Source organism: Azospirillum sp. VT-I1 (assembly GCF_055698305.1).
This window is the reverse complement of the sequence record NZ_CP168806.1, coordinates 332,611-432,500: the sequence shown is the minus strand read 5'-3', so window position 1 is coordinate 432,500 and position 99,890 is coordinate 332,611. Positions and strand designations below refer to the sequence as shown.

Genomic DNA, 99,890 nt, shown 5'->3' with positions numbered 1-99,890 from the left:
CCTGCATCATCAAGCTGGAGCAGGCTGGCGAACTGGCGAGCGTGAAGAGCCGCGGCTGAGGCTCAAAGGCTGGCGTTCAGGCCCGAGGCCGAGAGTTCCACCGGCCGCCGCGCCTGTCCGTCGCGGGCGTAGGTGCCGTCGCTGGCCGCCTTTTCCAGCGCGGTCAGCAGGTTGCGGTTGATGGTCAGAACCGCTTTGCGCAGCGCGACGAGGCCGGAGGCGTTGGCGGTGACCGCCCGCTCCAGCCGGTCGATGCGCTCCAGCGTCATTGCGCGCAGATCGTCAGGCAGGCGGATGCCCTCGTCGCGTGCCCGCAGCACGGCGCCTTCCAGCTGTTCGGCCATCGCCGCCTTGCGGTGGGCGAAGGCCTCCAGCCGGTCGAGCATGCCGGCGGCGATGCAGGCCGATTCCTCTTCCAGGACGGCCGACAGGGCCTCCACCGCGTCGAGGAAGTCGCGCACCAGCAGGGCGGTGGCGCCGTCATAGCCGGGATCGGGGGCGGCCATGTCCTCGGCCGGCGCCTGTTCGGCGCTGCGGTCGGGGGCGAATTCGTGGATCAGGTCCTTGAGGGTGACGCTCATGACGGCTGCTCCGCTTGCGATGCGTAGAGGCGGGCGATCTCGTCATGCGTCATCCTGCCGATGCCGAGCGTGCCGGATTCGGCGATGGCCTTGCCGTATTCCTGCAGCATCATGCTGCGCCACGGCTTTTCCGCCGGTCCGCCGCCGCCGAACAGCGGGCTTTCGCGCATGCCCGCGAACATGCTTTCCATCAGCTGGCTGACCAGCATCGCCTCGAACTCCTTGGCGACCTTTTCGGCGGCGGCCGCGTTGGGGATGGTCGGCGCCGATGTCGAGGGTGGAGCCGCGGGCGGGGTGCGGAGGGTGGTTGCGGCGATGTCCATCGTCGTCTCTCGCGGTCAGATGATTTCCAGATCGGCGTGCAGGGCGCCGGCGGCCTTGATGGCCTGGAGGATGGCCACCATGTCGCGCGGCCCCACGCCCAGAGCGTTCAGCCCATTGACCAGCTGCTGCAGGCTGACATTGCCGCCGACGGTCACGAACTGGCGGCCATTGCCTTCCTGAACCTGCACGTCGGTGCGCGGCACGACGACGGTGGAGCCGTTGCTGAAGGGCTGCGGCTGCGACACCTGCGGCGTCTCCACCACGCGGACGGTCAGGTTGCCCTGGGTGATGGCGACGCGGCTGACCCGCACGTCATCGCCGATGACGATGGTGCCGCTGCGCTCGTCCACTACCACGCGGGCGATGGCGTCGGGGCGGACCGGCAGCTGTTCGATCTCGCCGATCAGGCGGGGGACGTTGCCGACATACGCACCGGTGATCCGCACATCGACGGTGGTCAAATCGACCACGCGGGCGTTGCCGGCGCCGAGCCGGCCGTTCACCGCGTCGGCGATGCGGATCGCCGTGGTGAAATCGGGGTTGCGCAGGGCCATCCGCACCGCGCCGACATCGTTCAGGGCGAATTTCAGCTCGCGCTCCACCGTGGCGCCGTTGGCGATGCGGGCGGTGGTCGGCACGCCCTTGGTCACCGTCGCCGCCGAGCCGCCGGCGGTGAAGCCGCTGACCGACAGCGGCCCCTGGGCCACGGCATAGGCCTCGCCATCCGCACCCAGCAGCGGCGTCACCACCAGCGTGCCGCCCAGCAGGCTGGTGGCGTCGCCCAGCGCCGAAACCGTCACATCCACCGTGGTGCCCTGGCGCGGGAAGGGCGGCAGGCTGGCCGTCACCATCACCGCCGCGGCGTTGCGGGTGCGCAGGGTCTCGCCGCGGGTGTTGATGCCCAGCCGCTCCATCATCCCCTTCAGGCTCTGTTCGGTGAAGGGGGTGTTGATGAGGCGGTCGCCGGTGCCGTTCAGCCCGACCACCAGGCCGTAGCCGACCAGCTGGTTGCGGCGGACCCCGTCGAAGGTGACCAGATCCTTCACCCGGGTCTGGGCAGCCGCCGGAGCGGGCAGGATCGCCATGGCGGCGAGCGCCAGCAGCAGCCCGGCGGCCAGCGCCGCGGCTCGGCGGAAGGCGGCACGGCCGATGGCGGGCCGGCGCGGAACGGGGGCCTGGATGCCGGGGCTCATGGCGATGGGACCTAGAGGTAGTTGGTCAGGCGGAGCTTGGCGATGCGCGCGGTGGCGTTGGAGGTGGCGTCGATCTGCGCCTCCAGCTGGCTGATCCGCGTGCTCGCCTCATAGGGATCGACGCCTTCCAGATTGTTGATCTGCAGGCTGAGGATCGACTTCTGCGTCTTGTGCTGTTCGGCCAGCGTGGCGATCTGGGCGCGCTGGACGCCGAGCTGCGCCGTCGCCTCCCGCAGGTTGCCGAGGCCGCTGGACAGCTTGTCGACCGCCGTCTTGATGTAGTCGGGATAGGCGTCGACATCCATCTTGGAGGTGTCGACCGCCGCCAGCATGTAGATGCCTTCCAGCAGTTCCCGCATCATCGGGTCATTGGCCTGCACGCCATAGGCGATAGTGCTGGAGTCTGCCGGCCGGCCGGCGACCCGGGGTGAGGCGCCGCCGCCGGGCTGGAGCGAGGTGGTGCCGGTGTAGAGCCCGCCTTCGAAGGTGTCGGTCAGCGGCGCCGGGGCCGGGGTGGCCGGGTCGCGCACGGCGAACAGATCGTCCAGCCGTGCAATGACCGCCGCGGTCTCCGCCGCCGTCTTCGGCATTTCCGCACCGCCGGTGGCGGACTGGATGGCGTCGCGGACGATCTGCATGGGCGAGCGCAGGCCCGACTTGTCGCCGTCGACATTGCGCATCGGCGGCTGGTCGAGCGCCGTTCCGGCGAACAGATAGGCGTTGCCGGACGACGCGTTCAGCAGCCCCACCACTTGATCCAGCACGCCGCGCGCCCGCACCTGCAGCGAGGTGCCGGTCGGCGACTGCTGCCCCAGGCCGGTGGAGGCGGCGGCCAGCAGGTCGGTGCCCGACGCGATGATGCTGGTCATCGCGCTGTCCATCATCTTCATCCGGCCGTCGAGCAGGTCGGTGGTCTTCACATACTCGTCGGTGCGGTCGAACAGGTTGCGCAGCGCGATGTCGCGGCCGGTGCTGGCGCCGATGGTGGCGGCGACGTCGGCATGGACGCCGGTCGCCACCTCCTCGTTGGCGCGGACCAGCTCCATCTGCTGCCGGGTCATGGTGCTCTGCAGCTTCCGGCTCATCCCCAGCGTGGACAGGGCATTGTAAAGCATCGGGTTTACCCCTTGATCTGCAGCAGGATGTCGATCATGCGGCCGGCGACCTGCACCACCTGGGCGCTGGCGCCATAGCTCTGCTCGATCAGCAGGAGCTTCTGCATCTCGTCGTCGATGTTGACGCCGTCGCGGTTGATGCGGGCGGATTCCAGCGTGTCGGCGCTGATCTTGCGCGCGTTCATCTCCGATTCGGCACCGGTGCGGTAGCCCTGCTGGGCCGACACCATGGCGGTGGCGTAGCCGCCGAGCGTCGCCGAGGCCGGCATGTCGGTGGCGGCGAAGCTGTGGGCGTCGGTGAAGACGGTCAGGAATTTGTCGATCTGCGTCTGGTCGCCCGGCTGGAGTGGGGCCGCGGCCTGGACGCCGCTGCGCACCCGCCAGCTTTCGGACCGCACCGCGTCGTTGACGGCGATGCGCGAGGCCAGCCCGGCGGTGGTGCCATAGGCGGCACCGGCGTCGGTGAACAGGCCCGGCTGGGTCGGATCGGCCTCGGCCCCCTGGAAGGCCTGGACAAGGCCGGCGGCCAGCTCGTCCAGCTGGGCCAGCGCGCGGGGCATGTCCTGCTTGATGGTCTGGACATAGCCCATGATGCGGCCGCTCTGGATCTCGCTGTCCGGCTTGGCGGACAGGGCGACGCCGTTGGCCATGACATCGTCACCCAGCAGGGTCAGCGGCTGTTCGCCCGGCGCCAGCGGGTGGTCGAGCAGCGTCTGGCCGTTGCGGGTCATCACCACCACCTGGCCGTCCTCGCGGCTGTAGGTGCGGATGCCGATCTCCTGCGAGACCTGGTCGAGCAGGCGGTCGCGGTCGTCGCGCAGGTCGCCGGCGTCGCCGCCGCGCGCTTCCAGCCCGGCGATCCTGCCGTTCAGGTCGCTGATCCGCTGCAGCGCGGTGTTCACCGAATCGACGGAGGTCTGCAGCCGGTCGCGGGCGTCGGACTGTACCGTCTGTGCAGCTTCCGCGGCGCGCCTGAGCGAGTCGGCGAGCGTCGTCGCCTGCGACACCACCGCGTTCTGGGCGGCATCGTCCTGCGGCATGCCGTGCAGGCGGGAGAAGGCCTGCTGCAGCTTCGACAGCTGGGTGGAGACCGATTTCTCGTCCTGCGGCTGGCCCAGCACCAGGGCGTAGTCGGCGAGCGCCGAAGCGCGCGCCTCCTGCCCGGTGTAGCGGCTCGTCTCGTACCGGGCGTCGCGGATCAGCAGCTCGTCCACCTTGCGGGCGATGGCGTCGACCTGCACCCCGGCACCGCGGCCGGCGGTGTTGATCGACGACAGGCTGAGGTCGCGGCGCACATAGCCGGCGGTGGTGGCATTGGCGAGGTTGTGGGAGGTCATCGCCGCCTGCTGCTGCGTCGTGCGCAGGCCGGACAGGGCGGCGGTGAGGGCGAGTTGGACGCTCATGGCCGGGGCTCCGTCGCGACTGGGCTCAACGCTTCAGGCGGGTGGTTTCTTCGACCATCTCGTCGGCCGTGCGCACCAGGGTGGCATTCGACGAGTAGGCCCGCTGGGTTTCGATCAGCGACACCAGCTCGGTGGCGATGTCGACGTTGGACTGCTCCAGTGCCGCGCCGATGACGGTGCCGGCGGCTCCCTGCTTGCCGGCGCCCAGCGTCAGCGTGCCGGTCTCGGCGCCCAGCGTGTAGGTGTTGCCGTCCTGGGCGACCAGACCGTCCGGGTTGGTGACGGTGGCGATGGGGATCTGGTACAGCGCCTGCCGGGCGCCGTTGTCGTACATCACCCACAGCTTGCCACTGTCGTCGATGTTGACCGAGGTGACCTGACCGACCTTGGCGCCGTCGCCGGTGACGGTCGGGACATAGTCGCCGTTCAGCTGCGTGACGTTGCCGAGCGACATGGTGAAGCTGTCGGCGGTCGGCGTGGCCGGGGAGGAGACGGTGATGCCGGGCATCGGGTTCAGCGGCAGGCCGGCGCCGTCCACCGGCTTGCCGGCATAGGGGCCGGTGGCGGCGAAGTTCAGCGTCAGCGGCGCGCCGGCGACCGTGTAGCCGGCCGGGCCGGTGGCGGTCAGCGTCCACTGATTGGGAGTGGCGCCCTTGGTCCAGGTCAGCGACAGGTCCAGCGGGTTGCCGAGCCCGTCATAGAAGGTCGGGCTGGTCGTAAAGCTGTCGCCGGCCGCCGCCTGCGCCGGCAGGTTGCCGGAGAAGTCCATCAGCGTCGTCTTGCTGCCGCCATAGACGAGGTTGCCGATGTTGACCGACTGCAGGTCGTCGAAGCGGGCGGTGCTGACGTTGGGCAGCGTGCCGTCGGGGTTCAGCTTCCACGCTTCCAAATACTGGCCGGCATTGTTGCGCAGGAAGCCGCTTTCGTCGGGCCGGAAGCTGCCGGCGCGGGTCAGCGAATATTGCGGCGTGCCGGAGGCCGTGCTGCCGACGACGAAGAAGCCGTTGCCGCTGATCGCCATGTCGGTCGTCGAGGTGGAACCGAGGATGGTGCCGTCCTGCTGCACCTGATAGTGCGTGGCGGATTGCACGCCGCTGGCCGTGTAGGTGCTGCGGGCGCCGGGGGAGGTGACCAGGGTGGAGAAATCCACGGTGGCGCGCTTGTAGCCGACCGTCTGGGAATTGCTGATGTTGTCCGAAATGGCGGCGAGGCGCGAGCTTTGCGCGGCCATGCCGCTGACACCGGAACGCATTGCGCTGTACAGGCTCATCCTTGGGATCCTCTGGTCAACCGTCGAACGGGCCGTCGCAGTGACGACAAACGGAAGGGGAATGGCGCGTCCCGGGATTCTCCGCGAAGGACTGACGGGTTAACGGTAGCGAAGGGGTTTTAAAGGCGCTTTAAAGGAAAAGGCGGGCGGTTTTGTTAAAATGTTTGGGGGTTTTTATTTGGAAAGTGTCGGCTTCGATTGCCCGCACCTAACCTCCCCCGCTCTCAGCGGACCTACGGTCCGCCTGTCGCGTCAGCACAAAGCGAAGCTTTGTGCGAGAGCTGGGCGGGGGAGGGATTGCCACCACTCTCCCACCTAAGCACTTACCCCCTCCCCCGCCCAGCGGGGGAGGGTTGGGGTGGGGGCACCGAAGCGGTAACCTCACCTCACCCCGGCCGCCGCAGCAACGTGATGCTGATCCGCCGGTTGCTGGGGTCGAGCGGGTCGCTGCTGCCGAAATGGTCGAGGTCTGCGCGGCCTTCGACGCGGACGATGCGGCTGCCGGGAATGCCGCTGGACAGCAGTTCGCGGCGGGCGGCGTTGGCGCGGTCGCTGGACAGTTCCCAATTGCCGTATTTGGCGTCGGGAGCGTAGCCGAGCGCGTCGGTGTGGCCGGTGATGCCGATGGGATTGGGGACGGAGGCCAGGGCCGAGGCCACCATCCGCATCAGCCGGCGGCCCTGCTCGTTCATTTGGGCCGAGCCGACCTTGAACATCGAGAAGCGGGCCTGATCGGTCAGCTGGACACGCAGTCCCTCCGGCACCTGCTGGATCACCAGACTGCCCTGCAGGGCGTTGAGGTCCGGCGAGGCGGCGATGCGCTGGCGCAGGTCGCGCTCCAGCGTTTCCAGCGCCACCCGTTCGGTCAGCTCGGCGGATTGGCGGTCGAGCAGGGCCTCAAGCTCCGCCCGGGTCGCGGCGACTCCGGTGGCCGGCGGTTCGGCAGCCGTTGCTTGGGCAGCCGTTGCTTGGGCGGCCGCGGCTTGCGCCGGTTCGGCGGCGGGGCGCAGCAGGTCCACCGGCGGCACCGGGCTGCCGGCCGGATGCGGCATCGGGTCCTTGCGGCCAGCCGGCTGGCGGTCGCTGTCGCCAACCGACGCCACGACCGGCGGCGAGGCCACCGGGCTCGCCTGATCGCCCGTGGCGTTGGGGGTGGTCAGCGATCCGGTCTTGTCGACCGAGCGGCCGGCGAGCATGCCGTCGGCGCCGGAATTGCTCTGCGACACGGCGACCGGGTTGAAATAGTCGGCGATGCCCTTGCGCTGTTCGGTGGTGGTGATGTTCATCAGCCACATCACCAGGAAGAAGGTCATCATCGCCGTCACGAAGTCGGCATAGGCCAGCTTCCAGGTGCCGTTGTGCTCCTCTTCCTCATGGCCGCCGAGATGGCGCTTGACGATGATCGGGGGGAGGGCGGTCTTGCGCGGCATGGCCGGTCACGCCGGCTGACGGGCGTCGCGGCTCTTGGCCTGCGACGACAGGGTGGTGGCGACCTCGACCTCGGCCAGGCTGGGCTGGATGTCGGTGTAGAGCACCTTGCGGGCGTATTCGGCGCAGACCTGGGGCGGGCTGCCGCGCAGATAGGCGCAGAGCGCCGCCTTGATGCAGAAATACATGTTCAGTTCCGATTCGCGGCGCTGGCGGGCGGCGCTGGCGATCGGGCCGACCATGCCGTAGGACAGCAGCACGCCCAGGAAGGTGCCGGTCAGCGCGCCGCCGATCATGCGGCCCAGCACCTCCGGCGCCTCGCTGATGGCGCCCATGGCGTTGATGACGCCCAGCACAGCGGCGACGATGCCCAGCGCCGGCAGGGCGTCGGCAAGGTTCTGCAGCGCCTTCGGCACCTGGTTCAGCTCGCGGCCCAGCGTGTCCAGCTCCTCCGTCATCAGCGATTCCAGGTCGTGCGGGTTGTCCTGGCCCAGCGCGATCAGGCGCAGATAGTCGCAGAGGAAGGTCATGCAGCGCTCATAGCGCAGCACGTTGGGATACTGGGTGAACAGCGGGCTTTCGGTCGGCTTGTCGATGTCGGCCTCGATCTGCGACATGCCCTTGGACTTGGCGACGCGCAGCAGGCCGTAGACCAGGGCGATCATGTCCAGATAGTCGTTCTTGGGCGTGCTCCGCCCGCGGGCGATGGCGCCGACGGCGCGCAGCGTGTCGCGCAGGACCGACGGGCTGTTGGCGATGGCGAAGCCGCCGATGCCGGCACCGATGATGATGACGATCTCGACCGGCTGCCACAGCACGGCCATCCGCCCGCCCATCGCATAGAATCCGCCCAGCACGCTGGCGAACACCGCGATCAACCCGAACATCAAGCGCATGTTTCTCTTCTCCGGATGTGCACAGGCCGTCGCGACCGGGGCAACGCGCCGACGACGCTACAGGCCGCCGTTTAAAGCGGCTTTACGGATCGCGGCCTGGAAGTCAGGGCTTGCCGCGCCAGTCGCGCGCCAGCCGGTCGAGTGCCGCGGCGGCGGCGAGGTCGCGTTCCACCGATTCCGCACGCAGCGGGCCTTCGGCGGACGGCGGGGACAGCGCGTCGAGCAATCCGGCCCAGCGGGTGCCGGCCAGCCGGCCGCGCTGCCGGTCGTCGATGCCGCGCAGCGCCTCGCCGTCGCCGGCCAGATAGGCCGACAGGCCCTGCAGCGCCACGTCCTCCGCCGTCGGTTCGCTGCCGGTCGCGGCCAGCTCGGCGAAGGCCCTGCGGGCTGCGGCCCATTCGCCGGCGGCGAACAGCCCCTGGGCGCGCAGCCGCGCCGCCTCCGGCCCGGTCAGCCCGCGCAGCGCGTCGAGCGCCCGCACGGTGTCGCCGTCGCCGAGCAGCGCGTCGGCGCGCAGCAGGGCGCGGCGTTCGGCCAGGGCCGGTTCCAGCGCCGGGTTGCCGGTGCTGGCGAGCACGTCCAGCGCCTCTGCCTCGCGCCCGCTGTCGATCAGGGCGCGGGCGAGGGTGGCGCCCAGCTCCGCCCGCTGCGGTCCGCCGGCGGTCTCGGTCAGGGCATGCAGGATGCGGGTGGCCTCAAGGGCGTAGCCGTCGCGCAGCAGCAGGGTGGCGAGGCGCAGGCGCAGATTGCCGTCCGCCCGGTCGGCCTGAGCCACCAGCCGGCCGTGCCGGGCCTGCAGCGCCAGCGCGTAGAGCCCGCCCGGCGGCGAGCGGTCGAGCCGGTCGAGCACGGCGGCCAGCAGGTCGCGTCCGGCCGCCAGGGCGTCGCGTCCGCGCGCCGTGGCGCCGAATCGGCGGCCGAGCAGGCCGAAGATGTCGAGCGCCGCGTCGGTCCTGCCGCTGCGGGCATAAGCGCTGCCGAGCGCGGCCAGCGCGTCGGTCTCGATCTCGTCGCCGCGCCAGGCGAAGCGCAGGGTCTCCAGCGCGGCGATGGCGCCGTCCTCGTCAAGCCGGCCCAGGCCGCGGCGCAGCTCGATGGCGCGCACCTCGGCCCGGCGGGCGAAGGGGCCGCGGCGCAAGGATGCGGCGGCGTCGTACCGCTCCAGCGCCGCGTCGGGCGTCGCCTTCAACTCCGCCAGCCGGCCGCGGAAATAGTCGAGCCGGCCGTCCGCCATGCCCCTGGAGTCGACGGTGATCATCTCAAGCACGATCAGGTTCAGGGCGGTGACGTCCCCGGCCTCGTCCGATGCGGCGGCGAGCGTCGTCAGCAGCCGGCTGCGCAGGTCGGCCGGATAGTCGAGCAGACGGCGCAGGGCGATCGGCAGCCCCTCCTTCGCCGCGGCCCAGCGGGTGGGGGCGAGGGCGACGCTGCGCCAGACATTGTGGTCGGCCATGACGCCGGCCGGCAGCTGGACGAACAGATTGTCGTCCGGCGCGTCTTCGCGGTCGAGCGCACGGAAGGCATCGCCGAGGATACGCAGGCTGTAGCGCTGGTCGGGCGCCGGCGACAGGCTGGCGGCCGTCTCCAGCGCCGCGCGCCCCTCCTCGTCCATGGCGCGGGCGAGCAGGAAGCGGATCAGCGCGATCTGGGCATCGACCCGCGCCCGGCCCTGCGCCGCACCGACCGCCCGCTGCAGCGCCTCGCGCGTGCGGTTGAAGTCGTCCCCGGCCCAGCCGGCGAGGTCCATCGCCCCGATCGGCGGCGGGGCGGGGGGCTTGGGCGGTTCGGCCGCTTGCGGGGCGGGTTTCGAGCTGCGGTCCGGCATGCGCTCCAGCTGGCGCAGCGTGTCTTCGATGCTGGAGCGGACTTCGCCCTCCAGGCTGGCGGTTTGACGGATCTCTGAACTTGGCGCAATCCCCCTCTCCCCCCGGGGAGAGGGTCGGGGTGAGGGGGACGCACTGCGTGGCTATCCCGGGAATCCTCGCCGCGCTCCCCCTCACCCTAACCCTCTCCCCGGGGGGAGAGGGGACTCTTCCGGGAGAGGGAGATTGGCGGGCGCCGCATGAGCGGTGCCGATGGGATTCAAAGCCTCGGCAATCGTTGCCACGCTGGACGTCGCGACCTGTGGCGCCTCCGGCACCGGCCCCGCAGCTACGACCGCCGCCTCCGGCTGTACCTCAAGCGGCGCCCCCGGCTTGACGCCCGGCACCGGCGGCCCGCCGACATCGACGATCAGCATCCGGCGCTCGATGAAGCTCGTGACCCGTGCGCCGCAGGGGATCGCCGCGGTCAGGCTGCGTCCGCCGTCCGCCGTCACGAAGTCCGACAGGCGGCGGGAGAAGCTGTCGCGCAGGCTCGCCAGCGGCCAGCGCACCGGGTCGGGCGTGCTGATACGCAGGACGCAGCCGTCGACGACCGCCACCGGCTCCGCCCCCTTCGGCACCGACAGCACCAGCCGCGAATAGTCGCCGTGGTCGCCCAGCTGCCCGCGGACGGAGGCGGCCTGTGCCGGACCGGACGCCGCCAGCAGGGCGAGGATCAGCGTCGAACCCAAAACTGGCGTCGAACCAAGGACCGATGCGTTATCCGGGCGCCGTTTCATCACAGTCGTCTCGCATTTTATCGAAATGATCGCCAAACCTTTCCCAAGAGCGGCAAGGAGCCGGCCGGGGCGGTCCAGGTTGAAACCCGGCTTTAAACTGCATCGTCCAGATTAAGGCGGAGTTCAAAACCGGAGTGTTCGGCGATGGAGAACCAGCTTTACATCGGACTGTCGCGCCAGATGGCGCTGCGGCGGCAGCTGGACGTCGTGGCGAACAACGTCGCCAACATGAATACCGTCGGCTTCCGCGGCGAGCGCACCCTGTTCGAGGCGGCGATGGAGGCCGGCGGGCGCAAGCCGACCGACCGCATCGCCTTCACCATCGACCGCTCCACCTACACCGACCTGCGCGCCGGAGCCTTCACCGAGACCGGCAACCCCTATGACGTGGCGCTGGACGGCGATGGGTTCCTCGCCGTGCAGTCGCCCGACGGCGTGCGCTACACCCGCGACGGCCGGCTGCGCCGCGACGCCGACGGCACGCTGGTCGGCACCAACGGCTATCCGGTGCTGGACGATGGGCGCCGCCCCATCGTCATCCCGTCGGACAGCAGCACGATCAGCATCGGTTCCGACGGGCTGTTGTCGGCCGACGGCAACGTGATCGCCCGCATCGCCGTGTCGCGCTTCGACAACCCGCAGCAGCTGAAGCAGACCGGCGACCTGCTGTTCGAGCCGGGCGAGGGCATGGAGGCGCGCCCCGCCCCCGACACCCGGCTGGTGGAAGGCAAGGTCGAGCGGTCCAACGTGCAGGGCATCGTCGAGATCGGCCGGATGATGGACCTGACCCGCGATTATCAGACGGTGACCAAGATGGTGGACGACGGGCAGGACCTGCTGCGCTCCGCCATCAACCGCCTCGGCAAATCCTCTTAAAGCTCCAAAGGGAGAGTCCGTCCATGCGCGTGCTCAGCATCGCGTCCACCGGCATGATGGCCCAGCAGATGAACGTCGAGGTCATCTCCAACAACATCGCCAACATCAACACCACGGCCTTCAAGCGCTCGCGCGCCGAATTCCAGGACCTGATGTATCAGGCGGAGCGGCGGCAGGGCAGCCAGTCGACCGATTCGGGCACCATCGTGCCGACCGGCGTCGAGGTGGGGCTGGGCGTGCGGCCGACCTCGGTCAACCGCATCAACACCACCGGCAACCTGACCTCCACCGGCAACGAGCTGGATCTGGCGATCGAGGGGCGCGGCTATTTCAACGTGACCCAGCCCGGCGGCGAGACCGTCTACACCCGCGCCGGCAGCTTCAAGCTGTCGCCGGAGGGCACCATCGTCACCGCCGACGGCTATACCGTCGCCCCCGGCATCACCGTGCCGCAGGGCACGCGCGAGGTGGTCATCAACCGCTCCGGCGAAGTGCTGGCCTATGTCGACGGCCGCAACCAGCCGGTCAACCAGGGCCAGCTGGCGATGACCGTGTTCGTCAACGACAGCGGGCTGGAGGCGTTGGGCGACAACCTGTTCCGCGCGACCCCGGCGTCGGGCGAGCCGCAGGACGGGCTGGCGGGCCAAGCCGGTTTCGGCACCATCCGCCAGAAGTATCTGGAATCCTCCAACGTCAACGTTGTGCAGGAGATCACCGAGCTGATCTCCGCCCAGCGCGCCTACGAGATGAACGCCAAGGTGATCGAGGCCGGCGACCAGATGGCCTCCACCATGACCAACATGCGGTGAGCATCGTGCAGCACACCCTCCGCCGGACCCTTGCCGCTCTGCTCCTTGGAGCCGCCCTGGCGCTGCCGCTGCAGGCCGCCGCGGGTCCGGTCGAGTCCCGGCTGGCGGAGGAGCTTCTGGCCTCCCTCGGACCGGCGGCGCCGGCCGACGCCCAGGTGGCGGTCACGCTCGGCCGGCCGTTCGACGGCCCGCTGGACGCCGTGCGCGACGTCAGCCTCGATCCCCGCACCGGGACCTTCCAGGCCCGCATCGTCAGCGACGGCCGGATCATCGAGCTGAGCGGCCGGGCCGATGTCGAGGTGACGATGCCGGTGCCGGTCCGCCGCATCCGGCCGGGCGAGATCATCGAGGCGGCCGACCTGACCACCGTCCGCCTGTCGCTGGAGCGTGCCGGGACCGGCTTCATCGCTTCTGCCGACGCGCTGATCGGCCTGTCGCCGCGCCGCCAGATCCCGGCCGGGCGGCTGATCCAGGTCGGATCGGTGGGCGCGCCGATCGTCGTCCAGCGCAACCGGCCGGTCACGCTGGTCTATGAGGACGGCGCGCTGATCCTGGCGGCGCGCGGCCGCGCCCTGCAGGAGGGCGGCGTCGGCGACGTCGTCCGCGTCATGAACATCGCCAGCAGCACCGTCGTCACCGGGACCGTCACCGGCGCCGAAACCGTTTCGGTGAACGGCCCGCGCATCCCTCAACGACCTTGAAACATTGGCCGCGCGCCCCTGATCGCCTTACGAAGAGGAAGCTTCCGTCATGCGCACCGCGCTCGTCCCCATCCTGCTGCTCTCGCTGGCGACCGGCGGCTGCGCGCGGCTGTCCGAGATCGGCAGCGCTCCCACCCTGTCGGAGATCTCCAACCCGGCGATGCAGCCGGAAGCGCGCGTGATCTCGCTGCCGATGCCGCAGCCGACCATGGCGGAGCAGATCCCGAGTTCGCTGTGGCGCACCGGATCGCGCGACTTCTTCCGCGACCCGCGCGCCAAGGCGGTGGGCGACCTGCTGACGGTGGTCATCGACATCTCCGATCAGGCGCAGCTGCGCAACAGCACCCAGCGCGGGCGCACCAACAACGAGAAGGCCGGGCTGCCCAACTTCTTCGGGCTGGAAAGCCGCCTGCCCGCCGTGCTGCCCGACGCGGTCGATCCGTCGAGCCTGGTGGATCTGGACAGCTCCAGCACGTCGAGCGGCAACGGCACCATCCAGCGCAACGAGCGCATCGCCATGCGCGTCGCCGCCGTGGTCACCCAGGTCCTGCCCAACGGCAACTTCGTGATAGCCGGCCGGCAGGAGGTGCGGGTGAACTACGAGTTGCGCGAGATGCGCATCGCCGGTGTCATCCGTCCCGAGGACATCAGCAACGCCAACACCATCGAGTACGACAAGATCGCTGAGGCCCGCATCACCTACGGCGGCCGCGGCCAGATCACCGACGTGCAGCAGCCGCGCTACGGCCAGCAGGTGCTGGACGTGATCCTGCCCTTCTGACATCCGGCTTCACTGGGGAATCCGCAGCATGAAAGCCGTTTTGCTGTTCGCCGTGGCCGCCGCGCTCGCCTTTGCCGGCGGCTACGGCTTCGGCCGTATCGAGGCCCCGCAGGACGCCGCGGCCGACGGCCGGCCCGATGCCGGGTCGTCGGTTTCCGGCGGTCCCTACTATGTGGAGGCGGGGCAGCTGGTCGTGCCGATGCTGGAGCGGGGCCGCACCATCGCCTTCATCCTGACGCAGGTGACTTTGGAGGCGTCCAGCGCCGACGACGCGCTGCTGGTGCGCCGCCACCTGCCCCATGCGCGCAGCGCCATGCTGGAAGCCCTGTTCGACCTTGCCGGCCATGGCCGCTTCAACGGCCCGTCGGTCGATCCGCAGGGGGTGGCGACGGCGCTGCTGGCCGGCGCCAATGGCACCCTCACCAGCCGGGAGAGCACCCAGCCGGTGCGCGCGGTGCTGATCGACAGGTTGCTGCGCCAGGACAATACGCGGTTGTGAGGACCGGGAGAGACTCCCTCTCCCGCCCGGAAGGATCTCCTCCCCCCGGGGAGAGGGGGATCCCCGGGGGGAGAGGGCGTTTTCATCTCACGAAGCCGACAGCACGGCGTTGGAATCCACCGTGGCGCCGTTCTTCAGCACGAACTTCGTGGCGCCATCGACGCTGCGCACCTCGGCCACCGTGTCGGTGACGACGGTGGCGGTGTTCAGCGCCTTGCCGTCCTTGTCCTTCGCCGTCACCCTCAGCGTATAGAGCCCGTCCGGGGCGGTGGCGCCGCCGGCGGTCTTGCCGGTCCAGCTGAAGACCTGACGGCCGGTCTGCAGGGCGCCGGGCGCGCTGTGCACGACGTTGCCGGCGGCGTTCAGCACCTCCAGCTTCACGCTGGCCGGCTGGCCGTCCACCGTGTAGGCGGCCTCGGCCTTGCCGCCGGCCAGCGACAGTTGGTTCGACTCCACCTCCACCTTGCGGCCGAGCAGGGCCATGTCCATGCGCATGCCGCTGCTCTTCAGCGTGTCGAGCACCTTGCCCAGCGTGTCGTTGGAGCGCATCGACTGCTCCACCGTGGACAGCTGCGCCAGCTGGGTCATGAACTGCGAGGCGTCCATCGGCGCCAGCGGATCCTGGTTGCGCAGCTGGGCGGTCAGCAGCTTCAGGAAGGATTCGTAATCGACCGTGGACTTCTTGGACTCGTCGGCTGACGGGGCGGTCTTCGTGGCCGCGCTTTGCGTCATGGCGGTGCCGGGGGTGGTGGTCATGGCGGGATGGTCTTTCCTGTTCAGACGGTGACGTCGACCAGCCCGTCGATCGGGCGCATCGGTCGATCCGCGACGGGTTCGGGACTGACTTCGGACCGGTCTTCCGCGCGCCAGCCGGCGGCGGCACGGCCCTGATCGGGAGCGGCGAAGCCGCGGGACTGCCCATCGTCCTGCAGCGAGAACTGCAGGCTGGCGTTGTCGAGCGACAGGCCGGCATCGCCGAGCGCCCGTTCCAGCTGTTGCAGGTCGCGCCGCAGCAGGGCCAGCGTGTCGGCCTGATCCGCCTGGATGGCCAGGGAGACCTTGCCGTCGCTGACGTCGGCGACCACGCGGATGCGGCCCAACTCCGCCGGGGCGAGGTCGATGTGGAACTCGCCGCCGCCGGATTCGAGAACGCGGACCAGCGGGGCGGCGAGCTGCGCCATCGCCGGGCTGTGCGCCGTGGCGGCCCGGCCGGATGCCGCGGCGGCGGCATATTGCGTGGCGGCCTGGGCGGGCAGGGTGGGCAAGGCTTCGAAGCCGGTCGCGGCGGTGCCGCCGCCGGTGCCGGGCGGTGCGGCGAAAAGGGGTGCCGGCTCCGGAGCGGCGGGTGCGGCGGCGACCACATCGGCGATGGGCTGGTTCGTCGGGGCGGCCGTTGGAGGGGCGGCGGACGGCTCAGCCTTGCCGCCGCCGGCCGGGCGGGCGGTGCCGCGGGTGGTGCGGACCGCGGTGCGCGGATCGGTGCTTTCGTCGCGGCGGCTGGCGCGCGCGTCCTGGGTCGTGTCGGCCGCGACCGGGACGGCCATGGCAGTGCCCGGTGCGGTCGCCTCCGTGGGGAGCGGTTCGGGCTGCGGGAAGGCGGGGTCGGTTGCGGTCCGGCCGGCGCTGTCCTGAGGGGCCTCCGGGACGGCGCCCTGAAGGGCGGGGCTCCCGGCCTGTGCCTTGTCCGCAGGCGTGGAGACGCCAGCTTCCGGCTGCGGCGGAACCACGGCGGAAGCGAGCCCTGCGGTCTCGTCGCCGTTCCCTGCGGGGGAGGGAGCCTGCTGCCCGGTCGGCGGAGCGGCCTCGCCCTGTTGGGGAGCCGGCGCTGCAGCCGGGGCGGCGACCATCCAGGGCATCAGCGGGGCGTCGGTGCTGCCGCCGGGCTGGACCGCCGGCTGGACGACCGCCTGGGTGATCGCGGACTGTGCGGCGGCGGGGCTGTCGGGCGTCGCCTGCTTTTGCCTGCGCAGGCGGTCGGGGCGGGTCGCGGCCTCGTCGGACTCGTCCTCCGCGGCCTCGTCCACCAGGCGGGAGAAGCCGCCGTCGCTCGCATCGTCGCCGGCGGAGCCGCCGCGCTGCGACTGGGCAGGGGACTGGGGTGGACGGGACGGTGCCGTGACGGCATCGGGCATGCTGGTCATGGCGCTCAATTGGTCAGGGTGGGGCGCGGAACGGCCGTCACGGGCACCGAAGCTCCGACGACGGTGGGGGCGGCCTTGCGGTCGCCGGGCAGGGCGCGGCGCTGCAGGATCAGCCGCGTCACCTCGCGCGCCTTGGCGTCGGCCATCTCGGCCAGGATCGGGGCGGCGCGCCGTTCGGAGATGCGGTCCAGCACGTCGACCACCATGTCGGTTTCCATGTCCGTCAGGATGCGGGCGGCATCGCGCGGCTTCATCGCCTCGTAGATCGCCACCATGCGCTTCAGGTCTTCCTGCTGCAGGGTGGAGCGCTGGGTCATCAGCGCCTCGACCTCGCGCTTCACGCCGTTCAGCCGCTGGATCTGGGTGCCGACGCGCGCCTCCGTGGCGGCGAGCACCGCTTCGGCTTCGCGCAGCCGGTTCTGGCGTCCGGAGGTATCGGCCTTCTGCTCGTCGATGGCGGCGCGCAGAAGCGGGTCGGTGCAGCTGGGCGGAGCCAGCGCCACCGGCGGCGGAGCCTCCGCGACCGGCGTGGAGACCGGCAGGGGAGCGGGGACCGGTGCCGGAGCCGCAGCCGTTTCGGCGGCCTTGGGATCGGTTGCCTTCAGGTCGGTCGCCCAGGGGCGTTCATGGGCGCCGAACTCGCGGTCGAACTGCTGGGCGATGACCGGGAAGCCGTCGACCAGGGCGCCGAGCTTCAGCGGCAGCACCATCAGGACGGCGACCAGCGTGATGGGGAGGATGCGCGGAATCATGCCGACGCCTCCGATCCCACGGTGCGCAGCCGCGCGTAGAAGGCGCTGGCCGCGGCCTTGGCCGGTGCGCTGGACGCAGGGGCGGGGGGTTCATCGGTCTGGCCGGCGACGGCGCGCAGGGCCGATTCGAGCGCCCGGAACTCGCCCTTGTCCGCTTCCGCCGCCTTCAGGGCCGACAGCAGCGGGGAAGGCGGCGCGGCCTCGGCATCGGCCGGCTTCGCCACGATCCCGGCCGCGTCACTCTCCTCGGGCCGCGCCCGGTTGCGCCCGACGCGCATCGCACCTTCGTCAAGGCGGCGCAGCAGGGCGCGGGCGTGCTGGACCGATTCCTCCATGCGGGCGGTGGTGCGCTCGCAGGAGCCCAGGATCAGCGCCATGTCCTCCTTCATGCCCTTGGCACGGTCGAGGTCGTCGGACAGGCGGGCGGCGATCTCCGTCGCCGACGCCACCATGCGCTTCATCGAGGCGTCGGTGTCGTCGATCGACTTGGAGAAGGTCGACACCAGGGCGTTGATCTCGGACTGGCCGGTGCGCAGCAGCTTCAGCCGCTTGTTGACGATGACCAGATAGGCGGTCGCCGTGACCAGCATCACCGCCAGGGCCGCGTCAATGAGAAAGGAGACCATCGATCAGCTCCTGCTTGGTGTCGAGATCGGTGTCGATCTTCACCGCGATGTTGTCGTTGCGCTGTCCCATGTGGCCCGCGAACAGCGGGATGGTCTTGCTGAAGACCAGGACGGTGGAATCGGGGTTGATGCGCAGCTTCAGCGACTGGCCCTTCTGCCAGGCCAGCACCTCGCCCAGCGGCACCTTGGTCTCCGCCAGCACGGCGACCAGCTCCAGCTTGGAGCGCATCAGCTCGTTCTTCAGGTGGCTTTCCCACACCGTGTCATGGCCGAACTTCTCGCCCATGAACATCTGCACCAGCTTGCCGCGGATCGGCTCCAGCGTGGCATAGGGGATGACGATGTCGATGTGGCCGGTGCGGCGCTCCACCTCCACGGCGATGCGCACGCGGATGATGGCGTTGGTGGCGCGCGTGATGGTGGCGAACTGCGGGTTCACCTCCAGCCGGTCGAAGACGAAATCGACCTGGGCCAGCGGATCGAAGGACTGCCCCAGATCCTGCAGCACCACCTTCATCATCCGCTCTGTCATCTTGCGCTCGATGGAGGTGTAGGCCCGCCCGTCGATCCGCCCCGGCCGCGACCGCCGCCCGCCCAGCAGCACGTCCATCATGCAATAGATCAGCGCGCTGTCGATCGACACCAGCATCTGGTTGTCCCACGGCTCGGCGCGGGCGACGCCGATCAGGGCCGGCAGTTCTATGGTGTCCTGGAAATCGGTGTAGCGCAGCCATTCGATCTTCGACAGCGACGCCTCCACGTTGGTGGACGCGAACTGGCGCAGCGAGGTGTTCAGCATCCGCACCATGCGGTCGAACACCACGTCCAGCATCGGCAGCCGGTCCTTGTTGACCGTGGTCGAGCTGACCAGCCGCTGGATGGCGCTCATCTCCGGCCCGCCGCCTTCCGGCGCGCCGAAATTCAGCAGCCGGTCGATCTCCTCCTGGCTCAGCGTCTTGGTCTCGCCGGGCATGCCGGCCATCGCCTCGCCCATCCCCTCGCCCATGGCCCCGGCCGCCGGAGCGGTCAGCGGAGCGGCGGGCGGCGCGGGCGGATCGGTCTGCTGTGCGGCGGCCAGTTCCCACGCGGCGTCGGACCAGTCCGCGGCCTCGTCGGGGATCGGCTGGGGAGCGGCCATGGATGGGGCGGTCGGGGCGGGAGTGTCGGTCATCCGGTGCCTCTGGAGGTCGCTATTGCGTGAGCAGGCTGCGCAGCAGGACGTCGGTGACGACCTCCTGCCGGCCGGCGGGATCGGACAGGATCAGGTTGAAGCGGCGCTTGATCTCGCTGCGCAGCCGGTGCAGCCCGGCCGACCCCTCCAGGTCGTCCTGGTCCAGGTTGCGCAGGAATTCCTGCAGGCTGTCGGTCAGCTGCGGCATCGCGCGTTCCAGCTTTTCACGGTCGCGGTGGGCCGCGGTCAGGGACAGGCCGATCTTCAGGAAGCGGGACGGCGTGTCGCGCCGCAGGTTGACGACCAGTTCCGGCATGTCGACCACGGCGTCGGCGGGCAGCGCTTCCATTGCCGCCGGCCACAGCCGGTCCAGCGCCTGCGGCCCCGCGGCCATCCAATAGCCGGCGATTCCGGCGGCCAGCACGCCCCCCACCGCCATCAGTCCCGCGGCAAGGCGGGCGAGCGGCAGGGCGATCACCAGGATGCGTCCCGATCCGCGCAGACGGTTCAGGACTTCGTCCCGGACCGCTGCCGTCCCCGCCATGCCAAATCGTGTAATCATCGATCCATCCCGCCGGCGATTGCCGAAAATTTTAGTAAAGCTGGAATTCGGTAAGATTTGAGACGCTTTGTCTTGGGAGGACGCGCCGTTTTTTACTCCGCTTAAAAGTCGCCCCGTTAGCGTGAGGGGGTGCGCAGGGCGAAGACTAGGCCCGCCGATTTTCAGAAACTTTAAAGGTGCGGGGAACCGTGGACAGTCTGATCGACACGTTGCGGTCGTTGGGGCGCGGTCGGCTGCTCGTGCTGGCTGGGACCGGGCTCGGCATCGTCCTGGCCGTCGCCGGCATGGCGCTTCTGCTGTCGCAGCCGCACATGACGCCGCTCTACAGCGGCCTGGAACCGGTGGAGGCCGGCCGCATCGCCAAGGCGGTGCAGGAGATGGGCGTGCCGGTGAATGCCGGCTTCGACGGCACGACGATCAGCGTGCCGCAGTCCGAGGTCTCCCGCGTCCGCATGGCGCTGGCGGAAAAGGGCCTGCCTGCCCAGGGCGGCGTCGGCTACGAGCTGTTCGACACCGACAAGCCGTTGGGCATCACCAGCTTCATGCAGCGCATCAACCGCCTGCGCGCGATGGAAGGCGAGCTTGGCCGCACCATCGAGACGCTGGCCGGCGTCGAGGCAGCGCGCGTCCATATCGTCCTGCCCGAGCGCGAGGAATTCTCGCGCAGCGCGCCCAAGCCGACCGCGTCGGTGGTGGTGCGCATGCGCGGCCGGGCATCGATGGACCGCAAGCAGGCGCTGTCGATCCGCCATCTCGTCTCCGCCGCCGTGCCGAACCTGAAGCCCAGCGCGGTGACGGTGATGGATTCCTCCGGCGAGCTTCTGCTGACCGAGGATGACGGGCCGGGGCTGGCGTCGGCCCGCACCGACGGGATGCGCGTGGCCGCCGAAACCCGCGTCGCCCGCGCGGTGGAGCAGATGCTGACCGCCCGGCTCGGCGCCGGCAACGTCCGCGTCCAGGTCGCCGCCGAGGTGGAGACCAAGCGCGAGGTGGTGCGCAGCCAGACCTTCGACCCCAACAGCCAGGTCGTCCGCTCCACCCAGACCGTGCAGGAGCAGGAACGCGCCCAGGACAGCAACGGCGAGCCGCCGGTCACCGCCGAACAGAACCTGCCCCAGCGCGACGTGCGCGCCCAGCCGCAGGGACCGCAATCCTCCAACGACAGCAAGCGGCAGGAGGAGACCGTCAACTACGAGATCTCCAACGTCAGCCGCGAAACGGTGATCGAGCCGGGCGACGTCCGCCGCCTCAGCGTCGCGGTGCTGGTCAACGGCACCTGGAAGACCGCTGCCGACGGCACCCGGCAGTATGAGCCGCGCAGCGCGGAGGAGCTTCAGCGCCTGACCGAGCTGGTCCGCTCCGCCATGGGCTTCAGCGAGGCGCGCGGCGACCGGGTGACGGTGGACAATCTGGAATTCGTCGATCTGGCGCCCGACCTGACGCCGCGCCCGCTGGGCGACGAAATCGCCGAGACGCTGAGCCGCAACGTCATGACGCTGATCCAGTGGGTGATCCTGCTGGTGCTCTCCGCCCTGGTCATCCTGGTCGGCCTGCGTCCGCTGATCCGCCGCGTCTTCCCGGCGCCGGAACCGGTGGTGGCGGAGGCCCCCGCCCCGGCGCTGGCCGCGCCCGCAGCCGGGGCCATGCCGCAGCTGACCGGCCCCGCCACGGCTTCTGCCGCCGCGGCCGGTGGTGGCGCGGCGCTGGCCGACGGCGGGGAGGGCGATGCCGCCGCGCTCGCCGCCGCGTCGATGGCGCCGCAGCTGGGCATCGAGGAGACCATGGACCAGCTGATCGAACTGCGCACGGTGGAGGGCCGGGTCCGCGCCTCCTCCATCCGGCGGCTGGGCGAACTGGTCGACCAGTATCCCGACGAAGCCATCGATATCCTGCGCTCCTGGCTCTATGAGGAGGTGGCGTGATGGCGGCCTACCCGCGCTACCGCTTCGACCACGGCTTCGGCGCGCCCGCCCCGGCGGCGGAACCGGAGCTGGTAGAGGCGGCTGATCCGCTCGACCTTCCCCGTTTGTCGGAGCGCGAACATCTGGCCGCCCTGGCGGAGGCCCGCGAGAGCGCGCTGGCCGAGGGGCTCGCGAAGGGCCGGGCCGAGGGCGAGCTTGCCGCCGCCCGGCGGATCGAGGCAGAGCTTGCCGCCACCCTCGACCAGCTGGCGCAGCGGATGGCGGCGCTCGACGCCGACCATGCCGCCCTGATGGAACGGCTGGAGGCCCAGGGAGCGTTTGTGCTGGTGGCGCTGCTCCGCCGGATGGTGCCGCAACTGCTGGCCCAGGTGGCGCGGGAGGAGGTGGAGCGGCTTGCCGCCGACGCCCTGCGCGCCGCCGGCCAGTCCCCGCTCCTCACCCTGCGCCTGCACCCGTCGCTCTGCCGCCCGCTGGAAGAGCGGCTGGCCGGGCAAAGCACCTTCCGCGGCCGCATCGACATCCAGGGCGACCCGTCGCTCGCCGTCGGCGCCCTGGAGGCGAGCTGGGGCGCCGGTTCCGTCCGCCGCGATCCCGCCGCCTTCGAGGCCGCCGTCGCCGCCCTTGCCGACCGTGCCGTCGCCGCCCTGATGCCGGCGCTGTCCCCCGATATGACCTGAACGATCCGAAGCGAGAACCCTCATGCCCCCTTTGAACCTCGACATGCTCGACGACGATCCCAAGCAGGCTGAGAAGTCTGTTGAAAAGACCTTCGATGGCCCGATGAACGCCATCTACAACGTGCCGGTCGACGTGCAGGTCGTGCTCGGCCGCACCAGCATGCTGGTGGCGCAACTGCTGAAGCTCGGCCGCGGCGCGGTGCTGGAGCTTGAACGCAAGGTGGACGAGCCGGTGGAAGTGCTGGTGAACCACCGGCTGGTCGCGCGCGGCGAGGTGGTGATCGTCGAGGACCAGCGGCTGGGCGTCACGCTGACGGAGATCGTGCGGACGGAGCTGGAGATCGACTGAGGGGGAATCCCCTCTCCCCCGGGGAGAGGGTTAGGGTGAGGGTCGCGCTGCGTGCCCTAGTTGGCTGAGCAGCACCTCGCACCCTTGCCGATCCACATAATGCATCCCCCTCACCCCGACCCTCTCCCCGGGGGAGAGGGAGACCCCCGAAAGCCCCCGCATGCGCACCCTCATCCTCCTCGCCCTGACCCTCGCCGCCGGCCCCGCGGCCGCGGCGCCGCTCGACCTCGATCTCGGCGCGCTGGGATCGCTGGCCGACGGGGCGAGCCTGTCGGGGCGGATCGTCCAGGGCATCGTGCTGCTGACGGTGCTCAGCGTGGCGCCGGGGCTGCTGATCATGGTGACCTGCTTCACCCGCATCATCGTCGTGCTGTCGCTGTTGCGCTCCGCATTGGGGTTGCAGCAGTCGCCGCCGAACATGGTGCTGGTCAGCCTCGCCATGTTCCTGACCTTCCACATCATGGGGCCGACGATCGACAGCGCCTGGCAGGAGGGGCTGCGCCCGCTGCTGAACGAGCAGGTCACGCAGGAGCAGGGGCTGGAACGGATGATCGAGCCGTTCCGCGGCTTCATGGCCTCCCATGTCCGCGAACGCGATCTGGCCGCCTTCGCCGCCTTCACCGCCAAGCCGAAGCCGGCGGGCGAGGAATCGGCAAAGGACGAGCGTCCGGTGACGGCGGAGAATGTCGATCTGCGGCTGCTGATGCCGGCCTTCCTGCTGTCGGAACTGCGCCGCGCCTTCGAAATCGGCTTCCTGCTGTTCCTGCCCTTCCTGGTGATCGACATGGTGGTGGCGGCGATCCTGATGGCGATGGGCATGATGATGCTGCCGCCGGTGATGATCGCGCTGCCCTTCAAGATCATCTTCTTCGTGCTGACCGACGGCTGGTTTCTGATCGCCGGCAGCCTGATCCGCTCCTACGGCGGGTGAGGCGATGGACGATGCACCCGCCGAACCGCAGGCCAGCCTCGCCGACAGCCTGCTGGCGCTGGCCCGCCGCCGCGGCGCCGCCGTGCCGGAGGATGGCTCCATCGCCGGACTGCTCGCCGCCATCGAGCCCAACCCGCTGATCCCGCATCCGCTGCTGCTGGTGGCGGGTGCGGTGATGGCGGTCGCCTTCCGCCACGACCGCGCGCTGGCCCTGCCGCCCGCCGACGGACCCGACGCGCCGCCGTCGTCCGCAGCCTCCGCCGACCTTTCCTTCTGAGGTGCCGCCATGGGAACGCCGATCAAGATCCGTGAGAATTACAAGAGCCTGAGCGGCGTCGAGAAAAGCGCCGTCATCTTCCTGGCGTTGGGCGAGGAGCGCGGCTCGCGGCTGATGGAACGGCTGGACGAGGACGAGATCCGCCTTGTCAGCCGGGCGATGGCGACGCTGGGCAACGTCACCTCCAATCTGGTGGAGACGCTGATGCGCATCTTCACCGAACGCTTCGCCAACGCCGGCTCGGTCGTCGGTTCCTACGACAGCACGGAGCGGATGCTGAACCGCTTCCTGCCGGCCGACCGCGTGACGGAGATCATGGGCGAGATCCGCGGCCCGGCCGGCCGCACCATGTGGGAGAAGATGTCCAACGTGAACGAGGGGGTGCTCGCCAGCTACCTTGCCGGCGAATATCCCCAGACGGCGGCGGTCATCCTGTCCAAGATGCGGCCCGACCATGCCGCCAAGGTGCTGGTCCTGCTGCCGCCGGCCATCCGCACCGAGGTGATCGAGCGCATGATCCAGATCGAATCGGTCCAGCGCGAGGTGCTGCTGGACATCGAATCGATCCTTCACAACGAGTTCATGGCGAACTACGCCCGCACCCACGGCAACGATTCGCTGGAGCGGATGGCCGACATCTTCAACCGCATCGACCGCGAGACGCTCACCGAGATCTTCGACGACCTGGAAACGGTGATGCCGGAGCCGACCCAGCGCATCAAGCAGCTGATGTTCACCTTCGAGGATCTGATGCGGCTGGACCGCGTCTCGCTGCAGGCGGTGATCCGCCGCTGCGACACCGGCCAGCTCGCCATCGCGCTGAAGGGCGCGCCGGTGGCGCAGCGCGACCATTTCCTGTCGGTGCTGTCGGAACGCGCCCGCCTGATTCTGCTGGACGAGATCGAGAACATGGGCCCCTTGCGCATGCGCGACGTCAACGACGCCCAGGCCGAGATCGTCCGCACCGCCAAGGCGATGGCCGACGACGGCACCATCATCATCCCGCAGTCCGACGACGTCGACACGGTCGTCTATTGAGCGGGGCAGGCGGGATGGGGGATCGCGGGATGGAAAGCCGCTGAATGGCCGGGCGCGACCTCGTTCCCCGGCAGGTGCCGCCGCCCGATCTGCTGGCGGCACGCTTCGCCGCGATGCCGGCACCGATCCCGGCGCCGTCCGGAGGAGCCGGCGACGGATCCGAGGCCGGGCCGCTGGTGCGGCGCCTGCTCGACCTGCTCGACACGCTGGCGCCGGCCGAAGCGGCACTGGCGCGGGGATGCCTGCCGCGCTGTGATTCGACCTTCGGCGCCGGACTCGCCCTGTTCCTGGCGGCGACGGCTGGTGGCTGCCACGACTGGATCGGCGTCGACGCCGTGGCGGAACTGTCCGGCCTCGACGGCGGCCTGCTGATCGACGAGTGCGAGCGGGCGCTGGCCGCACGCTTCCAGCCCGTCGAGGGGCGGGTCTGGCGGCTGTCGCGCGTGCCGCTGCTGGACGGCGACGATGGGCTGCTCTGCGCGGTGGGGATCGAGGACGGGCCGTCCGACCGCGTCACCCTGGTGCTTCAGGCCCGACCGCCGCGGCTGGGGCCGGTGCAGTTGATGGCGACGCTGGGCGGGCGCCGGCTGGACGTGACCCTGCGGCTGGCGGCGGGCCTGCCGTCCTCGGCGCTGGCCGACCTGCACGAGACCTTCCGCGCCGCTCTGGCCGATTGCCGGATCGACGGCGCGCTGACCGTCGGCCCGCTGGCCGACGCCTGGCTGGGGCTGGACCGGCCGATGTCGTCCGATCTGGCGGTTTGACTGAATCCCCTCTCCCCGGGTGGGAGAGGGAGATTACGCCAGCCCGTGAATCCCAAAATCCCGCAACGCCTTCGCCTTCAAATCTCCGCCGGCGGCCTGACCAGAGTCGGTCCGGCCGGGACCGGCACCGGAGTCGTCCCAGGCGCAGGCAGCGGCGGCGGCAGGGCTTGCAGCGAGGCGCGTGCGGACTCGCGCAGCGGGGCGAAGCCGTCTTCCGGGAACCGGCGAATCAGCGTCTGGTAGGACGCGCGCGCCACGTCCGGACAGCCCAGGATTCGGAACTGGTCGCCCTGGCGCAGCAGCGCCACGGCCTCGTCGGTCTTCGGATGGCCGGCGATGGAGGACGCCACCGCATACCACCGGTCGTAGGCGGACCACAGGTCACGCACGGACTCGCCGTCGCACCTGCCGGCGGTGATCGCTTTTTCAAGGGCTTGCCGGTAATCGCTGTCGGGCGCCTGCGACAATTGCGCGCAGCCTCCCAGGACGAACAGGCAAGCAGCGGCCGCGGCCGCCGGAATGACGGACGCCTTCGTTCCGGACATGGAACCTCCTCAAACGCGGATGCCCGGCGACCGTAGGGCAACAGGGTTAAACCAGCGTTCATGTTTGTAAGCGCCGGATTTCATTCTCTTCACTGTCGTTAACCATAGATGTCGAACGAATTAATGGTTGCTTGTGGTGATCACTGCAGAATCAACTCGGATTTCAAAGTAAAACGGCAGATGAATAAAAATTTATCCGGTATTTAGTCGTATGAAACCCTTAAAACGGCGTAAAACGTGCCCCTCGGCTATGTCTATGTGGGTAGCTCATTCTGTTGACACATCGCCTTTCGATAGGTTCTTTTGGGGCTGTGATAAGCATGTGACATGAACGCAATTGCGTAAAAATCAATGCTTTATCTGCGCTTGCTCGACCATGGAGAATCCAATGCAGGCTTTGCTGATTGAGCCAGCCGATCTGATTGCCGACGCCATCGGCAAGCAACTTGCCCTGTGCAAGGTTAACCATGACCGCGTGGACCTGAATGGCCTGCGCGAACTGGTGGGCGGGCATGGCTCCATCGAGATCGGACATGACGCCATCATCATCGGCGATGTCGGCGATACCGAAGCCTGCGTGGCGATGCTCCGCGCCCGCAACGTCACCGCTGCGATCATCTGCCTGATCGAACGGCGCTGCGCCAACACCACCGCCGGCATTCTGCGGGCCGGGGCCGACGACGTGCTGGTGAAGCCGGTCGTCAGCACCGAAATCCGTGCCCGGCTGGAGGCGATCCGCCGCCGGTCCTACGGGCTGACCAGCAACGCGGTGTCGGTCGGCCGGCTGACCGTCTTCCTGGACGGGCGCGACCCGGAGGTGGACGGCGAGCGCCTGCGCCTCAGCCAGCGCGAACATGCGATCCTGTCCGTGCTCGCCCTCAACCACCGCCGCGTGGTGTCGAAGGAGCATATCTACGAGGAGGTCTACGGCCTGTCCGGCTCCGACCCGCTCGACAAGGTGATCGACGTGTATATCTGCAAGCTGCGCAAGAAGATCGACATGGCGACCGGCGGCGGCCGCTACATCGAGACGGTCTACGGCCGCGGCTACAAGTTCGAGGCGCCGCCCGACCATGTCGCTCCCGACCGGGCCAAGCTGATGCTGGACCGCTGGTCGAGTGCCGGCGGACTTGCCGGCCCCCGCGTGCCCTTCATCCCGCCGGTGGCGCCGCGCGCCGCGGCCCGCGCAGTGGGACGGTGATCGGGAGGCTGATCCCGTTTCTTTCGTTCCGGCTTTCCGTCCGTTCCAAAGCGTCCGATTTTTTACCCCGGCTTAAACCGGCTCCGTCATCCTGATTTTGCCGCTCGCGCCCCCGCACAACAGATCGGGAAGGCCGGCGCGAATGGCCCCGGCGTCAGAAAGGCGCCATGCATCTCGCGAATGGAGATACCCATGGCCTCGATTATGACGAACACCTCCGCCATGACCGCGCTGCAGACCCTGCGTCGCGTGACCGGGGATCTGGAGACCACGCAGGACCGCATCTCGACCGGCCTGAAGGTCAACAACGCCAAGGACAACGCCGCCTACTGGTCGATCGCCACGACCATGAAGGCCGACGTCGCCGGCTTCAAGGCGGTCAAGGAGTCGCTGGAACTGGGCTCCGGCACCACCAACACCGCGTCGGTGGCCTCCAAGAACATCGTCGAGAACCTGCAGACGCTGAAGGCCCGCGTCATCGCCGGCCAGACCAACGGCGTCGACAAGACCCTGATCCAGAACGACGTCGACCAGCTGGTCAAGCTGATCAAGGGTGCCGCCGCCGACGCCTCCTTCAACGGCGACAACCTGCTGCGCGTCACCTATTCCAACGACGGCACGGCCAAGGACAAGAACGTCTCGATCCTGGCCTCGCTGAGCCGCAGCGACAGCACGGTCGACCCGAGCTACATCGAATTCCAGCGCCAGGACATGCGCGTGGAGTCGATCGTCGGCAAGGCCACCATCGAGCAGCAGGTCGATTCGACCAACGCCACCAAGGCCAAGGTCGACATCAAGTTCGGCGCGCCCGGCGCCACCTTCATCGACGGCCAGAACCTGGGCCTCGGCAACCTGACGCTGACGGTCACCAAGGAAGACGGGACCAAGGCCGACGTTTCGGTCGATCTGTCGGCCCAGACCTACGACACCGACCTCGCCACCACCCAGGGCAACATCGCCACCGCGGTGAACACTGCGCTGACGGCCGCCGGTGCCGATTTCCAGGTCGCCTTCACCGGCGACACGCTGACCTTCACCGACCAGGACGTGAACACCGACGGCAACTTCACCGCCCAGATCTCCGGTCTGTGGGTCGGCTCGAAGGAAAGCGACGCCTTCGGCGGCCTCGCCGATCTGACCCAGATCGACGTGGTCAACAACTCCAAGAAGTCGCTGGAAGTCATCAACTCGCTGCTCGACAGCGCCATCGGCAAGGCGTCGGTGATCGGCTCGATCGAGAACCGCGTGTCGGTGCAGAACGACTTCGTGTCGAAGCTGACCGACTCGATGAACAAGGGCATCGGCGCGCTGGTCGACGCCGACATGAACGAGGAATCGAGCCGCCTGCAGGCCCTCCAGGTCCAGCAGCAGCTCGCCATCCAGGCTCTGTCGATCGCCAACCAGGGCCCGCAGAACATCCTGTCGCTGTTCCGCTAAGTCCCTTCGTGGGTGGTGCCGTCGTCCGAACCCCTGGACGATGGCGCCGCCCCGTCGGCCATGCCCGTTCGCGCCCCCGCCGCAGCGGCGGAGCGGGCATCGCCGACGGCTTCCTGCCCGTCAACCAAGACCCACCGCAACCGGTCCGGCTTCCCGCCGTCAAGGACCCCACCGCAGGGGTGCGCCCATGAGCATCGCCGCCTACCACCAGACCATCGCCGAGTGCGACGATCCGCGAAAGATCGAGTACCGGGTGTTCCTGCGGATCACCCTGGCGCTGGAGAACAACCGCCAGGCCGACTGGCGCTGCGCCGAGCTGAAGGACGCGCTGTGGCGGAACCTGGAGCTGTGGAACGCGCTGCGCGCCGACCTGCTGGAGGACGGCAACGCCCTGCCCGAGGCGTTGCGCGCCGGGCTGGTCTCGCTGTCCTTCGCGGTGAACCGCAACACCCAGCGCGTGCTGCGCGGCGAAGGCGGCATCGACCTGCTGATCCACATCAACCGGTCGGTGATGCAGGGGCTGCAGGGCGCCGCCCAGCAGCCGGCGCGGGAACTGGCGACGGAGGAACTGTCCTATGGCACTTAAGCTCCGCCTCAAGCCGTGCGAGCGGGTGGTCATCAACGGCTGCGTCGTGCAGAACGAGAACCGCCGCTACACCCTGACCATCTCCAACTTCGCCCAGATCATCCGCGGCAGCGACATCCTGCAGGAAGAGGATGCGGTGACCCCGGTGCGCCGCGCCTATTTCCTGATCCAGAGCATGCTGTTGGACCCGGCGACGGCCGCCGCCGGCAGCGGTGCGGTGGCGGAGATGATGGCGCAGCTCTACACCACCTTCACCCGGCCCGACATCCAGGACCGCATCGCCGGCGCCATGGGCCATGTGGGTGAGCGCGACTATTACAAGGCGCTCTCCGCCCTGCGTCCGGTGATGGAGTATGAGGGGACGCTGCTGTCGGCCGCCGGTGCGGCACCGGCTGGTCCGGCCGCGTCCCTCCATGCGGCCCAGGCGGCGCGGATCGACCGCCACGCGGGAGGATGACGCCATGACCACCCCCGTCACCGGCGTGACCGGCCCCGGCGCAGAACGGTCCACCGCGAGCGCCGACATCATCGCCGAGGCGCGTCAGCGGCAGGCCGACCGTCTCCGCGCCGCCCAGGCCGAGACGACGAAGCCGGCGGAGGTGGTTGAACGCACGGCGAAGACCGATGCCGCGGAGGCCGAGCCCAAGCACGCGACCCGGCCGTATCGCGTCAACCTCGATCCCGACACCCGGCGGCTCTACACCGAGGTGCTCGACACCGCGACGGGGGAGGTCATCATGCGCATTCCCGCCAAATACGGTGCGGAGACCGATGCAGCCGACGAGCAGCCGGCCATTCCGAGCGACGGAACCGGCACCGGAAGCGGGGAGGTGAAGGCATGACCACCCTCGTCGACCTCCGCGTCGTCAGCCGCAACCACGACCGCTACGAACAGGCGGTGCGCAGCCGCCCGGCGGTGCAGCGGGCCATCTCCTATTTCCAGGAGAATATCGGCAAGGTCACCAGCACCGAAGACTTCATGAAGGACGACAAGCTCTACCGCTTCGTCCTGGAGGCCTTCGACCTCGGCAGCCAGGCCAAGTCGCGCGGTCTGATCCGCAAGGTGCTGGAGGAGGGGGTCAGCGACCAGTACTCCACCGCCAACCGGATGAGCGACACCAAGTTCCGTGAGATGGCGACCATCCTGGGCTTTGCCGAGAATGACGGCGCCAACCTGAAGCAGCCGGCGGTCGTCCAGGCGATCATCGACCGCTACGTCAATGTGACGCTGGAGGTCGAGTCCGAGACCACCAACCCGGCTGTCCGCCTGGGCCTCTATTTCCAGCGGCGGTCCGGCAACATCAACAACTGGTATCAGGTGATGGCCGACAACGCCCTGCGCAAGGTGGTCTACACCGCGCTCGGCCTGCCGGAGCAGACGGCGCTGCTGGACGTCGACAAGCAGAAGGCGCTGCTGGAAAAGCGGATGGACATCGCGGACCTGAAAAGTCCGGAGAAGGTCGCCAAGTTCCTCGACCGCTTCGCGGCGATGTACGACATGCAGAATGGCGGCGCCACCGCGACCGCGGCCATGCCGTCGATCGGGCCGATCTCCCGCAGCGGGCGCGCGTCCGTCATCTCCATCGATCCGTCCATCACCATGACGCTGATGAGATTCCCGCGCTTCTGACAAGCCCGCGGGGCTCGGCAGACGGGAGACCCCAGCCTTGCCTCCAGCCGGCATCCCACAGGACAGACCGGGGCCGGACCGAATCCGGCCGCCGGCCACCACCGGAGCGGCGGCGGTGCGGCTGAAGCCGCCGGCGGCATCGGAGGAGGACGAGGCGCGCGACGCGCTGCACATCCTGCCCCTGTCGATCCTGCCGCTGGAAACGCCGGGCCTGCGCCGGGCGCGCCTCATCAAGAACGTCCGGCTGGAAACGGTGGCGGAGCTGTTCAACGATGCCCAGACCGGCAGCGGCCAGATCGGCATCAACCAGCTGCCCAAATGCTTCGGCGTCGACGATCCGGAGTTCCGCCGCGACATGCGCAAGATCGCGCAGATCGCGGAAGCCGCCAGCTTCGACGTCTACAGCCTGCGGCTGGAGCTGCGCCGGCTGAACATCGACGTGGAGGATTCCGACGCCCTGCGGCTGTCGCAGGCCAAGCGGGCGGAACTGACCAGCTACATGCGCGTCTTCACCCGACCGCTGATCGAGCATGTCTACGGCATCCAGTGCTCCGAGATCGCCAGCATGGACGAGCTGATCCGCCTGTTCGCCCAGCCCGACGTGGAGGAGGCCCGGCGCCGGCTGCAGTTGACCGCCGACCGGCTCGACATTCCGTTGCGGGAGATTCCCGCCTTCCTGGAGGAATATGCCGACATCTTCCTGTCGCTGGCCTATTTCAAGCGCTGCCTGGACGACATCGTGCCGGACGTGCAGGGCTTCCTCGGCTGGATGGCGGAGCTTTATCAGGTCAGCGAGGTGCGGCGCGACACCCGCCAGGGCCGGATGCTGGACGAGATCGGCCGCGACCTGACCGACATCGCCACCTCCATCACCGGCCGGTTCGAGAGCTTCGACAACCGCTCCCGCGATTTCTGGCGCGACATCAACCCGCAGAGCTTCCGCAGCATCCGCGACCTGATCGTCACCCACCATCTGACCATCGGCGGGGTGCTGTGCGGTCTGGCGGTGAAGATGAACCTGTGGAAGCACCGCTTTGCCCGCGGCGGCGGCCCGGTCCGGCGGCTGGAGTTCATCCGCTCCGAAATCCTGCCCGGCCTGGCCCACATCAAGACCATCGAGCAGGCGTCGCGCAACAATCTCGGCAGGTGAGGGCTCAGCTCCGGTCGTCGTCTGCGGCGGGGACCGGCCGCGAGACCACATAGGTGCCGGCCGCCACCATGACCAGCCCGACGCCGCCGAGCACCAGATAGCCCGGCGATGACAGGGCGAGGACGGTGAAGCCGGACGACATGCCGGCGACGGCGAAGACCTTGGCCTTGACCGGGATGGCGCCGCGGTCCTGCCAGTTCCGCACGGCATGGCCGAAACGCGGATCGTTGCGCAGGCGCTCGCGCAGGGCGGGATTGCTGCGGGCGTAGGCCCAGCCGGCCACCAGCAGGAACGGGACGGTGGGCAGCACCGGCAGCACGGCGCCGGCCGTGGCGAGACCGACCGCCGAATGGCCGATCAGCAGCCAGAGCCACCGCCGGCCGGGCTGCGTGCCGGTATTGTCTCCCTCTCCCGCCCCGGGAGAGGGAAGGGGCCCATGCGGAGCATGGGAAGGGTGAGGGGTGGCGCAAGGATTCATGCGGTTCGGGATGCTTGGATCACCCCTCACCCTCCCCACTTCGTGGGTCCCCTCCCTCTCCCGGGGCGGGAGAGGGCGTTCATCGCCGGCTGCGACGCCCTTGCCCTCACCACGATCCTCACCGTCGTCCGCCACCTGACCACCCATGATTGGAAGCCGGCGGGAATCGTAGCATGGCCGTGCATCGGCGCTCCAGGGCATCGAGATAGGGGCTTACCCAGCCTTGCGGAGCGCCCCCGGCGCGCCGGCGTTGGCGGTCGCCTCCAGGCTGTAGAGCTTCGCCAGCAGCTGCGGCGCCGGGCGGTCGGCGGCCGGGACGGCAAGCGCCGACGCCGCGGTCTCGGTGGCGGGCGACCTGCGCCGCAGGGCCTCCGCCAGCGCCTGGGGGGAGGGCAGGGCGGGGTCGGCACCGTCGCCGGACCCGGCGTTCATCCAGGGCAGCGCCCCCGCCGCCTTGCCGTCCGCCAGGGCGGTGGCGGGGACGGCGTCATCCTCCAGCAGGCTGCCGATATGGCCCAGCACGGTATCGCCGGTGACCTCCTCGAACGCCACCATGGCGGCGCTGCCGATCAGGCCGGGCAGGCCGCCGAACAGGAAGCCGCCGGCCAGCCGGGCGGGGATCGAGATGCTCTCCCCCGTCGCCTCGCGGTAGACCGACGACACCACCGGCAACTGCTGCAGCGGGTTGACCACGTCGATCAGGTCGTCGAAACCCACGTCCATCTTGTCGGCCAGCGTTTGCTGCGGCTCGGCGGCAGGCTTGCGCTGTGCCGTGGGCGGGGTGACGGCCTGGGCGGCCAGCCTCCTGTCGGCGGGCGGGGTGTTGACGCTCATGCTTGGTCTCCGATGGCGGTGAGCAGCGCGTGCAGGCGCGCGAAACTGTCGGCGGATGGCGAGGGGTCGTCCTTGCCCTGGCGCAGGAATTCCTCCAGCCGCGGGTGCAGGTCGATGGCGGCGTCGGTCTCCGGATCGGTGCCGCGCTTGTAGGCGCCGAGCCGGATCATCTCCTTCATGCCGTCATAGGTGGCGGCCAGCGCGCGGACGCGGCCGACGATGCGGTTCTCCCGCGCGTCATGGCAGCCGGGCAGGGTGCGCGACACGCTGCGCAGCAGGTTGACGGCGGGATAGCGCCCCTGCTCGGCGATCCTGCGGTCGAGCACCAGATGCCCGTCCAGGATGCCGCGCACCGCGTCGGCGATGGGCTCGTCATGGTCGTCGCCGTCGACCAGGACGGTGAAGATCGCGGTGATGTCGCCCTCTCCGCTGCCCTCCGGGCCGGGGCCGGCGCGCTCCAGCAGGCGGGGCAGCTCGGCGAAGACGCTGGGCGGATAGCTCTTGGCGGTGGGCGGCTCGCCCGCGGCCAGCCCGATCTCCCGCTGGGCCATGGCGAAGCGGGTGACGCTGTCCATCAGGCAGAGGACGTGCTTGCCCTGATCCCGCATCTCCTCCGCCACCGTCATGCAGAGCAGGGCGGCCTGCCGGCGCATCAGCGGCGGCTCGTCCGAGGTGGCGACGATGACGACGGAGCGCGCCAGCCCCTCCGGTCCCAGATCGTCCTGGATGAACTCGCGCACCTCGCGCCCGCGCTCGCCGATCAGGCCGATGACGATGGCGTCGGCCTCCGCATGGCGGGCGACCATCGCCAGCAGGGTCGATTTGCCGACGCCGGACCCGGCGAAGACGCCCAGCCGCTGGCCGCGGCAAAGCGGCACGAAGCTGTCGATCACCCGGATGCCGCTGTCCAGCCGCCGCCCCACCCGGCGCCGGGCGCAGGCGGCCGGCGGCGGCTGGCGCAGGGACCGCGGGTGCTCGCCATTCACCAGCGGCCCCTTGCCGTCGATGGGCTCGCCCAGCGCATTCACCACCCGGCCGAGCCAGCCGGGGCCGGGGCGCAGCGTGAAGGCGGTGTCGTCGGTGACGGCGGCGCAGCCTTCCGCCACGCCGTCGAGATTGTCGAAGGCCATCAGCAGCGAGCGGCCGTTGCGGAAGCCGACGGTCTCGCACAGCACGCGGCCGCCGCGCAGGGTTTCCGCATGGCATTTGTCGCCGACCGACAGCACGCGCTGCAGCCCGTCAACCTCCAGCGTCATGCCGGCGGCGGAGCGGATTTCCCCGCGCCAGTGGCGCGTCGGCAGCCGTTCGAGTTCCGCCGCCAGTGTGGCGAGTGCCGGCATCGGCGCAGTCTCCATCATGTCCGTCGATGGAGGCAGCCTAGAGGAGGGAATTTAAATCCGGTTTTAAACGGGCGGGTTCATCGTCCGGCCATGTGTTCCGGAGAGATGTGATGGAACGAGGTCGCAATGGATTTAGGTAAAATCGGTTTCTTTCAGCTTGCCGGCACGCGCATGGACTATCTGGCGCAGCGGCAGAAGCTGGTCGCCGAGAATGTCGTGAACGCCAACACGCCCGACTACCAGGCGCGCGACCTGAAATCCTTCGACAGCGTGATGGAGGGGATCCGGCCGGTGGAGACCGCCCGCACCTCCGGCCTGCATCTGGCGAGCGCCCGCTCGACCGCCGGCTTCCGCGAGGCGGGCAAGGCGGCCCTGTGGGAAACGACGCCCAGCGGCAACGCGGTGTCGCTGGAGCAGGAAATGATCAAGGGCAGCGAGACCCGCGACGCCTTCGCGCTGACCACCAGCCTGTTCCAGCGCAATGTGCAGATGCTGCGCATGGCCTGGAGAAATGGCTAGGGGAGAAATGGCTGACGGTATTCAAGACGGAGACGAGTGATGATGAACGATGTCCTCGGCACCACGCTGAAGATCGCCGGCGCCGGCCTGCAGGCGCAATCGACCCGGCTGCGGGTGGTGGCCGAAAACCTCGCCAACGCCGATTCCACCGCCACCGCCAAGGGCGGCGATCCCTATCGCCGCAAGACGGTGTCCTTCGACAGCGTGATGGACCGCGGGGTGGGGGCGGAGCTGGTCAAGGTCAAGCAGATCGGCCGCGACCGTAGCGACTTCCAGCTCGCCTACGATCCCTCGCATCCGGCGGCGGACGACAAGGGCTATGTCAAGAAGCCCAACGTCCAGCCCCTGATCGAGATGATGGACATGCGCGAGGCCGGCCGCGCCTTCGAGGCCAGCATGAACGTCATCGAACAGTCGCGCGCGATGATGACCCGCGTCGTCGACCTGCTGCGTAGCTGAGGAACCGTTCCATGATCGAGATGTCCGTCGGCCGCGTCGCCGCCGCCTACGCCGCCAACCGCAGCCCCTTCGTCGCCGGCCTCGCCGAGACCCAGGCGGCGACTTCGCCATTGTCCTCCACCGGTCAGGCCGACGCGGTGGCCGCCAGTGCGGAAAGCGATTTCGGCGGCTTCCTCGACAAGTCGATCTCGCAGGCGGTCGAAACGCTGAAGGAGAGCGAGCGCGTCTCGTTGGCCGCCGTGTCGGGCAAGGCCAGCGCGCAGGACGTCGTTCGCTCGGTCCTCGCCGCGGAGATGACGGTGCAGAGCGTCGTCGCCATCCGCGACAAGATGGTGCAGGCGTATCAGGAGATCATGCGGATCGCGGTTTGAGCGGGGCGCTCGGGTTCGGATACGGAATGCCCCCTCCCTAACCCTGCCCCGCTCACGCGGGAGAGGGAACTCCGCCGCTCTTGCACTTGGTCCCCTCTCCCGCGATCGGACCGGCCTTTGGCCGGCCGAGGGCGGGGAGGGTTAGGGAGGGGGCATCGAAGCCGACACCTCTCCCCACGAACGAAGGATCTCCCCATGAACCAGGCCGACGTGCTGGAGGTGTTGCGCAGCGGCATCTGGACGACCTTGCTGATCGCCGCGCCGCCGCTGATCGTGGCGGTGGTGGTGGGTGTTGCGATCTCGCTGGTGCAGGCGCTGACCCAGGTGCAGGAGATGACGCTGACCTTCGTGCCGAAGATCGTCGCGATCCTGGTGGTGACGGTGCTGGCGCTGCCCTTCATGTATGGCGCGCTCGCCACCTACGCCGACCGGCTGAGCGACCTGATCGTCGCCATCGACTGATGCCGTGGCGATGCGGCGCCCCCTGTTGCGAGCGGTCATCCCCTTCTCGGGCTGCTCGTAAGTCCGGCCGGCGGTGCGGCGGCGCCGCCGGCCAACAACTCGCAGATCGGCGTGTGGAGCACGGCGCTCTATGCCGCGCCCAAACCCCTTCCCCAACCATCCCCCCGACCTCGCGCAAGGCCCTGCCGCCGGAGGCGCAGTGCATCGCCGCCATCCTGGACGCGGAGAAGGCGGCCGGCATCGACGACCATCTGCTGCTGGCGATGGGCTTCACCGAATCCGGGCGGCGGACGGAGGATCGGCTGTTCACCGCCTGGCCCTGGACGGTCAACACCGAAGGGCGATCCCACTATTTCCCGACGCGCGACGATGCCATCGCCTTCGTGCGGGCGACGCAGGCGCGCGGCGTGCAGTCCATCGACGTCGGCTGCCTGCAGGTCAACCTGCGCTGGCACCCCGACGCCTTCCCCGATCTGGTCACCGCCTTCGATCCGGTCGCCAACGCCCGCTATGCCGCCTCCTTCCTGTCGGCGCTGCGGCGCGACCACGGCTCGCTGGAGACCGCCATCGCCCGCTACCACTCGTCCCAGTCCGAACGCGGGGAAGCCTATCGCCAGCGGGTGACCGGCAACCTGCGCTGGGTCGCCGGGGCTCTCGGCTATCTGGAGACGCTGGCGGCGGGGCCGGGCGGGGGTGCCGCCACCTTCACCCCGGCGGAGCGCGGCCGGCTGAGCTTCCTGTCCGGCTTGTTCGCCGACGGCCCGGCCCGGCCGCTGCTGCCGACGCAGTGACCGTCGCTCCGCCCGCGGCCGTTTAAATCCCGGTTTTACCGCGCCGCCCTATCGTTGGCGGAACGCCCCTCCTCCACAAACCTGTCGGGACCTCCATGACCCTCACGGATCACGTCCGCAGCCGGTTCGGCCTGATCGGCGACATCGGCCTGGCGAACCGCGACGTGTTGTTCGCGGTCGGCATCCTGCTGGTGCTGGCGGTGCTGTTCCTGCCGGTGCCGTCCTGGTTCCTCGACCTCGGGCTGGCGCTGTCCTTCTCGGTCGCGGTGCTGGTGCTGATGGTGTCCCTGTGGATCCCGCGGCCGCTGGACTTCTCCTCCTTTCCCACCGTTCTGCTGGTGGTGACAATGCTGCGGCTGGCGCTGAACATCGCGTCCACCCGCCTGATCCTCAGCGAAGGGCACAACGGCCACGCCGCCGCCGGCCACGTCATCCAGGGCTTCAGCCAGTTCGTGATGGGCGGCAACTTCGTCATCGGCGTGGTGATCTTCTGCATCCTGGTGGTGATCAACTTCGTGGTCATCACCAAGGGCGCCACCCGCATCGCCGAGGTCGGGGCGCGCTTCACGCTGGACGCCATTCCCGGCAAGCAGATGGCGATCGACGCCGACCTGTCCGCCGGCATGATCGACGAGGCGGAGGCGCGCCGCCGCCGCAAGGAGCTGGAGGACGAGAGCACTTTCTACGGCGCCATGGACGGCGCCTCGAAGTTCGTGCGCGGCGACGCGGTGGCCGGTCTGGTCATCACCGTCATCAACGTTCTCGGCGGCATGGCCATCGGCATCGCCCAGAAGGGGATGAGCTTCGAGCACGCCGCCGCCATCTACACCACGCTGACGGTGGGCGACGGTCTGGCGACCCAGATTCCGGCGCTGGTGGTGTCGCTGGCCGCCGGACTCTTGGTGACCAAGGGCGGCAACATCGGTTCCGCCGAAAAGGCGGTGATCGACCAGTTGGGCGCCTATCCCAAGGCGCTGATGGTGGCGTCCGGCCTGCTGGCGGCGCTGGCGGTGATGCCGGGCCTGCCGATGGCGCCCTTCCTCGTCATGGGGGTGGCCTTCGCGGCGCTCGGCTGGTACGCGCCGCGCCGCAAGGCCCGCGCGGCGGCGCTCGCCAAGCTGGAGGAAAGCCGCAAGGCGCCGCCCGCCGCGCCGGAAGAGGCGGTGGAGGACATGCTGAAGGTCGATGAGGTGAAGGTGGAGGTCGGCAACCACCTCGTCCCGCTGATCCTCAACAAGAACGGTCCGCTGACCACCAAGGTGAAGACGCTGCGCAAGCGCTTCGCCACCGAGTTCGGCTTCGTCCTGCCGTCGGTGCGCATCAAGGATTCCAGCTTCCTCCCGCCCAAGAGCTACGTCATCAGCATCATGGGGGTGGAGGCCGCGAAGGGGGAGGTGCGGCCCAAGCACCTGCTGGCCATCGACCCCACCGGCGGCGCCGTGCCCGACATCGCCGGCGATCCGACGCGCGAGCCGACCTTCGGCCTGCAGGCCAAGTGGATCGACCCCTCCCGCCATGAGGAGGCGGTGGCGAAGGGCTACACAGTCGTCGATCCGGAAAGCGTCATCACCACCCATCTGACCGAGGTCATCAAGGACAACCTGTCCACCCTGCTGACCTTCGCCGCCCTGCAGAAGCTGATCGACGGTCTGGGGCGCGAATACCAGAAACTGATCAACGACATGGTGCCCAGCCAGATCTCGCTGGTCGTGCTCCAACGCGTGCTGCAGCAGCTGCTGTCGGAGCGGGTGTCGATCCGCAACCTGCCGGCCATCGTCGAGGCGGTGGCGGAGGCCGTCGGCTGGACCCGCCATATCACCCTCATCACCGAACATGTGCGGATGCGGCTGGGCCAGCAGATCCACCAGGGTTTGGCCGGGCCGGACGGCTTCGTGTCGGTGATCGCGCTCAGCCCGCGCTGGGAACAGGCGCTGCTCGACAACATCGTGGTGGAGGGCGACGACCGCCGCTTCGTCATGCCGCCCAGCCAGGTGCAGGAGTTCCTGACCGCGGTGCGGCTGAAGATCCAGAAGCACGCGACCTCGCAGGTCTGGCCCGCCCTGCTGGTGGGGGCGGAGGTGCGGCCCTTCGTGCGGTCGCTGCTGGAGCGCGTCAGCCCGATGACTCCGGTGCTGAGCCATGCCGAGCTGCACCGCAAGGCGTCGCTCAAGACCATCGATCAGGTGTAGGCGCGGATGGACGCCCTGAGCCAGTTCCTCACCCTGGAGATCTACCGCGGCCTGATCGTGCTGGCGCGGGTGGCGGCAGCCATCGGGCTGCTGCCGGGCTTCGGCGAGGCGGCGGTGCCGATGCGGATCCGGGCGGCGCTGGCGATCATCGTCACGCTGGTGCTGCTGCCGGGGGTGGACGGGCTGCCCGACCGCATGCCGGACCAGCCGGTGGAGATGCTGCGCGCCCTGGCGGGGGAATCGCTGGTCGGTGCCTATCTGGGGCTCGGCGCCCGGCTGTTCATGGCGGCGCTGCAGACCACCGGCGCCCTGGTGGCACAGGTGGTGGGGCTGAGCAACCCCTTCTCCATGGAGGCGGCGGGGTTCGAGGGCGGGTCGGTGCTGTCCGGCGTGCTGCTGATCGGCGGGCTGGCGCTGCTGTTCGCATCGGACGTGCATTACCTGATGATCGGCGCGCTGGCGCGGTCCTACGGCTCCTGGCCGGCGGGGGTGTTCCCGGACCTCGGCATGGTCGCCCAGCGCTTCGCCGAGCTGTTGGCGGCCACCTTCCGGCTGGGAGTGGGGCTGGCCGCGCCCTTCATCCTCTACGGGCTGGTGATGAATGTGGCGCTGGGGCTGGTCAACCGGGTGATGCCGGCGATGCCCGTCTATTTCGTCGCGACGCCGGGCGTGCTGATGGTGGGCATGGGCCTGTTCATGGCGACCGCCGGCGCGATGCTGACCGCCTTCGTCGCCGCGCTCGGCGGCTGGCTGTCGGGGTCCTAGGCGATGGCGGAGCAGGACGACGAGCAGAAGACAGAGGAACCGACAGAGAAGCGCCTGCGCGAGGCGGCGGAGAAGGGCGACGTCCCCCGCGCCCGCGACGTCGGCCTGCTGTCGGCCATGGTCGCCGCCTGGATGATCGTGCTGATGGCCGCACCCGGCGTCTCGTCGCAGCTGTCGGCCCTGCTTCTGCCGCTGATCGAGAATCCCGACGACATCCGCATCGACGGCAGCGCCATCGACGTCATCCACAGCCTGCATTGGCTGATCGTCGGCGCCGCGGTGGCCCTGCTGCCGGTGCTGGGCATCCTGCTGGGCGGGGTGGTGTTGTCGGCGCTGGGGCAGGGGCCCTTCCTGGTGGCGTCGGACCGCATCCGGCCGAAATGGTCGCACCTGTCGCCGGCGTCGGGCTGGAAGCGGATGGCCGGCCGGCCGGCGCTGGTCGAATTCGTCAAGAGCCTGGTCAAGCTCGCCATCATCAGTTTCGCGGCCTGGCACGCGCTGGCGCCCTACATCGCATGGACGGAGGATACTGTGGGCATGGACGTCGCCGGATTGCCCACCCTGCTGCGGGACGTGACCTTGCGGCTGCTGCTGGCGGTCCTGCTGGCGACCGTCCTGATGGCGGCGGTGGACGTGCTGTGGAACCGCCTGGAATGGCGCCGCCGCCTGCGCATGAGCCACCAGGAGATCAAGGACGAATTCAAGCAGATCGAGGGCGATCCCCACGCCAAGGCCCGCCTGCGCGACATCCGCCGCTCGCGCTCCAAGAAGCGGATGATGGCGAACGTCCCGCGCGCGACGGTGGTCATCACCAACCCCACCCATTTCGCCGTGGCCCTGGAATATGAGCGCGGCCGCACCGCCGCCCCGATCTGCCTCGCCAAGGGTGCCGACCTGATCGCGCTGCGCATCCGCGCGCTGGCGCAGGAACACGGCATCCCCATCGTCGAGAACCCGCCGCTGGCCCGTGCCCTCCACGCCTCGGCAGAGGTGGATGCGACCATCCCGCTCCAGCACTATCAGGCGGTGGCGGAGGTCATCACCTATGTGCTGAAGCTGAAGGGCGGTCTGGCGCGGCGGGGGTGAGGGAAGCTGTAAGGCCACCCCCTTGCCATCCCGCCGGTCCCGTGCCAGGAACGGAGGTGCCAGTCCGTGACGTGAAGGGGACCCCCGATGCCGCCGCTTTCCGCCAAGCCCGCCGCCAAAGCCGCAGCGCCCAAGTCCGCCGCCGGATCGCTGGCCGGCTTCTGCCCTTGGGCGGGAGAGGAAGGGGTGCGGGTCTATCTGCGGCCGGTCGGGCTGATGCCCATCGCCGCCTGGGCCAAGGGGGCCGCGGTGCCGCTGGCCGGCGGGCGCTTCGCCTTTTCCACCGCCGAACTGATCGTGCGTGACCAAGGCTCGCGCATCGACCGCGCCTTCGCGCTGCTGTCCGAGATCATGGCCTGGGGTTGGGAGCGGTCGCGGGCGGTGGCGGAGGCGCTGGACCGCCAGCTCGGCGCGCTGACCCGGGCGCGGGCGCCCTTCGCCGGGCTGGCGCTCGACCGGCCGCTCATCATGGGCATCGTCAACGTCACGCCGGACAGCTTCTCCGACGGCGGCGACTTCCTCGACCCTGCCGCAGCCATCGCCCATGGCGAGGCGATGCTGGCCGCCGGCGCCGACATCCTGGACATCGGCGGCGAATCCACCCGCCCCGGCGCCGCCCCGGTCCCACCGGAGGAGGAGGAGCGGCGCGTCCTGCCGGTGATCCGCCATTTCGCCGGCAAGGGGGCGGCCGTGTCGGTCGACACCCGCCATGCCCTGGTGATGGAGTCCGCCGCCGCGGCCGGCGCCCGCATCGTCAACGACATCGCCGGCCTGTCCGATCCGGACGCGCTACCGGTGGTGGCGCGCACCGCGACGCCGGTGGTGGTGATGCACATGCAGGGCGAGCCCGGCACCATGCAGGCCAACCCGACATACCGCGACGCCGCGCTGGACGTGTTCGACTGGCTGGAGGAGCGGATCGCCCGCTGCGCCGCGGCCGGCGTGCCTCCGGAGCGGATCGCCGTCGATCCCGGCATCGGCTTCGGCAAGAGGACGGAGCACAATCTGGAGATCCTGCGCCACACCACGCTGTACCATGCGCTGGGCTGTGCGGTGCTGATCGGGCTGTCGCGCAAGGGCTTCATCGGCCGCCTGTCGCGCGAGGAGCCGCCGAAGGAGCGGCTGCCCGGCTCGCTCGCCGCCGGGCTGGAGACGCTGAACCAGGGCGCGCAGATCCTGCGCGTCCACGACGTGGCGGAAACGGCGCAGGCCCGCGCCCTTTGGGAGGCGCTGCACCCCGGACAATCCCGGCTGTAACCCTTTCGCGCAGCCGCCGAAGGGACCTTGACCCGGCCGGGCTGCCGCGCGAAGAAACATCCTTCGCTTGTCATTCCCGGCGCCCGACCCGACATGCGGGGCGTGGAGACGGTTCCTGCACGAGGTTTTCATGACGCGACACCTGTTCGGCACCGACGGCATCCGTGGCACCGCCAATATCGACCCGATGACCGCCGAAACGGCCCTGCGCGTGGCGATGGCGACCGCGCTGCAGTTCCGCCGCGGCGACCACCGGCACCGGGTGGTGATCGGCAAGGACACCCGCCTGTCCGGCTATCTGCTGGAACCGGCGCTGACCGCCGGCTTCATCTCCATGGGGATGGACGTGGTGCTGGTCGGGCCGCTGCCGACCCCGGCGGTCGCCATGCTGACCCGCTCGCTCCGTGCCGACATGGGCGTCGTGATCTCCGCCTCGCACAACCCCTATCAGGACAACGGCATCAAGCTGTTCGGCCCCGACGGCTACAAGCTGTCGGACGAGGTCGAGGCCGCCATCGAGCGGCGCATGGCGCTGCCCTTCGCCCCCGACCTCGCCGGGCCGGCCGATCTCGGCCGCGCCAGCCGGATGGAGGACGCCACCGGCCGCTACATCGAATATGTGAAGAACACCTTCCCGCGCGGCCTGCGGCTGGACGGGCTGAAGATCGTCGTCGATTGCGCCAACGGCGCCGCCTACAAGGTCGCGCCCAAGGTGCTGTACGAGCTGGGGGCCGACGTGATCCCGGTCGGCGTCAGCCCCGACGGCACCAACATCAACAAGGGCTGCGGCGCCACCGCCACCCAGACCCTGCAGGAGCAGGTGGTCGCCCACGGCGCCCATCTGGGCATCGCGCTGGACGGCGACGCCGACCGCCTGATCATGGTGGACGAGGCCGGGCGTCCCATCGACGGCGACCAGCTGATGAGCCTGATCGCCACCTCCTGGGCGCGGTCGCAGACCCTGCGCGGCGGCGGCGTGGTCGCCACCGTCATGTCCAACCTGGGGATGGAGCGCCATCTCGGCGGGCTCGGCCTGCATCTGGCGCGCACGCCGGTCGGCGACCGCTATGTCGTCGAGATGATGCGCGAGCGCGGCTACAATGTCGGCGGCGAGCAGTCGGGGCATGTCGTGCTGTCCGACTATTCCACCACCGGCGACGGGCTGATCGCGGCGCTGCAGGTGCTGGCGGTGCTGATCCAGGCCGAAGGCCGGTCGGCCAGCGAGGTCTGCCGCGTCTTCGATCCGGTGCCGCAGAAACTGACCAACGTCCGTTTCGCCGCCGGGACCAAGCCGCTGGAGGATGCCGTCGTCCAGCAGGCGATCAAGGACGGCGAGGCGCGGCTGGCATCCAGCGGCCGCATCCTGATCCGCAAGTCCGGCACCGAGCCGGTCATCCGCGTGATGGCGGAGGGCGACGACGAGACGCTGGTCCATGGCGTCGTCGGTGACATCGCCGACGCCATCCGCGCCAGCGCCGCCCGCAGCCTGGAGGCAGCGCAATGACCGGCAGCCCGGAAAAGACCGGCACGGTGAAAGGCCGGGTCCTGATCGTCGCCGGGTCGGATTCCGGCGGCGGCGCCGGTATCCAGGCCGACATCAAGGCGGTCAGCGCGCTCGGCGCCTATGGGATGACCGCCATCGCCGCGCTGACGGCGCAGAACACCACCGGCGTCTACGGCGTGGTGCCGGTCGATCCGGCCTTCGTCGCCCTGCAGATGAAGGTGGTGCTGGAGGACATCGGTGCCGACGCGGTGAAGATCGGCATGCTCGCCAACGCCCCCGTCATCGAGGCGGTGGCGGCGGAGTATGAGGCCCGCGCGGTCAATGTGCCGCTGGTGCTCGATCCTGTGATGATTGCCAAGAGCGGCCACCATCTGCTCGATCCCGACGCGGTGGTGACGCTGCGCAAGCGCCTGCTGCCGCTGGCCGAGGTGGTGACGCCCAACCTGCCGGAAGCCGAGGCGCTGACCGACTTGCCGATCCGCGACCTGGACGACATGCGCCGCGCGGCGGAACTGATGCTGAGCTTCGGCCCGAAATCGGTGCTGCTGAAGGGCGGGCACCTGGAGGACGACAGCCTCTACGACCTGCTGCTGACGGAGGAGGGCGAGACGGTGTTCGAGGGCCGGCGCGTCCACACGCCCCACACCCACGGCACCGGCTGCACCCTGTCGTCGGCGATTGCCGCGGGGCTGGCGCAGGGGCTCGGCACGCGCGACGCGGTGGCGCGGGCGCGGCGGTATGTGGAGACGGCGATTTTGAGTGCGCCGGGGCTGGGCCACGGGCATGGGCCGCTGAACCACCTGCACACGGTGCGGGAGTTTCAGTGAGGGTGGCGGGAGGACTCGGCGGAGAGCAAGCTCAACGGAATCAGCGGACTGTTTTCCCGTGAGCCTGCATCCTGCTCTCGGGCTTGTTGTAGCCGATCCACCCCCGCGCCCCGCCTTATGACGCGTGGCGATCTCCGAATCGCTGTTCGAATTCATCCGAGTTCAGGTCATCAACTGCTTTCCATGCCCCACCGACAGCGGAATCCCGTGCCGCTTCGGCGACGTTTGCCATTTGATGGATCTGTTTCAACGCGCGCAATCGACCGACTGCCGCGCGTGTATCCTCATAGCCGCGGCTTATCAGAAAGCCGGATTTCTCACTATTGAAGCTCAGGAGATCCGACACCGGGTCATCCCGGTTTATTGGCATCTGAAGTGCGATCTCGATGATTTCGGTGTTTGGAAATTTCCGGCGGTCCCATAGAGTGGCTTCGCTCAGGTGGGAGACGATAAGGTGTGTACACCCGGCATCAACAAGCGGGGTTGCCGGCGTATTGCCCTGGCAACTCGCCCCCCACCGATCCCGCCATCCACATACATCCGGTCGCCCACCCGTTGGGGGCCAAACAGTAGCGGTATCGCGGCAGATGCCAGAATGGCTTGAATGCGCCTGTCAGGGGCCAGACTCTGGATATCCAGAAACTCCGACTCCGCGGTGGACAGATCAAGCACTTTGGCGATCCCTGCGAGGGCATCGGCAAGGATCCCGTTGGAGCGGAAGACAGAAACATAGAACGGACGTCCTTTGGACACCGCGTCCTGATCAAGAACCTCGTGCAGGATTTTCCTGATCGGACTGTCGCTCAACAGGGAAATCTCGCTTTGGATCGCGACAAAGGCGAGTCCAAGCAAGCGAGGATTTAAAGGCAGGGAGTCCTTCAACGCCCTGAGAACCGGCAGTTGGATGCCGGTCGCCAGCAGAAGCTGAAAGAGGCCGGGCACATTGGGATGCAGCGGCGACTGGCTGCCCAGGGTTTCCCACAGTTCCGTCAGCGTATCTGCCGCCCGCCGCAACGAAGGGGCGGATGCCACGACGGACCCGTTCAGCGCGCCGATGCTGGCACCCGCCACCATGTCGATGCCGATTTGCAAGTCGTCGAGGGCCCTGACCACGCCGGCATGATAGGCGCCCAACGCCCCACCGCCCGACAGCACCAAGCCGATGCGCGGTCTGGAAGCACGTTCATTTCCAGCTGCAGCCGTCATCATGATTGCGTCTCCTGCGCATCCTGGTTGGAACCGGACGCACTTGACCGCCATTGGGGCCGCGTCAACGCTTCCTCGTTCATCCGCATGGCGACCTGTTCGCTGGTCAGAAGGCGCGGCAAGTGTATCGGGAATTCGGTTCCCGACGAGAAGCGGGCCGCCGTCCAAACCAATGGCTCCTCCTCCACTCGCGCCCAATCTCCAACACAGGCGATTGCTTGCAGCAGATCGGGGGCGGCGGCGTGATCCTGGACAGACAGCCAAGCATGAACTGAGATTACCCGGTCACGGTCACGGCCTCCCATACCCAAGGCAGCGCGGGAGATGCGGCGGGCTTCCTCGATGGCGATGCGGCGCAGGCCGTCCGCCCGTTCGGGATGCGCACGGCAATAGTGACCGAAATCCCCCCAGTACAGCTGGTCGAAGACGATGAAGATCTGCGTCAGCAAAGGAACGTGATTGAAACGCCCGGCTTCCCACGCCGCCATCACCAATGTCCGCTGATCGTCGGCGCGGTCCTTGAAATCCAGACGGCGCACCTCCTGCGTCAGATCGGCCATCCTGGCGGCGATGTCCTGGCGGGCGCGATCCAAGGCCACCAATGCGGTGCGGGTCTGCCCCAGCTTTTCCGTCAGACGCTCGACGGTTTCGCCGAGGGCGGACACCGCGAGATCGCTGCGCGATTGCCGAAGGGTAAGGTCGGTCAGCCATCCCACCGCAGCTTCCAGCCCGTCGACCAAGTGGCCGTTGATCTGCTGCTGTCGGGTCGCTCCCGTACCGGTGATTGCGGCCCAGCAGCGCGACAGTAGATCAGAATGCTCGGCCTGATAGGTGGTTTTCTGGCGAGCGACCAGCAACCCGTTCGCACAATCTGTCAGCATCTTGTCGGTCAGATGCGGACAATAGGCGGAAACCTCGGGCGCTATCGCCGACGAGCCGAGGTCGTTAAGGTCAGGTGCGCTCATTGGATTTCCTGTTCGAGGGCAGTCAGGAAGTTGGCTAGGGCGATCGTTTCAAACTTCAGAATTTTTTGTGTTGACAGGAGTTCCAGGATTTCTTGCTGGACCCCCCGTTGCTTGCGCTTGTCGGCCTTGGATGCCAGAAGATCGCCTCGAATTTTTTCGATTTTGGAACGCATGTCGTCGAAGAACTTTTTCTGCTTTTCCTCGATTTCGTCAGAAATATATTTGTTCATCGTGGAATTGACGGATTCTATATATTCCTCAAGATAAGATCTTGATTTTTCGACAAGAACATTGAGATTAACTGGATAGTACGATTTCTTAACGTTATCGTACCCCCAGTCATCTTGGAAAAGAATGGTTCCAAAGAACCTTTTCACAGAACCGAATCCGCTTTGGGCGACTTTCAGGGTTTCTTTTTTCTCAACTATTGCGACATCAATTTTTTTCACGGACTTTGTGCTGACATCAATTTTTCTGATATCGATCAGGGACAGTCGAATCTCTTCATAACCCGCATGATGCAGGCGGCTGCGGATCTCGTCGAACAGCGGCGTTGCACGATTCCGAATCAGGTCGCCGATCTCGGCAATGTACCGCTCCTTGGCCTGATCGACTTGATCGACAAACTCTGCACGCGCAGCAATTATCGTCTTTTCCACCTCTTCGCGAACATCCCGTATCAAGGCCAAGGCATCGTCGCGGTTGGAGAAATTGATTATACCTTGCCCGGCAAAGGTACCGCGCGACATGCGGTCGTTGATTTTGGTGCGGCTGGATCGATAGGCGCGGTCGGAGCCGACGAAAGTTGACATAAAATCAAAAAGAATAGTTATGGGACTGGAGCGTATATTCTCCTCGGCATCGCGCTGACGCTCGGCCTCTGCCCGCTCTTCCGCGGAAAATATCTCCTTGATCTGGTTGCTCAGACCAAGGCAGCTTTCACTGAAAAGTTGTGCGCAGGATTTCTTCAGCTTGAGCATTCCGGCTGCTAGCGCCTCGTTGCTCTCCTGCTCCAGAACCATGATGGTTTGGATATCGCCTTCCAGCCCATCGATATCGGCTTGCAGTTCGGTCGCATCCTTTTTCAATCCGGTGCTGCGGGCATCGATGAAACCAGCGACCTCCTCGCCATTATGCTCCAGCTTCCTCGCGGCCGAGCGCAGGCTGTTGAACGCAGCAAACTGATGGCCATGGCGGATCACTTTGTCCAGCGGCGCCTGGAAGCCGGATTTCCGGAAAAGACTGGCTGCCTGGTTCCGCACCTCATCGTGATCGGCCAGATCGGCCTCTTCCCAGCTCGCACCAAACGCCATTGTGGCGAAATCCTCGATCCAGGGCTGTTCATCCAGATTGAATTCCTGGAAATCCATGCTCCTGATCACGCGGTTGGCCAGAAACGCGCGCTGGGATGACACAAGAAAGATCTGATCGGGCGACAGTGTGACCCGGCGCTCGCCCGCATCGCTGCTCAGACGTTGGGCCAATTGCGCCCTCAACTCCTCGACGGTCACTGTATCGTTACGGGTCTTCTGATCGTATTTGTTGACGATGACATAGACCCTGCTCGGATCCTGCGATCCGCCCAACACCTGCGCCAATTCTTGACGAATATTCGCGTCGGCCTCGGAATTGAGCTGCGTGAAATCCATCACCACCAAGATGGCGGAGCTTTGCTTGAGCTGTCTTCGCAGATTCTCGGTCAACGCTTCCGAATGACCAGCCTCGTTGGGGCCGGGGGTGTCGAGAAGGGTGAATTGCCCCTTTCCCCCTTCCGCTGGCAGATGGCAGAACTCGACTTCAATGACAGGAAATTCATGCACCTCGTCATATTCATCATATGGGAAAGGCAGATCGGCGATCCGTGCCAGCCTTACCAGATCGTTGACATGGCGCAACAATGATGCAATTGCCTCGCTTCCTTCCGCCATCCGGTCCATGGCGGCAAAGGTTCCGTTGCGGATTTCCTCCACCAATCGCCGCCCGTCGGGAGCGGCGACAAAATCGGCGTAATCACGGGAGGACGGCGGGGTGGTCAAACGGACCGATAGCTCTCCGATGAGTAAATTCAAAGGCTCCGGGTTCTGGAAGATCAGGCGCGGCACCTTCCTGCCCGGAGTGTGACGGATCATGGTGGGCAGTGCCGTCATCGGATGGCTGCGGGCGGGCACGATATCGGCACCGACGATGGCGTTGATGGTGGTCGACTTTCCGGCCTTCATCGTGCCGATGACCGCCACGACCATCTCAAGGTTTCGAACCTTGGTCGATTCGCCCTTCAGTTCCTCGAGGCGCCTGAGGGCGCTGGTGGTCGTGAAAGTCTGGCGAGGGTCGTTGTTCAGAAGATCGCCTTGCACAATTTCTTTGATGATTTTTTGGTGAACATCGAGGAGACGGATGGCCTCGTCATGCAGAAACTCAATATTCATCCCGTGCATTTTATCCCCCAGCGAAAATCTCAAACCGGTATCCACCCCCCGATCCGCAGCGAGGCGCAACCAGAGAGGCATCATATCTCAGAAATCTCAATTGGCACGCCATACTTAATGCCGTCGACGTCGTAAGTCGACACATGATCGAGTTTGTCGCACATCGACGATATCATGATTTCGAACTACTCTGCGGCTTGAACCCCGTCACTTCGAGTATGGGAAGACGTCACCGTCAGGGTTGCGCAGATGAATCCGGGCGTCAGACAATCGCAGGCTGGCAGTTGCCGAAGGCGGTTCGGCCTCATGCACGGGCTTTGGGAGAGCCAAACGACAGTCGCACTCTCAGCCATGGAGATGAAAAGCGGGAGGGGGCATCCACGACGCTCCCCTCCCCCACATCTCACTTGCTGTAGTCGTAGAACCCGCGGCCGGTCTTGCGGCCGAGGTAGCCGGCGTCGACCATTTCCTTCAGCAGCGGGGCCGGGCGGTACTTCGGGTCGTTGAAGCCTTCATAGAAGACCTCCATCACCGACAGCATGGTATCCAGACCGATCAGGTCGGCCAGCGCCAACGGGCCGATCGGGTGGTTGCAGCCGGCCTTCATGCCGGCGTCGATGTCCTCGGCGGTGGCGATGCCTTCCTGCAGTGCGAAGATCGCCTCGTTGATCATCGGGCAGAGGATGCGGTTGACGGCGAAGCCGGGGCTGTTCTTGGCGGTGATCGGCGACTTGCCGACGCGCTTGGCGAACGCCATCGCCTTGGCATGCGTGTCGTCGCTGGTCTGGATGCCGCGGATGATCTCCAGCAGCGCCATCAGCGGCACCGGGTTGAAGAAATGCAGGCCGATGAAGCGGTCCGGACGGTCGGTGGCCGTCGCCAGCTTGGTGATGGAGATCGAGGAGGTGTTGGTGGCGACCAGCGCTTCCGGCTTCAGGGTCGCGCAAAGCTCCTTCAGGATCTTGACCTTCAGATCCTCGTTCTCGGTCGCGGCCTCGATCACCAGATCGCAGGACGCCAGCTTCGACTTGTCGGTGGTGGCGGTGATGCGCGCCAGGGCCGCCTCGCGGTCGGCGGCGGTCATCTTCTCCTTCTTGACCAGACGGTCCAGGCTGCCGCCGACGGTCGACAGGCCGCGCTGCACCGCTTCCTCGGAAATGTCGGTCATCACCACCGTCAGGCCGGCGACGGCGCAGACCTGGGCGATGCCGTTGCCCATCTGTCCGGCGCCGATGACGCCGATGGTCTCGATTCCCATGCTCTCGGCCATTGTTCCTTGTCCCTATTGGTTGGCATTGCGTTGGTTCGCAGATGCAGCATGTTCTACACGCTTTTTCGTTGCGCTGCGATGACTTGTCGTATGCGGCATGGGGGCCTTTCGGCCGGCGCGTCGTCCTGCCGCAGCCCTCTCCCGACCAATGATCGGCGGAAATCCGCCGATGCGGTCGGGCGCGCAGGCGGAAATCCGCCGATCAGGGGTTCGGTCCGAACGGCCGGGTCCAGGCATTTCAACTGTTTGCGCGGCGAACTGACTATGGCATGCCCCTTGCTCTTCTCCGAGGCAACCGCGGCGACGGGCCGCGGACCAAGCCACAGGGGAGAGACTCGATGCTCCGGAAGAGCCTGCTTGCCGCCGCCGCCTTCGCCGCCGCCGCACTTGCCACCCAGGCCGCCTCGGCCGCCGATCTGGTCCGACTCGGCAACCTGAAATTCGCCCATTACGGTGCGGTTTCCTACATGAAGGAGATCGCCGGCAAGTACGACCTGAAGATCGAAGAGCGGGTCTTCCCCAAGGGCATCGACATCCTGCCGGCCATCGTCGCCGGCGAGATCGACGTCGCCGCCAGCGCAGTGGATGCCGCCATCGCCGGCCGCGCGTCGGGCGTGCCGATCTATGCGGTGGCCGGCTTTGCCAAGGGCGGGGCGCGCATCGTCGCCAAGCCGGACGCCGGCATCAAGTCCATCGCCGACCTGAAGGGCAAGAAGGTCGCCACCCCGCGCGGCGGCGCGCAGGAGCTGATCCTGCTGGCAGAACTGGCGAAGCACGGCCTGAGCTGGTCCGACCGTCCGGGCAAGGACGTGCAGATCGTCTACATGGCCTACGCCGACATGAACCAGGCCCTGCTGGCCGGCAGCATCGACGCCATGTCGCAGTCCGAGCCGCAGTCGAGCCAGGCCATCAACAAGGGCTTCGGCGTCGAAGTCATCAAGCCCTACGACACCGAACTGGGTGAGCCGGTCCGCTCGCTGGTCATCACCGAGGACTTCTACAAGAAGAAGCCCGACGTCGCCCAGCGTCTTGTCAACTGCTTCGTCGAGGCGACGGCGACCTTCATCGCCAACCCCGATCTGGCCGAGAAATATGTCCGCGAGCAGATGTTCAAGGGCCAGATCAGCAGCCAGGACTTCCGCGACGCGATCGGCAACTCCCCCTACAGCTACGACCTGTCGGTCCATCATGTGCAGGTCACGACCGACATGATGCAGAAGTTCGGCGTCGGCCGCATGGACAACCCGCCGAAGGCCGCCGACTGGGTGAAGCTGGACCTGCTGGAAAAGGCGAAGGCTTCCGTCAAGACCGGTGAAGTCAAGACCAACTGAGCCGACACCCAGCGGAAGGAGGACGCCCCATGTCCCAAGCCAAGACCCGTTTCTCGCCTGCCGCCCTGCTGCGCGGCTCCCTGGTTCCCGTCCTGGTCATCGTGCTGTGGCAGGTCCTGTCCACGTCCGGGCTGATCAACCCGGTGGTCCTGCCCTCTCCCGTCGCGGTGGTGGAGCGCTGGTGGGCCTATCTGCTGCCGACAGAGGCCTATGATCCGGCACAGTCCAGCTGGATCCTGTGGGCGCTGTCGGGCGAGATGCTGTTCGATGCCTGGTCCAGCCTGTACCGGGTGGTGCTGGGCTTCGCCGTCGGCGCCGGGCTGGCGCTTCCGCTGGGCCTCGCCATGGGCGGCAACCCGCGCGTCTATGCGCTGTTCGACCCGCTGATGCAGGTGCTGCGGCCGATCCCGCCCATCGCCTACATCCCGCTGGCCATCCTGTGGTTCGGGCTGGGCAATGCGCCGGCGGTGTTCCTGATCGCCATCGGCGCCTTCTTCCCGGTGCTGATGAACACCATCGCCGGCGTGCGCCATGTCGACGGCATCTATCTGCGCGCCGCCCGCAACCTGGGTGCGGGCAAGCTGACCATGTTCCTGCGGGTCATCCTGCCGGCCGCCACCCCCTACATCCTGGCCGGCGCGCGGATCGGCATCGGCACCGCCTTCATCGTCGTGATCGTGTCGGAGATGATCGCCGTCAACTCCGGCCTCGGCTTCCGCATCCTGGAGGCGCGCGAGTTCATGTGGTCCGACAAGATCATCGCCGGGATGTTCACCATCGGCCTGCTGGGCCTCGCCATCGACATCGGCATGAACCGCCTGAACAACCACCTGCTGCGCTGGCACCGCGGGCTAGAGAATTGATGGGGAGGGGATGGAGATGACGCCCATGCTGAAGACCGTTGCCGACACCGCGCCCGCCGCCGAAACCGCACCCGTGCAGATCCGGGTGCGCGGGGTGGAGAAGACCTTCTCCGTCGGCCCGCAGAAGATCATCGCTCTGCAGAACATCGAGCTCGACATCTGCAAGGGCGAGTTCGTCTGCCTGCTGGGCCCGTCGGGCTGCGGCAAGTCCACGCTGCTGAACGCGGTGGCCGGCTTCCAGCCGCCGACCAAGGGGACCGTCACCGTCGATGGCCGGACCATCACCGAGCCCGGTCCCGACCGCGGCATGGTGTTCCAGGAATATGCCCTGTTCCCCTGGATGACGGTGGCGCAGAACGTCGCCTTCGGCCTGGAGATCAAGGGCATGTCGAAGGCCGAGATCTCCGAGAAGGTGGAGTGGCTGCTGCAGAAGCTGCACCTTCAGGACTTCCGCAACCGCTTCCCCAAGGACCTGTCGGGCGGCATGCGCCAGCGCGTCGCCATCGCCCGCGTGCTGGCGCTCGACAGCCCGATCCTGCTGATGGACGAGCCGTTCGGCGCGCTCGACGCCCTGACCCGCCGCACCCTTCAGGACGAGCTGCTGCGCATCTGGGAGGAGGTCGGCAAGACCATCCTGTTCGTCACCCACTCCATCGAGGAGAGCATCTATCTGGCCGACCGCATCATCGTGATGACCTACCGGCCGGGCACCATCAAGCGCGACGTCGTGGTCGACATGCCCCGCCCCCGCGACGGCTCCGCCCCGGAGTTCAACCGCCTGAAGCGCGAGCTGTCGCAGATGGTGATGGAGGAGCAGCAACGCTTCAGCCAGGACGAGATCCGCTCCGTCACCGCCGACTGAGCGGAGGATCCGAGCGAAAAGGAAGGGGCGCCCCGTAACGGGCGCCCCTATGCAAATGTGTTGCAACGAGGCCTTTTAAGATGTGCAAAGTCTTGCAGGGCCTCGTTTTTCTAAGATGGCCGTTGCCGAGGAAATCTTCGGTGGTTAACCGTTCAGCGACAATTTGGCGTTCATGTAGCGGTTTAGACTCACCTTCGCTTCGGCCGCCTCGATTGCCAAACGGCGATGCATGTCGGGCGTAGTGCGGAACAGAATCTTCCCCGAAAACTCTCGGTCGGCCAGCGGCTCGGGGACGGTCTCGCCATTCGCGCGCATGTCCTCCACCGTCTCTGCCACAAGCGAACGGATGCCGCGCAGCGCCTTGATCTCGTCCTCATCAAGCCAGGAAAGGCTGGGGAACTCTGCGCAGGTGGCGACGTGCTCCTGGTCTTCCGGCGACCACGTGACACGGTATGTGTAATGGCTATTCGGCATCCTCGTTCTCCTGTCGTCCTTGCGCCAGCAGCCGGTCAATGGCCTGCACGACCTGCCTTACCTGATATCCCTTGGCTTTGCCGTTCTTGCCCTCCTGGATATTCACACGGGGATCTCCAGCCCAAGGGGTGCGATACACGGCGTGGCTTGTTCCGCGTTGACGCGGTGTGCCGAAGCAGTGTTCGCAGACCTTAGCAACGTCTGCGAAGGGTACATCGTGCGGCACGGTCCGCATCCGCCGCAGAATGTCCTCGATCTTCGCCATCTGCGTCGCCATAGTATCAATAACGCTATCACAATTTATCGTCGGTGCGGTCAGATAGCAATGTTTGATCTGCGCGGTCGCCCTTTTCCTTTCCGCGTCAGAGCTTCGCCGCCTCCTCGCCGATGCGCTGGCGCAGCCAGCTGTGGGAGGGGGAGCCGGTGTTGCGGCGGTGCCAGATCATCGACATTTCGAAATCACCGGCATCGAAGGGCAGGGGGCTGATGGCGAGCCCCAGCGCGTCGGCGCACAGGCTGGCCAGCCGGGCCGGCAGCGAAGTCAGCATCGGCGCCCGCGTCAGGATCATCGGAATCGCCAGGAACTGGGTGGTGGAGGCCGCGACCCGCCGCCGGGTGCCGAGCGCCGCCAGCTCGTCGTCGATGAAGCTGGTCAGGCCGCCGCGCAGTGACGGCATCAGGTGCGGATAGCGGGTGTAGTCCTCCAGCCCGATCGGCGGGGTGACCGGCACGAGATCCGGATTGTACAGGCAGACATGTGTTTCCCGGTACAGCACCTGACGGTCGTGCCAGCGCCGCAGTTCCGGCAGATAGCCGATGGCCAGATCGAGCGTACCGTCGTCGAGCGCATCCAGCATGGCGTCGGGATCGAGGTTGCGCAGGGCCACCGACACGCGCAGGTCTCCCTCTGCCGCATCGCGTAGGATGCCGGTCAGCAGGACCGCCTGCATGGAATCGGAGGTGGAAATGGTGAAGCTCCGCTCCTCGCGTTGAGGATCGAAATCCTCCTCAGCCGACAGGGCGCGGGCCGCACCCACCAGCAGGTCGCGCAGCGGCTCCGCCAGCCGTTGGGCGCGCGGCGTCGGCTCCATCCGGTTGCCGGTGCGCACGAACAGCGGATCGCCGACCAGCGTGCGCAGCCGGCCCAGCGCGTGGCTGACCGCCGACTGGCTGACGCCCAGCGCCTCGGCCGCGCGGGAGACGTTGCGGGTTTCCAGCAGCGCGTCGAACACCTTGATCAGGTTCAGGTCGAGCGCAGGGTTATGAATTGCCTTCATGACGATATGAACCAAAGCCGCCTACTTCATTGTGCACTAGACGGTGTATTCTGTCGAGGCAGAGCTGACCCAGCAGCCAACAATCAAAAAATCATCAATCCGTAGCCAAGGCCCGCAACCGGGCAGCGGACTCGTCGTCATCCCGTTTCGGCGGTTCCGTTCAGGGAGAAAGAGGCAAGAGCCATGATTAGCATCAACGTCAACGGCGAGAACCGTCAGGTCGACGTGCCCGAGGACATGCCGCTCCTGTGGGTTCTGCGGGACGAGTTGAACATGACCGGCACCAAGTTCGGCTGCGGCGTGGCCCAGTGCGGCGCCTGCACCGTCCATGTCGACGGAACGCCGACCCGCGCCTGCCAGACCCCCGTCGGCATGCTGGGGCCGGACAGCAAGGTCACCACCATCGAGGGCGTGAAGGGCAAGGCGGCGCAGGCCGTCCAGGCGGCATGGCAGAAGCTGGACGTCGTCCAGTGCGGCTATTGCCAGTCGGGCCAGATCATGAGCGCGGTCGCGCTGCTGACCGACAACCAGAACCCGACCGACCAGGACATCGACGCGGCGATGGACGGCAATGTCTGCCGCTGCGCCACCTATGTCCGCATCCGCGCGGCGATCAAGGATGCCGCCCAGACGATGAGGGCCTGATCCATGCTGCATCATCTGATCCGTCAGGCCGCGGAACGTGGTTTCGGCGACGGGCTGTCGCTCGCACCGCTGCCGGCCCCCTCGCGCCGCGGTTTCCTGAAGGCCATCGGCGCCGGGGCCGGCGCGCTGGTCGTCGGCGCCCATCTGCCGCTGCCGGCGCTGGCCGCCGAGGCCGCGAAGACCGTCGGTCCGGCCGACCCGCGTCCGCATGCCTTCGTCATCGTGGCGCCGGACAACACCGTCACCGTGCTGGCCAAGCACCTCGACAAGGGCCAGGGCATCGTCACCGGCCTCGCCACCATCGTGGCTGAGGAACTGGACGCCGACTGGTCCCAGGTCCGCGGCGCCTTCGCCCCGGCCGACCAGAAGCTGTATGCCAACCACTTCTTCGGCGTGCAGGGCACCGGCGGCTCCACCGCCGTCGCCAACAGCTGGGACGAGCTGCGCATGGCCGGTGCCGCCGCCCGCGCCATGCTGGTCGCCGCGGCTGCCGCCCGCTGGAACGTGCCGGCCGGTGAGGTGACGGTGTCGAAGGGCGTGGTGCGCCATGCCGCCGGCAACCGCAGCCTGACCTTCGGCGAGCTGGCGGAGGAGGCGGCGAAGCTGCCGGTGCCGCAGCAGGTCAAGCTGAAGGACCCGAAGGACTATGTGCTGATCGGCAAGCCGGACCTGCACCGGCTCGACCACATCAGCAAGACCAACGGCACCGCCATCTTCTCGATGGACATTCGCCGTCCGGGTCAGGTGACGGCCGTGCTGGCCCGCAGCCCGCGCTTCGGCGGCACGGTGAAGAGCGTCGACGACGCGGCCGCCCGCAAGGTGCCGGGCGTGATCGAGGTGGTGAGCCTGCCGGTCGGCGTCGCGGTGATCGCCAAGAACACCTGGGCCGCCATGAAGGGCCGCGAGGCGCTGACGGTCACCTGGGACGATGCCAAGGCCGAAACCCGCGGCACCGACGCCATGCTGGCCGACTACCGCAAGGCGGCGGAGAAGCCGGGTGCGGTCGCCGCCAACAAGGGCGATGCGGAGAAGGCGATTGCCGACGCCAAGGCCAAGGGCGGCCATGTGGTGGAGGGCGAGTTCGTCTTCCCCTATCTCGCCCATGCGCCGATGGAGCCGCTGAATGCCGTCGTGGCGCTGAATCCGGAGGGTGGCTGCACCATCTGGGCCGGATCGCAGTTCCAGACGGTCGAGCAGATGGTCGCCGCCCACATCCTGGGCTGCAAGCCGGAGCAGGTGAAGATCGAGACCCAGTGGGCCGGCGGCAGCTTCGGCCGGCGCGCCACCACCAACGCCGACTACATCGCCGAGGCGGTGATGATCGCCAAGGCCTACCCCAAGGCCCCGGTGCATCTGGTCTGGACGCGCGAGGACGACATCAAGGGCGGCCGCTACCGTCCGCTGGTCCTGCACAGGATCACCGCGGCGGTCGATGCCAAGGGTGCCCTGGTCGGCTGGAAGCAGCGCATCGTCGGCCAGAGCTTCATGGCCGGCACGCCGTTCGAATCGGTGATGGTCAAGAACGGCGTCGATGCGACGATGGTCGAGGGCGCGTCGGACATGGCCTATCCGGTGGCGAACCTTGCGGTCGATGCCCACACCGTCGCCTCGCCGGTCACCACCCTGTGGTGGCGCTCGGTCGGGCACACCCACACCGCCTATGCCAAGGAGGTGATGATCGACCGCCTCGCCAAGGCAGCCGGCAAGGACCCGGTGGCCTTCCGCATGGAGATGCTGAAGGACCATCCGCGTCTGGCCGGCGTGCTGAAGCTGGCGGCGGAGAAGGCCGGCTGGGGCCAGCCCCTGCCGCAGGGAAAGGGCCGCGGCGTCGCCGTGCATGAAAGCTTCAACACCTATGTCGCCCATGTCGCCGACGTGACGGTCGATTCCAAGGGCCAGATCAAGGTCGACCGGGTGGTGGTCGCCGTCGATTGCGGCGAGGTCGTCAACCCGGACATCGTCAAGTCGCAGATGGAGGGCGGCGCCGGCTGGGGCATCGGCCATGCGCTGCGCGGCGAGATCACCATGACCGACGGCGTGGTGGATCAGGCCAACTTCGACAGCTATCTGCCGCTGCGGATGTCCGACATGCCGGCGGTGGAGGTGCATATCGTGCCGTCCCGCGAACGGCCGACCGGTGCCGGCGAGCCGGGCGTCCCGACCGTGGCGCCGGCGGTGGCCAATGCCGTCTTCTCGGTGACGGGACAGCCGCTGCAGACGCTGCCCTTCAGCCGGGGCGGCATCGTCAGCTAAGGCGGCGTCTCTAGGGGGAGGCCGATTGCGGCGGAACGGCGATTCCGGCAGTCCTTGCGAGGGCCGGGATCGCCGCCGGCCGCAAGGCGGTCCAGCCCTGGTCCACCAGCAGCTTTACCGCGGGATCGACCCGCATCGGACCGGCGAGGACGGAGGTCTCCGCCGGTTCTTTTTTGCGTGGCGGCTCGATGCGCAGAAGTCGGGCAAGCCGCTGGGACTGGACGGCCTGAAGGTATGGCCGGGGCAGTTGCGGTCCCCAAGGGTCCGCTGCCGCGGTGGCCGTGTCTGTCGCCGTCACGGAGTGCGTCAGCGCCGTAAGATAGCAGGCGGTCCCCATCACCATGGCCAGCAGCAGGACGGCCGACGCCAGCGCCGTCCAATGGCGGCGGCGCAGCCGCCGGGCGACGATGTCGCTTTCCGGCGCGGGCAACAGGTCGTCAGGGATGCTGTAGCGGTCGTGTACAGTCATGCGGCGCACAGCATGGCTCAAGATGCCGGTCCGCATCCTCGCCTTTCCCGGAGATTCGCCGGGGCAGGGGGATTGCTCCCCGCGGCCCTCCGCTTCCGGCCGGAACTCCCCGTCCGGACAGTTATCTCTACCGACTAGCCAGGATTTGCGGACGCGGCGGGCCGCCGCCGCTCGATCTCCGCCCGAACCTCGCGGAACCAGCGCAGCTTTTCCGCGAAGGGCAGGCGGGCGAGGCCGCTCGGCGACGGCACCACCACGTCGGCAACACCGTCGAACAGGGTGCGCTCCTGCACGCCCCACGGCGCGTCGGGCAGGCCGGTGGCCGCCAGATAGACCCCCTTGCCGGTGTAGGCGAGCACCCGCGGCCGGACGAAGCCGACGATTCGCGCCAGCCGCGGCACCCCGCCGCGCAGCTCCGCCCGCGACAGTTCGGCGGCGCTGGCGGTGGCGCGGGCGACGAGGTTGGTGGAACCCAGCCCGATGTCCGGCAGGGTGACGTCCTCCTCCGGCCGGTAGAGGCGCGGGGTCAGCCCGGCCTCATGAAGCAGGCGCCAGAACTGGTTGCCGCGCCCGGCATAATGGTGGCCGAGGGCGCCCGACCGCAGGCCGGGGTTGAAGCCCACGAACAGGCAGTCGAGCCCCGGCGCCACGATGTCGGGCAACGGTCCGGCGGCAGGCGGCATCCCATCCGGGGAAGGGGCCGGAACATCGTCGAACAGGTCCATCGGTCGGTTCCTCTCCGCAGGGAGAGGAGATATAGGACTCCGCCGCCCCGCTCAAAGCGAGGCGGCGACCGCGGGGGCAGGCGGACTGCTCCGTTCGTCCTGCAGCATGGCGAGGATGCGGTCGGTCATTCTCAGGGCCAGCGCCACGATGGTCATGGTCGGGTGGTCGGCGCCCATGGTGGGGAAGACGGAACTGCCGGCGATGTAGAGGTTGCCGACCCCATGCACGCGGCCTTCCGGATCGACCACGCCGTGACGCGGCGATTCATGCATGCGCGTCGTGCCCATATGGTGCCAGCACCAGCCGACATCCGCCATCATCGCCTCGGCGGATTCGCCCGGCCGTTCGTCGGTCGTGATCAGGCCGCGGCGCAGCAGATCCTCGCGCAGGAGGCGCTGGGTCTCGGCGGCACCCCGGCGGTCCTGCTCGGTCAGCCGCCAGTCCACCCGCGGCAGGTTGCAGCCGAACGGGTCGGTCGCATGGTCCAGCGTCACCCGGCTGTCGGGGTTGGGGACCGGCTCCAGCACCGTTTCCAGGGTGAAGCGCCGGGGCAGCCAGCCCGGATCGACCATGCTGTCGAACAGGGCGTGGGCGAGCTGCGGCATGCTGCGCAGGATGCGCGGTCCGGCGTTGCGCAGCAGGCTGACCGACTCGTCCTCCGACACGCCGAAGCGCCGGCAGCTGTGGCGCGAGGGCAGCAGCCGCAGGTCGCGCATCGCCTTGAAAGCCTCCAGCGCCCCGGAATGATAGGAGGCGACCAGATATGTCCGGGAATTGGGCAGCGCGTGGCGTTCCTGCAGCGCGGCGGTCGGCGACAGCGCCAGCGCCACCGACGGGTGCGGTCGGCGCAGCCGCCGCCGCGCCAGGCACAGGCTGACGTCGTAGAGCGTGCGGTGCCGTCCCTGCCGGGTCAGCCGGATCGGCGGGGTCTTGAAGCGCGGATGGTCGGCGAAATAGCGGCCGACCAGATCGTTGCCGTTGCCCAGCCCCGCCGCCTGCACCTTGTTGGACAGCAGCAGGATGCGCGCATTCTCGATGCCGCCGCAGCACAGCACGAACAGCCGGGCGCCGACGGTGAAGCTCGGCCCGTCCAGCGTGCGCACCTGCACCCGTTCCACCGCGGTGGCGGTGGAGTTGGTGTCCAGCCCGGTGACGTTGGCGTTGAGGAAGGCGGTGATGTTGGCGGCGCGGCCGATCTCCGCCCGGTAGGCCTCGCCCATGCGGATTGGCGGGCTGAGCTGGGCGACGCGGTTCTCGAAGCCGTCGCCGTCCTCGTCCACCGGGATCAGCTCCGCCTTCGGCCCGCCGACCCGCTCCATCCAGAAATCATTGTCGTAGTCGAACGGCCCCAGTCCCAGCACGCTCTGCGAACGTTCGTAATAAGGCATCATCGTGTCGCGCGGAATCGGCCAGCCGCTGCCGGGAATCCAGGACCGCTCGGCGAAATCGGCCTGCTCCAGCGGGCGGGAGAAGCCGCCCCAGCAGTTGGTGCTGCCGCCCAGATAGCGGCTGCGCGCGGTGGTCAGCCGTTCATAGGGCAGGCCGACGTTGCGGCCGGCGTAGAGCGCCTGGGAGATGCCGTCGACCTCCAATCCGCCGCCTTCGAGCAGGACGACGCTGCAGGAACTGCCGGCCAGCTCGCGCGCAATGGTCAGGCCGGCGGCACCGCCACCGATCACGCACAGGTCGCAATCGATATGGGTGCCGTTCAGGACATGGCGGGCGTCACGAAGCAAACTGGCCTCCGTACCAGGGACATAAGCCGTCCTTTCTTGCCCCGGACACGTGGCCTAGGCCGAGCGCGCATTCGGCTATACCCCCGGCGCGTCGCAATACTCCGGTACTCCGCGCAAGCGCGGCACCCCGGACGATCCGGATAGCCGCTCCGTACGGTGACCTTGACCGGATCGGGACGGGAACGACGGCCGCAGTCGGCGGTTGAAAAGGATAAGAACGGTGCCGCAGCCCGGCCGGAAGGCAAGGGGGGCGACCGCGCACCGGCAACCATGCAATCGCAGGAACCGCCGCCATGAAACGCCATCATCTTCTCGCGACCGCCGCCCTGATCCTGTTCTCCGCCCCGGCGATGTCGCTGGCGCAGACGCCGACGCCGCAGAAGACCGTGACGGAGAAGGGTCAGCTGTCGCAGCAGGACATGACCTTCGCCGAAAAGGCGGCGATCAGCGACATGTTCGAGATCCAGGCCGGCACGCTGGCGCAGGATCATGGGAAGGACAATGGCGTCAAGCAGTTCGGCAAACACATGGTGACCGACCACACCAAGACGTCGGAAGCCATGAAGGCGATGGCCGCGCAGAAGTCGATGACGCTGCCGACCAAGCTCGATTCCGAACACCAGCAGAAGCTGGACCAGCTGCGCGGCCTGCAGGGCGACCAGTTCGATTCCGCCTATCTGCAGGGCCAGATCGACGCCCACCAGACCGCCGTGACCCTGTTCCGCACCCAGGCCGAAAAAGGCCAGGACGCCGACCTGAAGCGCTTCGCCGAACAGAGCCTGCCGACGCTGGAACAGCATCTGCGCCAGGTCCGCGATCTGCGCCCGAACGTCGCCTCCACCAGCGGGGCGGCCCAGCAGAGCACCAGCTTCGAGCAGATGATGGGCAAGGCCGTCTATGGCGAGGACGGCGGCAAGCTGGGCGACGTCGCCGACATCATCCTCGACGCCCAGTCGGGCAAGGCCACCCAGGTGATCCTCGACCGCGGCGGCCTGCTGGGCATCGGCGCCAAGCAGGTGGCCCTGGACTACACCCTGCTGAACGCCGACGGCGACCGCATCGTCGCCCGGCAGGTGACCGAGGATCAGGTCAAGCAGATGGCGGAGTTCAAGTACGACGACAACACCGTCTCGCTCGGCCAGCGCACCGGCGGCGGCAACACGGGCCATGGCGCGGCGCATGAGAGGGGCGACATGAAGAACGACGCCGCCCATGGCACCGCCAACAGCCTGGACAGCACCCAGCCGCGCAACCCGCAGTAAGGCCCGCAGTAAGGGCGGCAGCAGGACGCCTGCGGAGAGCCCCCTGACACCCAGCCCACCGGCGCCGGGACTCCCCTTTCCCGGCGGCCCCGGCGGGCCAACCGACGGAGAAGACAAGGATGGCGAACGCCAGCAAGAAGCACATGAGCCCCAGCGGACAGGGCAAGGGCACCGGCACCGGTGCCACCACCGACCTGCCGGCCGGCTCCATCGGCGACAACGCGGTACTGTCGAACCGCGACAAGTCCCGCCATTCCGATGCCCGCGGGCTGGACAGCAAGGCCGTGCAGACCGAACAGATGCAGGATCATGCGGCCAACCGCGAGCCGGAGAAGTAACCGCCGGTCGGGAGGGCCGGCTCCGTCCGGTCCTCCCGCGTCCTCAGCCACGCCAGAACTGGGGCATGAACAGCACCAGCACCGTGAACAGCTCCAGCCGGCCCAGCAGCATCGCCAGCGACAGCAGCCATTTTGCCGAATCCGGCAGGGCGGAGAAGGTGCCGGCCGGACCGATGATGTCGCCCAGTCCCGGTCCTACATTGGCCAGCGCGGTCACCGCGGCGCTGGCGCTGGTAATGAAATCGAGCCCCAGGGCCATCAGCGCGATGGTGATGACGCTGTAGGCGGTGAAGAACAGCGCGAAGAAGACGATCACCGATCCCAGCACCTCGTCGTCCAGCTGCCGGTTGCCGTACTGGCGCGGAAAGACGCCGCGGGGATAGATCAGGTGAAGGAAATGGGTGCGCAGCACCGTCACCATCACCTCGAACCGGAAGATCTTGATGCCTCCGGCGGTTGAGCCGGTGCAGCCGCCGATGAAAGTCAGCCCGAAGAACACGCCGACCGCCAAATTCCCCCACTGGCTGTAATCGGTGTAGGCATAGCCGGTGGTGGTGACGACCGACACAACATTGAAGGCAACCAGCCGCAGGGCGTCATGGAAGTCGTGCCCGTGCTTCCAGGCCAGCCAGACACTGAGCGGCAGGATCACCGCGGCCAGGAAGGCCAGATATGTGCGCACCTGGCTGTCCTTCCACAGCGCGTCGCGCTGGCCGGTCAGGGTGCGGACATACAGGACGAAGGGCAGGCTGCCCAGCAGCATGAACAGCGTCACCAGCCAATGCAGGACCGGGCTTTCGAAGTTCCCGATGGATTTGTCGGAGGTGGAGAAACCGCCGGTCGACAGGCTGGTCAGCGCATGTACCACCGCTTCGAACGGCGTCATCCCGGCCAGCCAGTAGCAGGCGGCACAAATCGCCGTTAGCCCGGCATAGACCGCGACGATCGCCTTGGCAATCTGCTGGGCGCGCGGCAGCACCTTCTGCGACCGGTCGGAGGATTCGGTGCGGAACAGCTGCATGCCGCCCACCCGCAGCGCCGGCAGCACCGCGATGGCGACGCCGATGATGCCGATGCCGCCCAGCCATTGCAGCAGCGCCCGCCACAGCAGGATGCCCTCCGTCGTGCGGTCCAGCCCGATCAGCACCGTCGATCCGGTGGTGGTCAGCCCCGACATCGTTTCGAAGAAGGCATTGGCGTAGTTCAGCGACAGGTCGGGGAAATGGCCGAACTGGAAGGGCAGGGCGGCGAAGGCCGCGGTGCTGGTCCAGGTCAGCGGCGTCAGCAGGAAGGCCTGCCTCAGCGACAATCCGCCATGCAGGTGGCACCGGGTGCCGAGCGCCACCGCCCCGCCGCAGGCGCCGGTGAAGGCGGCGGAATAGAGGAAGACCCCGGCGTCCGGGTTGCCATAGGCGAAATCGACCGCGGCCGGGATCAGCATCGTCGCGGCAAGCGCCAGCAGCACGATGGAGACGATGAACAGGATCGGCCTGAAATTCGGCATGATGTCTCTGGTCGGGGAAATGGGCGGCAGCGGGGTGGGGGTGAGGTGTCGGGCCGATCAGAAGAACTCCAGCCCGACCGCGAACAGCTTTTCCACCTTGCGGACCAGATCGGCGGTGGCCATCACGATGACGCGGTCATGCGGTTCGATCGCCGTCTGACTGGTGGGGATGATGACCTCGCCGCCGCGGACCAGCGCGCCGATCATGATGCCAGGCGGCAGCCCGATGGACCCGATGGGGCCGCTGACGGCCCGCGAGGTCTCCAGCGCCTCGGCCTCCACCACCTCGCCGAAATTGTCGCCGATGGTCTGCACCGCCGCGACGCGCCCGCGCCGGACATGGCGCAGGATCGAGGACACGGTGACCGTCGCCGGGTTGACCACCACGTCCATCCCCAAGCCGGCGACGATGGGCACGTAGGACGTCTTGTTCAGCAGCGTGATCGCCCGACCGCAGCCGGCGCGCTTGGCCAGCAGCGAGGTGAAGACGTTGGTTTCGTCGTCGTTGGTGACGGCGACGATGGTCTCGGCCCGGCCGACCTGCGCCTCTTCCAGGATTTCATGGTCCAGCGCATCGCCGTTCAGCACCACCGTGCTGGAGCGCAGCGAGCGCGAGATCAGCTCGGCGCGCGCAGCGTTGCCCTCGATCATCTTGATGGAGATGCCGCGCATGTGCCGTTCGACGATCTGCGCCAGGTTGAAGCCGACATTGCCGCCGCCGGCGATGACCAGACGGCGGGCCGGCGCCTCGGTATGGCCGAACAGGGCGACGACGCGGACGATGTCGGCGGTGCGGCAGACCAGATGCACGTCGTCGCCCAGCCGCAGCATGTCGTTCCCCTTCGGCACGAACCCGGCGCCGTCGCGGAACACCGCCAGCACCGCGGCGCGCACGTCCGGGAACATCTCGGTCAGGCGGCGCAGCGGCGTGTTGAGCAGGGGCGAACTGTTGGTGCAATGGACGCCGATCAGGTGCACCTTGCCGTCGGCCAGCGGCACCATCTCGAACGCGCCGGGGGAGCGCAGGCGCCGTGCGATGCTGTGGGCGATCTCCACCTCCGGCGAGATGACGACGCTGATGGCCAGATGCTGGGCGGAGAACATGGCCGACCATTCCGGCCGCAGATAGGCCTGCTTGCGGATGCGGGCGATGCGCAGCGGGATGTTGAACACCGAATGGGCGACCTCGCAGGCCACCATGTTGACCTCGTCGGAATGCGTGACGGCGATCAGCATGTCCGCGTCCTGCGCCCCCGCCTGGGCCAGCACATCGGGGTGGGAGGCGAAGCCGACCATCCCGCGCACGTCGTGGCTTTCGTCCATCCGCTGCGCCAGCTCGGTCGAGGTGTCGATCACGGTGATGTCGTTGTCTTCCATCGCGAGATGCCGCGCGATGCTGGCTCCGACCTGCCCGGCCCCACAGATGATCACCTTCATGCGTCCGTTCCCGCTGCACCCCGGCCCAACCGGCCAATGTCAGCAAATGACGGCAAAGGCGAAGCGTTGCAAGCCAAAGCGGTTCGGACAGGACCAGAGTGGATTGGGAAGACGTGCAAAATCCATCGCGCAGGCCTGTTCATGGTGTGCTCCTCCGCCCGACGGTTCGGTGGCAGGATGGAGAGCGGAACCTCCGTGAACCCGCAATAAAGAAGGAACGTCCATGTTGAAGCTGCGCTGGAGCCCCACCTCGCCCTATGTGCGCAAGGTGATGATGGTCGTCATCGAACGCGGGTTGGAGGATCGGGTGGAGCGGGTGGCGACCGATCCATGGTCGGCCGATACCGATCTGCCGGCGGAAAACCCGCTGGGCAAGGTCCCCGCCCTGACGCTGGAGGACGGCACCACCCTGTTCGACAGCCCGGTCGTCGTCGAATATCTCGATCGCTCGGCGACCGGGCGCCGCTGTTCCCGCCGGCCGGTCCGGCCCGCTGGACAGCCCTGCGGTTCCAGGCGGTCGCCGACGGCATCTGCGACGCCGCCATCCTCCGCCGGCTTGAGTCCATGCGGCCCGACGGCGAGAAGTCGGCGGCCTGGATGGAGCGCCAGCGCAAGGCCGTCGCCCGCGCGCTCGACCTGCTGGAGGCGGATGCGGCGGCGCTGGACGGCGAGGCCACCATCGGCACGCTCGCCGTGCTGGCGGCGCTCGGCTATCTCGACTTCCGCTTCGGGCATGAGGACTGGCGCGACGGCCGGCCGGCGCTCGCGGCCTGGTTTGACAAGGCATCGGACCGCGACAGCCTGCGCCGCACCGCACCGCCGGTGTAACGGCGCAACAAATCGAACGTCCCGCCCTGAAGATCCGTAATAAAGCGGCGCCCCGCGACGATGGGCGCCGCGTCTGCCGGATGATGCTTTTTACGTTCGATTCACCATGACCGGCCGGTGATCGCCATTCGACCATCGCCACGGCCGGCGATTTCGCGGGCGCGGCGGCTTTTCGATTGTGCGTCGCGAAAACTTCATCGAAGCGTCACCCAAACATACAAAGAGAGGGGCTACCCATGGCGTCGGCCGGCTCGCGGAGAACCGCGGGTCCGGTGCGGACAACCTCCAGACCACGGGTGGCCCACATGGCAGATCGCGCCGACCAGCGCCGGCGATCCGGCATCAAGTCGAAAATGCTGATCGCCTTCGGCACCGTGGCGGCACTGCCCTGCATCGCGGCGGTCGTCGGCTGGATGTCCTACGGCGCCGTCCGGGGCCATGTCGCCGACATCACGGGAACACAGGTACCGGTGCTCAGCGCCGCGCACGGGCTCGCCACCACCACGGCGCGGGTGCTGGCGCTGGGGCCGCTGATCGACGCCGCGTCATCGGAGGAGGATCTGGCCCGGCTGCGCGCCGCCGTGGCGGCACAGCGCGGGGAACTGGACGGCCAGCTCGCCCGGCTGGCCGACGGGCATGGCGACGTCGGCCGCATGGGCGAGCTGGCCGCCACCGCCCGCTCGCTGCTGGGCACCATCGACGCGCTGGGGGCGGCGACCGGCCGCCGGCTGAGCCTGCAGGAACAGCGCAGCGCCCGGCTGGCGGAACTGAGCGACGCCCATGCCCGGCTGCTGGCGGCGCTGAAGCCGGACATGCAGGCGTCGCGCGAACAGCTTGCCCAGGCCATCGCCGCGATGGTGGAGGCGACCTCGCAGTCCTCCGAGGCGATCGGCGGCGAGCTGGGGCAGACGGTGATCCCGCTGTTCCAGCTGCGCGGCGCGGAGGCGGCGCTGACCAAGGCGCTGCTGATCGGCGCCTTCGAGACCGACCGGTCCAAGGTGATGTCGCTGTCCACCGACTTCGATTCGGCGCTGTCCGACCTGCAGGGCGCCCTGCGCCCGCTGGCCAAGAGCGAAGCGGCGGCTCCCGTCATCGCGGCGATCAACGAGCTGGCAGCCTACGGCGACGGCGACAAGAGCGTCTACACCCGCCGCGTCCGCCAGCTGACCCCCGGCATCGGGGAGGCGGAGGCGCGCAAGCTGGCCGAGGCGCAGGCCGCCGCGGTCGACGAGATCGTCGGGCTGGACCGCGACGCCAACAGCCGCATGCTGCCGCTGATGCTGAACTCCCGCGGGCGCATCGCCGAGGCCGGCAACGCCATCGCGGAACGGATGCAGGATCTCTCCACCAACGTGGTGCCGGAGGCGCAGCAGCGCTACACCGTGCTGAGCGGCCTGATGGCCGACGCTAACCTGCTGGCCGGCAAGCTGGCCGAGGCCGGCAATGCGGAGACGCCGGCCCGGCTGGCCGCCGCGCGCCGCACGCTGGACCCGCTGGCCGCGACCATCCGCAAGTCCCTGCAGGACTCGCAGGGCGATCTCGGCGCGGAGGTCCGCCGGATGGCCGACCGGCTGCTGGCCCTGGGCTTCGGCAACGACGGCATCCTGGCGCTGCGGAGCGGCGAACTGGCGGCCTACGCCGAGAACGCCGCGCTGATCGACAGCAACCGCAGCACCGGCGCCGCCCTGACCGGGATGGTCGACGGGCTGGTCCAGTCGGCCGAGCAGGCGACCGCCGCCGGCGCATCCGCCGCCCACGACGCGCTGGAGCGCACCAACCAGGTACAGATCCTGCTGGCGACCGCCGGCGTGCTGCTCGCCGGGCTGATCGTCTCGCTCTATGTCGGGCGCCGGGTGGTCGGCCGGATGGAGGCATTGGCCGACGCCATGCGCCGGGTCGCCGCCGGCGACCTGACGGTGGAGCAGAAGGCCGACGGCAACGACGAGATCACCGATATGGCCCGCGCCCTGTTCGTCTTCATCGCCAACGCCCGCGCCATGGAAGAGGCGCACGAGAAGGTGGAGATCGAGCGCCGCAACGCCGCGTCGGCCCGGCGGACCAGCATGCTGGAGATCGCCGACCAGTTCGAAAGCAACGTGCTGAGCAGCGTCGAGACGCTGGCCGAGGCCGCCCGCCTGATGGCGGCGCGCGCCCGCTCGCTGACCGACATCGCCGCCAACGCCAACGACCGCGCCGAGGCCGCGATGCAGCTGTCCGGCGAGATGGCGGCGGGGATCCAGCAGGTGGCGACCGCCGCGTCGGAAATCTCGCAATCCATCGCCGAGATCAGCAAGCGCACCGGCGAATCGGCCCGCATCATCGGCGACACCGCCGCCGGGGCGGAGCAGGTGAAGGCAACCGTCGCCGACCTGTCCGGCACCGCGGGCGAGATCGGCGCCGTGGTGGGGCTGATCGACGAGATCGCCGGCCAGACCAACCTGCTGGCGCTGAACGCGACCATCGAGGCGGCGAGGGCAGGGGAGGCCGGCCGCGGTTTCGCGGTGGTCGCCGGCGAGGTGAAGGCGCTGGCCGGCCAGACCGCCCAGGCCACCGCCGAGATTGCCCGCCAGATCGCCGCGACCCAGGCGGCCAGTCGCCAGACCGCGGAGGTGGTGGCGACCATGACCGGCAGCGTCCAGCGCATCGAATCCAACGCCTCCGCCATCGCCGCCGCGGTGGAGGAGCAGGCCACCATCACGTCGAGCATCGTCGACAGTTCCCACCGCGTCGCGGTCGGCACGCAGGCGGCGTCGGACCATGTCGCCGGCCTGTCGGAGGCCGCGGCCAAGGTGCGCGCCCAGGCCGGCGACGTCCTGCAGGTGGCGGAAAGCCTGTTGCACGAGGCGACCAGCCTCGGCTCCGCCGTGCATCTGTTCCTCCAGGAAATCCGGGCCGCGCGATGAGCGGGCGGTCCGGGTCGCCTGCGACCGAAAGCGGGTCGGTTTCATAAAACTGACACGTAAACAAAACAAACCCGTCACCAGCGGTGGCTATGGTCACCGCGACGAAGAAGGCGGGTTACGACCTCCGGCGAAGGCCGGGATTTTCCCAAACCCAACGACACCGTCCAAACCTATCGGGAGTTTTGCCGTGAAAACCATGACCTCGGCGTTCGTTCGCTGCGCCGCCTTCGGTGCCCTGGCCGTTCTGTCCGTGTCGGTCGCCCCGCTGTCGGTCGCCTCGGCCGCCGACATCTCCGGCGCCGGCGCCACGTTCCCGTACCCGATCTATGCCAAGTGGGCCGACGCCTACAAGAAGGAGACGGGCACGGGTCTGAACTACCAGTCGATCGGTTCGGGCGGCGGCATCAAGCAGATCAAGGCCAAGACGGTCACCTTCGGCGCCTCGGACATGCCGCTGAAGCCGGAAGAGCTGGATCAGGCCGGCCTGATCCAGTTCCCGATGATCATGGGCGGCGTCGTTCCGGTCGTGAACCTGAAGGGTCTGAAGTCCGGCGAGGTCCAGCTGTCGGGTACGGTTCTCGCCAACATCTACATGGGCGAGATCACCAAGTGGAACGATCCGCAGATCAAGGCCCTGAACCCGAACGTCAACCTGCCGAACACCGCCATCGCGCCGGTGTACCGTTCGGACGGGTCGGGCACCAACTTCCTGTTCACCGACTACCTGTCGAAGACCAGCCCGAAGTTCAAGACCCAGATCGGCGCCAACTCCTCCGTCCAGTGGCCGGCCGGCATCGGCGCCAAGGGTAACGAAGGCGTGGCCAACATGGTCAAGCAGACGGACGGCTCGATCGGCTACGTCGAATACGCCTACGCCAAGCAGAACAACATCACGTATGTCGGCCTGCAGAACAAGGACGGCAAGACCGTCGTTCCGAAGATCGAGGCCTTCCAGGCCGCCGCGGCGAACGCCGACTGGGCCAACGCCAAGGGCTACTACGTCATCCTGACCGACGAGCCGGGCGCGGACAGCTGGCCGATCACCGGCGCCAGCTTCATCCTGATGTACAAGAACCCGCAGGACGTCGCGGTTTCGGCCGAAGCGCTGAAGTTCTTCGACTGGGCGTACAAGAACGGCGCCAAGATGGCCACCGATCTGGACTATGTCCCGATGCCGGAATCGGTCGTCACCATGGTCCAGAAGACCTGGTCGCAGTCGATCCAGGCCGACGGCAAGCCGATCTGGACCGCGTCGGCCAAGTAACCACGGCCAACCCGACCCCGGGTTGCGCCGTCAGACGGCGCGGCCCGGGGGCATGATCCGCCGGCGGGGACGGAAATTTCGCCGTCCCCACCGCACGCCTCACGGAGCGGCCATGACCGAGATCGCGCTGACCTTGACCGACGCACACGCTTCCACCGCCCGACGGGCCCGCCGCCAGCGCCTGCAGGATGCGGCTTTCCGCAACGCCACGCTTTTCTTCGCGCTGCTCGTCCTGTTCATCCTGGGCGGCGTCACCGTTTCCCTCATCGACGGCGCGCTTCCGGCACTGCGCGCGTTCGGCTTCGGGTTCGTCACGACCGAAGTCTGGAACCCGGTGTCGGAGGAATTCGGCGCGCTCGCCCCCATTTACGGCACGCTGATCACGTCGGTCATCGCCATGGCTGTCGGCATTCCGGTCAGCTTCGGCATCGCGCTGTTCATCACCGAGATGTGCCCGGCCTGGCTGAAGCGCCCGCTCGGCGTCGCCATCGAGCTGCTGGCCGGCATTCCCAGCATCATCTACGGCATCTGGGGCCTGTTCGTCTTCGCCCCCTTCATGCAGTCGACCATCCAGCCCTTCCTGATCAACACGGTGGGGCAGGTTCCGGGCATCGGCAACCTGTTCATGGGCCCGCCCTACGGCATCGGCGTCCTGACCGCCGGCCTGATCCTGGGCATCATGGTTCTGCCCTTCATCACCTCCATCACCCGCGACGTCTTCGAGACGGTGCCGCCGATGGTGCGCGAATCCGCCTACGGGCTGGGCGCCACCACCTGGGAGGTGGTGTGGAACGTGGTGCTGCCCTACACCCGCACCGGCGTGGTCGGCGGCGTCATGCTGGGGCTGGGCCGCGCGCTGGGCGAGACGATGGCGGTCACCTTCGTCATCGGCAACGCGCACCGCATCAGCTCCTCCATCATGGCGCCGGGCACGACGATCTCGGCCTCCATCGCCAACGAATTCACCGAAGCGGTCGGCGACGTCTACACCGCCTCGCTGGTGGCGCTGGGCCTGATCCTGTTCCTGATCACCTTCACCGTGCTGTCGATCGCCAAGCTGATGCTGCTGCGCCTGCAGCGCCAGGCCGGAGTCTGAGGCCATGAGCATGTCAAGTTCCGCGGCGCTCGCCGCTCCGGCCGGCGGCCTTTACAACCGCCGCCGCATCGTCAACAAGATCGCGCTCACCCTGGCGCTGGGTGCGGCCGGCTTCGGCCTGTTCTGGCTGGTCGCCATCCTGTGGACGCTGCTCTACAACGGCCTGTCGGCCATCAACATCGCCCTGTTCACCGAGAACACGCCGCCGCCGGGCGGTGAGGGCGGCCTGCTGAACGCCATCTTCGGCAGCGTCATCATGACCACGGTCGCCACCCTGGTCGGCACGCCGATCGGCATCATGGCCGGCACCTACCTCGCCGAGTTCGGCCGCGACCGCAAGCTGGCCGAGGTGGTCCGCTTCATCAACGACGTGCTGCTGAGTGCGCCGTCGATCATGGTCGGCCTGTTCGTGTACGAGGTGATGGTCATCCGCATGGGCCATTTCTCGGCCTGGGCAGGGGCCATGGCCCTGGCGGTCATCGTCATCCCCGTCGTGGTCCGCACGACCGAGGACATGCTGAAGCTGGTGCCGAACAGCCTGCGCGAGGCCGCGGCCGCGCTCGGCGCGCCTCAGTGGAAAGTCATCACCTTCGTCGCCTACCGTGCCGCCCGCAACGGCATGATCACCGGCGTCCTGCTGGCCATCGCCCGCATCAGCGGCGAGACGGCTCCCCTGCTCTTCACCGCCCTGAACAACCAGTTCTGGAGCGCGGACATGAACGCGCCGATGGCCAACCTGCCGGTGGTCATCTTCCAGTACGCGATGTCTCCCTACGAGGACTGGCGCCAGCTGGCCTGGGGCGGCGCGCTGCTGATCACGGTCGCCATCCTGCTCCTCAACATCGGCGCCCGGCTGCTGGCCGGTCTCGGCTCGACGAGAAAGTAACCATGACGATGACCCACATGGACGCCAACAGCCCCGCCCACGGAAGCCATGCGATGCCCCCCGGCATGATCCCCGGCGCCGGTGCCGACCGCGCAATCGCCGGCGCCGGTCTGCCCGAGAAGATCAGCATCCGCAACCTGGACTTCTTCTATGACGGCTACCGCGCGCTGAAGAACGTCTCGCTGCCGCTCTACGACCGTCAGGTCACCGCCTTCATTGGCCCGTCGGGTTGCGGCAAGTCGACCCTGCTGCGCATCCTGAACCGGATGTACGACCTTTATCCCAAGCAGGTCGCGACCGGCGAAGTCATGCTGGACGGCGTCAACATCCTGTCGCCCAAGCAGGACCTGAACCTGCTGCGCGCCCGCGTCGGCATGGTGTTCCAGAAGCCGACGCCCTTCCCGATGTCGATCTACGACAACATCGCCTTCGGCGTGAAGCTGTACGAGAAGCTGTCCCGCGCCGACATGGACGAGCGGGTGGAGTTCTCGCTGCGCCGCGCGGCGCTGTGGGACGAGGTGAAGGACAAGCTGCGCCAGAACGGCATGAGCCTGTCCGGCGGCCAGCAGCAGCGCCTGTGCATCGCCCGCGCCATCGCGGTCAAGCCGTCGGTCCTGCTGCTCGACGAGCCGACCTCGGCGCTCGACCCCATCTCAACCGCCAAGTGCGAGGAGCTGGTGGACGAGCTGCGTTCCGACTACTGCATCGCCATCGTCACCCACAACATGCAGCAGGCGGCCCGCATTTCCAACTTCACCGCCTTCATGTATCTCGGCGAGCTGATCGAGTTCGGGAACACGGAAGAGATCTTCACCAACCCGACCAAGGAAAAGACCTCCGAATACATCACCGGCCGTTTCGGCTGAGGTTTCCGCTCCGCCGGTCCTTTCCGCCAGGGGGAGTGCCGGCGGAGGAATTTCGGCGGATTGCATACTGGAAGCTGTTCGAGGCGGCGGTTCACTCAACCGCCGCCTTTCTTGCGAGTATCGAATGGGGTAGGGTCGGGCCGCTGACTGTGATGGCGGGAACGGCTGCGGCGTGAAGGATTTTCTTGAATCGGATGCCTCCGGCATCATCGTCGCGGCGCGTCTGCCAGCCGATATACAAAAACATCTCGGAGCCAAGACGACCCGCGTGTTCCTGTCGTCGGAGACCAGGGACAGCCATAAGAAGCACGGATGGACCCCTGAAGCCTTCGCCCGTCTTCAAGAGATTTTGGACCAAGGCGAGGTTCGGGAGGATCGCGAGAGGCACGTGGTCGTAGCGCACCATGACTCGGTCTGGTGGTGCGCAGTCGTCAAAGTGACGGTGAATCGCAAGGAGGTGTATCTCCAATCCCTGCGCCGCAGCAACAACGACCAGATCGCAAACATTCGAGCGCGCGGTGCCCTGGTTCGCCCATGTAGAGGAAGGTAGCGGCTGGGGAGAGAGACACGCCCCACGGACCCGAAGGCTACCCGGCATCTCTTACAGTACGCCGCCACCTGGGTTTGAGCATAGCCGGGAACTGTCGATTCGACAAGTCGCAGGGCTATCCGACGTTTGGTGGAGCGTCTGGGGAGGGAAACACGCCCCAGGGACCCGAAGGCTACCCGGCATCCCTTGCTTGCAACGCTCACACGGGAGCATAGCATCGTCGCACAATCGACGGCATGGATTCAAATCACCAGTTTATTTCCATAACTGAACTTATGTGCTGCATATCGCCCGCGCAAAGCTAAACTGTCAGTGTTCCCATCGGCGGCGGCGCCACCCCGGCAGGATGTGCAGAATTTTCCAAGCCGGCCGTGAACCGACAAGACCGTCGTCGCGGCGATGGCAGATGCTGTCGCTTCACGCATCGGAAAACACTGGGAAAGCGACAGCCATGTCCGCACCGGCCGCAACCGGCAACTCCCCCTGCCCTGGCTCCTGCTTCTCCTGTCGGTGACGACGGGGCTGGTCGACGCCATCAGCGTCCTCGGCCTGGGCAAGGTCTTTACCGCCAACATGACCGGAAACGTCGTCTTCCTCGGCTTCGCCGCAGCCGGAACGCCGGGCTTCCTGGTCATGCCGGCGGTGACGGCGCTGGCATCCTTCCTTGCGGGAGCCCTGATCGCCGGACGGATCGGCCGGATGATGACGGGACGGCCGATGCGCCACTGGCTGCTGGCGGCGGCCCTGTTCGAAACCTCCCTGTTCTGGATCGCCGCGATCGTCGCCACCGGGTTCGATGTCGGCGCGCAGGCTCCCGCTTCTGGTCTGTATGCGATCATCGCGCTGACCGGCTTCGCCATGGGCTTCCGCAACGCCACCGTCCGGCAGTTGAAGGTCCCCGACCTCACCACCACGGTCCTCACCCTGACCCTGACCGGGCTGGCGGCGGATTCCAGCCTCGCCGGCGGCGCCAACACCAACGCGCCCCGGCGCATCGCCAGCGTCGCCGCGATCTTCCTCGGTGCCGCCATCGGCGCCGTCATGGTGACGCAGAGCGGTCTGGTGCTTCCCCTGGTGGTCGTCGGCGCGCTGGTGCTGGCGGGCACCGCGGTCTGCGCGCTTCACCCGGTGGCGGCCACGCCGGCCGCCGCCTGACGCCGGAGTTCGCGGCATGAGGGCCGGCCGGCTTGAGGCGTTCACCGACGGGGTGGTGGCGATCGTCATCACCATCATGGTGCTGGAATTGAAGGTACCGGCGGACGGCAGCCTCACCGCCCTGGCGGAGCGCATTCCCATCCTGCTGGCCTATGTGCTGTCCTTCATCAATGTCGGGCTCTATTGGAACAACCATCACCACCTGCTGCAGGCGACCGCGCGCATCGACGGGCGGGTGCTGTGGGCGAATCTGTTCCTGCTGTTCTGGCTGTCGCTGGTGCCCTTCGTCATCCGCTGGCTGGATGAAAGCGCCTTCTCGGCAGTGGCGACGGCGTCCTACGGCGTCGTCCTGGGCATGGCGGCGGTCGGCTACAACCTGACCGAACGCGCGATCATCGCCTGCGGCGGCCGCGATTCGGCGGTGGCGCGGGCCGTCGGCTCCGACCTGAAGGGCAAGGTCAGCATGGCGTTCTATGCCATGGCCATTCCGCTGGCCTTCGTCATGCAGCTGCTGTCGATCCTGCTTTACGTCCTGGTGATCCTGCTGTGGCTGGTGCCCGACCGGCGGATCGAGCGCGCCCTGGAGGAATGACGGGCAATCACCGCATTTCGAAAAGCTCCTGGTGGAAGCGCCGGTCCACCGGCAGTCCATTGGCCGCGAAATCCTGCCGCAGCGACTGGCCGAAGCCTGTCGGGCCGCAGAACCAGATGCCGGCGTCGCGCCATTCCGGCACCGCCGCGCGGATGCGCTCCCCCGTCAGCCGGCCGTCGCGGTCGTCGACCAGGACATGCAGGCGCACGCCGGCAGCCGCCGCGTCGGCCGTGAGCTTGGCGATGGCATCCCCGTCATAGTCGTGCGTGGTGTGGAAGAAGTCGATGGACTGGGTCGGCCGTCCGGGATGCATCGCCAGATATTTCATGCGGGCGATGAAGGGCGTCACGCCGATGCCGCCGCCCACCCAGATCTGGTGCGGGCATTCGTCGTCGAAGGTGAAGCAGCCGTACGGCCCCTCGACCGTCACCGGCTGGCCGATCCGCAGCGTCTCCCACAGGCGCCGGGTGTGGTCCCCCAATGCCTTGATGACGAAGGTGATGCGGTGCTCCGCCTCGTTCCAGGCGGACGCGATGGTGTAGGGATGGGCACCCTCCGCCGCGTCCGACATGGCGAAGGCGAACTGGCCCGCCTTGTGGCCCGGCCATCCCCGCGGCACGTCGATCTCGGCCTCGATCACGCGCAGGCCCGGATAATGGTGGAGGGCGCAGACCGTACCCGTAACACGCCGGCCGGCGGCGATGCGGCCCGTCAGGACCATGACGGCGGCCCAGGTGCCGGCGGCGAGCAGCAGCCCCAGAACCCAGCCGACCGGCGCCGTCCAGTAGGAGAATTTGGTCAGCACGACCGTATGGAACACCAGCACCAGATAGGCGATCGCCAGCAGCCGGTGGGTCTTGAAGAACAGCCGGTACGGGATGCTCCTGACCAGGGCAAGCGCGATCAGCAGCAGGGCGGCGTAGAACGCCCACTCGCCGACGTCCTCCGCGATGCCGCGAAGCTCCATCAGCGACTGCGCGACGGTGTTCTCCGGCGCCGCGCGTGGGCCGCGGTGCGGCCGGTCCAGCCAGCCCCAGCCAACCGCCCATTTCGTTCCCTGCGCCCAAAGCCAATGGACGACCGCGAACAGGAGAGCGCCGATGCCCAGCCATTTGTGCAGGCGGTACATCTTGTCGAGACCACCGAACCATCTCTCCGGCCAGCGGGGGCGCAGCGCCAGCACCATGGCGACGCTCATGCAGCCGATGGCGATCAGGCCGCTGTGCTGGACCATGCCGGAGCGGAGTGCGAAATAGCCGGTCCATTCGACCATCGTGGGGTCGGCGGCGAGCCACAGCACGGTCAGCAGCGCCAGCAACGCCCAGAAGGAGAGCTTGATCCTCCGCATGGCGACGGTCCTCCTGCTGCGCCGCCCCGCCGGGCGGCAGTCCATAAATGATTTTGCTAATGTTGCTTGCGGGCAAGCCGATTCCCCGAAATGCAGCCATTCGTACCGGGAACAGGTTCGGATCCCCAACGGTCGATGGAGGGTTCGCCCATCCGCGCGCCCTGCCGAAATACATCCGAAGTCGGAAATATTTCGCTTCACAACCGGCCGGCCGCCGGCTATGATCCCGCTTCACTGGGCGATCCTTTCCGGCCGCCAGTTTGGCCGGCATCGCATCCCCCATGCTGTCCGGGCACAGTCATCCGTCGTGTTTCGCAAGGCTTTTCCATGTCTTCCCTGCTTCGGCCGCGCAAGGCCGCCATCGCATTCATCCTCGTCACCGCAGCGCTCGACATCGTCGCGATGGGCATCGTCATTCCGGTGCTGCCGGCGCTGATCGAGGAGTTCGCCGGGCCCGATGCGCAGGCCGGCACCATCAACGGCGCCCTGGTGGCGCTGTGGGCGCTGATGCAGTTCTTCTGCTCTCCCGTGATCGGGTCGCTGTCGGACCGATACGGGCGGCGGCCGGTGATCCTGCTGTCGGCCCTGGGGCTGGCGGTGGATTACGTGCTGATCGCGGTGGCACCGAACCTGTGGTGGCTGGTGATCGGCCGGGCGATCGCCGGCATCACCTCTTCCAGCTTCACCACCGTGTTCGCCTATATGGCCGACGTGACGCCGCCGGAGCAGCGGGCGCGGGCCTATGGCCTGATCGGTGCCGCCTTCAGCGCCGGCTTCATCGCCGGCCCGCTCCTGGGCGGGCTGCTGGGAGAGCTGTCGCCGCGTGCGCCCTTCTGGGCGGCGGGTGCGCTCAGCGGGCTGGCCTTCCTCTATGGTCTGGCGGTGCTGCCGGAATCGCTGGCGCCGGAGAACCGGATGGCCTTCTCCTGGCGCCGGGCCAACCCGTTCGGTGCGCTGCGCCTGCTGCGTTCCCACACCGAATTGTCGGGGCTGGCCCTGGTCAACTTCATGCTGCATTTCTCCCATCACGTCTTTCCCGCGGTCTTCGTGCTCTATGCCGGCCACCGCTATGGCTGGACCGCCTGGGACGTCGGGCTTCTGCTGGCGGTGGTCGGCGCGCTCGACATGGTGGTGCAGGGGCTGGTCGTGCAGCGGATGGTGCGGTGGCTGGGCGACCGCGGCACGATGGTGGTCGGCCTGTTCGGCGGGGCCGGTGGGCTGGCCTGCATGGGGCTGGCGTCGGACGGCGCCTGGTTCGCGCTGGCCATCCTGCCGAACGCGCTGTGGGGGCTGGCGATGCCGACCATCCAGTCGCTGATGACGCAGCGGGTCTCCCCGTCCGAACAGGGCCAGCTGCAGGGCGCCAACATGAGCGTGGCGAGCGTCGCCGGCATTCTGTCGCCGGTCGTCTTCGGCGCCATCTATTCCGCCTCGGTCGGCAGCGGGGCGCTGTTCCCGCTGCCGGGCGCGGCCTTCCTGATGGCGGCGCTGGTGCTGCTGGCCGGGGCGGTGATCGGCTGGATGGTGGCGCGGCGCAATGGCCGGGCGGAAGGGGCGGATGGCGTCGCCGCCTGAACGGCGCCTCCAAGGTTGGCGCCCTGCCCTCCCCTTGCACCGGCTGTGGGGCGTCCCACATAGCTGCCCACCATCCCGCACAATGTCCCATTGCTCCGCTGCGTTATCAGCGGTGGGAATTTGCGGGCCGACAGGGTAAGACTGTCGGCTTCCATCCGCATTGACAGCTGAGACCCGGAGAACGCGATGCTCGCGGCCCCCAACCTGTTCGCCCACCGCCCGGACCGGAGCGTGCGCCCCAAGGCCGCACCCTTCCTGCCGATGTCGCGTGCGGAAATGGACCGGCTGGGCTGGGACCAGTGCGACGTCATCGTCGTCACCGGCGACGCCTATGTCGACCATCCCAGCTTCGGCATGGCGATCATCGGCCGGCTGCTGGAATCGCAGGGCCTGCGCGTCGGCATCATCGCCCAGCCGGACTGGAGCAGTGCGGAGCCGTTCAAGATCCTGGGCAAGCCGCGGCTGTTCTGGGGTGTCACCGGCGGCAACATGGATTCGATGGTCAACCACTATACGGCCGACCGTCGCCTGCGCCACAATGACAGCTACACCCCGAACGACGAGGGCGGGAAGCGGCCGGACCGCGCCGTCATCGTCTATTCCCAGCGCTGCCGCGAAGCCTTCAAGGACGTCCCCATCGTCCTGGGCGGCATCGAGGCGAGCCTGCGCCGCATCGCCCAGTACGATCACTGGAGCGAGAAGATCCGCCGCTCCGTCCTGGTCGATTCCAAGGCGGACATGCTGGTCTACGGCAACGCCGAACGCGCCATCATCGAGATCGCCCAGCGCGCGCTGAAGGGGGAATCGCCCAAGGCGATGACCGACATCCGCGGCACCGCGATCATGCGCTCGTCCCTGCCGGAGGGCTGGACGGTGGTGGACAGCAGCTCCATCGACGATCCGTCGGCACCGGTGTCGCCGCGCGCCGCCGGCGCCGACCGCATGGTGGTGCGCCTGCCCAGCTTCGAGCAGGTGACGGCCGACAAGGTGCTCTACGCCCATGCCAGCCGCGTCCTGCACCAGGAGAGCAACCCCGGCAACGCCCGCGCCCTGGTCCAGCGCCACGGCGACCGCGACGTGTGGCTGAACCCGCCACCGATCCCGCTGGAAACCAACGAGATGGACGGCGTCTACGACCTGCCTTACGCCCGTGCGCCGCATCCGTCCTACGGCGACGCGCGCATCCCGGCCTGGGAGATGATCCGCTTTTCCGTCAACATCATGCGGGGATGCTTCGGCGGCTGTTCCTTCTGCTCGATCACCGAGCATGAGGGGCGCATCATCCAGAGCCGGTCCGAAGGCTCCATCCTGCGCGAGATCGAACATATCCGCGACAAGACCAAGGGCTTCACCGGCGTCATCTCCGACATGGGCGGGCCGACCGCCAACATGTACCGCCTCGCCTGCAAGGACAAGGAGACGGAATCGGTCTGCCGGCGTCCGTCCTGCGTCTTCCCGGACATCTGCAAGAACCTGAACACCGACCATTCCTCGCTGGTGCAGCTCTACCGCAAGGCCCGCGCGGTGCCGGGGGTGAAGAAGATCCACATCGCGTCCGGCCTGCGCTACGACCTCGCGGTGCGGAACCCTGAATATGTGAAGGAGCTGGTGACCCACCATGTCGGCGGCTATCTGAAGATCGCGCCGGAACACACCGAACCAGGTCCGCTGGCGAAGATGATGAAGCCCGGCATGGGCGCCTATGACGAGTTCAAGCGGATGTTCGACAAGGCGGCGAAGGAGGCGGGGAAGAAGCTCTACCTGATCCCCTACTTCATCGCCGCCCATCCCGGCACCACGGACGAGGACATGATGAACCTCGCGCTGTGGCTGAAGCGGAACGGCTTCAAGGCGGATCAGGTGCAGACCTTCCTGCCCTCGCCGATGTCGCTGGCGACCGCCATGTACCACAGCGAGCGCAATCCCCTGCGCCCGGTGCGCCGCGTCGGGTCGGAAATGGTGTCGTCGGCCAAGGGGCTGAAGCAGCGCCGGCTGCACAAGGCCTTCCTGCGCTACCATGATCCGGAGAACTGGCCGATCCTGCGCGAGGCGCTGAAGCGCATGGGCCGCGAGGATCTGATCGGGCCGGGCGAGGAGCATCTGATTCCGGCATGGCAGCCGGTGGGCGCCACCGCCAAGCCGCGGGAGAAGGGGCCGGCAAATGGGCCTAAGGGGGGCAAGACCTTCCTCACCCAGCAGGCCGGCCAGGGGCGCCGTGTGGTGCCGCCGGTGGGCAAGCCGCCGGGGGCGAAGCCGGCCGGGGGCAAACCGGCTGGTCCGAACCCGACCGGCATGAAGCCGCGCCAGACGAACCTGAAGGGACGCTGATCCGCAGGCGGCGCCTCCACCAAAGGGGTAGTGGCGCCTACACAGCAACTTTGTTATACCGTCTTGTCGTTTCATTTCCTGCCGAACGGGAGGCTGCATGCGTACCAAGTGCCTGCTGAACACTCCCGCGCCGGCCAGCCGCGTCCTTTCGGACCGCCACTCCTAGGCTCGGCGCAAGGCGGCATCAGCGCGGGCTGTCGCAAGCCCCGCACCGCTTCCATTCCGCTCTTTCCCGAACGGCGTCGCCGACCCCGGCCCCAGCTTGGCAATGTGCCGGCTCAGGGCCGGTGGCCTGCCCGCCGTGGAGCCGGCGCTTCGCCGCCGGCCCTGCCCCGGTTGGACTCCCATGGCTCTGTCGAAACGCACCCCACGCCCGAGCGCCATCCGCAGCGTTCTGGCCTTCACCTTCCGTCACTGGCGTCGCCAGACCCCGCTGGCCATCGGCATCGCCGGGGCCATCGCCCTGTCGACGCTGGCCGACGTCTTCATGCCGCTGTTCGCCGGCCGGCTGGTCGACGCGCTGACCCTGCTGCCGGGCGACCGCGACGCGGCCCTGCACGAGGCGCTGTTCGCCTTCGGCGCCATGGTGGCGCTGGGCGTCGGCATGGTGGTGATGCGCCACATCGCCTGGAGCGGCGTCATCCCCTTCACCCTGCGCATCATGGCCGATGTCGGGCAGGACAGCTTTCACCGCATCCAGCGCTTTTCCACCGACTGGCACGCCAACAGCTTCGCCGGATCGGTGGTGCGCAAGATCACCCGCGGCATGTGGGCGTTCGACACGCTGGACGACACGCTGCTGCTGGCGCTGTGGCCGTCGCTGGTCGTGCTGGTCGGCACGATGGTGATGCTGGGACTGCACTGGCCGGCGATGGGGCTGGTCATCGCGCTGGGCACCGCGGTCTACATCGCGATGACCGTGCTGTTCTCCACCCTCTACATCGCGCCGGCCGCCCGGCTGTCGAATGCCTGGGACACCAAGCTGGGCGGGACGCTGGCCGACGCCATCGGCTGCAACGCGGTGGTCAAGGCGTTCGGCGCCGAACCGCGCGAGGACGACAGGCTGGCCGGTGTGGTGGACAAGTGGAGCCGCCGCACCCATCGCACCTGGACCCGCCACACCCGCCACAGCACCGTGCAACTGGTGGTTCTGCTGCTGATCCGCAGCGCCGTGGTCGCGACCGCGCTGTGGCTGTGGTGGCGTGGACAGGCGACGCCGGGCGACGTCGCCTATGTGCTGACCACCTATTTCGTCGTGCATGGCTATCTGCGCGACATCGGCATGCACATCAACCATCTCCAGCGCTCCGTCAACGAGATGGAGGAGCTGGTGGCGATCCACGCCGAACCGCTGGGGGTGGAGGACCGGCCCGGCGCCGCCCCGATCCAAATCCGGGCGGGCGAGGTGCGCTTCGACCACGTCACCTTCCGCTATGGCGGCCACACCACCCCGCTCTACCGCGACCTGTCCGTGACCATCAAGGCGGGCGAGCGGGTCGGTCTGGTCGGGCCGTCGGGCTCGGGCAAGACCACCTTCGTCAAGCTGATCCAGCGCCTGTACGACGTGACCGACGGCCGGGTGCTGATCGACGGGCAGGACGTGGCGGGAGCGACCCAGCACTCGCTGCGCTCGCAGATCGCCATCGTCCCGCAGGAGCCGATCCTGTTCCACCGCACCCTGGCGGAGAACATCGCCTATGGCCGCCCCGGCGCGTCGATGGCGGAGATCGAGCGGGCGGCCAGGCTCGCCAACGCCCACGATTTCATCGCCCGCCTGCCGAAGGGCTATGCGACGCTGGTCGGCGAGCGCGGCGTGAAGCTGTCGGGCGGCGAGCGCCAGCGGGTGGCGCTGGCCCGCGCCTTCCTGGCCGACGCGCCGATCCTGATCCTGGACGAGGCGACCTCCAGCCTGGATTCGGAATCGGAGGCGCTGATCCAGGAGGCCATCGAACGGCTGATGCAGGGTCGCACGGCGATCATCATCGCCCACCGCCTGTCCACCGTGCGCACGCTGGACCGCATCCTGGTCTTCAACCAGGGCCGCGTGGCGGAGGAAGGCAGCCATGCCGCCCTGCTCCACCGGCCGGGCGGGCTCTACCGCCGCCTGTTCGAACAGCAGTCGGCGCCGGAGCGGGTCCGCAAGATCGGAGGGTGAGGGAGGTTAGACCCCCACCTATCCTCCCCCGCTGGGCGGGGAGGGACTGCCGCTGCCTTAACGAACAAGCACTCGTCCCCTCCCCGCCCAGCGGGGGAGGGTTAGGGTGGGGGTCTAACTCCGCACCCCCTCACACGAACAGCTCCATCGTCTGCGGCACGTTGCGCGGCGTCTCCCCCGCCAGGATGGCGCGGGCGACGTCGACGGCGGCGAGCAGGCCGCTTTCGGTGAAGGGCTTGGGCAGGCAGCCGATGCCGGTGAGCGGGCCGTCCTTCTTCAGCTCGTCCCGGAAGGACGTGATGAACAGGCAGGGCACGCCCAGCGCGTTCAGGCCGCGCGCGGCGTCGATGCCGTTGGTGCCCATGCCCAGATGCACGTCGACCAGCGCCAGATCCGGCTTGTCGGCCTTGGCCAGCTCCACCGCCTCCATCGCCGTGACGGCGGGGCCGATGACGTCATGGCCGACGGATTCCAGGTAGAGCTGCTGTTCCAGCGCGATCAGCACCTCGTCCTCGACCAGAAGGATCTTCATCCGTCGATCTCCTCGGGAGAGGACGTTTCCAGCAGCGGCACCGCGTCGGGCACCGGAAGCTCGATCCGGAAGGTGGTTCCCTGCGGGGTGGTGTCGATGTCGACGCTGGCGCGGATCTGGCTGGCGAGGCTGGAGATCAGGCGCATGCCCAGGCTGCGGCTCTTGCGGATGTCGAAGTTGGACGGCAGCCCCGGACCGCGGTCGGACACGGTCAGCGACAGGTCGTCCCCCTCGCGCCGGAAGGTCACCGTCACCCGCGCCGGGCCGCTGCCGCGATGCTTCACCGCGTTGGTGATCAGCTCGTTCGCGATCAGGCCCAGCGGTGCGGCATGGTCGATGGGCAGGTCGATGACCTCGGACCGCACGACGATGTCGCACATGCTCTCGCCACCCGACGCACGGGCCAGATCCTCGCACAGCTCATTGAGGTAGGTGCCGAACTCGATGGTCTGGAACTGGTCGGCCTGATAGAGCCGGTTGTGGACGCGGGCGATCGCCTCGATGCGGCTGCGGGCGTCCTGGAAATGTACCCGGACCCCTTCGTCCGGCAGGCTGAGGGTCTGCAGGGTCAGAAGGCTGGACACCAGCTGCAGGCTGTTCTTGACGCGGTGGTTCACCTCGCGCAGCAGGGTCGATTTCTGGCCGACCAGCTTGCGCAGGGCCGCCTCCATCGACTTGATCTCCGTCACGTCGATGTGCATCAGCACCGTGCCGCCGAAGGGGCCGGCCGGCATGGGGGCGGCGAGGCAGCGGAACCAGTGCTGGTTGCCGGTGACATATTCCGCCGACACCGGCGGTCCGCCGTCGCTCAGCAGCGTGCGCAGGCCGTCCATCACGTCGTCCGCCCGCGGGTCGGCGGTCTGGCCCTTGCCGCAATGGTCGAGATAGTCGTCGCCGACGATGCAGCCCTGGCCGAGGAAGGTCGTCTCCGGCCCCGCTTCGGCCCAGGCGCGGTTGACCGAGACGATGTGGCCGGAGCGGTCGAGCACGGCGATGAAGGCGGGCAGCGCGTCCAGCGTCGCCTTGGTCTGTTCGGCCAGCTGCCGCATGGCGAGCGCGCTGGCCCGCAGTTCCTCGCGGGTGCGGCGGCGTTCGGTGATGTCGCGCAGGATGCCGGTGATGAAGCTGCGCCCTTCCGATTCCCAGCGCGCCATCGACAGTTCCAGGTCGATGTGGCTGCCGTCGCGGCGCCGGCCGGACAGCTCCACCGGCTGGGTGACGGCGTCGAGGGTGCCGGAGCTGCCGGGCCCGCTGTGCTCGGCCATGGCGATCCAGTCCGGCGCGTCGTCGCCCAGCAGCACCGCCACGCTCTGCCCGATCAGCTCCTCCGGACGATAGTCGAACTGGCGGGTGGCGGCGCCGTTCATCCATTGGACCATGCCGCGGGTGTCGGTGGTGACGATGGCGTCGGGCGCGGTGTCGACGATGGCGCGGTAGCGGGCGTCGCGCTGCTCGCGCAGGACGCGCTCGCGGTTCACCGAGGCGGTGACGTCGGTCACCTGGATCAGGCAGCGAGCCTCTCCCCGTTGGCCTGCGCGTGGGACGGCAGCGGGCGGATCACCACATTGTGGACCATCCGCCGCCCGTCCGGCAGGCGCAGCGGGAACAGCATCGGGTTCAGCGTGTGGGAAAGCACGCCGGGCGCCCCGGTGGCCAGCGTGTCGCGCACCGCGATGTGCAGGCGCGACTCGCGCAGGTTCGGCAGCGCATCGAACAGGTCGTGCCCAAGGATCTCGCGGGCGGTCAGGGTGGATGCCTGCTCCATCCAGCCGTTCCAGTACAGGACCCGGCAATGGCGGTCGAGAAGCAGGATTCCCGCATCCAGCGCCCCAAGCACATCCAGGGCCCACATCGGTTGTTCAGGCAATCTGGGGACCATGCGACGTTCCGGCGGATGAGGGATCTTCGGCGGCGATGCCTTCGATGAAGGCATGGATCAACAGCTTCAGCGATTCCAGTGACGAGACGCCCATCAGCAAGGCGATGTAGCCACGGATGCTGCGGCTGCGGATGGTGAAGTCGATGTAGAGGAACAGCACAAGCTCGTCCGAGTCGCCCGCCTTGTCCTTGAGGATGTTGGCGCCGTCGCCGCGCAGCACCGCCGGCAGCGAGATGGTCAGCCGGTCCTTCAGCGCGTTGGCGACCACGACGAGGCAGCCGTTCAGGATGATGTTGCCGATCTCCGCCAGGGCGTCCTGTTCCAGATCGACGATCTCCGCCAGCGTCAGGTCGCCGCCCAGCACCGCGCGGGCAAGTTCTAGGCTGTTGGCCTCGGGGAAGATCAGCATGGCGCGGCCGTCGAAGGAACCGTGGAACTGCTGCTCCACCGCCACCAGCCCGTTGCGTTCCCGCGCACTGAGGAAATCGGACGCCTCCTGCCGGCTGACGATGTCCACGGTCGGGACGGACAGCAGAACCTGGTCCTGGACCATGCGGCTGAGATGGGTGGCGGCACGGCTCACCCCCATGTTCACCAACTCGGTCAGCGCATCGCGCTCCAGGTCGGTCAGTTCCACCATCTCTCGGCGCCTGTTCATTCTTGGTCTCGGCTTCACAACCGGCGCCGCCCGGCGGTCGCACCCAGAATGTGGCCCATCGACCGCAAAAAGGGCACCCCCGTCAATGTCATATGTTAAGCCGGCGACGCCATAGCCGATATAGCCGCCCCTCTTCCCACAATGGTCAGCCCGACGATCCACCAACTCATGCGCCATGTTCGGAACGTTCGGCAAGATATCGGGACTCTTATGCAATATTGCTTTAGAGACGTAATGAAATGGCGTGGCCGCTGTTCGTGACGAGGACAGGCTCCTCCGACCGGGCCGCCCCAGGGGACTTGTCCGCCGGGGGATGGCGACTCCACATCAAGCGAGGCGCCTGCGCAATGGATGTCGCGCAACGAGATGGCGCGAGGAGATGGTTATGACCCCTGAGGAACGCACCCTTCTGTCCGACCTGTTCCGCCGCCTGCGCGAGGTGGAGTCCCAGCCGCGCGACGGCGAGGCCGAGGATTTCATCCGCCGCGCGGTCCAGGACCAGCCGCTGTCCGCCTATTACATGGCGCAGACCGTTCTGGTGCAGCAGCAGGCCCTGACCGCGGCGCAGACCCGGATCGAGGAGCTGGAACGGCAACTGCGCGACCGCCCGGCCCAGCCGGCCCCGTCCGGCGGCAGTTTCCTGTCGAACGCGCTCGGCATCGGCCGCAGCCCGTGGAGCCGGGGCGCCGAACCGCCCCCTGCTCCGCCACAGCAGCCCGCCGGCCGCAGCCCGTGGGGTGGCGGCCCCGGCGCCGCCTATCCGCAGCAGTCCTACTCCCCGCCGCCTTTCCCGCAAGCCGGGATGGGGGCCGGGATGGCGCCCTCCATGGCGCCGCGCGGCGGCGGCTTCTTCGCCGGTGCGGCACAGACGGCGGCGGGCGTGGCGGGCGGCATGCTGGCGGCGAGCGCCATCTCCTCCCTGCTGCACCATTCCCCCGGCCCCTTCGGTGAGGCGGCGGCGCAGACCCCGGTCAGCGAGACGATCAACGAGACGGTCATCAACAATTACGGCGACGGCCAGGGGCCGCAGGGCGACACGGTGCAGGACGCGTCCTATGACCCCGACCCGCCGCCGGCCGATGATGCGTCGTTCGACGACGCGCCCTTCGACGATGGTGGCGGGGATAGCGGCGGTGGCGATTCCTGGATCTGAGGACCGCAGGCCGGCTCACCCCTCGTCGCTGTAGCGGCGGGCGATGTCCTTGAACTCGTCCTCCAGGGCGGTGAAGGCGGCGACGACGGCGGGGTCGAAATGGCTGCCGCTGCCTTCGCGGATGATCGACGCCGCCTTTTCGTGCGGGAAGGGCGGCTTGTAGCAGCGCCGGCTGATCAGCGCGTCGTAGACGTCGGCGACCGCCATCAGGCGGGCGGACAGCGGGATCGCCTCCCCCGCCAGCCCCTGGGGATAGCCGGTTCCGTCCCAGCGTTCGTGGTGGCCGTGCGCGATCTCCCGCGCGATGCGCAGGAAGGAGCTTTCGCCGGCCGCCATGTCCGCCTGCCCTTCGGCGGCGAAGATCGCCTCGTGCCCCAGCGCCGCGTGCGTCTTCATGATGTGGAACTCGTCGTCGGTGAGCTTCCCCGGCTTCAGCAGGATCGAATCCGGGATGCCCACCTTGCCGACGTCATGCAGAGGCGCAGACTTGTACAGCAGCTCGATGGTCTCTTCGTCCAGTTGGCCGGCATAGCGCGGGTCGCGGCTGAGATGGAGGGCGAGCGCCAGCACATAGTTCTGGGTGCGGCGGATGTGGTTGCCGGTCTCGTTGTCGCGGGTCTCCGCCAGCGAGGCCATGGCGCGGATGGTGGCGTCCTGGGCGCGCAGCAGGTCGCGCGTGCGCTCCGCCACCCGGTCTTCCAGCTGCCGGTTCTGGTCGGCGAGCGCGCGGCGGGCTTCGCGCAGCGCGATGTGGGTGCGGACCCGTGCCAGCACCACCGGCGGGGAGATCGGCTTGGTGATGTAATCGACGGCGCCCACCTCGAACCCGCGGGTCTCGTCATGGACCTGCCCCATCGCGGTGATGAAGATCACCGGAATCTCGTGGGTGCGGGCGTCCTCCTTCAGCCGCCTGCACACCTCCACCCCGTCCATGCCCGGCATCATCACGTCGAGCAGGATCAGGTCCGGCAGCCGGTCGCCGGCCAGCCGGGCGAGCGCCTGCGGCCCGTCCTTCGCCACGATCAGCCCATAGCTGTCGCGCAGCAGGTCGGCCAGGACCTTCAGGTTGATCGGCTCGTCGTCGACGATCAGGATCCGCGGCTTGTCGCCGGTCGGAAGCGGCATGGTCATGTCGCGGTCTCCCTCAGATCGCGAAGCCGGTCGCGCAGCTCGGCAAGGGCGGTGGCGGCGTCTTCGAAATCGAAGGCGCCGGCATGGCGGTTCACCCGGTCGGCCGCCGCGGCCACCGGGCTGCCGGCCAGCAGGCGGGCCAGCCCGTCGGCCATGTCGCCGGCCTCCGGATCGCCGGCGATCAGCAGCCCGCCCAGCTGGTCGGCAAGCGACAGCGCCGCCCGCAGGGTGTCGCGCGGCACGGCGGACGGCGGCGGGGTGATCGGAAGCATGGTGCCGAACGGCGCCTCCGCCGCCGCGACCGTGGCCGCGGCCTCCGCCGGCCGGCCGAGGGTGCCGATCCCCTCCACCACCAGCGCGAGCGCGCCGGCCAGCCGGTCGAGAATCCCGTCCTCCAGCACGGGCGGAGAGGTCATCGCCCCCCGCTCCACCACGCCGGCCAGGGCGGACAGCTCCATGGCGCCGATGGTGGCGGCGGTGCCTTTCAGCGTGTGGGACAGGCGGAGCGCGTCCTTCCACCGTTCCTCCCGCACCGCGGCGGCCAGACGGGCCGCCTCCCCGGCATGGGTGGCGGCGAAATCGATCAGGATCCGGCGCAGCAGGGCGAGGTTGCCGTTGACGTTGCGCCGGGCGACGGCGAGGTCGAGCGCCGGCAGGCTTTCCGGCAGCGCCGGAGCGGCCGAAACCGCGGCGATCGACGGCGCCGGCACCGTTCCCGCCGCCCCGCTTCCCAGCCCGCTGCCCAATCCACCGCCCAGTCCACCGCCCAATCCGCGCACCGGCTTCAGCCAGCGGGCGAGCGCCGCATAGAGCGCCTCCGGGTCGATCGGCTTGGAGACATGGTCGTTCATGCCGGCGTCCAGGCAGCGCTCGCGGTCGCCGGCCATGGCGTGGGCGGTCATGGCGACGATGGGCAGGGCCGACAGCTCCAGTTCGCGCCGGATCAGCCGGGTTGTCTCGTAGCCGTCCAGCCCCGGCATCTGCACGTCCATCAGCACGAGGTCGAACTTGACCTCGCGCAGGGCCTGCAGGGCTTCCTCGCCGCTGCCGACCACCATCGCCTCGATGCCGACCAGCTCCAGAAGGCCGCAGGCCACCTGCTGGTTGACCAGATTGTCCTCCACCAGCAGGACGGTGCGGCCGACCAGCGCCGACAGCTCCGTCGACTGGGCGGGGTCATGGACCCGGCGCAGGGCGTCCGTCACCCGCGGCCCGCCGCCGCCGAGCGCCATCATCACCGAATCGAACATGGCCGACGGCGTGACCGGCTTCTCCAGCACGGCGGTGACCGGTCCGCCGCCGGGCATGGAATCCTCCAGCGCGCCCTGTACCCCGTCGGCGCCATAGGCGGTGGTCATCACCACCGGCGGCTGGGCGCCCGGCATGGCGCGCAGCCGGCGCAGCGTCTCCACCCCGTCCAGGTCGGGCATGCGCCAGTCCAGCACCACCAGCTCCACCGGCGGCTGGGTTCCGGCCTGCCCATCCTCCAGCCGTCGCAGCGCCGACAGCCCATCGGCCGCCGATTCCACGGTCAGTCCGAAGCGCTCCAGCATGTCGGTCAGGATGGAGCGGACGGCATCGCTGTCGTCGACCACCAGCACCCGGCGGTCCATCAGGTCGCGCGGCAGCCTTTCGTCCATGGTCTCGCCCGCGGCGACGCGGCAGCGGACGGAGAAGCGGAAGATGCTGCCCTCCCCCGGCCGGCTTTCCACCGAGACGCGACCGCCCATCAGCTCTACCAGCTGCCGGCAGATCGCCAGCCCCAGCCCGGTCCCGCCGAAGCGCCGCGTCGTGGAGCTGTCGGCCTGGGAGAAGGGGCGGAACAGCGCCGCCGTCTGTTCCGGCGACATGCCGATTCCGGTGTCGCAGACCTCCACCTCCAGCCGGTAATCGTCGCCGGTGCCGATGCGCCCGCCCACCGTCACCACCACCTCGCCCCGCTCCGTGAACTTCACGGCGTTGGAGACGAGGTTCAGGATCACCTGCCCCAGCCGCAGCGGGTCGCCCACCAGCGTGCCCGGCACGTCGCCGTTCAGGTCGAGGATCAGTTCCAGCCCCTTCTCCCGCAGCCTGGGCAGCACGACGGTCGCCACCTCCTGCAGGACGTCGCCGACATGGAAGGGGATCGCCTCGATGGTCAGCTTGCCGGCCTCGACCTTGGAGAAGTCGAGGATGTCGTTGATGATGCCGAGCAGACTGCGCGAGGACGCGTGGATCTTGTCCAGGTAATCGCGCTGCCGCGGCGTCAGGTCGGTCTTCATCATCAGGTGGCTGAGGCCGATCACCGCGTTCATCGGCGTGCGGATCTCGTGGCTCATGTTGGCGAGGAAGTCGCTCTTCTGCCGGTTGGCGCGGTCGGCCTCCTCCTTGGCGCGCGCCAGCTCGTCCTCGGTGCGCTTGCGGTCGGTCACGTCCTTGTGGATGCCGGTGATGCGGGTGGGCTGGCCCGCCGCGTCGCGCTCCGTCACCTTGCCCGCCGACAGGATCCAGACCCAGGCGCCGGACTTGTGGCGCATGCGGAACTCGACCTCGTAGACCGGGGCGCGGCCGGCCACATGCTCTTCCAGCACCGCCAGCACGCGGTCGCGGTCGTCCTCGTGCAGCAGTTCCAGCCATGTGGTGCCGCGGGGCGGCAGCTCGCCGGGGGCGTAGCCCAGCATGCCCAGCCAGAGGTCGGAGAAATAGGCGTGGTCGGTCACCGGGTTCCAGTCCCACAGCCCGGTGTTGGAGGCGTCCAGCGCCACCGTCAGCCGCTCCTCGCTCTCCTGCAGGGCGGTCAGCATCCGCTGGCGTTCGGTGATGTCCTGGAAGACGGTGACCGACCCGACGATGCGCCCTTCCTCGCGCAGCGGCACCGTGGTGATGGCGATGGGGAAGACGGTGCCGTCGCGCCGGACGAAATGGTCGGTTTCCGAACGGTAGGCCTCGCCGCGGCGGACGCTGCTCAGGACGGCGCAGTCCTCCCTCGCGACCGGGTTCCCCTGCCCGTCCTTGTAATGGACGGCGTCGTGCAGCGGGATGCCGCGCAGATCCTCCAGCGACCAGCCGAGCAGCCGTTCCGCCTCCGGGTTCAGGAAGGTGCAGAAGCCGTTGCGGTCCAGCGAGAAAACGCCCTCGCCCATGCTGTCGGTGATGCTCTGCAGGAAGCGGCGGCTGTCCTCCAGCTCCGCCTCCATCCGCTTGCGCTCGGTGATGTCGGTGCGGATCGCGATGTACTGGTGCGGCTGCCCGTCGGCGGTCAGCTGCGGCACGATGGTGGCGGCCACCCAATAGTCTTCGCCCGCCTTGGTCCGGTTGCAGATCTCGCCGTGCCAGACCTGCCCGTCCATGATGGTGTGCCACATCTCCGCGAAGAAGCCGGACGGGTGGCGGCCCGAATTCACGATGCGGTGCGACCGGCCCAGCAGCTCCTCGCGCGGGAAGCCGCTGATCTGGCAGAACTTGTCGTTGGCGTAGGTGATGATGCCGCGATGGTCGGTGATGCTGACGATGGCATGCTGGTCGAGCGCGAATTTCTGCTGCTCCAGCGCCCGCTGCGCGGCGGATCGCTCCTCCACCAGCCCGGCCATCAGCTGGCTCAGCCGTTCCAGGCTGTCGGTCGGGCTGCTGTCGGCGGAATCCGGCAGCTCCGGGCGGCCGTCGGCGCGCAGCAGGCTGTTGGCGACGCCGCGCAGCCGGCGGATCGCATGGGCCTGGGTCCCGGCCTCGCGGCGCAGCCGCTCGTTGGCCTCGGCCAGCTCCTCCGAACTCAGCTGCAGGCTGCGCGCCCGCAGGGTCAGGTCGCGGTCCGCCTGCTCGTAGCTCTGGCCGATGCGGCCGAACAGGGCCGGCAGGCCGTCCAGCATCCGCGCCGCCTCCGGCGACAGGCCGGGTTGGCCGGCGAGCGCCTTCAGTTCCGCCAGGACGGACTCAGCCGCCTCCGCGCTTTGCAGGCCCAGAACCCGTTTGAACTGGCTTTGCAGCAGGCGGTGCATGCTGTCAGCGTTCCGTCAGCAAGGCGACCGTCATCGTCTGGTTGTGCAGCCGGCAATCGACCAGATCGCGCATCGGCCCGATCTCGCCGTAGGAGTAGAAGCCGGTCAGCAGGGTGCCGGCCCCCAGCCGGTCGGCCACCGCCTGCACCTCCTCCTCCACCCGGTCGCCCAGCACCAGCTTGCGCCCGACGCAGCTGACCAGCAGGGCGAGCCTGTCACCGACGGCTTCCTTTCCGGGGTCCGCCGCCGCGCCGGCGACGATGGCGCCCGCCTGCTCCGCCCCGTCGACCAGCCCGTCCGTGCTGGCATGCATCAGCCGGAGGTAGAAGCCCTCCTCCACCGTGCCGGCCAGGATCAGGCCGCCCGCCGCCTCGTCGATGCCCAGGATGGTGCGGATCAGCCCGACCGAATCGTGGTTTCCGTTCAGAAGCTCGAACGGGAACAGCAGCCCCGACGCCGGCAGGTCGCGGGCATAGTCGCCAAGATAGCGCTTGTAGACGTTCAGCGCCGGTTCGCCGTCCAGCTGCAGCAGCAGGTTGCCGACGGCGCGGGTCACCTTGCGCGCCGGCCCGAACGGCTCCCACCCGCCGACGGAGCCGAGGCAGAGATGCGGCCCATCCCCGTAAAGCCCGACCGCCACCGCGCGGGCGTCGGACACGCCGGACGGACCCAGCACCAGCGTGCGGACGAAGGCGCCGCCGTCGCCGGCCAGCCCGCCCGACACCGGCACCCCGGCCGGCAGGCGCGACAGCAGCCCGTCGATCAGCGCGCTTCCGTTCACCGCCACGCCGCGGGCGAACAGCAGCACCCCCGACAGCCCCGGCCGGGCGGCAAGCGCCTCTCCCAACGCCTCCCCCGCCGGCTGGCTGTCGTCGATGGCCGCGATGCCGGCCTCCGCCGCGGCGACGGCGCCCCGGTCGAAGCGGATGGCGGTGACGGTGCAGGAATCGTCGAACACGCCGTCGCCCAGGATCTCGCCCGCGGTGCTGCATCCGGCCAGCACGGCGCCGGGGAAGGCGTGGGCAAGCCCCGCCGCGAAGCCCGGCGCGTCGAAGCGGGCGACGGAGCCGAAGACCAGGACCAGATCGGCCGGCAGCGGGGCGGGCAGAGGAGACACCTCCGCCGCCGAGGGCGCGAACACCGTCTGCCAGACCCGCATGCGTCTCCCCATCGCCGATGTCCCGCGCGGAAGACTAGCACGGCGGAGGTGCGCGAGGAGAGCCCCTATAACGTTCGTCTCAGGCGAATGGTCATAATGACGCATGGCGGGCGGCCGGTCCGACGGCATACCGCCGGAAGCGACTATAACGACGGATGGCGGAAAATTGAGTGTTCCCCCGTAAGGATCTGTCAACCACACTGCGGTATGGTTGGTCTGCCAAGCAGTGCGCGGCGGGAACGAACAAGACGGGCGCCAAGCCCGGACAGACACATCATCCCGGGGGAGCAGGACGAAACATGACGATCGACGCCCGCGACGACACCATGATGCCGGACCGCAAGGACGGCGCGCCACGCGCCCGCCGCCTGGGAGTCCGCGGCAAGCTATTGCTCGCCTTCGCCGGCATGGCCGGCATGACGGTCGCAGCCAGCATCGTCGGGCTGACCTCCTTCTCCGCGGTGGAAGCGCCGCTGACGCGGATCGTCGGCACCGGGCTGCCGGAAATGGAACTGGCCAAGCGCCTGTCCGGAGAAAGCAGCGGCATCGCCGCCGCCGCCCCGGTGCTCGCCGCCGCCGACAGCCAGGGCGAGCGCGAACGCATCTATGGCGAGATCATGGGCAACGGCAAGGCGCTGGGCACGCTGGTGGAGGAACTGGCGACCCGCCGTGCCGGCGACCCGCGGATCGCCGAGCTGCGCGCCAAGACCGAGGGCCTGATCGCCACGCTGGAGCGCGGCAACGCCGCCGCCAACCTGCGCCTGTCCGTCCGCGGCACGCGCGAAACGATGTCGGCGGAACTGGCCAAGTCCTACGACGCCTTCCTCGCCAGCCTCGCCCCGCTGACCGACCGGGCCGGCGCCACCCTGCGCGGCAAGGGCGAGGCGCTGGACAGCAGCACAGAGCGCGACATGAACGCGCTGGGCGACGCCGTCCGCTCGCTGATCACCATGTACGAGGTGCGCGGCGACCTGAGCGTGGCGTCGGAGGCGCTGACCCGCGCCGGCAGTGCCGAGACCGCCTTCGCCGTCACCCAGCACCAACAATCCTATCTGGAGGCCGCCGCCCGCATGGTCAGCGCCTCAGCGCAGATCGGCAACCGGCTGAGCAAGGACACCTCCGAAGGGTTGGACGCCTTCTTCCTGCTCGGCGACGGCGCCGACGGCGTCTTCGACCTGCGCCGCAAGGCCCTGGAACTGCCGGCCGGCAGCGCGGAGCGCGACGCGCTGCGCCAGAAGGTGGCAGAGGTGCTGACCGACGCGGCGCGCCGGCAGTCCGTCCTGCTGGAGCAGATGGAATCGCCGCTGATGCGGCTGAAGGCCGAGATCAAGCTGTCGAGCGTCAACGTCCGTTCGCAGACCCGCGATTCCATGCAGGATCTGCTGGGCGACGGGCTGGCCCGCTTCCGGACATATCTGGAACTGTCGACCTACGCCGCCGCCACCGTCGGCGCGCTGAACGAGGCGGCGCAGGCGCCCAGCACCGACCGGCTGGCGATGCTGGAGACCCGCTACGCCGCCGCCGCCAAGGCGATGGACGAGCGGCTGAAGGCGCTGCAGAAGTCGGGCGACGACGGCCTGCCGAAGCTGGTCAAGAGCGCCGAGGTCCTGGCCGGCTTCGGTTCGGGCGAGAACAGCCTGTTCAAGCTGCGCCGCTCCGAACTGGATGCTGCTGCCGAGAACGAGAAGGTTTTGGCGCAGAACCGGCAGTTCGCCCACCAGTTCGCCGGCATGGTCGACGAACAGATCGCGGCGATGAAGCGGGAGGCGGATTCCGCAGCGGCCGGCGCCACCGACGCGCTGTCCGCCGGCCGCATGATGCTGATCCTGTTCGCCGCCGGCAGCCTGATCGGCGCCGCGGCGCTGGCCTGGTTCGTGGTCGGCCGCAACATCGTCGCCCGGCTGAGCGCCCTGTCCGACGCCATGCGGGCGATTGCCGGCGGCAACCTCAACGCCCCGATCCCCGCCGCCGGCTCCGACGAGATCGGCGACATGACCCGCGCGCTGATGGTCTTCCGCGACACCGCCAACGAGGCCAACGCCGCCAACGCCCGCGCCGAGGCGGAACGCGGCCGGGCCGCCGGCGAGCGCCGCCGCGCCATGGTCGAGATGGCGGAGAATTTCGAGAGCAGCGTCCGCGGCGTGCTGGACCGCGTCGCCCGCGCGGCCGGCGAGATGCAGGACATGGCCCAGCGCATGAGCCGGAATGCCGAAGCCACCACCGGCGAGGCCGCGACCGCCGCCAGCACCTCCCAGCAGGCCGAAGGCAGCGTCAAGGCGGTCGCCGCCGCGACGGAGGAGCTGTCGGCCTCCATCCAGGAGATCGGCAGCCAGGTCCATGCCTCCAGCCAGATCGCCCGCAAGGCGGCCAGCGAGGCCGAGCGCACCGACCGCACGGTGGAAGGGCTGTCGCAGTCGGCCAACAAGATCGGCGAGGTGGTGCAGCTCATCAACGACATCGCCAGCCAGACCAACCTGCTGGCGCTGAACGCGACCATCGAGGCGGCGCGGGCCGGGGAGGCCGGCAAGGGCTTCGCGGTGGTGGCGTCGGAGGTGAAGAGCCTCGCCAACCAGACCGGCAAGGCGACGGAGGAGATCTCCAGCCAGATTCAGGCGATGCAGTCGGTGACGCAGGACGCGGTGGACGCCATCCGCTCCATCGCCGGCACCATCCGCGAGATCAACGAGATCGCCGCCACCGTCGCCGCGGCGGTGGAACAGCAGAGTGCGGCCACCCGCGAAATCGCCCGCAATGTCGGCGAGGCCGCGGACGGCACCCAGCATGTCCGCCGCAACATCGATTCCGTGGCCCGGGCCGCCGCGGAGTCGGGCGAATCCGCCACCCGTGTGCTGACGGCCTCCTCCACCGTGGCGGACGAGGTGCGCTCGCTCGGCTCTCAGGTCGACAGTCTGGTCAACCGCATGCGGGCGGGCTGAGAAAACCGGGAGGGCGGGAAACCGGCCGGCTCCACCCCGTCCCGCGCAAGGCGCGGCGGCGGGGTGGAGCCGGGATCTCGACCGACCCGCGGGCGGTCACCGCCGATTGCTTCCCTGGACGGTGACCGGCTGCCACAGGATGGCCGCCCCGGCACCGGCGCCGCAGGCACCGCCCCAGACAAGACGCTCTTCCTGTTCGCCGGCGGCGGTGGCGCCCGGCTGGATTCCGGCGGCGCGGGCCGTCCCTTGCGCCCGAACCTCGTCCGGCTGGGCCATCTGCTGCTGTTGCGACTGAGTGGTCATACCAATCCTCCTGGTGAGGTGGCGACAGCTATCAAACTATTCGTCTGCCTTCAATTCTGATTTTGGCAAGACGTCATGACTTTTTGCGGCCCAGCCATTCGAAATCGCCTGCGTCATTTTGCAGCGGCGAAGACTTGGACGGCACTGCACAAGAACAGGACAAGATGGGTGCCCGAAGTGATTTTGCGACTGCTCACAAACGAAGAGAGCCCCTCTTCCGCGGGGAGGAGGGGCTCTGTTGAAATGCACGGCCAACGGGTGGTGCCGGCGGGAGGATGCCGGCGGATCAGCCGCTGTTGCGCAATCCGGCGGCGATGCCGTTGATGGTCAGATGGATGCCACGGGCGATCTGCTCGCCGCTGTCGCTGGTGCGGTGGCGCTTCAGCAGCTCGACCTGGACGTGGTTGAGCGGGTCCAGATAGGGGAAGCGGTTGCGGATCGACCGCGCCAGCAGCGGGTTCTTCTCCAGCAGGGCCGTCTGCTCGGTGATCGCCAGCAGGGCGTCGATGCTGTCCTGCCACTCCGCCCGGATGCGGGAGAAGATGGCGTCGCGAAGCTCCGGATCCGACACCAGCCCGGCATAGCGCGACGCGATGGCGAGGTTCGACTTGGACAGCACCATGTCCATGTTGGACAGCAGCGTGCTGAAGAAGCCCCAGTCGCGGTGCATGGCGCGCAGCCGCTCCATGCCGTCGGGATGCTGGGCCAGATAGGCCTTCACCGCCGATCCGAAACCGTACCAGCCCGGCAGCATCAGGCGGCACTGCGCCCAGCTGAACACCCAGGGAATGGCGCGCAGATCCTCGATGCTGGTCGACTTCTTGCGCGAGGCCGGACGGCTGCCGATGTTGAGGTTGGCGATCTCGCCAATCACCGTCGATTCCCAGAAATACTTCTCGAAGCCCTCGGTCTCGTAGACCAGCCCGCGATAGGCCTTGAAGGCATGCTCCGACAGCTCTTCCATGGTCTGGAGGAACAGGTCGGTGCAGGGAGCGGCCGATTCCGGGTGCAGCAGCGTGGCTTCCAGCGTCGCCGCCGCCAGCGTTTCCAGGTTGCGGCGGCCGACTTCCGGGTTGGAGTACTTCCCGGCGATGACCTCGCCCTGTTCGGTGATGCGGATGGCGCCCTGCACGGCGCCGGCCGGCTGGGCCAGGATCGCCTGATAGCTGGGTCCGCCACCGCGGCCGACCGAGCCGCCGCGGCCGTGGAACAGCCGCAGCCGCACGCCATGCTTGGCGAACACCTCGACCAGCGCGATCTCGGCCTTGTACAGCTCCCAGCCGGAGGTGAGGAAGCCGCCGTCCTTGTTGCTGTCCGAATAGCCGAGCATCACCTCCTGCAGGTTGCCGCGGCTTTCCAGGAAGCGCCGGTATGTCGGGATCGACAGCAGCCGGTCCATGGTGGCGGCGCAGTTGCGCAGGTCGCCGATGGTCTCGAACAGCGGGGCGATGTTCAGGTCCAGCGCCTTGTCCTTCGGCCGCAGCAGCCCGGCTTCCTTCAGCAGGACGGCGACCTCCAGGATGTCCGACACGCCGTCGGTCTTGGAGATGACGCAGTTCACCACCGCATCCGACCCGAAGCGGGCGCGGGCGTCGGCGGCGGTGCGCAGGATGTCCAGTTCCGACGCGGCTTCTTCCGAATAATCGGCATAGCGCGAGGCGAGCGGGCGGTTGGTCTCCAGCTCGCGGACCAGCAGTTCGATCCGCTCGTCCTCCGACATCGCCTTGTAGTCGATGCCGGCGTCGGCGAAGGACAGCAGCTCCGCCACGGTGCGTTCATGCACGTCGGAGTTCTGGCGCAGGTCGATGCTGGCCAGATGGAAGCCGAACAGGTCGACCGCGCGGCGCAGGTGGCGCAGCCGGCCCTTGGCGAGTGCGGCCGAGCCGTTGACGGTCAGCGAGCGGTCGATGATGTCCAGGTCGGCGCGGAACTCGGCCGGGGTCTCGTAGGCCGGCGCGTCGCCCACGGCGTGGCGCGGCGCCTCCAGCCCGTCCAGCGTCCGCATCGTCGCGGCCAGCCGGGCATAGATGCCGGAAATGGCGCGGCGGTACGGCTCCAGCTTGCGGTGCGGCGACGGGTCAGGAGAGCGTTCGGCCAGCTGGCGCAGCGGCTCCGACACGTCGATGACGCGGGTGCTCAGCGACAGTTCGGCGCCCAGCGCGTGCAGTTCGTCCAGGTAGAATTGCAGGGCGCGGGTGCTCTGCATCCGCATCGCCTGGCGCAGCACGGGGGCGGTGACGAAGGGGTTGCCGTCGCGGTCGCCGCCGATCCAGCTGCCCATGCGCAGGAAGGACGGCAGCTCCGTCGTCGCCCAGGACGGGTCCATCCGCCGCAGATGGTCCTCCAGTTGAGCGTAGAAGCGCGGCATCTCGCGCAGGAAGGTGTAGTCGTAGAAGGTCAGGCCGTTCGCCACCTCGTCCGTCACCGCCAGCTTGGTGGCGCGCAGGATCGCGGTC

Annotated in this window: 95 protein-coding genes and 1 pseudogene (2 of these 96 only partly in view); 53 read left to right on the top strand and 43 right to left on the bottom strand. The window is 68.3% G+C overall.

What is annotated here, in order from left to right; all coding sequences use genetic code 11:
* A protein-coding gene (locus AB8P05_RS30510) for a hypothetical protein (protein WP_472761729.1) crosses the window boundary here: on the top strand, positions 1-59 show its 3' portion. The gene continues 511 nt to the left of window position 1, outside the view; the window shows 59 of its 570 coding nt (coding positions 512-570); its start codon lies beyond the left edge, outside the window; the stop codon is at positions 57-59.
* 3 nt (positions 60-62) lie between these two features.
* Here AB8P05_RS30510 and AB8P05_RS30505 read toward each other — a convergent pair whose 3' ends face one another.
* From AB8P05_RS30505 to AB8P05_RS30460, 10 genes are all read right to left on the bottom strand, one after another.
* Positions 63-581, bottom strand: coding sequence for a flagellar protein FlgN (locus AB8P05_RS30505; protein ID WP_472761728.1), 519 nt, complete (start codon positions 579-581; stop codon positions 63-65).
* A complete protein-coding gene (locus AB8P05_RS30500; RefSeq protein WP_472761727.1) occupies positions 578-904 on the bottom strand; it encodes a rod-binding protein in 327 nt (108 codons plus the stop codon). The genes AB8P05_RS30505 and AB8P05_RS30500 overlap by 4 nt, the downstream gene beginning before the upstream one ends.
* A gap of 15 nt (positions 905-919) precedes the next feature.
* Positions 920-2,098 (bottom strand): flagellar basal body P-ring protein FlgI, encoded by a 1,179-nt coding sequence (locus AB8P05_RS30495; protein WP_472761726.1) that lies wholly within the window; start codon positions 2,096-2,098, stop codon positions 920-922.
* Between the two features lie 11 nt (positions 2,099-2,109).
* A complete protein-coding gene (locus tag AB8P05_RS30490; protein ID WP_472761725.1) occupies positions 2,110-3,213 on the bottom strand; it encodes a flagellin N-terminal helical domain-containing protein in 1,104 nt (367 codons plus the stop codon).
* A gap of 5 nt (positions 3,214-3,218) precedes the next feature.
* Positions 3,219-4,616 (bottom strand): flagellar hook-associated protein FlgK, encoded by a 1,398-nt coding sequence (gene flgK / locus AB8P05_RS30485; protein WP_472761724.1) that lies wholly within the window; start codon positions 4,614-4,616, stop codon positions 3,219-3,221.
* Between the two features lie 25 nt (positions 4,617-4,641).
* Positions 4,642-5,886, bottom strand: coding sequence for a flagellar hook protein FlgE (locus tag AB8P05_RS30480; protein ID WP_472761723.1), 1,245 nt, complete (start codon positions 5,884-5,886; stop codon positions 4,642-4,644).
* 386 nt (positions 5,887-6,272) lie between these two features.
* On the bottom strand, positions 6,273-7,316 hold the full coding sequence (locus tag AB8P05_RS30475; protein WP_472761722.1) for a flagellar motor protein MotB: 1,044 nt from the start codon (positions 7,314-7,316) through the stop codon (positions 6,273-6,275).
* A 6-nt stretch (positions 7,317-7,322) separates the two neighbouring features.
* The gene (motA, locus tag AB8P05_RS30470) at positions 7,323-8,210 is read right to left on the bottom strand and encodes a flagellar motor stator protein MotA (protein ID WP_472761721.1); all 888 of its coding nucleotides are present in this window, start codon (positions 8,208-8,210) and stop codon (positions 7,323-7,325) included.
* A gap of 103 nt (positions 8,211-8,313) precedes the next feature.
* Positions 8,314-10,035 (bottom strand): hypothetical protein, encoded by a 1,722-nt coding sequence (locus AB8P05_RS30465; protein ID WP_472761720.1) that lies wholly within the window; start codon positions 10,033-10,035, stop codon positions 8,314-8,316.
* 171 nt (positions 10,036-10,206) lie between these two features.
* Entirely contained in the window at positions 10,207-10,764 is a 558-nt protein-coding gene (locus AB8P05_RS30460) for a hypothetical protein (RefSeq protein ID WP_472761719.1), read from the bottom strand.
* 192 nt (positions 10,765-10,956) lie between these two features.
* On the opposite strand from AB8P05_RS30460, the gene flgF reads away from it, so the two are divergent.
* Genes flgF through AB8P05_RS30435 form a run of 5 tightly spaced genes read left to right on the top strand, consistent with a single transcriptional unit; the run spans position 10,957 to position 14,478 of the window.
* Positions 10,957-11,688 (top strand): flagellar basal-body rod protein FlgF, encoded by a 732-nt coding sequence (gene flgF, locus AB8P05_RS30455; RefSeq protein WP_472761718.1) that lies wholly within the window; start codon positions 10,957-10,959, stop codon positions 11,686-11,688.
* A gap of 23 nt (positions 11,689-11,711) precedes the next feature.
* The gene (gene flgG, locus AB8P05_RS30450) at positions 11,712-12,497 is read left to right on the top strand and encodes a flagellar basal-body rod protein FlgG (protein WP_455176016.1); all 786 of its coding nucleotides are present in this window, start codon (positions 11,712-11,714) and stop codon (positions 12,495-12,497) included.
* A 5-nt stretch (positions 12,498-12,502) separates the two neighbouring features.
* Positions 12,503-13,198: a flagellar basal body P-ring formation chaperone FlgA gene (flgA, locus tag AB8P05_RS30445; RefSeq protein ID WP_472761717.1), complete on the top strand. Its 696-nt coding sequence runs from the start codon at positions 12,503-12,505 to the stop codon at positions 13,196-13,198.
* A 49-nt stretch (positions 13,199-13,247) separates the two neighbouring features.
* A complete protein-coding gene (gene flgH, locus AB8P05_RS30440) occupies positions 13,248-13,979 on the top strand; it encodes a flagellar basal body L-ring protein FlgH (protein WP_455176018.1) in 732 nt (243 codons plus the stop codon).
* A gap of 28 nt (positions 13,980-14,007) precedes the next feature.
* Entirely contained in the window at positions 14,008-14,478 is a 471-nt protein-coding gene (locus AB8P05_RS30435) for a hypothetical protein (RefSeq protein ID WP_472761716.1), read from the top strand.
* Between the two features lie 87 nt (positions 14,479-14,565).
* On the opposite strand, the gene AB8P05_RS30430 is transcribed toward AB8P05_RS30435, so the two are convergent.
* Genes AB8P05_RS30430 through AB8P05_RS30405 form a run of 6 tightly spaced genes read right to left on the bottom strand, consistent with a single transcriptional unit; the run spans position 14,566 to position 19,730 of the window.
* On the bottom strand, positions 14,566-15,234 hold the full coding sequence (locus AB8P05_RS30430; protein ID WP_472761715.1) for a flagellar hook assembly protein FlgD: 669 nt from the start codon (positions 15,232-15,234) through the stop codon (positions 14,566-14,568).
* Positions 15,235-15,254: 20 nt separating this feature from the next.
* On the bottom strand, positions 15,255-16,619 hold the full coding sequence (locus AB8P05_RS30425; RefSeq protein WP_472761714.1) for a flagellar hook-length control protein FliK: 1,365 nt from the start codon (positions 16,617-16,619) through the stop codon (positions 15,255-15,257).
* Between the two features lie 5 nt (positions 16,620-16,624).
* Positions 16,625-17,371, bottom strand: coding sequence for a MotE family protein (locus tag AB8P05_RS30420; protein WP_472761713.1), 747 nt, complete (start codon positions 17,369-17,371; stop codon positions 16,625-16,627).
* Entirely contained in the window at positions 17,368-17,997 is a 630-nt protein-coding gene (locus AB8P05_RS30415; RefSeq protein ID WP_472761712.1) for a DUF6468 domain-containing protein, read from the bottom strand. Before AB8P05_RS30415 ends, AB8P05_RS30420 begins: the two co-directional genes overlap by 4 nt.
* The gene (gene fliM, locus AB8P05_RS30410) at positions 17,978-19,168 is read right to left on the bottom strand and encodes a flagellar motor switch protein FliM (RefSeq protein ID WP_472761711.1); all 1,191 of its coding nucleotides are present in this window, start codon (positions 19,166-19,168) and stop codon (positions 17,978-17,980) included. Before fliM ends, AB8P05_RS30415 begins: the two co-directional genes overlap by 20 nt.
* Positions 19,169-19,187: 19 nt before the next feature.
* Positions 19,188-19,730 carry a flagellar basal body-associated FliL family protein gene (locus tag AB8P05_RS30405; RefSeq protein WP_455176025.1) on the bottom strand — a complete coding sequence of 181 codons (543 nt, stop codon included), beginning with the start codon at positions 19,728-19,730 and terminating at the stop codon, positions 19,188-19,190.
* Positions 19,731-19,918: 188 nt separating this feature from the next.
* Between AB8P05_RS30405 and fliF the strand changes: the two genes are divergently transcribed.
* From fliF to AB8P05_RS30370, 7 genes are all read left to right on the top strand, one after another.
* A complete protein-coding gene (fliF, locus tag AB8P05_RS30400) occupies positions 19,919-21,652 on the top strand; it encodes a flagellar basal-body MS-ring/collar protein FliF (protein ID WP_472761710.1) in 1,734 nt (577 codons plus the stop codon).
* A complete protein-coding gene (locus tag AB8P05_RS30395) occupies positions 21,652-22,329 on the top strand; it encodes a FliH/SctL family protein (protein WP_472761709.1) in 678 nt (225 codons plus the stop codon). Before fliF ends, AB8P05_RS30395 begins: the two co-directional genes overlap by 1 nt.
* A gap of 22 nt (positions 22,330-22,351) precedes the next feature.
* The gene (gene fliN / locus AB8P05_RS30390; RefSeq protein WP_455176028.1) at positions 22,352-22,678 is read left to right on the top strand and encodes a flagellar motor switch protein FliN; all 327 of its coding nucleotides are present in this window, start codon (positions 22,352-22,354) and stop codon (positions 22,676-22,678) included.
* Positions 22,679-22,838: 160 nt separating this feature from the next.
* Entirely contained in the window at positions 22,839-23,609 is a 771-nt protein-coding gene (gene fliP, locus AB8P05_RS30385; protein WP_472761708.1) for a flagellar type III secretion system pore protein FliP, read from the top strand.
* A 4-nt stretch (positions 23,610-23,613) separates the two neighbouring features.
* Entirely contained in the window at positions 23,614-23,886 is a 273-nt protein-coding gene (locus AB8P05_RS30380) for a hypothetical protein (protein ID WP_472761707.1), read from the top strand.
* Between the two features lie 9 nt (positions 23,887-23,895).
* Positions 23,896-24,924, top strand: coding sequence for a flagellar motor switch protein FliG (locus AB8P05_RS30375; RefSeq protein ID WP_455176031.1), 1,029 nt, complete (start codon positions 23,896-23,898; stop codon positions 24,922-24,924).
* 44 nt (positions 24,925-24,968) lie between these two features.
* A complete protein-coding gene (locus AB8P05_RS30370) occupies positions 24,969-25,688 on the top strand; it encodes a hypothetical protein (protein ID WP_472761706.1) in 720 nt (239 codons plus the stop codon).
* A 77-nt stretch (positions 25,689-25,765) separates the two neighbouring features.
* Here AB8P05_RS30370 and AB8P05_RS30365 read toward each other — a convergent pair whose 3' ends face one another.
* Positions 25,766-26,233: a tol-pal system YbgF family protein gene (locus AB8P05_RS30365; protein WP_472761705.1), complete on the bottom strand. Its 468-nt coding sequence runs from the start codon at positions 26,231-26,233 to the stop codon at positions 25,766-25,768.
* Between the two features lie 388 nt (positions 26,234-26,621).
* Here AB8P05_RS30365 and AB8P05_RS30360 point away from each other — a divergent pair, with 388 nt between their 5' ends.
* The 7 genes from AB8P05_RS30360 to AB8P05_RS30330 all read left to right on the top strand — a co-directional run bounded on the left by AB8P05_RS30360 (position 26,622) and on the right by AB8P05_RS30330 (position 32,237).
* The gene (locus AB8P05_RS30360; RefSeq protein ID WP_472761704.1) at positions 26,622-27,434 is read left to right on the top strand and encodes a winged helix-turn-helix domain-containing protein; all 813 of its coding nucleotides are present in this window, start codon (positions 26,622-26,624) and stop codon (positions 27,432-27,434) included.
* A 192-nt stretch (positions 27,435-27,626) separates the two neighbouring features.
* Positions 27,627-28,871, top strand: coding sequence for a flagellin N-terminal helical domain-containing protein (locus tag AB8P05_RS30355; RefSeq protein WP_472761703.1), 1,245 nt, complete (start codon positions 27,627-27,629; stop codon positions 28,869-28,871).
* A gap of 187 nt (positions 28,872-29,058) precedes the next feature.
* Positions 29,059-29,457 (top strand): flagellar biosynthesis regulator FlaF, encoded by a 399-nt coding sequence (locus AB8P05_RS30350; protein WP_472761702.1) that lies wholly within the window; start codon positions 29,059-29,061, stop codon positions 29,455-29,457.
* Entirely contained in the window at positions 29,447-29,914 is a 468-nt protein-coding gene (locus AB8P05_RS30345; RefSeq protein ID WP_472761701.1) for a flagellar biosynthesis repressor FlbT, read from the top strand. The genes AB8P05_RS30350 and AB8P05_RS30345 overlap by 11 nt, the downstream gene beginning before the upstream one ends.
* A 4-nt stretch (positions 29,915-29,918) precedes the next feature.
* Complete coding sequence (locus tag AB8P05_RS30340) at positions 29,919-30,299, top strand: flagellar protein FlaG (protein WP_472761700.1); 381 nt, start codon at positions 29,919-29,921, stop codon at positions 30,297-30,299.
* Entirely contained in the window at positions 30,296-31,087 is a 792-nt protein-coding gene (locus AB8P05_RS30335) for a DUF1217 domain-containing protein (RefSeq protein WP_455176039.1), read from the top strand. Before AB8P05_RS30340 ends, AB8P05_RS30335 begins: the two co-directional genes overlap by 4 nt.
* Before the next feature lie 115 nt (positions 31,088-31,202).
* A complete protein-coding gene (locus tag AB8P05_RS30330) occupies positions 31,203-32,237 on the top strand; it encodes a hypothetical protein (RefSeq protein ID WP_455176040.1) in 1,035 nt (344 codons plus the stop codon).
* A gap of 4 nt (positions 32,238-32,241) precedes the next feature.
* Here AB8P05_RS30330 and AB8P05_RS30325 read toward each other — a convergent pair whose 3' ends face one another.
* From AB8P05_RS30325 to fliI, 3 genes are all read right to left on the bottom strand, one after another.
* Positions 32,242-32,556, bottom strand: a complete 315-nt coding sequence (locus tag AB8P05_RS30325) for a YbaN family protein (protein ID WP_472761699.1) — start codon at positions 32,554-32,556, stop codon at positions 32,242-32,244.
* Between the two features lie 372 nt (positions 32,557-32,928).
* Entirely contained in the window at positions 32,929-33,549 is a 621-nt protein-coding gene (locus AB8P05_RS30320; protein ID WP_472761698.1) for a hypothetical protein, read from the bottom strand.
* Entirely contained in the window at positions 33,546-34,889 is a 1,344-nt protein-coding gene (gene fliI, locus AB8P05_RS30315; protein WP_472761697.1) for a flagellar protein export ATPase FliI, read from the bottom strand. The genes AB8P05_RS30320 and fliI overlap by 4 nt, the downstream gene beginning before the upstream one ends.
* Positions 34,890-35,015: 126 nt before the next feature.
* Between fliI and AB8P05_RS30310 the strand changes: the two genes are divergently transcribed.
* From AB8P05_RS30310 to thiD, 11 genes are all read left to right on the top strand, one after another.
* The gene (locus AB8P05_RS30310; RefSeq protein ID WP_455176044.1) at positions 35,016-35,408 is read left to right on the top strand and encodes a flagellar biosynthesis protein FlgG; all 393 of its coding nucleotides are present in this window, start codon (positions 35,016-35,018) and stop codon (positions 35,406-35,408) included.
* A 39-nt stretch (positions 35,409-35,447) separates the two neighbouring features.
* Positions 35,448-35,867 (top strand): flagellar basal body rod protein FlgC, encoded by a 420-nt coding sequence (gene flgC / locus AB8P05_RS30305; RefSeq protein WP_455176045.1) that lies wholly within the window; start codon positions 35,448-35,450, stop codon positions 35,865-35,867.
* 11 nt (positions 35,868-35,878) lie between these two features.
* Positions 35,879-36,238 carry a flagellar hook-basal body complex protein FliE gene (fliE, locus tag AB8P05_RS30300; RefSeq protein WP_455176046.1) on the top strand — a complete coding sequence of 120 codons (360 nt, stop codon included), beginning with the start codon at positions 35,879-35,881 and terminating at the stop codon, positions 36,236-36,238.
* A gap of 195 nt (positions 36,239-36,433) precedes the next feature.
* Entirely contained in the window at positions 36,434-36,700 is a 267-nt protein-coding gene (fliQ, locus tag AB8P05_RS30295; RefSeq protein WP_472761696.1) for a flagellar biosynthesis protein FliQ, read from the top strand.
* A gap of 113 nt (positions 36,701-36,813) precedes the next feature.
* Positions 36,814-37,491 carry a lysozyme family protein gene (locus AB8P05_RS30290; protein WP_472761695.1) on the top strand — a complete coding sequence of 226 codons (678 nt, stop codon included), beginning with the start codon at positions 36,814-36,816 and terminating at the stop codon, positions 37,489-37,491.
* A 95-nt stretch (positions 37,492-37,586) separates the two neighbouring features.
* The gene (gene flhA / locus AB8P05_RS30285) at positions 37,587-39,680 is read left to right on the top strand and encodes a flagellar biosynthesis protein FlhA (protein ID WP_472761694.1); all 2,094 of its coding nucleotides are present in this window, start codon (positions 37,587-37,589) and stop codon (positions 39,678-39,680) included.
* Positions 39,681-39,686: 6 nt separating this feature from the next.
* The gene (locus tag AB8P05_RS30280; RefSeq protein WP_472761693.1) at positions 39,687-40,445 is read left to right on the top strand and encodes a flagellar biosynthetic protein FliR; all 759 of its coding nucleotides are present in this window, start codon (positions 39,687-39,689) and stop codon (positions 40,443-40,445) included.
* Positions 40,446-40,448: 3 nt separating this feature from the next.
* A complete protein-coding gene (gene flhB, locus AB8P05_RS30275) occupies positions 40,449-41,531 on the top strand; it encodes a flagellar biosynthesis protein FlhB (RefSeq protein ID WP_472761692.1) in 1,083 nt (360 codons plus the stop codon).
* An 87-nt stretch (positions 41,532-41,618) separates the two neighbouring features.
* Positions 41,619-42,788 carry a dihydropteroate synthase gene (gene folP, locus AB8P05_RS30270; RefSeq protein ID WP_472761691.1) on the top strand — a complete coding sequence of 390 codons (1,170 nt, stop codon included), beginning with the start codon at positions 41,619-41,621 and terminating at the stop codon, positions 42,786-42,788.
* Between the two features lie 130 nt (positions 42,789-42,918).
* Positions 42,919-44,292: a phosphoglucosamine mutase gene (glmM, locus tag AB8P05_RS30265; protein ID WP_455176053.1), complete on the top strand. Its 1,374-nt coding sequence runs from the start codon at positions 42,919-42,921 to the stop codon at positions 44,290-44,292.
* Complete coding sequence (thiD, locus tag AB8P05_RS30260) at positions 44,289-45,119, top strand: bifunctional hydroxymethylpyrimidine kinase/phosphomethylpyrimidine kinase (protein ID WP_472761690.1); 831 nt, start codon at positions 44,289-44,291, stop codon at positions 45,117-45,119. Before glmM ends, thiD begins: the two co-directional genes overlap by 4 nt.
* 115 nt (positions 45,120-45,234) lie before the next feature.
* Here the strand turns inward: thiD and AB8P05_RS30255 are convergent, their stop codons facing one another.
* The 5 genes from AB8P05_RS30255 to AB8P05_RS30235 form a co-directional block, all read right to left on the bottom strand.
* Positions 45,235-45,465, bottom strand: a complete 231-nt coding sequence (locus AB8P05_RS30255) for a hypothetical protein (RefSeq protein ID WP_472761689.1) — start codon at positions 45,463-45,465, stop codon at positions 45,235-45,237.
* An 89-nt stretch (positions 45,466-45,554) separates the two neighbouring features.
* Entirely contained in the window at positions 45,555-46,328 is a 774-nt protein-coding gene (locus AB8P05_RS30250; RefSeq protein WP_472761688.1) for a patatin-like phospholipase family protein, read from the bottom strand.
* Positions 46,325-47,290, bottom strand: a complete 966-nt coding sequence (locus tag AB8P05_RS30245; protein WP_472761687.1) for a diguanylate cyclase regulator RdcB family protein — start codon at positions 47,288-47,290, stop codon at positions 46,325-46,327. Before AB8P05_RS30245 ends, AB8P05_RS30250 begins: the two co-directional genes overlap by 4 nt.
* Positions 47,287-49,800, bottom strand: a complete 2,514-nt coding sequence (locus AB8P05_RS30240) for a dynamin family protein (protein WP_472761686.1) — start codon at positions 49,798-49,800, stop codon at positions 47,287-47,289. The genes AB8P05_RS30245 and AB8P05_RS30240 overlap by 4 nt, the downstream gene beginning before the upstream one ends.
* Before the next feature lie 319 nt (positions 49,801-50,119).
* Positions 50,120-50,986: a 3-hydroxybutyryl-CoA dehydrogenase gene (locus tag AB8P05_RS30235; protein ID WP_176581515.1), complete on the bottom strand. Its 867-nt coding sequence runs from the start codon at positions 50,984-50,986 to the stop codon at positions 50,120-50,122.
* A 338-nt stretch (positions 50,987-51,324) separates the two neighbouring features.
* Here AB8P05_RS30235 and AB8P05_RS30230 point away from each other — a divergent pair, with 338 nt between their 5' ends.
* From AB8P05_RS30230 to AB8P05_RS30220, 3 genes are read left to right on the top strand one after another with little or no spacing between them, the layout of a single operon-like run.
* Positions 51,325-52,317, top strand: coding sequence for an ABC transporter substrate-binding protein (locus AB8P05_RS30230; protein ID WP_472761685.1), 993 nt, complete (start codon positions 51,325-51,327; stop codon positions 52,315-52,317).
* Positions 52,318-52,346: 29 nt separating this feature from the next.
* Positions 52,347-53,180 (top strand): ABC transporter permease, encoded by an 834-nt coding sequence (locus AB8P05_RS30225; protein ID WP_455176057.1) that lies wholly within the window; start codon positions 52,347-52,349, stop codon positions 53,178-53,180.
* Positions 53,181-53,205: 25 nt separating this feature from the next.
* The gene (locus AB8P05_RS30220; protein WP_472761684.1) at positions 53,206-54,042 is read left to right on the top strand and encodes an ABC transporter ATP-binding protein; all 837 of its coding nucleotides are present in this window, start codon (positions 53,206-53,208) and stop codon (positions 54,040-54,042) included.
* 144 nt (positions 54,043-54,186) lie between these two features.
* On the opposite strand, the gene AB8P05_RS30215 is transcribed toward AB8P05_RS30220, so the two are convergent.
* The 3 genes from AB8P05_RS30215 to AB8P05_RS30205 form a co-directional block, all read right to left on the bottom strand.
* Complete coding sequence (locus AB8P05_RS30215; RefSeq protein ID WP_455176059.1) at positions 54,187-54,516, bottom strand: type II toxin-antitoxin system HicB family antitoxin; 330 nt, start codon at positions 54,514-54,516, stop codon at positions 54,187-54,189.
* Complete coding sequence (locus AB8P05_RS30210) at positions 54,506-54,781, bottom strand: hypothetical protein (protein ID WP_455176060.1); 276 nt, start codon at positions 54,779-54,781, stop codon at positions 54,506-54,508. Before AB8P05_RS30210 ends, AB8P05_RS30215 begins: the two co-directional genes overlap by 11 nt.
* Positions 54,782-54,878: 97 nt before the next feature.
* Entirely contained in the window at positions 54,879-55,793 is a 915-nt protein-coding gene (locus AB8P05_RS30205) for a LysR family transcriptional regulator (protein ID WP_462620138.1), read from the bottom strand.
* Positions 55,794-55,976: 183 nt separating this feature from the next.
* Between AB8P05_RS30205 and AB8P05_RS30200 the strand changes: the two genes are divergently transcribed.
* On the top strand, positions 55,977-56,438 hold the full coding sequence (locus AB8P05_RS30200) for a (2Fe-2S)-binding protein (protein WP_324869489.1): 462 nt from the start codon (positions 55,977-55,979) through the stop codon (positions 56,436-56,438).
* A 3-nt stretch (positions 56,439-56,441) separates the two neighbouring features.
* On the top strand, positions 56,442-58,691 hold the full coding sequence (locus tag AB8P05_RS30195; protein ID WP_472761683.1) for a xanthine dehydrogenase family protein molybdopterin-binding subunit: 2,250 nt from the start codon (positions 56,442-56,444) through the stop codon (positions 58,689-58,691).
* A 10-nt stretch (positions 58,692-58,701) separates the two neighbouring features.
* On the opposite strand, the gene AB8P05_RS30190 is transcribed toward AB8P05_RS30195, so the two are convergent.
* The 3 genes from AB8P05_RS30190 to AB8P05_RS30180 form a co-directional block, all read right to left on the bottom strand.
* The gene (locus tag AB8P05_RS30190; RefSeq protein WP_472761682.1) at positions 58,702-59,196 is read right to left on the bottom strand and encodes a hypothetical protein; all 495 of its coding nucleotides are present in this window, start codon (positions 59,194-59,196) and stop codon (positions 58,702-58,704) included.
* 98 nt (positions 59,197-59,294) lie between these two features.
* Complete coding sequence (locus tag AB8P05_RS30185) at positions 59,295-59,885, bottom strand: mismatch-specific DNA-glycosylase (RefSeq protein ID WP_472761681.1); 591 nt, start codon at positions 59,883-59,885, stop codon at positions 59,295-59,297.
* A gap of 51 nt (positions 59,886-59,936) precedes the next feature.
* Positions 59,937-61,622: an FAD-dependent oxidoreductase gene (locus tag AB8P05_RS30180; RefSeq protein ID WP_472761680.1), complete on the bottom strand. Its 1,686-nt coding sequence runs from the start codon at positions 61,620-61,622 to the stop codon at positions 59,937-59,939.
* Positions 61,623-61,915: 293 nt separating this feature from the next.
* Between AB8P05_RS30180 and AB8P05_RS30175 the strand changes: the two genes are divergently transcribed.
* Entirely contained in the window at positions 61,916-62,884 is a 969-nt protein-coding gene (locus AB8P05_RS30175; RefSeq protein ID WP_472761679.1) for a DUF4142 domain-containing protein, read from the top strand.
* A 119-nt stretch (positions 62,885-63,003) separates the two neighbouring features.
* Positions 63,004-63,222 (top strand): hypothetical protein, encoded by a 219-nt coding sequence (locus AB8P05_RS30170; RefSeq protein WP_455175697.1) that lies wholly within the window; start codon positions 63,004-63,006, stop codon positions 63,220-63,222.
* A gap of 43 nt (positions 63,223-63,265) precedes the next feature.
* Here AB8P05_RS30170 and AB8P05_RS30165 read toward each other — a convergent pair whose 3' ends face one another.
* Both AB8P05_RS30165 and trkA read right to left on the bottom strand, forming a co-directional pair.
* Positions 63,266-64,726 carry a TrkH family potassium uptake protein gene (locus AB8P05_RS30165; protein WP_472761678.1) on the bottom strand — a complete coding sequence of 487 codons (1,461 nt, stop codon included), beginning with the start codon at positions 64,724-64,726 and terminating at the stop codon, positions 63,266-63,268.
* A 57-nt stretch (positions 64,727-64,783) separates the two neighbouring features.
* Positions 64,784-66,163, bottom strand: coding sequence for a Trk system potassium transporter TrkA (gene trkA, locus AB8P05_RS30160; RefSeq protein ID WP_472761677.1), 1,380 nt, complete (start codon positions 66,161-66,163; stop codon positions 64,784-64,786).
* 223 nt (positions 66,164-66,386) lie between these two features.
* Here trkA and AB8P05_RS30155 point away from each other — a divergent pair.
* The 10 genes and pseudogenes from AB8P05_RS30155 to AB8P05_RS30110 form a co-directional block, all read left to right on the top strand.
* A pseudogene (locus AB8P05_RS30155) lies at positions 66,387-66,563 on the top strand (glutathione S-transferase N-terminal domain-containing protein); the annotation flags it as partial.
* Between the two features lie 164 nt (positions 66,564-66,727).
* Entirely contained in the window at positions 66,728-66,991 is a 264-nt protein-coding gene (locus AB8P05_RS30150; protein ID WP_472761676.1) for a glutathione S-transferase C-terminal domain-containing protein, read from the top strand.
* A gap of 305 nt (positions 66,992-67,296) precedes the next feature.
* Positions 67,297-69,894 (top strand): methyl-accepting chemotaxis protein, encoded by a 2,598-nt coding sequence (locus AB8P05_RS30145; protein ID WP_472761675.1) that lies wholly within the window; start codon positions 67,297-67,299, stop codon positions 69,892-69,894.
* A 196-nt stretch (positions 69,895-70,090) separates the two neighbouring features.
* A complete protein-coding gene (gene pstS, locus AB8P05_RS30140) occupies positions 70,091-71,158 on the top strand; it encodes a phosphate ABC transporter substrate-binding protein PstS (protein ID WP_472762011.1) in 1,068 nt (355 codons plus the stop codon).
* A 112-nt stretch (positions 71,159-71,270) separates the two neighbouring features.
* Positions 71,271-72,254, top strand: coding sequence for a phosphate ABC transporter permease subunit PstC (gene pstC / locus AB8P05_RS30135; protein ID WP_455175702.1), 984 nt, complete (start codon positions 71,271-71,273; stop codon positions 72,252-72,254).
* A 4-nt stretch (positions 72,255-72,258) separates the two neighbouring features.
* Entirely contained in the window at positions 72,259-73,140 is an 882-nt protein-coding gene (pstA, locus tag AB8P05_RS30130) for a phosphate ABC transporter permease PstA (protein WP_455175703.1), read from the top strand.
* A 2-nt stretch (positions 73,141-73,142) separates the two neighbouring features.
* The gene (gene pstB, locus AB8P05_RS30125) at positions 73,143-74,006 is read left to right on the top strand and encodes a phosphate ABC transporter ATP-binding protein PstB (protein WP_472761674.1); all 864 of its coding nucleotides are present in this window, start codon (positions 73,143-73,145) and stop codon (positions 74,004-74,006) included.
* A gap of 172 nt (positions 74,007-74,178) precedes the next feature.
* Complete coding sequence (locus AB8P05_RS30120; protein ID WP_472761673.1) at positions 74,179-74,556, top strand: hypothetical protein; 378 nt, start codon at positions 74,179-74,181, stop codon at positions 74,554-74,556.
* Positions 74,557-74,955: 399 nt separating this feature from the next.
* A complete protein-coding gene (locus AB8P05_RS30115; protein WP_472761672.1) occupies positions 74,956-75,711 on the top strand; it encodes a YoaK family protein in 756 nt (251 codons plus the stop codon).
* A 16-nt stretch (positions 75,712-75,727) separates the two neighbouring features.
* Complete coding sequence (locus AB8P05_RS30110; protein ID WP_472761671.1) at positions 75,728-76,303, top strand: TMEM175 family protein; 576 nt, start codon at positions 75,728-75,730, stop codon at positions 76,301-76,303.
* 7 nt (positions 76,304-76,310) lie between these two features.
* Here the strand turns inward: AB8P05_RS30110 and AB8P05_RS30105 are convergent, their stop codons facing one another.
* Positions 76,311-77,651: a ferredoxin reductase family protein gene (locus AB8P05_RS30105; RefSeq protein ID WP_472761670.1), complete on the bottom strand. Its 1,341-nt coding sequence runs from the start codon at positions 77,649-77,651 to the stop codon at positions 76,311-76,313.
* 327 nt (positions 77,652-77,978) lie between these two features.
* Here AB8P05_RS30105 and AB8P05_RS30100 point away from each other — a divergent pair, with 327 nt between their 5' ends.
* From AB8P05_RS30100 to AB8P05_RS30090, 3 genes are all read left to right on the top strand, one after another.
* A complete protein-coding gene (locus AB8P05_RS30100) occupies positions 77,979-79,226 on the top strand; it encodes a TCR/Tet family MFS transporter (RefSeq protein WP_472761669.1) in 1,248 nt (415 codons plus the stop codon).
* A 186-nt stretch (positions 79,227-79,412) separates the two neighbouring features.
* On the top strand, positions 79,413-81,554 hold the full coding sequence (locus AB8P05_RS30095; protein WP_472761668.1) for a YgiQ family radical SAM protein: 2,142 nt from the start codon (positions 79,413-79,415) through the stop codon (positions 81,552-81,554).
* A 346-nt stretch (positions 81,555-81,900) separates the two neighbouring features.
* Positions 81,901-83,709: an ABC transporter ATP-binding protein gene (locus AB8P05_RS30090; RefSeq protein ID WP_472761667.1), complete on the top strand. Its 1,809-nt coding sequence runs from the start codon at positions 81,901-81,903 to the stop codon at positions 83,707-83,709.
* Between the two features lie 130 nt (positions 83,710-83,839).
* On the opposite strand, the gene AB8P05_RS30085 is transcribed toward AB8P05_RS30090, so the two are convergent.
* Genes AB8P05_RS30085 through AB8P05_RS30070 form a run of 4 tightly spaced genes read right to left on the bottom strand, consistent with a single transcriptional unit; the run spans position 83,840 to position 86,778 of the window.
* Positions 83,840-84,241: a response regulator gene (locus tag AB8P05_RS30085; protein ID WP_455175710.1), complete on the bottom strand. Its 402-nt coding sequence runs from the start codon at positions 84,239-84,241 to the stop codon at positions 83,840-83,842.
* On the bottom strand, positions 84,238-85,740 hold the full coding sequence (locus AB8P05_RS30080) for a sensor histidine kinase (RefSeq protein WP_472761666.1): 1,503 nt from the start codon (positions 85,738-85,740) through the stop codon (positions 84,238-84,240). The genes AB8P05_RS30085 and AB8P05_RS30080 overlap by 4 nt, the downstream gene beginning before the upstream one ends.
* A 5-nt stretch (positions 85,741-85,745) precedes the next feature.
* On the bottom strand, positions 85,746-86,093 hold the full coding sequence (locus tag AB8P05_RS30075; protein ID WP_472761665.1) for a PAS domain-containing protein: 348 nt from the start codon (positions 86,091-86,093) through the stop codon (positions 85,746-85,748).
* A 7-nt stretch (positions 86,094-86,100) separates the two neighbouring features.
* Complete coding sequence (locus AB8P05_RS30070) at positions 86,101-86,778, bottom strand: chemotaxis protein CheC (RefSeq protein ID WP_455175712.1); 678 nt, start codon at positions 86,776-86,778, stop codon at positions 86,101-86,103.
* A 385-nt stretch (positions 86,779-87,163) separates the two neighbouring features.
* On the opposite strand from AB8P05_RS30070, the gene AB8P05_RS30065 reads away from it, so the two are divergent.
* A complete protein-coding gene (locus AB8P05_RS30065; RefSeq protein ID WP_472761664.1) occupies positions 87,164-87,931 on the top strand; it encodes a DUF2076 domain-containing protein in 768 nt (255 codons plus the stop codon).
* Positions 87,932-87,946: 15 nt separating this feature from the next.
* Here the strand turns inward: AB8P05_RS30065 and AB8P05_RS30060 are convergent, their stop codons facing one another.
* The 3 genes from AB8P05_RS30060 to AB8P05_RS30050 are packed head-to-tail and all read right to left on the bottom strand — an operon-like array spanning position 87,947 to position 94,207.
* On the bottom strand, positions 87,947-89,062 hold the full coding sequence (locus AB8P05_RS30060) for a response regulator (protein WP_472761663.1): 1,116 nt from the start codon (positions 89,060-89,062) through the stop codon (positions 87,947-87,949).
* Positions 89,059-93,036, bottom strand: coding sequence for a hybrid sensor histidine kinase/response regulator (locus tag AB8P05_RS30055; RefSeq protein ID WP_472761662.1), 3,978 nt, complete (start codon positions 93,034-93,036; stop codon positions 89,059-89,061). The genes AB8P05_RS30060 and AB8P05_RS30055 overlap by 4 nt, the downstream gene beginning before the upstream one ends.
* Positions 93,037-93,040: 4 nt before the next feature.
* A complete protein-coding gene (locus AB8P05_RS30050) occupies positions 93,041-94,207 on the bottom strand; it encodes an FIST signal transduction protein (protein ID WP_472761661.1) in 1,167 nt (388 codons plus the stop codon).
* A 287-nt stretch (positions 94,208-94,494) separates the two neighbouring features.
* On the opposite strand from AB8P05_RS30050, the gene AB8P05_RS30045 reads away from it, so the two are divergent.
* Positions 94,495-97,131, top strand: coding sequence for a methyl-accepting chemotaxis protein (locus AB8P05_RS30045; RefSeq protein WP_472761660.1), 2,637 nt, complete (start codon positions 94,495-94,497; stop codon positions 97,129-97,131).
* 96 nt (positions 97,132-97,227) lie between these two features.
* Here AB8P05_RS30045 and AB8P05_RS30040 read toward each other — a convergent pair whose 3' ends face one another.
* Both AB8P05_RS30040 and ppc read right to left on the bottom strand, forming a co-directional pair.
* Positions 97,228-97,434 carry a hypothetical protein gene (locus AB8P05_RS30040; RefSeq protein WP_472761659.1) on the bottom strand — a complete coding sequence of 69 codons (207 nt, stop codon included), beginning with the start codon at positions 97,432-97,434 and terminating at the stop codon, positions 97,228-97,230.
* Positions 97,435-97,720: 286 nt separating this feature from the next.
* On the bottom strand, positions 97,721-99,890 hold the 3' portion of the coding sequence (gene ppc / locus AB8P05_RS30035) for a phosphoenolpyruvate carboxylase (protein ID WP_472761658.1). The gene runs 602 nt beyond the window's last position; 2,170 of the gene's 2,772 nt are visible here — the last part of the coding sequence; its start codon lies beyond the right edge, outside the window; the stop codon is at positions 97,721-97,723.

Coding starts and splice junctions, on each gene's coding strand:
- flgC (WP_455176045.1), top strand. CDS start 35,448: ATGATGAACGATGTCCTCGGCACCACGCTGAAGATCGCCGGCGCCGGC.
- AB8P05_RS30165 (WP_472761678.1), bottom strand. CDS start 64,726: ATGCCGAATTTCAGGCCGATCCTGTTCATCGTCTCCATCGTGCTGCTG.
- AB8P05_RS30505 (WP_472761728.1), bottom strand. CDS start 581: ATGAGCGTCACCCTCAAGGACCTGATCCACGAATTCGCCCCCGACCGC.
- AB8P05_RS30280 (WP_472761693.1), top strand. CDS start 39,687: ATGGACGCCCTGAGCCAGTTCCTCACCCTGGAGATCTACCGCGGCCTG.
- AB8P05_RS30095 (WP_472761668.1), top strand. CDS start 79,413: ATGCTCGCGGCCCCCAACCTGTTCGCCCACCGCCCGGACCGGAGCGTG.
- AB8P05_RS30380 (WP_472761707.1), top strand. CDS start 23,614: ATGGACGATGCACCCGCCGAACCGCAGGCCAGCCTCGCCGACAGCCTG.
- AB8P05_RS30320 (WP_472761698.1), bottom strand. CDS start 33,549: ATGAGCGTCAACACCCCGCCCGCCGACAGGAGGCTGGCCGCCCAGGCC.
- AB8P05_RS30350 (WP_472761702.1), top strand. CDS start 29,059: ATGAGCATCGCCGCCTACCACCAGACCATCGCCGAGTGCGACGATCCG.
- AB8P05_RS30435 (WP_472761716.1), top strand. CDS start 14,008: ATGAAAGCCGTTTTGCTGTTCGCCGTGGCCGCCGCGCTCGCCTTTGCC.
- AB8P05_RS30065 (WP_472761664.1), top strand. CDS start 87,164: ATGACCCCTGAGGAACGCACCCTTCTGTCCGACCTGTTCCGCCGCCTG.
- AB8P05_RS30475 (WP_472761722.1), bottom strand. CDS start 7,316: ATGCCGCGCAAGACCGCCCTCCCCCCGATCATCGTCAAGCGCCATCTC.
- AB8P05_RS30200 (WP_324869489.1), top strand. CDS start 55,977: ATGATTAGCATCAACGTCAACGGCGAGAACCGTCAGGTCGACGTGCCC.
- thiD (WP_472761690.1), top strand. CDS start 44,289: ATGACCGGCAGCCCGGAAAAGACCGGCACGGTGAAAGGCCGGGTCCTG.
- AB8P05_RS30365 (WP_472761705.1), bottom strand. CDS start 26,233: ATGTCCGGAACGAAGGCGTCCGTCATTCCGGCGGCCGCGGCCGCTGCT.
- motA (WP_472761721.1), bottom strand. CDS start 8,210: ATGCGCTTGATGTTCGGGTTGATCGCGGTGTTCGCCAGCGTGCTGGGC.
- flgK (WP_472761724.1), bottom strand. CDS start 4,616: ATGAGCGTCCAACTCGCCCTCACCGCCGCCCTGTCCGGCCTGCGCACG.
- AB8P05_RS30235 (WP_176581515.1), bottom strand. CDS start 50,986: ATGGCCGAGAGCATGGGAATCGAGACCATCGGCGTCATCGGCGCCGGA.
- AB8P05_RS30405 (WP_455176025.1), bottom strand. CDS start 19,730: ATGATTACACGATTTGGCATGGCGGGGACGGCAGCGGTCCGGGACGAA.
- pstC (WP_455175702.1), top strand. CDS start 71,271: ATGACCGAGATCGCGCTGACCTTGACCGACGCACACGCTTCCACCGCC.
- AB8P05_RS30345 (WP_472761701.1), top strand. CDS start 29,447: ATGGCACTTAAGCTCCGCCTCAAGCCGTGCGAGCGGGTGGTCATCAAC.
- AB8P05_RS30355 (WP_472761703.1), top strand. CDS start 27,627: ATGGCCTCGATTATGACGAACACCTCCGCCATGACCGCGCTGCAGACC.
- AB8P05_RS30150 (WP_472761676.1), top strand. CDS start 66,728: ATGCGGCCCGACGGCGAGAAGTCGGCGGCCTGGATGGAGCGCCAGCGC.
- AB8P05_RS30175 (WP_472761679.1), top strand. CDS start 61,916: ATGAAACGCCATCATCTTCTCGCGACCGCCGCCCTGATCCTGTTCTCC.
- AB8P05_RS30115 (WP_472761672.1), top strand. CDS start 74,956: ATGGCAGATGCTGTCGCTTCACGCATCGGAAAACACTGGGAAAGCGAC.
- AB8P05_RS30425 (WP_472761714.1), bottom strand. CDS start 16,619: ATGACCAGCATGCCCGATGCCGTCACGGCACCGTCCCGTCCACCCCAG.
- AB8P05_RS30310 (WP_455176044.1), top strand. CDS start 35,016: ATGGATTTAGGTAAAATCGGTTTCTTTCAGCTTGCCGGCACGCGCATG.
- flhA (WP_472761694.1), top strand. CDS start 37,587: ATGACCCTCACGGATCACGTCCGCAGCCGGTTCGGCCTGATCGGCGAC.
- AB8P05_RS30050 (WP_472761661.1), bottom strand. CDS start 94,207: ATGGGGAGACGCATGCGGGTCTGGCAGACGGTGTTCGCGCCCTCGGCG.
- AB8P05_RS30220 (WP_472761684.1), top strand. CDS start 53,206: ATGCTGAAGACCGTTGCCGACACCGCGCCCGCCGCCGAAACCGCACCC.
- AB8P05_RS30250 (WP_472761688.1), bottom strand. CDS start 46,328: ATGATGACGGCTGCAGCTGGAAATGAACGTGCTTCCAGACCGCGCATC.
- AB8P05_RS30055 (WP_472761662.1), bottom strand. CDS start 93,036: ATGCACCGCCTGCTGCAAAGCCAGTTCAAACGGGTTCTGGGCCTGCAA.
- flgH (WP_455176018.1), top strand. CDS start 13,248: ATGCGCACCGCGCTCGTCCCCATCCTGCTGCTCTCGCTGGCGACCGGC.
- flgF (WP_472761718.1), top strand. CDS start 10,957: ATGGAGAACCAGCTTTACATCGGACTGTCGCGCCAGATGGCGCTGCGG.
- AB8P05_RS30105 (WP_472761670.1), bottom strand. CDS start 77,651: ATGCGGAGGATCAAGCTCTCCTTCTGGGCGTTGCTGGCGCTGCTGACC.
- AB8P05_RS30075 (WP_472761665.1), bottom strand. CDS start 86,093: ATGTGGGCCCTGGATGTGCTTGGGGCGCTGGATGCGGGAATCCTGCTT.
- AB8P05_RS30100 (WP_472761669.1), top strand. CDS start 77,979: ATGTCTTCCCTGCTTCGGCCGCGCAAGGCCGCCATCGCATTCATCCTC.
- pstA (WP_455175703.1), top strand. CDS start 72,259: ATGAGCATGTCAAGTTCCGCGGCGCTCGCCGCTCCGGCCGGCGGCCTT.
- AB8P05_RS30360 (WP_472761704.1), top strand. CDS start 26,622: ATGCAGGCTTTGCTGATTGAGCCAGCCGATCTGATTGCCGACGCCATC.
- AB8P05_RS30195 (WP_472761683.1), top strand. CDS start 56,442: ATGCTGCATCATCTGATCCGTCAGGCCGCGGAACGTGGTTTCGGCGAC.
- AB8P05_RS30415 (WP_472761712.1), bottom strand. CDS start 17,997: ATGGTCTCCTTTCTCATTGACGCGGCCCTGGCGGTGATGCTGGTCACG.
- AB8P05_RS30335 (WP_455176039.1), top strand. CDS start 30,296: ATGACCACCCTCGTCGACCTCCGCGTCGTCAGCCGCAACCACGACCGC.
- folP (WP_472761691.1), top strand. CDS start 41,619: ATGCCGCCGCTTTCCGCCAAGCCCGCCGCCAAAGCCGCAGCGCCCAAG.
- AB8P05_RS30420 (WP_472761713.1), bottom strand. CDS start 17,371: ATGATTCCGCGCATCCTCCCCATCACGCTGGTCGCCGTCCTGATGGTG.
- AB8P05_RS30045 (WP_472761660.1), top strand. CDS start 94,495: ATGACGATCGACGCCCGCGACGACACCATGATGCCGGACCGCAAGGAC.
- trkA (WP_472761677.1), bottom strand. CDS start 66,163: ATGAAGGTGATCATCTGTGGGGCCGGGCAGGTCGGAGCCAGCATCGCG.
- fliE (WP_455176046.1), top strand. CDS start 35,879: ATGATCGAGATGTCCGTCGGCCGCGTCGCCGCCGCCTACGCCGCCAAC.
- AB8P05_RS30340 (WP_472761700.1), top strand. CDS start 29,919: ATGACCACCCCCGTCACCGGCGTGACCGGCCCCGGCGCAGAACGGTCC.
- flhB (WP_472761692.1), top strand. CDS start 40,449: ATGGCGGAGCAGGACGACGAGCAGAAGACAGAGGAACCGACAGAGAAG.
- fliQ (WP_472761696.1), top strand. CDS start 36,434: ATGAACCAGGCCGACGTGCTGGAGGTGTTGCGCAGCGGCATCTGGACG.
- AB8P05_RS30395 (WP_472761709.1), top strand. CDS start 21,652: ATGGCGGCCTACCCGCGCTACCGCTTCGACCACGGCTTCGGCGCGCCC.
- fliM (WP_472761711.1), bottom strand. CDS start 19,168: ATGACCGACACTCCCGCCCCGACCGCCCCATCCATGGCCGCTCCCCAG.
- AB8P05_RS30245 (WP_472761687.1), bottom strand. CDS start 47,290: ATGAGCGCACCTGACCTTAACGACCTCGGCTCGTCGGCGATAGCGCCC.
- glmM (WP_455176053.1), top strand. CDS start 42,919: ATGACGCGACACCTGTTCGGCACCGACGGCATCCGTGGCACCGCCAAT.
- AB8P05_RS30145 (WP_472761675.1), top strand. CDS start 67,297: ATGGCAGATCGCGCCGACCAGCGCCGGCGATCCGGCATCAAGTCGAAA.
- AB8P05_RS30110 (WP_472761671.1), top strand. CDS start 75,728: ATGAGGGCCGGCCGGCTTGAGGCGTTCACCGACGGGGTGGTGGCGATC.
- AB8P05_RS30215 (WP_455176059.1), bottom strand. CDS start 54,516: ATGCCGAATAGCCATTACACATACCGTGTCACGTGGTCGCCGGAAGAC.
- AB8P05_RS30085 (WP_455175710.1), bottom strand. CDS start 84,241: ATGAAGATCCTTCTGGTCGAGGACGAGGTGCTGATCGCGCTGGAACAG.
- AB8P05_RS30090 (WP_472761667.1), top strand. CDS start 81,901: ATGGCTCTGTCGAAACGCACCCCACGCCCGAGCGCCATCCGCAGCGTT.
- AB8P05_RS30070 (WP_455175712.1), bottom strand. CDS start 86,778: ATGAACAGGCGCCGAGAGATGGTGGAACTGACCGACCTGGAGCGCGAT.
- fliP (WP_472761708.1), top strand. CDS start 22,839: ATGCGCACCCTCATCCTCCTCGCCCTGACCCTCGCCGCCGGCCCCGCG.
- pstS (WP_472762011.1), top strand. CDS start 70,091: ATGACCTCGGCGTTCGTTCGCTGCGCCGCCTTCGGTGCCCTGGCCGTT.
- AB8P05_RS30210 (WP_455176060.1), bottom strand. CDS start 54,781: ATGGCGAAGATCGAGGACATTCTGCGGCGGATGCGGACCGTGCCGCAC.
- flgG (WP_455176016.1), top strand. CDS start 11,712: ATGCGCGTGCTCAGCATCGCGTCCACCGGCATGATGGCCCAGCAGATG.
- AB8P05_RS30370 (WP_472761706.1), top strand. CDS start 24,969: ATGGCCGGGCGCGACCTCGTTCCCCGGCAGGTGCCGCCGCCCGATCTG.
- AB8P05_RS30205 (WP_462620138.1), bottom strand. CDS start 55,793: ATGAAGGCAATTCATAACCCTGCGCTCGACCTGAACCTGATCAAGGTG.
- AB8P05_RS30480 (WP_472761723.1), bottom strand. CDS start 5,886: ATGAGCCTGTACAGCGCAATGCGTTCCGGTGTCAGCGGCATGGCCGCG.
- pstB (WP_472761674.1), top strand. CDS start 73,143: ATGACGATGACCCACATGGACGCCAACAGCCCCGCCCACGGAAGCCAT.
- AB8P05_RS30190 (WP_472761682.1), bottom strand. CDS start 59,196: ATGCGGACCGGCATCTTGAGCCATGCTGTGCGCCGCATGACTGTACAC.
- AB8P05_RS30490 (WP_472761725.1), bottom strand. CDS start 3,213: ATGCTTTACAATGCCCTGTCCACGCTGGGGATGAGCCGGAAGCTGCAG.
- fliI (WP_472761697.1), bottom strand. CDS start 34,889: ATGCCGGCACTCGCCACACTGGCGGCGGAACTCGAACGGCTGCCGACG.
- AB8P05_RS30225 (WP_455176057.1), top strand. CDS start 52,347: ATGTCCCAAGCCAAGACCCGTTTCTCGCCTGCCGCCCTGCTGCGCGGC.
- AB8P05_RS30465 (WP_472761720.1), bottom strand. CDS start 10,035: ATGCCGGACCGCAGCTCGAAACCCGCCCCGCAAGCGGCCGAACCGCCC.
- AB8P05_RS30240 (WP_472761686.1), bottom strand. CDS start 49,800: ATGATGCCTCTCTGGTTGCGCCTCGCTGCGGATCGGGGGGTGGATACC.
- AB8P05_RS30060 (WP_472761663.1), bottom strand. CDS start 89,062: ATGACCATGCCGCTTCCGACCGGCGACAAGCCGCGGATCCTGATCGTC.
- AB8P05_RS30170 (WP_455175697.1), top strand. CDS start 63,004: ATGGCGAACGCCAGCAAGAAGCACATGAGCCCCAGCGGACAGGGCAAG.
- AB8P05_RS30495 (WP_472761726.1), bottom strand. CDS start 2,098: ATGAGCCCCGGCATCCAGGCCCCCGTTCCGCGCCGGCCCGCCATCGGC.
- AB8P05_RS30375 (WP_455176031.1), top strand. CDS start 23,896: ATGGGAACGCCGATCAAGATCCGTGAGAATTACAAGAGCCTGAGCGGC.
- fliN (WP_455176028.1), top strand. CDS start 22,352: ATGCCCCCTTTGAACCTCGACATGCTCGACGACGATCCCAAGCAGGCT.
- AB8P05_RS30500 (WP_472761727.1), bottom strand. CDS start 904: ATGGACATCGCCGCAACCACCCTCCGCACCCCGCCCGCGGCTCCACCC.
- AB8P05_RS30430 (WP_472761715.1), bottom strand. CDS start 15,234: ATGACCACCACCCCCGGCACCGCCATGACGCAAAGCGCGGCCACGAAG.
- AB8P05_RS30185 (WP_472761681.1), bottom strand. CDS start 59,885: ATGGACCTGTTCGACGATGTTCCGGCCCCTTCCCCGGATGGGATGCCG.
- AB8P05_RS30230 (WP_472761685.1), top strand. CDS start 51,325: ATGCTCCGGAAGAGCCTGCTTGCCGCCGCCGCCTTCGCCGCCGCCGCA.
- AB8P05_RS30040 (WP_472761659.1), bottom strand. CDS start 97,434: ATGACCACTCAGTCGCAACAGCAGCAGATGGCCCAGCCGGACGAGGTT.